Raw genomic sequence first — 115,343 nt, forward strand, 5'->3', positions numbered from 1 at the left:
ATGCCCCGACATAGTTATTGAAAAAGGTAAATGCTATTGTCTGTGGAATGACAGAAGCCCTTAATAGATTAAGAGAAGATGTTGTGGCTGTGGCCCTGAGATTTGTACCTGTTTGTTCAGCGGCCAGTGTCAGCAATACAATAGTATAACCTGCACTAATGCCCATAAACAAGAATAGACCGTAATACCACATTTCTGATGTTTTTCCCACTAAAAAGTATAGCGCCAGCAAAAGCGCAAAACTTCCCAGATACAGTTGTATCGCTTTTTTTCGGCTTTGCAGCCATTGACTGACCATGCCGCAGGAAAAATCACCAAAAGTAAACCCAATAAAAAAAACCATAAAAACGGTACTCACCTTGGGAATGGTAGTCATGCCCATAGCTTTTGCTATCTCAGGAGTAAAGGTCATGACTACTCCATTGACAAACCAACCAGGAAATCCCATCAAAATGACACTTATGTATTTTTTAAATAATTTTTTATTTTTTACAAGCATCAGAAAATTTCCTTTTTCGACTTTTGTCTCCTGCAGTCGCTCATAAAAACCCGACTCCAACAATCCCAGCCTAAGAAATAAAAGAACCAATCCCATGATGCCACCAAGCTGATAAGTAAACTCCCAGGAATATCTGCCTCCTATGACACTCCCAAAAATAGCACCCAGCATACCAAAAGATGCAATGATCGCAGGGCCAATACCCCGATACTTTTGAGGCAAAAGCTCTGTAGTCAAGGTGATAGCAGCACCCAGTTCCCCGGCAAGTCCGACACCTGCAACAAATCTTAATAAAAGATACACGTCATAAGATGGCGCATATGCACAGGCAAATGTAGCTAAGCTATACATTAGTATGGATCCAAACAAAACGGTTAGTCTCCCTTTTTTGTCCCCAAGTATACCCCACAAAAATCCACCTGTCAGCATTCCTATCATCTGTATATTCAATAGCCAGATTCCTTTTGACAAAAGTTCAGATTCAGGTACACCAAGTGACAAAAGACTTGCCTGCCTTACCACACTAACTATGATGATATCGTAGAGATCGACAAAGAAACCTAACGATGAAGCGACTACTGCAAGTACCATTGTTTTGGAAACCTTATTTACTTCTTGACTCATTGTTGGATTAATTTTAGAAATTACAGAAGTTGGGCAGGATTAGTGATTTCACCGGTCAATGCGGAAGCGGCTACCGTCGCAGGTGCCGCAAGATAGATATCGGAATGTGGATTTCCCATTCTTCCTTTAAAATTTCGGTTGGCCGCAGAAATAACGGTTTCTCCATTTCCGGGTACGCCCTCATGTGTACCTACGCAAGGACCACAACCGGGATTGATGATAGTGGCTCCGGCTTCAACCAATGTATAAGCAGTACCATCCAGCATTGCTTCAAGTAAAACTTTGCGGGAAGCCGGTGCTATGATGAAACGAACACCGGATTTTATCTTTTTACCTTTAAGTATAGCAGCTGCCACATGCAAATCTTCCAATCTTCCATTGCCACAAGTGCCAATAAAAGCATAGTTTATTTTTGTTCTTAAATGTGGGTCAATATTCATAACATTATCAGGAGACTCAGGTGCTGCAATTTGGGGGTTTAGATCCGAAACATCAAACTCAAAGGTTTTAACGTAACTAGCGGTAACGTCCGGGAAAACTGCGTTAAAGTCATAATCAAGTTTCAATCCTTTAGGGTGAATAAAACCAGTTTTGGCTCCCATCTCTGCCAGCATATTGGCTACACACATTCTGTCTGAAAGTCCCATAGCTTCAAAAGTCTCACCATGAAATTCTACAGAAAGATAAGTCGCACCGGATATTGTGATTTTACCGGTCAGATACAACACAAGATCTTTGGCATGTACACCTTTTTGTAATATACCATTACATATAACTCTGATGGTAGCCGGTGTTTTCAGCCATGTTTTGCCCGTAAGCATGATGGCTCCCAAATCTGTACTACCCATACCACAGGCAAATGCATTAAGTGCCCCACCAGTAGGAGTATGCGAGTCCGCTCCCATGAAGATGTCGCCCGGCTTGATGTGTCTTTTTTCCATGATGACCTGATGACAGACTCCTTCACCTATGTCATACAGCGGAAATCCCTGCTCTGATGCAAAATCACGCATCATTTGATGCAGGTTGGCAATTCTTTCATTGGGTGCAGGAGCGGCATGATCGATTATAAATGAGCATTTTGAAGGATTCCATACCCGACTACCACCCATAGACAGAAAGGCTTTGATAGATAATGGAGCTGTGGTATCAGTAGCCATGATACCATCTACAGGAGCTATGACTATATCGTTGGCCTTTACATCATTTCCTGTCTTTATACTCAGGATTTTCTCTGCTATCGTTTTTCCCATTATATTAAAGCTATGCTTTTATTTTGAATCAGTTTATACATCAAACCAGGCAAAGGGTTACCCAATACTTTTTCTATCTCTAAGCTTATCTTTGCTATTTTGCAGATGTCAATACCAGTATCAACGCCCATTTGATCCAGCATATGTACCACGTCTTCGGTGGCAATATTTCCGGTAGCCCCTTTGATAAATGGACAGCCACCCAATCCTCCGAATGCTGTATCTATGATAGTCACACCGGCATTTAATCCGGCATAAAGATTGGCGTAGCCTTTGTTTTCGGTGTTGTGCAGATGCAGACCTATAGGATTATTGCCCGCAATGGAAATAACTTGTTTTATAATTCTATCCACCTGAACAGGATGTGCCATACCTGTACTATCAGCAAGAGACAATTCATCAGCGCCACAAGTAATGAGATATTCAGCCAGATCCATAACCACTTTCTCACTGATTTTGCCTTCAAAGCGGCAACCAAAAGCACACTGAATTCCGCTTCGTACTTTGATATGGTTTTCTTTGGCCAAAGCGATCATTTCCTTAATCTCCATTTTGGCCTGTTCTATAGTTTTACCTGTATTTTTCAGGGAGTGGGTTTCGCTGGCTGATAAGGAAATAGAAAGGTGTTTGGTTCCACAATGTATAGCCCTTTCAAGTCCTTTTTTGTTTAATACCAGCCCGGAAATTAATACTTCCTTTTGTTCATGATTGGATTGTAAAAACAAAGCATCTGTATCAGCCATAGCAGGAACTTTTTCCTTATGCACAAAAGAGCCAATCTGAATTCTTTTGACACCGGCTTCGATCAGATCACGTGTCCAAATCAATTTTTGTTCCGTAGAAAAGATATGAGACAATGTCTGCAAACCATCCCTCAAACCCTGCTCTTCTATGTAAATATAATGATGCATAAAATGATAATCTATGGTTTTTGGTTTAGGTGTTGTTTACTATTTACTTAAGATTAGATACCCTTATCTCATGTTCGATTATTAGTCAACGTCAAATATATAAAGATACAACCGCATACAATAGTTATAAAATAAATATTCTAAAAACTTATCACAAAATTAGTTAACTTATTTAACTATTTATTAGATTTGCAAAAAAATTGTTAAATATGCTTAATTTAAAATTGTTTCCCAAACACACCGGAATATGGGAAGGAACCTATATCCGAATCAACGCAGAAGGTCAAGTAACCAATCAATGGAAAAGCAGGCTGACGATCAAACTGTACGATGATAATAAATATCACCAAGCAAATCACTACATGTGGGATGACGGTCACGAGGAGTTGCATGATTTTGGTGTGTCTTCTTTTGATGAGACAGGAACACTTATTTTTGATTCTCCAAGAATAGAAGGTTATTCATGGGAGACCAGGGACAGTGTTTGTCTTATATGGACATATAAAAATCGCCCTGGTTCCAAGCTTTTTGAAATGATAGACCTTATAGGTGATGGCACGCACAGAGTCAGGAACTGGAGATGGACAGAAGGTGACGAATTTCAGGGTATCACTATGATCAATGAGCGCAAAGTAGCAACGCAGGATGAGATTCCTCCTTCATTTTGGGAAGAATTGCCTGATAGAAGATTCAAAGGCCAAAGCAGAAGTGATCATTAATTTTAATAAAACCACTCTTAAATAATTAAGCTCATTTGCTTAGGGTAAATATTTATTTCTGAGGATTTAGCAATATCGGGTATTATTTTATTTGAACATTGTAATTCAAAAATCGGTAATTTTAAAGGTTATGACAATAACAGAAAAAGTGATGGCGCTGAATAGTGGGAGAGAAAGTGTCCTTCCGGGAGAGTTGGTATGGGTAGATGTTAATTCCGTCATGACTATGGATTATCTGGGTAAACAGTGTTTTAAGGCTTTTGAGAGCCTCAGTCCGGACAAAAAACTATTTGATAAAAATAAAGTGATTTGTGTAAGCGATCATTTGGTTCCGCCACCAACAGAGCAGTGGGCAACCATGCTCAATGAATGGAGGGAAATCGTCAGAAGTTATGATATTCCGTATTTTTATGATCTGGGTAGGCAAGGTATAGCGCACCAGATCATGGTCGAGCAAGGTCACGTCCTACCTGGAAAAGTTTCTATAGGTACAGATAGTCATGCCAATACTTATGGTGCAGTCGGCGCAGTAGGAAATGCTATTGGCGTCACTGATGCCGTAGTAGCCATGGCTACTGGTAAATGTTGGTTGCGGGTTCCGGAATCCGTAAAATTTGTCATCAAAGGTGAGTGGCAACCTTATGTCATGGCAAAAGATCTTAGTCTGCATATCATGGGTATGATGCATTGGAACGGACATTTGATATATAAAGCTTTGGAATATACGGGACCAGCCATCGAAGCATTAAGCATTGCGGGAAGAATGACATTGTGCAATATGACAGTGGATTTAGGCGCAAAAAACGGAATCATAGCGCCGGACCAAAAAACTGTAGATTATCTAAGACCGGTACAAAAATCAGACTGGAAGATGTTGGCAAGTGATGAAAATGCCCGTTATGACGCAGTATATGAAGTAGATGTTACCAATGTTGGACCCACAGTGAGCAAACCCGACAAACTGGACGATGTTGTTCCTGTAGAGGCCGTTGTTGGCACTAAATTCAATAAAGCATTTGTAGGTACATGTACCAATGGAAGAACGGAAGATTTTGCCATCATGGCAGATATACTCAAGGATAAACATATCCACCGGGATGTCAATATGATCTGCATACCTGCCAGTCAGGATGTGTATTTGGAATGTATTGAAAAAGGATATTTTTCTACCCTCATCAAAGCCGGAGCAGCTATAGAAACTCCAAGTTGCGGACCATGTGCCGGTATTCACACTGGTGTAGCGGGTGATGGAGATATAGTTTTAAGTGCCGGAAACAGAAATATGAAGGGCCGTATGGGAAGCAGAAATGCTCAGATCTATCTGACAAGTCCTGCCGTGGTCGCAGCTTCATCGATATTTGGAGTCATCACAGACCCAAGAAACATTAAATGATAAACGAAATAAGTCTTGATATATGATAATAAGAGGAAAAGCGTGGGTAGCCAAAACTTATGTGATGAGTTATGAAATGGTAATTCAGAAGTTTTGGACATCGCCGATAGATAAAGAAGAAAATGCAAAATGGATCATGGCCGGCGTGGATGAAGCATTCAACAAAGAAAACGGGTTTAAGGATCATGGATATACTTTCATAGTTGCAGGCCATAATTTTGCAGGAGGTGGCAAGAGTATTGAGCATTGTATCACTGGTTTGATGGGAGCCGGTATAAAAGCTGTATTTGCGACGAGTTTTGCAAGATTGCAATTCAGAAATGCCATCAACTATGGTATGTCTTTTGTCACCGCAAGAGATATGAATTTAGCATGTGAAACCGGTGATGAACTGGAATATCACCCTGAAACAGGGATGGTATATAATCTGACTAAAAACATCCAATTTCAATGTGTGCCTGTCGCACCTTTTGTGGCAGAAGTGGCTGCATCAGGCGGTCTGATGGAATTTATAAGAAAAAAAATAGCAGACGGGACGGTCTCCGATTTAAAATAAAATGAAGTATGATATCAAGTAAAGCAAAGGATAAACTCAAGAATGGAAGCATCTTGTATGGAGCTATCTCTCCTACATCTGATCCGACTATTTGCGAGTACCTGGGTTGGGCCGGGCTGGATTTTTATATGATAGATGGTGAGCATGGTCCTATCGATGTATCTCAGGCTGTTGACATGATACGTGCGTGCGAAAATACAGGTATCTCTCCGTGGGCAAGGATTAGGGCTGTCGATGAAAAATTAATATTGCAATACATGGATGCCGGGATAGTTGGTGTGATGATGCCGGGTATAGTGAAATTGTCTCAGGTAAAAGAACTGGTAAATGCGATAAAATATCCGCCGTTTGGCAAAAGAGGGCTTGGTCCTGTAAGATCAGCCGACTATCTGGCAGGAACGATGAACCAACTTCAATATATAGAATATGCCAACCAGAATACTTTAGTTTTTCCGCAAATGGAGGACATTGTTTGTATGGATTTTCTGGATGATATGGTAAATATGGAAGGTGTAGATGGTATTATCATCGGCCCCAGAGATCTGGCCATGAGTATGGGATACTATGACGGACCCAATCATCCGGAGGTAAAAGAGATAATTGAAACTGTGTTTGCAAAAACTAAAGCAGCAGGAAAGGTAATCGGTACAGTAGCAGCTACAAAAGAGCAAGCAGATGGCCTTATCCAAAATGGAGCACAGATTATACTAAATTCTGTACAAGGTTTGATAACGTCCGGTGTAAAAGGATTTAAAAGTCTATAAATAAAAAATAACCATCAACTAAAAACCCAAATATATGACATTAATAGTATTGTTCAATCTCAAAGACGAGACTTCACCGATAAAATATGAAACCTGGGCACAAACAGTAGATGTACCCACAGTGAAAAGGTTGACTTCTGTATCTGATTTTAAAGTATTCAAAACTTCAGGAGTTTTAGGAAGTGAGTCGCCTGCACCATATCAATATGTAGAAATCCTTGAAGTCAATGATTTGGAACAATTAGGTAAAGATATCAGTACAGACACCATGAAATCTATTGCTGCACAGTTTCAGGATTTTGCAGACAATCCCACATTTATGATGGCGGGCCAAATAGCCTGATAAAATATATTGATGAAGTTAGGTATAGATATAGGAGGTACATTTACAGATCTGGTTTTATTGAATGAAGCAGATCATAAAATTTATTTTGGCAAAACCCTTACAACCTATCCTGACCCTACATTAGGAATCATCACTGGAATTCATGAAATTACTACAAAAAACCGTTTAGCCATAGCTGATATAAAATCTATAGTACATGGTACGACACTGGTGACCAATGCCATTATAGAGCGCAAAGGAGCAAAGACTGGATTGCTTACTACCAAGGGATTTGAAGATATCCTGGAAATAGGACGCGAAATGAGATATGATATATATGATATTTTTATCACGATGCCAAAACCACTCATCCCTTCGGCTCTCCGAGTGGGCATAGATGAGCGAATGAACAATACCGGACAGATCATCAAAAGTCTGGATGTAAATCAGGTTCGTGAAAAAATCAGATTTTTGGTCAGTAAAGGCGTAAAAAGTATTGCAGTCAGTTACTTACATTCATATGCAAATGCGCAACATGAGCAAATCACAGGACAATTATTATCTGATGAATTTCCTGAAATTACTTACTCACTGAGCAGTGAAGTAATGCCTGAAATCAGGGAGTATGAACGGACCAGCGCTACAGCAATGAATGCTTATGTTCAACCATTGACCCATGAATACCTTACTAATCTCATCAAAAAGCTCAACATCATTGGTTTTTTCGGTAAGCTACACATCATGGATAGTGCGGGAAGACTGACGACAGTAGAAGGAGCGGTGAAAACGCCGGTACAATTGTTGGAGAGCGGACCTGCTGGCGGCACAATGGCAGGTGTTTTTTTTGGCCATATGATAGATAAAAAAGATTTATTGGCATTTGATATGGGTGGCACGACGGCAAAAGCATCCATGATAAGAGACCTGGAGCCTGAAATCACCAACCATTTTGAAGCGGCAAGAGAAAAAAGATTTAAAAAAGGAAGCGGCTTACCGGTTAGAATTCCTGTCATTGATATGATTGAAATAGGTGCCGGCGGCGGAAGCATAGCGTATATCAATCACCTTGGGCTTTTGACGGTAGGTCCGGAAAGTGCATCTTCCACACCGGGACCAGCCTGTTATGGACGAGGTGGCGAACATCCTACAGTGACCGATGCAGATCTAATCCTTGGATTCCTGAATGCAGATTTCTTTTTAGGAGGTACTATGACCTTAAATAAAGAAGCGGCAATTTCTGCGATGAAAAACAAAATTGCTGATCCATTGAGTATCACAGTAGAAGCTGCTGCATGGGGAATTCATCGTATTGTCAATGAAAATATGGCCAATGCAGCTCGGGTACATATCATAGAAAAAGGGTTGGATCCACGATTTTTTTCTATGCTGGCCTTTGGAGGAGCTGGTCCTGTGCATGCTTTTCACACAGCCCGCTTAATGAATGCACCACAACTCATAATACCTGCTGGAGCGGGCGTTTTGAGTGCTTTAGGGTTTTTGGTCAGTCCGGTGGCTAAAGAAGAAATCTTTAGCTATATTTCTGTTTTGGAAAATCTGGATTGGGAAAGAGTCAATGAAATGATTTCAACACTTACCCAAAAGGGAAAACAATTTGTCATGAATGCAGGTATTGATCCTGAGGATATTCAGGTTAATGTGACTTGCGATATGAGGTACGCTGGTCAGGGCCATGATATCCATGTAAAAATGCCCAACGGCACTTTAGGAAAGGCTTCTATGGACGAAATTATCACCAATTTCAAAAAAGAATACAGCACAAGATACGGACGAATTATCGAGGGTATTCAGGTAGAAGCCATTACCTGGAGAATATTGGTCAAAGGACCCTCACCTCGCTTTATTCCCAAACAAGCCGGTATAGAAAGCAGTGAAACGGCTTTAAAAGGACATAGGAATGTTTTTTGGGGTCAGGATTTCGTAAATACACCAGTGTACGAAAGATATGCCCTTACATCTGATATGGTGATAAAAGGCCCTTGTATCATTGAAGAATACGAAAGTACCACTGTCGTAGGGCAAAATGCGAATGTGCGTGTGGATGAATTTAAAAACATCATCATAGAAATGGAATATTGATATGCAGCAATACAACGCAATAGATTTATCCCTGCTCTGGGCACGTTTGATCTCTATAGTAGATGAAGCAGGTACCGCTCTACAGCGCACTGCGTTTTCTTCTGTTACCCGTGAGAGTGCAGATTTTGCCGTAGTTTTACTGGATACCAAAGGTTGATCCATGGTTGTGTGCAGGACATAAGCCCGATATCGGAATAGTGACACCCATTTTTTTTGAAAATAAATTGGTAGGATTCATTGGCTGTATTGCCCATAGTCCGGATATAGGCGGAACACTTTGGGGAGCCAATGCCAAAGATTACTATGAAGAAGGACTCTATATCCCACCGATGAAGCTTTATGATGCAGGCCAAAAAAATGAACCACTCTTTAGCATCATCAGAAACAATGTAAGGGCTGCCGACCAGACTATAGGAGATATTTTAGCTCAGGTAGCGGCAAATGATCAGGGTATAAAATCCCTGCACCGCATGATGGCAGAAAACAAGATCACTGAAATAGATCATCTAGGAAAACAAATCATCGATGCATCTGAAAAGTCGATGCGTGCGGCTATAAAAGCTGCTCCGGACGGAACTTACCATGCAGAATATCACGGTGATGGCGGTGGCAAATCAGAACCGGTTCTCCTCAAGTGTGCTGTCACCATTAAAAATGACAGTATTCATGTAGATTATACAGGCACATCTGCCGCTCATTCATTGGCGATTAATGCCGTACTCAATTATGTTTTTGCCTATACTGCCTATCCCATCAAATGTATCTTTAGTCCGGACGTACCCAACAATGAAGGAAGTTTCAGACCTATCAGCATACACGCACCGGAAGGAAGTCTGCTCAATGCCCAAAAACCCTCGCCGCTTGGAGCACGAAATGTTACCGGCAACATCCTTTATGGTCCTGTAATGAAGGCGCTGAGTCAGGCAGTACCGGACAAGGTTCAGGCTGACTGCGGATCTGCAGTTTGGGTGATGGTACTGAGTGGTAAAAAAGAAAATGGCAAGGAATATGTAGAATATTTATTTCTGGCAGGGGGATATGGTGGCAGAAAAGGACTGGCAGGAGAGCATACCCTTTGTTATCCTACCAATGTGGCAAATGTCCCGATTGAAGTCTTTGAAAATGATGCTCCTGTAGTGGTAACATGCAAAAGTCATATACAAGGAAGTGGTGGCAATGGAAAGTATAAAGGTGGCATGGGACAGCGATTTGCTTATAAAAATATAGGCAAGACACCCATTCATATAAGTAATGTCACTGAAAAAATAAATAATAAAGCTTATGGCCTTTTCGGAGGAAAAGAAGGAAAAAGTGGCAAGATATATATTGTCACAGCACTCGGCAAAAGAAGACACACTCCGATAAAAGGACACGACAAGCTATATTCGGGAGAAGAATTGGTGATGGAATTGCCGGGTGGTGGCGGATATGGATCACCGGAATGACAACAATAGAATTATGACAAATATCTCAGCCTGAAAATATTGAAGTATTAAAAAATAAAACACTAAAAATCTAAAATCATGAGTTACCAGTTACCACCTGTATATACCAAAATCACGAAACATGAAGTTTTTCCTGATTTTGACCATGATGAGCGTGCCAGATATAATTACCTCGCAAACCTAAACAGATATATCTCTACAGCAATAGCTCCCGGCAATAAAACAGCATTTGACAATCGTATAGCTCCTGATTTTGAAAAGGAAGCAGGCCGTCCTTTTAAAGACAGGCACGAGGTCAAAGATGCTATGTCAAAGGATCCTGTGTATCAGATGTGGGCAGCATTGCGAAGAAGTACGATGGAAATGAGACAACAAAATGGAAGGGCAGTGGTGCTGCGACAGGCAAAAGAACTGGCTCAAAAAACACATCTAATCAACAAAAATGCACAAAACCTTCACCTAAAAGATAACTTTGAAGTTCCTGCTTACCTGAAACATGTAGACAATCATCTCATGCCAGGAAGCTACCATACTGAATATTTTCCTGGCGATGTAGCTAATGCTGCCAACTATGATAGTGGTATTTTTGTGACCACTGCCGGTATGCTGGGTCGGTTGACAGATGGTGGCGGCAAAGCTATAGCTAAGTGGGTACGGGATACTTATCCGGAATTTAAGCCTAAAAGAATACTGGATATTGGTTGTGGTCTTGGACATAATACCTTACCTATTGCTTTGGCATATCCTGAAGCAGAAATTATAGCCATAGACGCAGGCGCACCCATGCTCAGATACGGTGCTGCCCGTGCAAGCGCTCTTGGTGTAAAAAATGTAACCTTTGTACAAATGGATGCTGAAAATATGGGAGAAATAGCGGATGCCAGCTTTGATTGGGTTCAATCTACCATGGTTCTACATGAAACCGGCGGCAAAGCAATTCATAATATTTTCGGCGAAATAAAAAGAGTGCTTGCTCCGGGTGGACTGAATTTGCACATAGAGCAGCCACAATATACTCCGGAGATGAGTTATTATGAGCAGTTTATGCGGGATTGGGATGCTTTTTACAACGCCGAGCCATATTGGGGACATATGCATGATCTTGCACCATCTGCATTGATGCAGGAAGCTGGTGTGTCAGAAAATGATTTTATGCAGGTAGGTGTAAAAGCGGTCAATGATCTTGATGACAAAAAACAGGATGGCAAAATTACCGAAGATTTTGGCAGGACTCCGATTTGGAATGTATTTGGTGGATGGAAAAAGTCATAATTTGTTTTCTTAAAAAATTTTCAAAAAATTAGTAAAATGGATAATAACGAATTGTCATCATCACATTCAGGAGGTACAGTGATTTCTGAAGATTTTGATACTTCAGGCATCAACGACATTCTGATGGCAGGGGACAAAGCTAAAGGTGGAAGACCCTATTTTTTGAATGATCCTGCTGTAGAAAGAGTACTGAATATAACCATGGCAGTGGCAACGGAATTGGCTGTAGCAAGGGAGCGTATTGATACACTAGAGAGAATTCTGGAAAGCAAGGGCATCATCAGCAGAAAAGAGATTGAAGATTTTGTTCCGACAGATGCGCAGGGAGAAGAAAGACAACTTTGGCATGCACGCTATGCAGCCCGTATAATGCGGATAGTGCAGCAGGAAATAGATGCAGTGGCGCATCCTGAAAACAATAAAGACATGCACCGGATTGCTGATGAAATCAATGAAATGTAATGCATTCTGTCAAGGAATTTATAGATAAATTTTATCAAGCTATCATAGATAAGGAAGTAGCAGAAATCATCAATTCCTATCATGTCGGCGATGATACTTATGTCATATTGGAAGGGCCCAGACTTTCCACCAAAGGGTATGAAAATATAGCTCCGGGATGGAGAGATTTTTGTAATAGCGCCATTGTCCTAAAAAGTATTGAATGGCTGGAAGGACCGTTTACTTTTGAACAGTCAGATAGCGCCACCTTAGCGGGTGTGATTCGTTTGATTGGAAATATCGGAAAAGATAAAACCTTTGATAACACATTCAGGGCAAGTTTTTTGTTACTGAAAGATCAGGAGAGTTACAAAATCATCCACGAGCATGTATCCGGAGCTTTAGCAGATCCTTATGGTATCGGAGACTGGAAAAATCAAAATAAGGATTGAATTTTAAAATAATCAGCGTATGTATAAGTCATTTATTTTTATAGTATTCAGCATTTTTGTTTTGAACAAAGGGATTGGGCAGGAATCAACTCCTCAAACAGGAATTTCAGGAGTCTATGAAGTAGTACTTGCGGTAAAAGACGTCAATTATTCCATCAAATACTGGAATGAATTCGGTTTTAAAGTCATCGACAGTACATCGATATCTGCAGAGACTGCTTTCGTGCTTTATGGTGTTAAATCCGCATTGAAATCATATCGAATGCAAAATGGAAATATCGATAGTCATGGACTGCTTAGACTTTGGAAATGGGAAAAATCGTTGGGTGATGGTATCGGATACAGTGAGCCAGAAACCATAGGATCGCGTATGGCTGTAATGAAAACCAATGATATCATGCGCCTGTACGATGTGTATGAATTTTTGCGACAGAATAAAAAACCATGGCTGCCAACGGAGCCGATTACTGATGACTTGTTCGGATTGAACAAAGGAGATAGGGACTTCCTGAAAAGGCCGGTTTTAGTTCGGGAAAATGCTGTTTATGGTGAATATTTCAATCATGTATTTTTCCAGCGTTATGGGTATGAAATTCCAGGTTATGGTACGATACATCCGGACACTCCTTTGAAGACGAGCGAGTTTACCCACCATGATTGGATTATTGGTGGTAAAGACATGGAGTCACTCAAATATATCACCGAAGTATTGGGGTTTAAAGCAGAAGCAGCACCAGAAATAAATGGAGATTATTCCAAAGGGCCTAAGCGCGTATTTATCATGCCCGACGGTTACAGCCATCTGTATCAGGGATTTGTTTCGCCCAATAATATTTGCGGCAAACTTAAATTTTTTATACCTAATGGCCCTAAACCGGATAAATCAGATAAACAGCGCCCCGGAGAACTAGGTATCACCATGCACTCGCTATTTGCACCGGATATTTTGAAAATATATCAGGCAGCCGTAAAATACCCGGGTTTGGTGACAACTAAAGTTATTAAAAATGAATTTGGAGAAAAGACATTTACCATCAAAGACAGCGTCAATGTTTTATGGCAGATCATCGAAAAAACCAACACATCCAATAAACCCGAAACCAAAGTAAATTTCACCTTTACAAATAATTAAATTTCTCATCAATGAAAAATATATTCATTACAAGCCTATTACTCATACTGTGCTTTTCTCTGGTAAGCGCTCAAAAAACAAAATCAAAAAAGTATGGCAAAGCCAAACATGAAAAAACTGAAAAACAGTTGGACCTGAGTAACCCGGCTGATAATCTTGATGCCTTTGTAAAGATGCGCGCCTCACTCGATACCAATGAAGTGACCGTATATTACTGGACAGGGCGTATCTATTCATATATTGATGGTGAACGAGGTAAACCACTTTTTGATCTGGAAGCCATGAATATAGCGATCATCAAAAAAGATGGTAACGACTACAAAATGCTGACGCGTGAAGCGGCTATTTACAGAGATATCAATACTGGTAAAATAATAGAAAAATGGTATAATCCATTTATCAGCGACACTGTAGATGTAGTGCATGTGTGGAATGACCCTGTCAATCAAACTTATGCCCTAAAAGGTCGATTTGGAGATTGGGGAGTGCCTTACAAAAAAATGGGTAATGGGCGTGTGGCTATGTATTCGGATATCTTTTTGATGTATCCGTCTCCATTACCGGTGAAGGACTTTCCCGAAAATAGCAGATCAGATCAATATCAGGCAGCAGAGTTGTTTCAGTTTTTCCTTGACGAAAAACAATTACTAAACCCTAAAACCAAAAATATTTACTCTGAAGTAGGCTGGACACGGGTTTCTGACTTCTTGCCCTGGATGCGCATGGGAAGTAAACCCGGGAATCTGGTATATCAGTGTCGTGGATTCAAGACCAATGGAGGATTTGAGACCATTCCGGAAGAATTCAGAAGTTATATCTTGAAACACAAACCTGAATTTGCCGCACCTCCCAAAACTTATGCCACACCCAATATGACCAGCTGGAAGTACTTTAAGGAATTGAAGAAGTGATTTTATGATTTGGTATTTGGTTCAGGTAAATAGTTTACATATTGCTTTTGGATAGTTTGGGCTATTCTTTTCCTGAGTTTTGATGGGGAGATGACCATCATACTACTTCCGAAACCTAGGATCTCTCTTTCCAGCTCAAAATTGAGTTGTACTTTGATAGAAAGGAGTAAACTACCGTCATCATTTCTTTCAATTATCTCTTGACTATGATGTAGTGGTTTTGTTTCTATATAAGGAGCGTTGGCAGCATCTACCCAAAGTTGGATAATTTCAGGTCTGACATTAAGACTCACACTGACGCCGATCACATCCATAAAGTATTCATCAACTGAAGCAATAATGGATGGTCTGTATTTTAAGTTTTCAGCTATTTCAACATTCACCATTCTGTCTAATGCCAAATTTAATATATGATCCGTATTTCCTTTCACACCAAAAAGAAACCATCTGTTTTTGTATTCTTTAAGAAACCATGGGTGAAAGGTCATAATTTGGGCACTTTCAGCCTTAAATGATTTGTACTCGATGAAAAGAACCTTTTTATCCTGAATTGCTTTGTATAATGGATCCAGAAGTTGTATTCCTGTAAGTCTGTCATTTTTTTCGAAATGTATGATAGGAGTTTGTTTACCCGAGGTAGTGTAAACATGATCTTCCAGCTTTTGGACTACTTCATGCAGGTTTTTGAAATGCTCGAAACCTTTGAACTGTTTGAGCAATTCCACTGCTTCTGACATTTGCTGCATATCTGTGTGTGAGATGGGTAGATTCGTGATGCTATATTTGGGGTCTTCGTAGGTATAATATTTTTTATCTACTACGATGATGGGTGCATTATAGCCAAGCTTATCACTGCGCATCATTTGGATATCGTATTGGATAGTGCGGACGGAAGCACCTTTGGAGATGCCTTCGTATTCGTAGAGTGCATCGCTGACTTTATCTACAAGCATATCGAGTGTCCACTTCCGTTGGCGATTGCGGAAGCAGTTGTCAAGGACTTTGTATCTGATGAGGGCGTTTTTGTTGATGGGCATTGTATAAAAGCAATTTGAACGATGAATGATTCGAACAATGAATGATTTAAAAATATTTTCACAAAAGTACAAAATAATTTTTACTACGCAAAAAGACTGCGTACCACACTTTTACCTTTGCATCGTCAATGATGATAAATGAACAAAAAGTTGTTCAAACTCAAAATTAGAATATGACTTTATTCGAATGAATATATGACAAAATAGTTGGCATAGCTCGGAGATTTTATCCCGTAGATGTAGTTGAAGCTACATCGAGGAAAGAAAATTGAGAACGATGTCAAATATGAAGTAAGATTTTCATGTAGTTCAATTCATGTTCTAATTTTGAGTTTATAAAAATATATCACAGTAATGTGTTGAAGAAGTCGCTTTTCTATCTGTAATAGTCCATAGTTGAGAGTTTCTGTATAGCTCCATAGTGCAATGATGATTGTATTCTGACGAGTAAGATGTTTAGTGACGCATAATTTGCGGGTCATGGGTTCGACTCCCATCTCGGTCAAAAGCCGAATAGCTCAGTGGTTAGAGCAGCAAACCACGAATGGCAGGTTCGAATCCTGCACTATCCTTATACGATAGTTAGTGTAGTTGGTTAACACGCCGGATTTAGGTTCCGTTTTTTACTTCCACAGTATCGCACATGACGAATACATTCCGCCTAGAGAATCTTCGGATAATCAAAGCAATCTGTACATCACTTTGAAATCATATCACGAAAAATCTCTGTCAACAAATCATAAACGATGGCCAATCAAATGGAAGAAAATCTATTGATAAAAAGTCGCAAATGATAGCTGATCACAATGGCTCTGACGATGATTCCGTAATGTGTGGACGAATGTATTCTGATTGTGCGTTTTAGTAGTTTTTTAGTAGTAATTTTTAAATATTTTCAAAAATGAAAAAAGTAGTTGTAAACACCAATTGTATCGGTTTGATCTTCAAAAACGGAGAACTTAACCAAGTATTAAATCAGGGCATTTATTGGATGATGCCTTGGACAGAAGTCAGTATCCACGACATGGCAAAACCATTTCCTATGGATATCAATGCAGAAGTATTGAGACTAAATAAGGATTTTGAAGTCAAAACCATCCTTATAGATGTAGCTGATAATCAAATGGTTTTTGTTTACAAAGATAAGGTGTATCATCGTTTATTGACGCCTGGAAAATATTTTTTCTGGAATAATGATGTCAATACTTACCAATTCAAAACAGTAGACTTGTCCAAAATTGAGATAGAATCAGATATCGACAAAAAAGCACTGATGAATCTTTCTGGTACTTATGTGCGAGCGTACAAATTGGAAAGTTTTGAAAAGGGAATTCTTTTTGTAGATGGAGAAATGAAGCAAACCCTTGATGCAGGTACCTATATGTATTGGAAAAACGCGATAGATATTTCAGTGCTAAAAACCGATATGCGACTCATCAATATGGAAATCCCTGGCCAAGAAATTTTGACCAAAGATAAATCGCAGTTGAGATTGAATTTTACCTTACAGTACAAAGTGACGGACATCATCAAAGCTTTGGTAGAGAACAAGGAGTTTGAAAAACAACTCTACGTCATCATGCAATTGGCTATCCGTGAGTACGTGGGCAAATTGACATTTGACGAATTGATGGAAACCAAAGAAAATCTCTCAGAATTTGTCTTAAACGATGTCGTAACGAAAGCCACTGACCTTGGTGTGGAAGTGAAGTCTTGTGGCCTAAAAGACATCATCTTGCCAGGAGATATCCGCGATATCATGAACCAAGTATTGATCGCCGAAAAACGTGCGCAAGCCAATATCATCACACGCCGTGAAGAGACCGCTTCTACACGAAGCTTGCTCAATACTGCAAAATTGATGGAAGACAATGCCATGCTATTCAAACTCAAAGAGATGGAATACGTGGAGAAAATCGCTGACAAAATCAGCCACATCACCTTGTCTGGCAGCGGTCAGGTTGTAGATCAATTGAAGCAGATATTTGTGAAGTAGTAAAATGCAGAACAGTCTATTCACTTAGACTGTTCTATTTTAAATAATTTTGTAAATATATATTATGGATAAATGTAAATTATGTAAAGTTAATGACTTAGACAATACTGGTGCCCATGTTATAACTGAATCTTTAGTTAGACCAACTATCTCAGAAGAAGGGTCTAAAGGTAGAGATAATGAAATCTTATACTCTTTATCTGGAAGAAATTTTGGTAAAAGATTTATCGGTAGAAAAATAAGTGAGGAAAAGATTTTGGAGCTTCAAGGTGATGCATTAACTGAACAGCAGTTAGTTGAAAATTCAAATCCAATTCTTGATTATAATTTAGTATGTAGATCTTGTGAAAATAAGTTCAATCCTATAGAAACATTTTTTATGCAAGATACTAAATCAAAAATAGAAAACTGCGAAAACATTCAGTTGGTGTTAAATTCAAAACATTATCAAGTTACACTTTTATTTATAGTCATAAATATGTGGAGGTTAGCTGAGTCTGATAGCAAAGAGTTTGTTTTGCCTGATGAAGTTAAGGAAGATTTAAGAGTATTAATTGAAAAATTAGAGAAAAAGTCGATAGATGAAGTATTGGGTGATATAGACTTTAGTACTGGGAGTTTGTCTAAAATTAGATTTAGTATGATGTATATGAGACATGATTCGGGTAATAAATCAGCAAATACAATTGCGCTTGGTTCAAATGCGGAGCCCTTATTTATGGTTTTAGGTCAATTAGTATTTACTGTTTTCTTCGATTTTGATAAAATTGGAAATTATAAAATTCCTAGTTTAATCTGCGAAATAACTTCAAAAAACAAAATTAGAAAACAAATATTGAGACAACCTGAAGAATTAATAATTCAATACATCTCTGATTTTAAAAGATTAGCTTTGAATAAAAAAATATTCCGCCATGAGATAAAATATTTTTGGGCTAATGTAAATAATATTACAAGAAAGTGTCATATTAAATTTTACAAATGCCTACCCACAATTGATGTTTTTAAATATGTTCATCATGAAATTAGAAAATTGCCAAGAGGATTTGAATTAAGTGATGTAGATGAAATAATTGCAAGAGTTATAATGGATTGCGGTGTTTATTATAAAAAAAATGGTCTTCCTAGAAAATAAGAAACAAAATGACAGACATTTGCTTAAATATAAGTTTTAATATTCCAAGCCTTGACGACTATTCAAAATCTGAAAAAGCTCTGAAAGTTGAAAGTTCTTTTCATACACATTTAATTATAGAGGATGCAGGGGCAATAGTTCTGAAAATATTTTTTAATAATAAAACTAACTTTGATTATAAGATAACGGATTGGTTAACTGAAGAAAGGTCAGAAAGTGCATTTGGTAAGTCAATTGTTATTAACAATATAAATGAAAGGCCCAACATTGAAATTATTTCTTTTGCAAATTCTTTTGTTAAAGGATGGAATATCAGTACTAATCAATATGAAGGAAATAATAAATTCATAATTTTTAAATTAGGCCAAATTAGAATCGAATATAAACCTGTTAAAAAATATAATTTCGAATCAGAAATTTATTTTACAGACAGTGCTTATAGCCTTATCAATGAAAATTTTAATTCTGATAACTTTTGTTTGAATCCAAACATTTGGGAAAGTATAAATTACCAAAAAGAGCTAGTTGATATTGGAAAAATAAAGTTTATATTTGATTTCTTTAATCAAATTGGAAAAGATAATAATGGATATGACAATCTTATTATTAGAAAACCAAGATTAGTAATAAAACATGATAACTTATCTTTCGAAGAAATTAGTATATATGTAGAATTAATTGTTTCTCTTATGGAACTTTATACCGGCAATGACATTAAAATACATTTCTGGAGACACCATTCCGAATTGTCGACAGTCGTAAAAACTTATGATTATTCTGAAAAAGCTGTATTTAATAAGTTCAATTTTGGCATTGATTTTGATGGCGATTTATATACATTAATTACCAGTATCTCTTTAAAAATGTTAGAGAATACTTCAGTAATTTCTGAGATTACACATAAGTACAATTTAGCTCGAATATCTTCTGGAAGCATAAATCTTGTGCTTTTATTTTCTATTATTGAGAAATTGAAAAAACATTTTGGTATAAAGAATCAGAAAGGAGAAAATTTTCAATTTACTGATCCAAAAATTCATAATAAAATAGATGAATTTTTTGATGAATTATTGGAAGAAATAGAAGACGAATCTCAAAAAACGTCATTCTTAAGCTTAAAAAAAGATAAAATTTCTATGTTAGTATACTTACCATTAAAAGACCAATTTAATGATGGGTTTTTAGAACATGATCTTGATCCAGTAAAATATAACATTGATTTTAAAAGAGTAATAAAAATGAGAAATGAAATTTTTCATGGTAAATTTATTGAACCCGAAAATCAAGAATTGAAGTCAATAAATGATGCTCTTTATAATTTTGTTGGTGCTTTAATTTTGAAGTACCTTCACAGTTGAATTTATTAAGATTGAATTTTCGTTTCGAAAAAGAAAACGATAGTTATGCAGGTTAAGCCACATTACCAGTTTCAACTTAGCTCACCACAATTTTGTCATATAAAAAATAATAATGGAAAATATAGAGTATATTAAAAAAATATTGACTTCACAATTTGAATTAGAATTGTTTGATGCAGCATTGTATAGTTTAAATGATACTACTAACAGATTAAGGTATAATAACTTTGCTTATAGTATTAGAGAATTATCAAGACATTTTCTTCACAATTTATCACCAGAATCTAATGTTAAAAAGTGCTCTTGGTTTAAAGTGGAAACTAAAGACGGAAAACCAACAAGGGCCCAAAGAATAAAATACGCCATTCAAGGTGGTATTAGCAACGAAATTTTAAAAGACTGGGGTTTTGATGTAGACGAACTTAAGGAAATTGTCACGCTAATTATAAATAATATTGATACATTAAATAAATTTACACACATAAATCCTGATGTTTTTAATCTAACTGATTTAGAAATTAATGAAAATAGTGAAAGTGTGTTTAACGCATTTTACATTTTTGTAATGACTATTGAAAACTATAAGGAAAAAATCAAATCATTCTTAGATGGGCAAATTGAAGAGCACATGATTTCATCTGTAGTTTCAAACCATTTTGTAAACGTGGATAGTTTAGCCCCACATTATTCTTTAAATGATAGCGGATTAACTGAATATCACATTTCTGGAATTACGGATAAAGAAATTGTAGTTTCTGTTTTTGGAAGTTTAAACGTAACGTTAGAATATGGTTCTAGGCAGGAAAGACTCGAAGGAGACGGGCTTGATTTAGAAGAATGGTTTCCATTTGAAACAAAAATAAAGTATGAAATTGATATAAATTTTCCTTCGGACAATTATGAAATTGACGATTATGATGTAGATACTTCTGAATGGTATGGAGAAGAAGAATGAAGTTGATTGAACTAAAAAGAATTTATACTAAGGAGTAATTTTTCACTGTTTTACATATACTGGTATGGGATTATTATTCTGATATTTTTTTTCTTGCACCTTCCATCACTTCAGTTTTATAGTCAACTGTAATATCGATTAACCTTCCTTCTTCCACTTCTTTTAACCCTTCTTCGATCAATGAGATAGTTTGATCATCCCAGTGGTCAAATTGAAATTTTTCATTCAACGCAAATTTTACGACTTGTTCTGCATTTTGAAATTCACCACTTTCTATGAGTTTGGCTATATATTCATCATAAGGGCTTTCAAGGATGATTTGCATTTTATTTTGCTTTTCATTGTAAACAAATTGGAAAAGAAATAAGTTTCAACGATTTCAATTACTTACACTGATGACGAATGTGTAATAGATGTCACATATTTTCACTTTCCAGCTACAAAATTCGATAAATCTGCAAGAGAGTAAAAATAATTTTCTCCTACGCAAAAAGATTGCGCACACCGCTTCTACCTTTGCATCATTATTAAATAATGAACGAACAATCATGACAAATCTTCCATTCAACATCGATGCCCTAGAAGAAATGATTTCTTCAGGTTATGTAAAGATGACAAAACATCCGGAGCGACCGCTGTATATCTACAATTATACAGCCAAAGCGCAGTATGAATATATGTGGAATGAAGTGATGATGCTTTGTCGTGGCTTGATTTTGGATGAACATTATGCGATTGTGGCAAGACCGTTTACTAAGTTTTTTAATTATGGTGAAGTGGCTGATCAGCAGATTCCGTCGCTGCCATTTGAAGTGTACGACAAAATGGATGGCTCATTAGGTATTTTGTATTGGTGTAATGATCACCCTTTTATCGCCACGCGTGGGTCATTTATGAGCGAACAAGCCATCAAAGCCAATGAACTTTTACATAGAAAATATGCCAACTGTATCGACAAACTGGACAAAAGTAAAACTTATCTTTTTGAGATTATTTACCCTGAAAATCGTATCGTCATAGACTATGGTCATAAAGAAGAATTGGTTTTATTGGCTATCGTAGATTTAGCTACAGGTGTGGAGTCACCTTTGGCAGATATAGGTTTTCCTGTGGTGAAAAGATATGATGGATTGAATGATCTCGAGGCTATCCGGATGATGCAGATAGACGAAAAGGAAGGTTTTATCATACGTTTTGAGAATGGATTTAGGGTCAAAATCAAGTTTGCCGAGTATGTGCGCCTTCACAGGATCATCACTCAAGTATCTTCTAAAACCATTTGGGAGCATCTGCGAGATAACCAATCTTTGGACGAATTGTTGGAAAAAGTACCTGATGAGTTTTATCAGTGGGTACGTACGACGATTGATGAATTTTGGGAAGCCTATCGAAATATAGAAGCCGAGGCAAAAGCTGAATACAAAGAGCTGGAAGACCGAAAGGCAACCGCTTTTTATTTTCAGACATGTAAACATCCTGCCATCCTATTTAAGATGTACGAAAAAAGACCGTACGATGCCATCATTTGGAAGTTGTTGAAGCCGAAGTTTGAGAGACCATTTAGGAATGATTTAGAAATATAAAAGAATAAAAAATGATTATAAAAATTAATTGCAAAAATGAATTTCTGTTAGATATTCTTAATAGAAATCCAAACACGGATTTTGGTGTATATGCAAGGCCACTTAAAAAAGGTGTTGTAATCGGAAATGTAATTACTTCTCATCAATATGATATTGTTTTTCAAGATACCAAGTATAGTTATTTACCTGAAGAAAGCAATCAAATTGATTTTCAGAGTTATTGCAGCCCATTAGTGGTGATGGATATTTGTACTGACTTTTTCAGTCATTTGCTTAAGGCAAAGTATGAAGTTATGTCCAAAGAATTGTCATGGTTACATAGGACTATTGGTGATATCGATACAGAAAAATGTATCATAAATATACCTTCCTTTTATATTAATTCTAGTTGGGTGCGAAATGGGTCATTCCTTCTTTCGAAATATTTTGACGGTATAACAATAGAACACCAGAAAGGATACAATTATACTCTGATGATTGAAGCCAATTCTGTTTTTGATGCTATCAATTTGCTTAGTTTGACAGCATTATTTACGCATATCACAAATGAATATGGCATTTACACTTATATTGATGAATCATTTGCAGATAAGTATGCCAGGATTTTGACCAATCTTGATAATGTACCGTATTTTGTATTTTATCTTTTCATTAAAAGAGCAGTGCGGTCTGAAAAGTTGTTTTTGATGGTGAAGCCAGTTTTTGAATCATACCTTCTCAAACAAGGTCTTAATACAAAACTGACATGGTACCCAACTCATCAGGCAAGAATTATTTATATTATAGATAAGTTAGATTTTAATATCCCTATTCTCGATATTGGTTGTGGAGAATTGCTTTATTATAAAAAAGTAATGAGTAAAGGTTTCAAATTATCTTATTATGCAGTAGATAGTGATGAAAAGTTTGAAGACATTGCAATAGCGATAGGCTCAAGATACTCTGAAAATAATTTATCATTTTTCTCAGATTTGAATCAATATCCGGATCAAGAAAAAGTAAGCATTATCATGTCAGAAGTGATAGAACACAATACAAAGGAGAATGCTTTGTCACTTATTAAACGAGCTTTAAGTCTGAATTTTGCATCCATTATTGTCACTACACCAAATGCTGATTTTAATAAATATTATAGCGAAACAATGGAGCGAAGACATGAAGATCATCAATTTGAACCATCAGCTGATGAATTTAAGAAACTGATTTGGGAAGGTGTAAACAATGACGAAACTCTGGAAGTATATTTTGATTTTATCGGTGACAATATTAATGGAGTCCAACCTACACAAGTCTGTATAATCACTAAAAAAGAAGTAAAATGAACGAAAAACGAAATATAAAAAACAGAATAGAATGGTTTTGTCAGAACAAGATAAATGCCTTTTCACCAACGATCTCTCCGGCCCCAAAATCATGGGAAAAGAATGAAATCGAATCTCCGTTTGAAGGGTTAAAATACTATTTCGATCGTGGTGTAACACATTTCGTAGTTCAAAAAAAATATATGGGCTCTTATTGCGACATATATTTGAAAAAAGAGATCAATGATAGTTATTTTGTGAGTAGAAATGGCCATAAAGTAATGCATATTGATGTAGAAAAAGCAATAATGGCTTGTGCAGATATACATGCTAGATTTGATTGGCAAGATCTAAGTTTAGTAATCATACAGGCCGAAATGTTGCCATGGAGTGTACTAGGCAAAGGATTGATCAATAATGAGTTTTGGGCTTATCATCATTCGCACAAGACGCATCATGATTATCTCAAACAATCAGAATTGTATGACAAAATAGAAATGGTAAGGTCATCAGAAACCTATCAAAAATATATTTCTGATAAAAAAGTGTTAGGTGAAAAGGCCATTAAGAAAGAATATCCTTCACATGTTTCTAGGCAGTATGATTCTATTGAAGCTTTTAAAGTATTAGATCTTGATATGTACGAAAAAGGGATCAACATTTATGGGGATCAAATTTTGCATTTCGGAATTGAAGGTGAAATATGCTTTAAACCATTTAATATACTCAAAAAAGTATTTGATGATGGGACAGAATTAGTTGTAAATGATAATATTAGTTTTAAGGAAGTAAGTGATGATGAGTTTTTAGAATTTACAATTGAGACACTTGACGACCTAGAAGTCAAATCAGATTTAGTAACCGAATGGTTTCATAAATTATCGTTAGATAAGGAAGAAGGTATTGTAATAAAACCGCGTATTACGTTTATTAAAAATTTGCCACCAGCATTGAAAGTGAGAAACAACCAATATTTGGTGATGATTTATGGCATCGACTTTATTAACAACTATCCATACAACATGCAAAAAAGGAATATTGATAAAAAAATCCAATGTTCTATAAACGATTGGGCTATCAATCATGCTTTGTTAAAGGTAAAATATAAGGATATTCATTCTGAAAATTACCACTTAAAAAATTTGGTTTATGATCGTATAATGGGAGAAAAAATAGAATCTACCATTGATTCGCGACTTTAATCGTTTGTATTTTATTTTAGTTATTCTTTCAAAAATTAAAAATTGTAATGAGCAAATATAAAAATCCACAATTATTAATCCTAGTAGGTCCACCAGGTTCTGGTAAGTCCACTTTTGCAAAATATCACTTAAGAACTGAAGAAAACTGGTTTAGAGTAAATAGAGATGATTTACGTTTGATGCAATTTAGTCAAGAAAATTTGAGTGAAGATGAAGAAGCTTTGCTCACCAAAATGGTAGATAGTGCGATCATATCTATGCTTAATAATAAAGTCAATGTTTTAGTAGATGCCACGCACACCAGAAAGGAATTCTTAAATCAATACATCATTAAGTTTAACCATCTAGCCGATATTTCTTTTAAATTATTTGAAGTAGATACGGAAGAATTGAAGCAAAGAGTGATTCAAAGACACCAAGAAACAGGAAAATTTATTCCACCAAATGTCTTAAAGCGATTTATTGAACAATATGAAAATGTAAAAAATAACTTTGATTTTTCCATGAGGCCTAAAATTCGTCCAGAAAACAAAACACGTACCCAAGACCCATCCCTACCCAAAGCCATCATCTGCGATCTTGACGGTACATTATGTCTTATGAATGGTCGTAGCCCTTTTGATTCATCAAAGTGTGATCAAGACCTTCCCAATATTCCTGTGGTCAATATGGTCAAAAATTACCATCAGTTGGGATACAAGATTATTTTGGCATCGGGAAGGGAAGATACTTACAAGCCACAGACGATAGCATGGCTAGAGCGATTCGGTATAACCTATGATATGTTGATCATGAGGGTTGCCGGTGATTTCAGGAAGGATTCGATCATCAAAAAAGAAATGTTTATCAATCATATTGAAGGGAAGTACAATATTGAATTAGTCCTTGACGATAGAAATCAGGTGGTAGATCTTTGGCGCAATGACCTACAACTTCCATGTTTTCAGGTATTTTATGGAGATTTTTGATGGACGATGGGGAGAATAAATGAGCGACAATTTGAGTAATCATTTTGTCGCTCATATCTATATTATTTTAGTAATTTAGGTAAAAAGGTACCTACCAATGATCCTATTCCACCTCCAGCCAAAGCTGTAACTATAGACCCAATTGAAAAGTTTGAATCACCTAAAACGCCCATAAGACCTCCTACTACATTGCCTAAATTGCCACCAACTGCACCAAGTATAAGGTTCATGATCATACTTTGACCATTGGGTTTTGCCATATTCGCACCATATCCGACATCTCCTCCCAATACTGAACATTTTTAATTTGGAAAGGACTACTTTTATTATTTAATTCCTTTCTTCGTCAGTCCTATCTGAAAATATCCTTTCATGTTGATCCCGATGCGATGGCTGTCCACATCTGACCAAATATAATTGATGGGTACTTCTTCACCGGACTTAAATACGGCAATTTGTAATATTTCAAGGTTTTTACCATAAATAAGCTGACCTAATCGGGCTTCGTACCCCGTTTCAGACCCATCAGAAAATTTTATTTTTTGTCTGTCGCCTTGATTATGAAACTGTAAACCTCTTATGGCATCCATCTCCTTTGCGCCCTCTTTTTTTGCAGCTGCCCATCCGGTATAATATTCTACTTTTCTTAGCCTGTGTGGTATTTTGGCTTTGTGGCCGAAGACATACTTCCCATCTTCGTCTTCAGCCTCATCGCGTATCCACAATTCTTTGTCGTTGAGCATCAGACTATCGGTGATGAAAATACGTTTTCCGCTTCTTTTCGATATAAAATTGCAGGCGCGAGGTTTCATAAATCCGATAAAATGGTCTTTGTTTTTTTGCCAGAACACCTCACATCCTGGTGATGCGGTGAGTTGTTCCTTATTTAGTTGGGTCAAAATCGACTTATCTTTATGAGCGTTAGTGTAGATAGAATCCAGAGACTTGTCTTTAAATGAATAGATATCCAACTGGATGGCCTTTTCTTTTTTATTTTCTGAAAAGCTGTAAATCCGCTGACGATAGACTTTCGACGGATCGTTGTCAAAGTATTGTTTTACAAAAAACACATTTGCGCCCATCCAAGGTAAATCCACCGGCTCAAAAATAGAATGTATGTGCTCGTGGATCAAATCTTTGACAATGCTGTCTTCCTTTTCTTTATGTACTTGCTGGTAATTGTTAAATTCACCGGTAAACCAAGTTTTCAAGAGTGCCATCTGACTAATGGGAGCTGATTTAGATTTTTTTTGGGCAAATACTGAATGTTGACAAGCCACAGATAACGTGATGATTAAAACAAAATGGAAAAGAAAGCGCATGATATTTACATTTTAGAAAACAAAATTAGTTAATTTAATTAACTAATTAAATATATTATTATAATTTTAACCCAAAATCAATACAATGTCCGGTTCAAGAATCTTTTTCGGATGGTGGGTGCTTGCGGCACTTTTTATTATCTACTCCATTACCAACGGAGTGATACTCAATACGTTACCCTTGTTTTATCCTGAATTGATCAGGGAATATGGCTGGACTCAAGATCAGGTAACACGGCCTGCACAGTTACTTTTCCTTTTGGTGGCCATTTTTTCACCTTTTGCAGGACTCTGGATGGACAAATTGCATATAAAAAGAATGATGTATCTGGGGACGGCACTTATTTTGTTGGGCTTTATACTTTTTTCGAGGATAAGCAGTATTTCTATGTTGATGGTTACATATTTTGTTTTTGCGATGGGTATCACTCTGGCAGGTATTATACCGAGTATGAAGATCGTTACCAACTGGTTTGTACAATCCAGAGGTATGGCCGTTGGCATTCTACTGGTTGGTTCAAGTATAGGCGGCGCTATATTCAACCAGATTGCGGGATCACTTATTATATCTCAAGGCTGGCGGATGGCATTGATTAGCTTGGGAGTAATGTCAGCGATTGCGATCATATTGCCGATGTTGATTGCAGTAAGAGTCCACCCATCATCCATGCAGTTGTTGCCGGACGGCATTGCGCGTCAGGAGATGACCAGTACACATATTTCGGATTCAAATGGATTTAAATATGGTGAGCTCCTGAAGAGTAAAGTTTTTTATCTTTTAGTATTTGTAACCGGTGCGATGTGGTTTTGTATAGTTGGCGTCATACAGCACCAGGCATTGTTTTTCAAAGATTTAGAAACTACAACCGCCTCTAAAAACGTCCTGAGTTTATTTTTCCTTTGCAGTGTATTGGGTAAGATCATCTTTGGTAAATTGAGCGACCATTATCCCAAAAGAAGTATCATGTTTCTTGCTGTGGTCAATCTGGCTTTAGGTGCGCTGGTACTGACTGTTATCAAGTCCAATCCTGATATGCTTTTATGGGTATATGCAGTCGTGTTTGGAGTAGGATTTAGCGGCACCTTCACGATGATACAATTATTGATAGCGGAGTATTATCATGGCAGTTCTTATGGAAAGATTTTAGGTGTTTTTACGATGGTAGATACTATGGCCGGCGTTTTGGGAATCATGACTCTCGGAATACTAAGGACTAAATCGGGTAGTTATGATCAGGCTTTTATGATTTTACTGATTATTTCTATATTAGCCGCCGTTTGTGTGCTACTTTTGCCGAGAAATCAGAAAATATGATTAAAAAGAGATTGGAAGAATCATTGCTGTTGCGAATGATTCTGGTAGGCGACAGGTTGAAAAAAAGGCGTGATATTATCAGCCAGAAAATAGGTATCTCTACTCAGCAATGGCTGATTCTTTTGCATATAGCCAAAGACCCGAACATTCCGTTTTTTGAAAATGACGACCACAAAAAAGACCTCATGCCCAATGAAATTGCATCAACATTGGGAACAACCCGTCCCAATGTAACAGTCATGATCAACGGTCTTTTGGAAAAAGGCCTCATAAATGAAGAACAGGATCCCGATGATAAACGCAGGAAAAGACTCACCTTAACAGATTCCGGATTAGGGCTGTTGCAAGGATTGCAGGCTAAACGTGAAAAACTCAATTCAGAACTTTTTGCTGGTTTTTCTCCGGAAGAAATGGAAAAAATGATAGTTTTTATTGAAAAATTTATTGTAAATATAGAAACCGGCCCTCATGAGGTATAAAGCACTTGCACTTCAAACAACTTGTCATGCTGTCAATGGATTTACAGAGGCATCTGAATCCCGTAAGGCTATATCTGAAAATATAAAAAATATCGGGAAGCAGGTACGGGCTTCAAAAAATTTCATAGGTCCTGATCTGAAACTGGTAGTCCTCCCGGAATATTTTGCCACGGGTTTTCCGATGGGAGAAAGTATAAGCATCTGGAAAAATAAAGCCTGTTTTGCCGAAAACGACCCACTTTTTGCAGAAATTCAACAAATAGCAAAAGATAACAGCATCTACCTTTCGGGAAATTTTTATGAAAATGACCACCATTTTCATGAATTTTACTTTCAAAGTAGTTTCATCATCAATCCGCATGGTGAATGTATCCTAAAATATCGAAGACTCAACTCTATGTTTGCTGTGACACCTTATGATGTATTGGATAAATACCGTGATATATACGGTAATGATGCATTGTTTCCTGTGATCGATACGGAGATAGGAAAACTGGCATGCGTAGCATCCGAAGAAATCCTGTATCCCGAGATCAGCCGATGTCTTATGATGCGAGGCGCAGAGATCATTTGCCACAATACATCAGAAGTGTCTTCGCCGATATTGACCCAAAAAAATATTGCCAAACAAGCGCGTGCAATTGAGAATATGGCTTATATCATTTCAGCCAATACTTCCGCGATAAAAGGAACAGACTTTCCCTCTGAATCCACAGACGGCAGTTCAAAGATTATCAATTTTGAAGGATTGGTGTTGTGTGAAGCCGGTCAGGGCGAAAGTATGGTAGCCAATACAACTATTGACATCGAAGCCCTCCGATATCATCGCCACCGACCGGGTATGTCCAATTTTATCAGCAGACAACGCAATGCATTATTTGCTGAAAGTTATGCTGCATACGAATTTTATCCGCCCAATACCTGGCATAATGACTTCCAGAAAACCGATTTTATAAAAACACAGATTAAGGTCATAGATTCCAAAATCAAATAGTATAAAAACTCAAATCCTGAAAGTTTAACAGTCAATCCCTAATTTTTACTACCTTTGCGTCCTTAATCCTTGACTTTTTTCTGATGAGACAGTATAAAAGATACCTTATAACATCAGCCTTGCCCTATGCCAATGGCCCTTTGCACATAGGACATCTTGCAGGCGCATATCTTCCTGCAGATATTTATGTCAGATTTCAGAGGCTCATGGGCAAGGATATCGTGTACATTTGCGGTTCTGACGAACACGGTGCAGCCATCACGATCAAGGCCATGAAAGAAAAAAGCACACCTCAGAAGATCGTAGATAAATATCACAATCTTTTTAAAGAGACCTTCAGCCGGATTGGTATATCTTTTGACATGTACCACCGCACATCTGAACAGATACATCATGAAACGTCTCAGGAATTTTTCTCAAAACTGTATTCCAAAGGAGAGTTTGAAGAGAAAGAATCTGAACAATATTATGACGAAAAAGCAAAACAATTTTTAGCGGACAGATATATCATGGGGACTTGCCCAAAATGCGGTAATCCTGATGCTTATGGAGATCAATGTGAAAAGTGTGGCTCGTCACTTAGTCCAACTGAGCTGATCAATCCGATTTCGACCCTCACAGGAGACAAACCTGTTTTGAAAAAAACAGTACACTGGTATCTGCCATTAGATAAATATGAAGAGTGGCTGAGACACTGGATCAATACCGGTGAACTGGATGGTGAGCAATTGCATGATCCGGATCAATGGAAAAATCACGTACTCGGTCAGTGCAAATCATGGTTAGACGGAGGACTTCAACCCCGGGCTATGACCCGTGATCTTGACTGGGGCGTAGATGTGCCGCATCATATCAAAGGTCATGAAGGCAAAAAACTATATGTGTGGATGGATGCCCCGATTGGTTATGTCTCAGCAACAAGACAATGGGCGATAGACCATAAAAAAAACTGGAAAAAATACTGGCAGGATAAAGAAAGTGCCCTGATTCATTTTATCGGCAAGGACAATATCGTTTTTCATTGTCTGATCTTTCCGGCTATCCTTCACGCTCACGGAGACTATAATCTCCCGATCAATGTACCAGCCAATCAGTTTATGAATCTCGAAGGAAGAAAAATTTCTACTTCAAGAAACTGGGCGGTATGGGTACATGAATATCTGGATGAATTTCCGGACCGGCAGGATGAACTTAGATATGCTATGATAAAAAACATGCCTGAACAAAAAGACAGCGAATTTACCTGGAAGAGTTATCAGGATGCCAACAATAATGAACTTGTCAACAACCTCGCCAATTTTGTCAATCGCGTAGTTGTGCTGACCAATAAATATTATGACGGCAAAGTACCCGCCTTTGATGAAAATGCAGAAATCATCAGCCCTGAAGACAAATATGATGCTTCATATCATGATTCAGAACTATTGAGACTTTTTGATGATATTCATGAAATGTGTGATTATGTGAGGTCATTTGACTTTAGGTCTGCCCTGAAAATCCTGATGGATATTTCCACCAAAGGCAACCAGATCTTACAGTTTAACGAGCCTTGGAAAACTATAAAGGATGACCCTGAATCTGTCAAGGTCGTAATGAACCTTTGTTTACAGTATGTAGCTGCCATCGGTGTCATATGCCGGCCATTTATGCCATTTACTTCAGATAAAATCCGGATCCTTCTCAACCAAAAGGCCATTGAAGAAAAAGGAGAACTTGAAAAAATGCTCAACAAGCTAGCAGAAGGCGAGCCTGTCCTTAAAAAAGGGCATAAAATAGGTGAGCCGCTTCACTTATTTACCCGTATAGATGATGCCATCATTCAGCAGCAAATAGATAAACTGAACGCAACTGATCAAAATAATAAAATGACAGTACAGGAAAACGCATCCACCGCACCACACCAATCTGTGAAACCCGAAATCACATATGAAGACTTTACAAAACTGGATATACGCACAGCGACTATAGTACAGGCAGAAAAAATAGAAAAAGCAGATAAGCTTCTGAAACTCACGCTTGATCTGGGTTTTGAGCAGAGGACGGTAGTATCAGGCATAGCGGAGCACTACAAACCAGAGGAAGTCATCGGGAAAAAAGTAAGCCTGTTGGCCAATCTTGCTCCACGTAAAATGAAAGGAGTGGAATCTCAGGGTATGATACTTATGGCTGAAGACACTAAAGGAAAACTGAGTTTCATCAGCCCGGATGCAAATTGGGAAAACGGCCAAAGCATAAAATAAATGACAGCATCAGAAAAAATACTCAAAGAACACCATCTTCGGGTGACTCCATTCAGGGCTGAAGTACTGCAAATATTTACTAATGCCGGCAAAGCACTTTCATCTCATGATATAGAATCACAACTTTCTGATGCAGACAGGATCACTTTGTACAGGACACTGAAGAGCTTTGAAGAAAAAGGCATCATACACAAAGCCATAGATGGTACTATCACCCAAAAATATGCCTTATGTGATGCACACTGCGATGAAGACCACCACCATGATGAGCACGTACATTTTCACTGTGAAAAGTGTGAAAATACTTTTTGTTTGGATCAGGTAGTTGTCCCAAATATCGAACTCCCATCCGGCTTCAAAGTCAAACATACCAATATGGTGGTCAATGGGGTTTGTAAGGATTGTTGCAATTAATTTACATTGATCTTTGATAGTTTGCACATTTAATAAGTATAATATTCAGATTTTTTTATACGTTGTTGTTCTCAATGTTTTTAATATTTTGTTTGCAAATTATTAGATTTAATACCTGATAAATAAGTCTGCATATGCTACACGAGTATGACAAAACCATTGCTCACCATTACAATGCATATAGGCCTCCGCTGCATAAAATCATACTGGAGAAGGCTATAAACAAGGATGCAAAATATAAAAATGGCCTTGACATCGGGTGTGGTACGGGATATTCATCGGTTGCATTGGCGAACTATTGCGATCATGTGACAGGTGTGAATCCAAGTAAGGAAATGATAGATCAGGCAATACAACATAAGCTGGTTAGCTATTATCTTGGTTCGGGCGATTGTTTGCCCGATGGTATTGATAAGATAGATATTGTATGTTTTGCAGGTTCTCTATTTTATACAAAATCTCCAAAACTCATAAGTGAGCTGTTTACACTCCGGGGGAAAGTACTGCCTGTCGGTGGTTTAAAGGAAAAAGTCCTTGCAGCAAGAAGGACCGGCATCACGATTATTAATAAATATTCCTCCTCTTTGGTAGTAAGCCTTAAAAAATTTTATTTCATGTATCTCTGATTTTACTTACGGAGGATGTGAAAAATTGGTTTTTTATTTAATTAAAATTATTTTGCCTTCGTTAGATATTTTAAAGATTTCAAATTTAATTTTTTCTTCTTCAAGACGAATGATATCACTATGATTTACTAAATGAGATTTAAAAACCCCTTTCTTAAATGTTGTGTAAACTTCTACCCCGTTTCCATCAAAAAATTGCAAATAACCAATTCTGGCAATAGATAGTAATTTTGTTGAATTGTAATTCAACAAAATAGATATAATATTATAAAATTCATTTTTATCGACAGTTTCAAATTTTAAGTTTACAATTAATGAATTAAAATTATCAGATAGATATAATTTAAAAATTTGTTTTTCAAACTTATCAGATTCTTTATATTCTAAGTCATTAAATAAATTTATTAATTCAATGTGTTTTAAAATTGAATCTACACATAGCTCAGTGATGTATATGAATCTATCTTTATTAAAATAAAAACTATCAATATCAATGATCAGCTCATTAAGGCTTTCAATCTTGACTATTTCATTTTTGCAAAATACAACTCCATTACCGTCACTAAAGTTATGGTATCCAAGAAATTCTGACCCTTTAATAACTTTAATTTCTTTATTGTGACATGAGATGAAATTTATTGAAATCAAAAGGATTAATAATTTTAATTCCCACATATTTTCTAATTATTTTAAAATAAAATTTGTCAAATGACTTGTTATAATAGAGCATCAACCTCATCAATCCCCCGATGGCAATTTGAAACTGCGATCCAGTAATTTAGAAATTTTAAATTCATCGTCTTATTGATCATTTTATATCCAAATATTGACGATTATGAATTATAGCTGAGTTACATTTTTTTAAAATATGTAGTTATAGTGGACAGAAAATATTCTGCGAAAAATTTAAATCATAATGTATTGTAAGTTAAATAATTATGATTATAATTTTTCGCAATCAATTTTCTGTTTGGTATAATGCATTAAAAAAGCTAAATATAAGGTATCGAAGCCGCAGACTTTGACAATCGGATTTGCAACTAAGAAAAAGTTTAAACTCTAAAACTCAATCAAATTCCTCATCAAACTCGGTTTTCTTTTTTGTTTTATTTTCTTCACTGCCATCCTGAGATAAGTTTTCATATTTGCTGCAGTCAGTTTCTATCAATTCTTCAGCAGGGCGCATGAAAACGGTATTTTTCCCAAAACCCAGGAGGTTGTCTTTTTCAATTTTTGCCAATAACTTTTCAAAATAAGGGCGTGCCATCACCGCTCCCTGACCATCTGAAAGTGTATTGAACCTGATAAATTCCTGATCACCCCCGACCCATGTAGAGATGACAATCTCAGGAGTAAAACCCACAAACCATCCGTCTTTGTAGTCATTGGTGGTGCCTGTTTTTCCGGCTATCTGGCTTTTAAATTTGGATTGAATCCCGCTTGTCACGTACCTGAGCATGTCCACAATCACATAATTGTATGCTGGATTGATGGCCTTCTTTTGTTCCGGGACGGCGGTGTAGATCACTCTACCGTTTTTATCTTCTATCCGAGTGACAAATATAGGCTTGGTGACTACCCCATCATTGGCATAAGCGGTGTAAGCACAAGCCATGTCCATAGCAGAAAGTTCAGGAGTACCCAGACAAATGGAAGGAAAATCCGGAATTTTATCTTTACTGATTCCAAGATTTCCGACCAGATTCTTTACACTCTGTACATTTCCGATTTCTTTCATCAGGAAGACAGAAACAGAGTTTTTGGAGTCTTTGAGTGCTTGCCGTAGCGTGAGATTCTGTCCCGTATATTTATTGTCTGAATTGGAAGGGCACCAGGTACTTATCAGGTTGAAATTGGGATCATTGGCCTGAATACATTGTTTGACATCCTGGACTTTAAAGCAAGGTGACATCGCATTTTCGATGATGGCTGTAGAATATATAAATGGCTTGAATGTGGAGCCAACCTGCCTGTTGGAGTTGACGTGGTCATACTGATAATATTTATGCCCTATACCTCCTACCCATGATAAAATATGCCCCGTTTTTGGGTTTACCGACACCGAACCTATCTGCAAGTGCTGAAGATGATATTTTAATGAATCCATGGGTGTCATTTCCACCATTTTTTCACCGATATCATTGTATGCAAAGACCCGCATCCTCGTTTTTGTGTTGAAAGAGGTATTGACAGCTTTTTGCATTTTGGTCCATTGTGACTTTAGTGTGGGCCAATATTGGCTTTCCATTACTGTCTTGTATTTTTCGATATCATTGTCACTTATAGTCTTACTTTTTAGCAGTTTCTTCAGATGTCCGGGAGTCGATACTTCTTCAAACATCCTGAAGATATCTGTATCGTCCAGTTCTATCCCTTCCAGATTGCCGGAGATATCACTAAATACTTTTGTCAGGTAAGCTTGTTTGATAGTTTTATATCTTTCTGAATCCTTCATCATCTGAATCAATACTTTTTTGCGGGCTTCAGCTTTTGTTTTATCAGCATTGTATGTGATGAAGTCTTTACCTTTCCATCTTTCAAAATACTTGTTCTGCAATGCGGACATATGTTCGTACATAGCCTGCTCGGCATACTTTTGTATTCTGGTATCTATTGTTGTAAATATCTTGAGTCCATCAGTGTAAGGATTGTATTTGCTCCCATCAGGCTTGCGATATTTTGTATCTTCAAGTAGTGTTTTTATCCATTTTGTCAGTTCAGATCTGAAGTAGGGAGCCATACCGTCATAATGTGCCTCCCTTCTGAAATTATCCAGGTTGATTGTTTTTACTCTTTTATTGAGGTATTCTTCTTCAGTCAGAAAACCATTTTTGACCATCTGTTTCAATACAACCGATCTTCTGTTGTGGCTGTTTTGAGGATTTATTTTGGGGTTAAACAATCTTGGATTTTTCAGCATAGCTATGATAACGGCTGCTTCTTCTACGGACAAATTTTTCTGGTTTTTACCAAAATAAGTTTTGGCAGCTGCCCCGATACCTACGGCATCATACAGGAAATCACTTTTGTTGAGATACATCGCCAGTATTTCTTCCTTGGTATATCTTTTTTCAAACTCTATGGCTATGACCCATTCTTTGAGTTTTTGCCACACTCTTTTGTGAAAAGTCGAAGATCGCTGTGTAAAAAACAGTTTTGCGAGTTGCTGTGTGATGGTGCTTGCGCCTCCCTTTTTTCCCATATAAAAGACAGCCCTTCCGGTACTTCTGATATCTATACCGACATGGTCATAAAATCTCTCATCTTCTGTTGCAATGAGCGCTTTGACGATATTGGGATTGATATCCTTAAAATCCAGCCATTCTCTGTTGAATTTAAATATCTTCCCAAACACCTGATTGTCTGCTGATATAAACTGTGAAGCTATTTCATATTTTGGATTTTCAAGCTCTTCAGTATCAGGAAGCAACGCTTTAGAAATGTAAAAAAACAATAAAATGAACAAAATAAGAATGGCCAGCAAAGTGTAAATGATCATTTTCAGATATGATCTTCCCTTTGTGTTACTGGCATTATTTTTTCCTGTGTTTGACATTGTAAAAACTCTGATGACAAGATTGTTATCGCAAAGATATTAAATTGTTCTGACCCAAAGATATTTATAACTCAACCTTATAAAGCATAGTTTCTACAAACTTGTCCAGACTTTTGTCCAGAATGTCATAGACTTCATCAAATCTTCCGTCATAGTAAGGGTCCGGAACAGCAGTATTGCGACCCGGAGACTCAAAGTTCCTGACAAGATGTACCTTTTCTTTTTGGTTTTGATCTTTGCACAACTGTAAAATGTCCCCGTAGTTGGAACTATCCATGGCCAATATCACATCGAAATTGGTGATATCCTGAAGAGAAATTTTTCGGGATATCTGTCGGCTGATATCTGTACCTTTTCGGCGGGCAGCAAAAATGGCTCGTGTGTCAGGAGGTGCTCCATCATGCCATCCGGATGTGCCTGCAGAATCAACTTGCCAATCAAGCTTTTTTTCTGATATCTTTCTTTCGAGTATACCCTGTGCCATAGGAGACCGACAAATATTGCCAAGGCAAACCATTAGTATCTTCATTGCAGAAGTTATTGTTTTTTAATCATTAACCTAAAAATCTAAAATGAATTTCCTATTCCAGACCAAAATTACTGCAAAATAAGACACTGCGTTCATTTTTGACTTCGCACCATAGCGATGCTATGATTTGTCATCAAAAATGCTTATTTTATTGTACTTTTGATCTTCATAACGGAACTCATTTTTGATATTTAGGCTTGATATAACTCATTATTTCTAAATATGTTGTGTGGCACATAGTGAATCCTATAAAATCAGTCCTGTCAAACACCAAAAAGATACATTATCTCCAATCCACATGTAAAGGTCAAGTAAGAACTTTTACAAATGTGTTTTTCCACGGATTAAAATCTATCAGCCAGATAGGACTTAAGCTCATATCTTTTGAATATAAATGCTATACCAAACAGAAAATTGATTGCGAAAATTTATAATCATAATTATTTAAATTACAATACATTATGATTTAATTTTTTTTGCAGAATATTTTCTGTCAACTATAAATACCTTTACATCTTTTTTAACTCATTTTTGTTTTAAATGGTTAGATTATGGTTCTTGCAAAAAAACATTTAAAGAATTTTGGCAGCTTGACTACTATCAGTTTTATCATTCAACAAATAATTTATGAATAGAAATTTAGTCTTAATTTTATTGATAGTCGGTACAAATATATTATTGGGTCAGCCACAACTCAGAAATCATCAGAAATTGGCCTACATCATTTCATCTGATGGTATACGATCTGATGTCGCCATAGAAGTGGATGATCCTGATCAACCGTGGACATTTCAATCAGGTATTAAATATTATGACCGCGCTTTGCTCACAGGAACACGTATCAAAAAAGAACTTAAAAAAGACCTGATTCCAGGAGAAGTAATAGAATATGGTTTTGAAAACAAAAGATTTATGTATGTCAGTTACTATGTAAAAGGCAAGGGAGAAGATATTTTAAAAGCAACTGCCGAAAAATTTAAAGGTGATAAAAATACGGATTACTTTGCCGAGATTGTCCACGATGGCAAAATAAAGCTATTGCGTTTTTACATTCCACCTGTGATCTCAGATGAAGACTATGATGATAAATCCATCATGGAAAAGTATATTCAGGATGCCAGGGATGGATATGATATTCTGATAAGTCGTGAAGGCTTGGGTACAAAAGCTATTCAGGAGATCAATGTAAAGTCTTTCTTTGAAGATTGTCCTTTTGTACTTAATAAATTTGAAAAGGAGCTTTATAAAATCAAACCAGTAAGTGGCCTGAAAAAATTACTTACAAAAGATGGCCTTGCCGGAATCACCCTCGAAAACGCAGCTATGAAAGTTGTAGGAGATTATGAAGAGAAATGTGGGAAATGAACAAATTAACTAGATTTTACTCCACCTTAAAGGTCCCTACAGATTATCTTTCTTAGGTTAAACAAAATTCTTTTATGCTTGTTAACCGCACATGACAGCCATATTGATTTCCTTTTTTATCATCACCTTAGTCAATATTCTGGCCTACATATGGGCATATAAAAAACAAAGCGATCATCTTACTGACATCAGTTACAGCCTTTGTTTTATTGCTGTGACACTTTATTTCCTTGTTGCATACGGCAATTTATCCGCAGGAAGGGTTGTTTTGGCATCGATGGTTATTCTTTGGGGCATAAGGTTAGGCGGATTTCTGTTTTACAGAATTCACAAGATGGGAAAAGATGCAAGATTTGATGCATTCAGAGGGCGTGCCAGTGGGTTTCTGAAATTTTGGCTCCTGCAATCTTTGAGTATTTCCATCATAGTGTTACCCGTCCTGTTTGGGCTTTTGGCACCGGATATTGAAGTCAATATATATGCTCTTTTACTTTGGAGTTTCGGTTGGATATTACAATCCTTTGCCGACTGGCAAAAGTTTTTATTCAGGACCCATTATCCCTCGACATCTTTTATCAGTGATGGTCTGTTCACATATGTCAGACACCCCAATTATACCGGAGAAATTATGGTTTGGATTTCTATTTTCTGGTATGTATCTTCGGTTTTGTCAGGGTGGGAATGGATTGCAGTCATCAGCCCGATTTGGATCATCATCCTTCTTATAGCTATCAGTGGTATACCATTGATTGAAATAGCCAATAAGAAAAAATATGCCGGCAATGCAGATTTCCAGAAATATGTTTCTAAAACCTGGAGGTTGATTCCGTTTGTTTATTAAGAACAAGTCGTGTGTGTATAACTAAATGCAAAAGTGTGTAATTAAAAATTTACCTTGCTCAACCCTCATGCCCCTGAAGGGAAGCCCACCTACTCCATCATAGCTTTAAAAAATTCCATTTGTTATACCCACTGAAATCTTCGACTTTAAGATAATAAATTATCTTTGCCCCTATGAAACAAAGGACATTAAATATTTGCCGGATATTTAATTTAAAAATAGTATTGAGCTCAACGATACTATCAGTTTTCTTTTTTTCGGGTTTTTCTCAGGTAGATGCTGTAGGAAGTGAAAAGATGAAAATGAATATCAGTGGCAATAGTTTAAAAATTCCTTACTTCTCAAACCACTCCCTTGAAGTATCACGCAGCGATATATCACGCGCAGTTGTTGTATTACATGGTGTGGAGAGAAATGCAAGCGATTACTACAATAATTTGATTACTGCCACATTCATGAGGCCAACCTTGTCTGATTCAACTGTCATCATTGCTCCTCAGTTTTTGACAGAAGAAGATATCAACTTTCATAAATTAGATAAAGAACACCTTTACTGGACTGAAGGAGGATGGACATCAGGTTCAAATTCGCGAAGTGAAAGTACCAATCCCAGACCTGCAAGAATCGCATCACTTGCGGTATTAGACAGTGTAATGAGCAGAATCATCAGTACTTTTCCTAATCTTCGTTCTATAGTTTTTGCAGGGCACTCTGCAGGTGGACAAGTGGTCAACAGGTACTCGGCAGCGTCTACTTTTCCAGACGTACTGTGCGAAAAAAATAATGTAATTACAAAGTTTATTGTCGCCAATCCCAGCTCGTACGTGTACATGGATAATAAAAGAGCGGTCAGTGGAAAGATGGACCAGTTTGATGTTCCAAATAATGATTGTTCGGGTTACAATGATTGGAAATTTGGGCTGGACAACCTTTTTACTTACCCGGCGACTACAGGAAGAGGACAAATCAGAAATTTTTTAGGAAAAAGAAATATTGCCTATCTGGTGGGAGAACTGGACAATAATCCCAATTCAAGCTCTTTGGATAATAGTTGTGAAGCCAGGCTCCAGGGAAGACACAGATTAGAAAGAGGAATCATCTACTTCAACTACTTAAAAAATTATTATGGTGAGGAAATCCTGAAACTCCAGACACTTGATATCATACCTAATGCAGGACACGACAACTTCAAAATGTTTACCTCAGAAAAAGGATTATTTCACTTGTTTGAGTCCCGTCCTCAAAACTGTAAACAGACAGCATCTTCTACCAATGAGTCAGCTGCACAGCATGAAATGGAGCTTTTCCCCAATCCAGCATCTTCTGAATTAACCATGAAGATATCAGAAAATGGCGGCGCAGTAACGATTTACAATATGCATGGAATAAAATTAAAATCCATTCCGGACATATCTGATCAAGAAGTTAGAATTGATATCAGTGATTTTAGTCCCGGGCTTTATTTGTTATCCTACCGCCATGGAGCAGAAATAAAAAACAAATTATTTGTAAAGACTGAATAAGCATCAGAATCTACTATTCATTAAAATGTAATACCAAATCCAATATCATATCGCCTGAAGTCAATAGTCATTTCTGAACTAAATTGATTGCCAAGTGACTCATAGTAAGCCGACTGAAACCGGACACCGGCATAAATGTCCAGATATGGGTTGCCTGCGCCAAGACGATAACCAAAAACAGGATTGAAAAACCAACCACCACGGGCATGTGTCTGGCCCAATTCTTCATCGGTAGAGACAAAACCATATCCTGTACGCATTCCAAGATAAGGGGTTTTATTTTTTTTATACATTCCTATCCGCGCTTCAGCATAAGCAGGAAACATATTAAATCCCTGAGTTGCATAATAATTGTCAATTCCTGATCCAACTCCTGCTGCCAGCCAATGATTGAACTGATATCCTCCGCTCACACTAAGGGAATATCCTCCCTGGTTTCTGCTGTATAAAAAAGAAAACTGTGAACGAAGGTACCAGGTCGGAGAATGAAATCTATACAGTTCTTCAACATGGAAAGAGGGTTTTGCCATCTTCACTTTTTTGACATTTTTGGCATACGTTGTGATGATTTCAGTCTCTGAAAGCGCAAATTTGACCGTATCACTATGATCGTATTTGATCAGTTTTCCTTTCAGGATACTCCCATTGGCCAGATATATTATGTCCTTATACTCATCTGATTGTGTGATGCCGCAAAGAGGAATAATCAATAGCCATAAGAACAAAGAATTTTTCATTATTCACCTTTTTTGATACTGCTGATGAGTTTCGGAGACTTGTCATTGGTCACGTCATAGAGATAAAATCCGTCATCTCCTACCATAAACAATCTTTCCTTGCTGAGGGATATCATATCATAGCTGTGGATGTTTGTCACCTCACCCAGCACATTTACATTGGAAGGATCTTTGACATTCAGAACCTTGAATCCGTGGATTCCTTCAGCAAGATATACCCTCTCGCCGTACACTGACAGACCGTGAGGATGTTTCATAGGATAGGATTTTATGAGTTTCGGCTTTAGTACATTGGAAATATCGATGACGTCAAGTTGATTGATGAATCCACGACATTCATTGCCATTTCTGAGGGTGACATAAGCAGTATTTTCATTTACAACTACCGGGTCACAAGCCCTTGCGTGCTCAAACACCGACTGTAGTACAGGCGCTTCAGGTTTGCTATTGTCAAAAATATACATTCCGGCATTAGATCCTACAAATAGTTTGTCTTTATAAGGGAAAATAGTCTCGATACCCCAACCCAACTGGCTGGTGTGTTTGAGCAGAGGACTTTCAGGAACGGAGACTAAATATGATTTTAAAGAAGTCTGGTCTACTACATACAAGTAATCATTCACGACTGTAAATCTTGCAAATGATCCACCTACACCAGTACCGGACGTGCCAGACCCGCTTTTGATCACTGAGCTGGTAGGAGCTGATGATTGATCAAAAGCCACGCCTCCTCCAAAAAAGAAGGATTCTCTATTGAAATTCTGATCAGAACAGTCAAGCACCGTCGTTCGGTCTGATTTTATAGAATATGCGTAATATTGATTAAGATTAGTATTGGCATATTGTGCCTGATAATCTTCAATTCTTTTGACAAGTTTGGGGTTGCTGATATTAGTGATGTCCAATGCCACCAGGTCCATCACATTATCTGCATAAAGGATATTGTTTTTTATAGCAATGTCAAAGTTGCCCGGTATATTGTAAAATCCCAGTTTTACGGGTTTGGATTCATTTTTAAGATCGTAAATGTGTATACCTTTACCTTGATCATTGATAAAAAGATAGGTTTTATAAAAATACATTTTCCCGGGATTTTCCAGTTTTCTCTCAGGTTCTGCCTTTATTTCTTGTCGGATCTGCGCCTTAGTGAGATATACAGGTGTGTACTGTACAAAGGTTCTTGTTTCAGTACATTCGTCGCTAAGACATGATTGTAACATCAAGGTAGATAAAGTAATCAGAAGGAATAATAACTTTTTCATAAAATTCAAATTTTGTAATGATTAGAAATGTTTTTTATAATGTCACACTTTTATTTATATAGACGTTGGTCATTAAAAAATGGTTGGTGAAAATGGATATTAAATTCAATGTCGTTTAGATAAAGTATTTTTACTTGTTTTTACCCATCCCTGCCTTGCCGTACCGTTGGACAGGCAGGCTAAATCCTTCCCTTAGAAGCCCTTAAAAGGGAAGGGCTTCATAATATGGCCTTAACTAATCGACATTGATATTAAATTGTAACAAAAAATTAGATGTCCATTTTTCGGTTGTGAAAGATAATAGACCATGATTAACTTTGCAGCATAAATTTACGGATATTCAGGAAATATGGAACTCACATCAGAAATAATGTTTAAAGCAATAGTTGAAAAAGATACATCATTTGAAGGTATATTTTTTACAGCGGTCAAAACTACCGGCATCTTCTGCAGGCCATCCTGTACGGCGAGAAAACCCAAAATAGAAAATGTAGAGTTTTTAAAGACTTCTAAAGAATGTATACTCAAAGGTTATCGTCCCTGTAAAGTCTGTAAACCACTTGATGCTTTGAATAGTACTCCTGTTGAGTATCAAACCATCATCAAGGAGCTTTCTCAGGATCCATCATTGAAATTAAAGGATTACGATCTTCGCAAAAGAAATATTGAACCAAGTCAAATCAGAAGATGGTTTTTAAAGCACCATGGCATCACTTTTCATGCTTATCAGAGGATGTTCAGGATAAATTCTGCTTTCAAAAAAATCCAAAATGGCCAAAGTGTAACCCATTCAGCGTATGATGCGGGATTCGAATCTTTAAGTGGATTTAGCGATACATTCAAAAGTGTATTTGGGGTATCTCCCAAACAAGGCAAATTGCAAAACATCGTTGATCTGAAACGAATAGAAACCCCTTTGGGGACAATGATTGTTTGTGCATCCAATCATGGAATTTGTCTTCTTGAATATAGTGACAGAAAAATGCTCGAAACAGAATTGAAAGCCATTGGAAAATTACTGAATGCAACCATTATTCAGGGCAGTAATCCATATTTTGACTTGCTCGAAACACAATTGACCGAATACTTTAATGGAAGAAGAAAAGAATTTTCAGTGCCCCTTCATTCTCCGGGAACCGTCTTTCAAAATAAAGTATGGACAGCTTTGCAAGATATTCCTTATGGTCAGACAAGGTCTTACAAAGAACAAGCCATCGTCCTTGGAAATCCGGAAAGCGTAAGAGCTGTCGCCAATGCAAATGGCATGAACAGAATTTCTATTTTGATTCCTTGCCATAGAGTGATCGGGTCAGACGGGCATTTGACCGGTTATGGTGGAGGCCTTTGGCGAAAAAAATATTTACTGGATTTAGAGCAGGCCTTACCTGTGCAGGTTTAAGAGTATATTTAAACTTTTATCATATTTGGCTTTAAGCGTCAAATTTAAACCTACTCTAAATTCTACTTTTTCAACTTAGACTTCATCTCCAATATTAGATCTACAGCAGTTTAAATCCGGGATCAGTAGGGGTATTGTATTGCTACATTTTCAATATATTAAATGCTTTAGATATTCATTCTAAGTTTTAGTTTTTTGCTATTCGAGCAAATGTTTTGATGTCTTTACATTGGTTTTACGATTTATAGTAATAATTTCATTACCCAACTTTAAGGTAGGATATCAAAAAGCGTGGCCGTTCCGGTACGCGGAGCGATTTAGCGGAACTAGACTTTTCCTGCCCGCTTCGGAGCAGGCGGGTTGTTTACTTTTTGTGTGCCACGAAGGTAGGTTGGTGAAAGCCTACCATGTTATATTGAAGATGATACAACAACATGAGTGACCATGTTGCGAAGTATCGGCAAGGGATTTTAGGGTAACTTGTCAAACCGCTCTTTTCTGCAAAACGAGTAATTGAAATGTAGAAAGCGTAAAGAGAAAAGGCGTATTAAAACGTCAGGTATGATATACAGAGATGAATGCGAATGAATCGTTGATGAAACATCGAAAAAACAGAGATATGGATAAAATCGGGTTGTAAAAAGGACTCAGAGATAAGCATTGCGGACGCCTAATTACTGGCAATGTATCCATCGGTGTAAAGACGACATGACTGTATATTGGGCTTCAATATAAAACTTGGGAGAACCACATATGGCAGCGCAGAAGATGCGTTATGTGGTAGTCGGACTAAGCCATAGTAGTGCTTTAAAGGCCAATGAAAGTTGGTAATAGCGAAGGGCTTAGGATGTGGATATTATTTAACATTAAACAACTCCGTAGAGGAGGAAGATTGAAATGGAAGTAAGAGTAAACCAAAGCATACCAATCGAACGTCAGTGGGTTACGCAGGCATATTTAAAGCTGCGTAAGGGCGGGAAAGCCGTTGGAGTAGATGAAGAAACTTGGAAGGCATTCGAAAAGAAGTTAAGTAGTAATCTCCATAGTATATGGAGCCGACTGGCTTCAGGAAGCTACCATCCAAGTGCAGTTAGAGAAGTAGAAATCCCAAAGAAAGACGGAACGAAGCGCAAGTTGGGTATTCCTACAATACGAGACAGAATCAGTCAACAAGTAGTGAAGGAATATATGGAAAGTCGCATAGATGGAATTTTTCACCAAGATAGTTATGGTTATCGCCCATTAAAGAGCGCACATCAAGCATTACAAACAGTAATTAAGAATTGCTATCAATATGATTGGGTGATAGACATGGATATCAGTAAATTCTTCGATGAGATAGACCATGAAATCATGCTAAAGGCAGTAGCACATGTTATGCCTGAGAAATGGGTATTGATGTATGTTAAAAGATGGTTAGAAATGCCAATCCAAGACAAAGATGGAAGTATAAGGAATAAGGAAGGCAAAGGCACTCCACAAGGCGGAGTTATAAGCCCTTTATTAGCAAACTTATATCTGCACTTTACATTAGATAAATGGTTTGATAAAAAACCATCCTGATGTAAGATTTGTAAGATATGCGGATGATGTAGTAGTCCACTGTAAAAGTGAACGACAAGCACAACATATACTTACACAAATCAAGCAACGTCTCGGAGAAGTGAAACTAAGCATCAAAGAAAGCAAAACAAAGATAGCCTATTGCAAAGATTATCGACGGAAAGCAAACCATGAACATGTAACATTTGATTTTCTGGGCTTTAGCTTTAAACCTTCCAAGATGATAATGAAAGACAAACAAATCTTGTTAGGATTCTTAGGAGACATCAGCAAAAGCAGTAAGAAAAAGATAATGGAAGAGTTTCGAATTAATAAAGCGATGAAACATACTGATTTAGAAATACAGGACATTGCAGCAAGAATAAATAGCAAATTGATTGGATGGACAAATTATTATGGTCTCTTCACAAAACGTGGACTAAACACCTGCTTTTATAATTTTAATAAACGGATATTGAAGTGGATTAGAAAGAAGTATAAAACAGGGTCAAAAGAAGCGTTGAACATGTATGAAATGATAAGAAAAGAAAAGCCAGAGCTTTTCTATCATTGGTCAAAAGGGTATTGTTGAAAAGGTTTTAACCGCATCAAGAGCCGTGTGAAGGGAGATCTTCAAGCACGGTTCCGTGAGAGGCTTGCGGGTGAAACTCCCGCTTGCCTACTCGACTTGTCAATGAAAAAAAGTAAAAGCCTGTCGCGGCTTGAGCGACAAAGCCAAGTAAATGAAGATTGTCCAATTATTAGATCAAAATCAAATTTAAATTTGGCTTTTTCAATGACATGAATATAGAAATAACTGTGCAAAATGTAATACACACAAGTTAACAAAGTAGAATTAATCAACCATACCTATTTTCCAAAACATCACTTTTCTCCTGTATTCAAACCCCGCTTTTTTATATAAAGCGATGGCACCGTTATTTGTCTCAAGCACATGCAGAAAGGGCGTTTTACCCGTTTTTGTGATTTCGTTGATACATTGTTTGGTGAGCATCAAGGCATAATTTTTTCTGAGAAAATTCGGATGGGTAACCACAGAGCTGATTTCAGTAAATTCATTCAACTGTATTCTGATGCCTGCGGCGGCCACCAACTGATCACCTTCAAATATGCCATAAAAAGTACCCATCTCCGGCGTTCTGTCCCTGAAATATCCCGGCAGTACAAGGTTTACCAGATCAATAAGTTGATCATAATGTGATATAGACAGGGTGACAATTTCTTTCTCAGTATCCAGGTCTCCGAGGGTGTCATATGTATATACCATCTGATCGCATATGACTTGTTTTTCAATATAGTATGCATCAGGAAGTTCGGGTTTGTGGCCGACAACATAAAAACTATCTGTTATCCTGCCATATGTTTCAAATCCCGAGTAAGTTTTGTCTAAGTCAAAGACAGCACCAAAAGTGCAATAATCACTCTTATAAAACCTCAGATTCTCCAAAGGCAAACAAAGATGTGCATGGGTCTCCGTCAGAGCATACCACACCGGATTGTCCAATTTAAAAAAATGATCAGACATCATTATCCCTTTGAGGGAATATTTTTCAGGATTTCCAGAGTAAAGTTCCAGAATTTATTGACTGAAGCTATATGAACTTTTTCATCCGGAGAGTGCGCTCCTTTTATAGTTGGACCGAATGATATCATATCCATCTCAGGATAGTTTCTGCCGAGAATCCCACACTCCAATCCTGCATGACAGGCTACCACATGTGCCTGACAGCCGTGTTGCCGTTCATAAATATCTGTCAATACCTTTAGTATAGGTGATGAGGGATTGGGTTTCCATCCGGGATATCCACCTGAAAACACTACATTAAAACCTGCCAGAGAAAAACAAGCCTTGAGAGCATGCGCGACATCATATTTGGATGACTCCACAGAAGACCTTGTAAGACACAGAATTGTCGCTTTGCCATCCTTTATTTCCACTTTGGCAACATTATTGGAAGCCTCGACAAGATCTTCTATATCGGGACTCATTCTGAATACGCCGTTATGTGCTGCGTATATCGCATGGGTTACAGCCGTTTGAGCCTCTACCTTCATGATAAGTTCAGGACATGCTGTTTCTGTGATGATGATTTCCAGATTGGGTTCGATAGATTTGTATTCCTCTCTGATGTCATGAATACGGTCATGGGTGACTTTCAAGAAAGCAGAAGTATTGGATTTAGGAATAGCTATTGTTGATGTGCTTTCACGAGGTATGGCATTTCTAAGGCTGCCGCCGGTAATTTCACTGATCCGAAGCCCTGTTGTTTCTTCCTGCCCGTATAAAAGACGGTTTTGGATTTTATTGGCATTGCCCCTTCCCAGATGGATCTCGATACCTGAATGACCACCCAATAAGCCTTTGACAGTTACAGTATATCCCATGTAGAATGTGGGATCACATTTTTCAGTAGAGTATGACATTGAGGCAGTCACATCCATACCACCTGCACAACCTATATCTATTTCGTCATCTTCTTCTGTGTCAAGATTGAGCAGGATTTCTCCGGTAAGGACTCCACCTTCAAGGCCCATAGCACCGGTCATTCCCGTTTCTTCATCTATGGTAAATAAAGCTTCGATAGCCGGATGCGGGATATTGTCTGATGCCAGGATGCTCATTATGGTGGCCACGCCTATACCGTTATCTGCACCAAGAGTGGTTCCCCGGGCTTTGACCCAATCACCATCTATGTACATATCTATACCCTGATGTTCGAAATCAAAAACTGTATCACTGTTTTTCTGATGGACCATATCCAGATGTGACTGGAGAACACAAGTTTTCCTGTCTTCCATTCCGGATGTGGCAGGTTTGTTGATGATAACATTGCCAGTAGCATCTTTTTGGGTTTTTAAACCAAGGCTTTTGCCAAAATCCATTATAAATTGAATCACTCTTTCTTCTTTTTTGGAAGCTCTTGGGACAGCATTCAGATCAGCAAAGTGATTCCATATGGGCTGCGGGTCGAGTGTTCTGATTGCACTTTTCATACTTATTTGTTTTAGGTTAAATTCATTTTTTTATGCTTTGACTTTTTTCTATCCATTGAAAGTCATCGGATTTGGATACGCTATCCATTTTACTAATAAACTCGGTCGGAAGTGCTGTCAATTTCCTTAAATCAATATTGATAAAACCACCATCTGAGAAGATTGTTGCCATCAATGTACCGTCACTTTTTATCAAATCGTGACTGAATCCCCATCTACTGAAATCTGGTGTGGCTTTATACAGGCATACGTGACATTCAATATGATCACCAAACAATATCTCTCTTTTAAATATGGCTTCCTCCCTGAACAAAATCGGACCCAGTTTATGATGTTTTAATGATGTTCTATTGAGAACCATGCTATCAAAAAGGGCGATCCTTGCATAAGCTGCAAAATCAAAATATGCAGAATGCCTGACATGACTGTTGGGATCGAGATGCAACCATTGTACTTGGATCGGGACACAAAACATTGCAGGTTTTCTTTTTTAAACCATAAAGTTATGAAACTTAAAATAAATTCAAACATTTACTTAGTTTTGATTTTTAAATATACCTAAGCTTTAGATTAAATATAAAAAGTATCAAAATGAAATTAAGTGTCCTTTTAATCGCTATGACTCAAATCTTCTTTTTGTTATCTCTCGGTGCCCAGAGCGCAGAAAAGCTGGGTGCGTTTTATGATAAAAACGAATACGCTTTGATGAGCGAATATTTTGAATTTTTAAAACTTCCCAATACGTTCAATGACAGGCAAATGCTGGATGTAAATGCCAATTTTATCCTTGGAATGCTCAAAAAAGCAGGCATTCAGGGCAGATTGATGTATGATAAAAACAAAAAAAGTGTACCTGCCGTTTATGGAGAGTATATTCATTCACCACAAGCTACAACGATCATTTTTTATGCCCATTATGACGGACAACCAGTAAATCCCGCCAATTGGCATCAGGGGTTGGATCCTTTCAAGCCTCAGTTGGTCAGTGACAGGTTGGATAGAGGAGGAAAATTTATGACATTTCCAAAAAAAGGAGAAAAGTTTGATCCCAAATGGCGCATCTATGGCAGGGCAAGTGCTGATGACAAAGCAGGAGTTTACAGCATTATAAAGGCTTTTCAGGCCATCAAAGACATGGGACTAAAACCCAATATCAACATCAAATTCTTCTTTGAAGGTGAAGAAGAAAATGGTTCAGTCAACCTTGAAGATATCCTTGAACATAATAAGGAAGCCTTGAAATCTGATCTTTGGGTTATTTGTGATGGGCCCATGCCTGCCACTGGTCAAAAGCAGATAACATACGGTGTACGAGGTGATGTCAATATGCATCTGACTGTATATGGCCCTAAAAGACCTTTGCATAGCGGCAATTACGGAAACTGGGCACCCAATCCGGCTCAAAAGCTGGTCAGACTGCTTTCTTCAATGAAGGATGAAAATGGTCTTGTGCTGATAGATGGATATTATGATGATGTGATACCACTTTCTGCTGCAGAAAAAAAAGCATTGAGCGATATAGAAGATCCTGCCCCTGTTTTGAAGCAGGAACTTGGTTTTGCTGAGGCAGAGATGCTCGGAGTTTCATTTTTAGAGAGCATCACTTCCATACCGACGTTAAACATCAATGGAATCTCAGCTGCCAATACAGGAAGGCTGGCCAGCAATGTTATACCCACAACGGCTTCAGCTGCCCTTGACTTGAGGCTTGTTAAAGGCAATACGGTAGAAAATCAAGTAAGAAGAGTCAAGGACCATATCAGGAAAATGGGTTTTTATATCGTAGATAAAGAGCCGACTGATGAAGAAAGAGCTAAATATAAGGATATCATATTCGTCACTCAGGGTCATGGATATCCGGCACAACGAACTCCGATAGACCATCCATTGGCTATGAAAGTGGCCTCAGCGGTACAAAGTTCTGCTGATAAAAAGATCATCCTGATGCCATCTTCCGGAGGTAGCTTGCCTTTGTACCTTTTTGACAAAGTGACCAAAACCTATCCGGTCACAATACCTGTTGTCAATTATGATAACAATCAGCATGCAGAAAATGAAAACCTGGAGTTGGGAAGATTGAAAGAAGGGATAAAAACAATAGGTGCGGTGATGATGGGTTTGTAATTTTTTTAAGAGTATGTTTGAATTTTTTATTTGATTTCAGATCTTTGTTTATCCAGTTTAATTTTAAAGTGTCTGGCTGTTTCGAGCAATTTATCCAGCGCTGTTCTGTCAAAATACTGACCATTATTGAAGACAGCAAAAATGTCCTGTGTGGACTTAATATCTAACAAAGGATTGCTGTTTAGGATGACCAGATCAGCTTCTTTTCCGACATCAATAGTTGCCATAGAATTTTCCTTTCCCATAAATCGTGCACCATTGATAGTCGCACTCTGTAATATCTGAAGAGGGTCAAACCGGCTTTTGAAATAAAATAAGCTCTTCATGCAATGCTAATGCCGGATAGACATAAGTATTTAAGGCAGCTGCATCGCTACCTGCCAAAATAGTAATTCCTGCCTTCTGGATATTGGGAAGTTGTTGGGCTATAAGTTCATATCTTTCTTTTGTCTGTTGTTTTTGTGCAGGTGTATTATTGGCAATTCTGTCTATACGCCATTGATATTTATCTATAAAACGCTGGCTTAAATATTGCAAAAAGACATCATTTTTATGATCATTTTCATCCAGATAGGCCAGTTGTTTTCCACCGATAAGGGTTGGGGTAACTGCAATTTTTGTTTTTGCCAGATCTGTATATGCTTTATTTGCAGTAGTCTGATCAAAGTTATTAAGATATATTTCATCAGCCCTAAATTTGGAAATTTTACTATCCTTTATTTGAGCAACAATACTTTTTTCATCCATACCCAATCGCAAAAGATAGCTTCCGTGTTCTATGCTTGAAAAACCGGCATTAATAAGCTCACTGATGGTAAGGTCATGAGGAACATGTCCCGAAACTTTATAACCCCTCTTTTTTGACTCAGACACACTTTTTAGAAATAATGGACCGGGTAGGGTGTTTTCAGTGATTTTAATCAGATCTACTTTAAAATTGTCCAATGTGTCCAGCATCGCTTGCAGATCTTTATCATTGGCAATTTCAAGATCTCGCTTCCAGATAGAATTGATACCTTCGAGTTTCCGGCCAGCAGTAAATATTTGCGGACCCAATAATTTTTGGGTATTTATTTCATCTCTCCATTGTAAAACCTGTTCGCCCAGGTCACTGGCCATATCTCTGACAGTGGTGATACCATAAGCAATGTAAACTGGAAATAAAGCCTTGTTATCTTCAATAAGATCTTCGCCTTCTATATGTATATGCATATCCCATAATCCCGGAATAACATATTTATCATTGCCATCTATTTGAAATTCTGATCTGACAAGATGCTTTAAATCATCATAATGACCAATTAGTTTTATTTTTGATCGTTCTATGTATATAGCTCTATTTTGGTGAATAATTCCATTTGTCACATCTACAATCCGGATGTTATAAATCAGTAAGCTTTTGTAATTATTCGGAAGTTTATCCGGTTGATGGGTGGAGCAGGATATAAATATTGTCAACAGAATGGCCAGGATGAAGAAAATACCTGAATTTATTTTATTCGATTTACGGTAATTAATCATTTTGATTATATTTAAACTTTCATCATTTGGCCGCAAGAGACGTATTTTATTTTTATCTTCGGTATATTTTTCGCCATTTAAAGTCAAGAAAAAAGCTTTATCTTCTACCTATGTTCAGTTTTCCCTGAGAGTCATAGTTCGTTTGCTTTCCCTCAAACATGAAAATTTAAACATGCTCTTAATCAGAATAGTTGCAAAAAGTATCGATTCTTTGGTTTTGCACTTGTTGCCAAATGATAAAAGTATATACATACTATAGTGTTATTCTAAGGTTAAATTGACGTATGACTTATTATATCTTTTCCATTTGCCCCTCTTGATGAACCCCTTCGTCAGATACAGCTTAAGTTGGGAACCATCGCCTTGATCATAAGAAAAATCTACTTATAATGGATCCATCCATCATTCAACACTAAACATAACACTAAATCTATGATGCGGACACTTTTTGCACCTTTTTCCTTTTTTGTACTTTTTACAGCATTTTTTGAGATGAAATTCTACCATCTGGTGGTTATGATCAAGTACCGTCATGGAAAATATCACATTGAGAGATAAGAACATCTCCTCAGAAAAAGTTATTGACGCAGCCAAAACCATAGGAGCGCACGCTTTTATCGATAGACTTCCCGGCGCGTACGATTATAAAGTATCAGAAAGAGGCAGCAACCTGTCCGTTGGCCAACGCCAATTGATTTCTTTTGTGAGGGCACTGGTTTTTGATCCTGACATTCTGATCCTTGACGAAGCTACATCTTCCATAGATACTGAAAGTGAAGCTGTCATCCAGTATGCCATCGAAAAATTGATAGAAAAACGCACGTCTGTCATCATAGCACACAGACTGTCCACTATCAAACATGCTCATAATATCCTTGTCCTATCTGATGGTCGTATTTTGGAGAGCGGTACCCATGACCAACTGCTGGAGAATGCAGACGGGCATTATCGGGAGCTGTACGACATGCAGTTTTCAGAGTTGACCTCCTGATTATAGAACGATATATTCGAGTTTATACAATTTGTTAGACTATTCCAGGTCAAAATTCCTGATTACATAGCCGGAAAGACCACCACCTTCTATTTCCAGATATATGATTCCTTGTGTGTTTATATGAATTCCCAGATATTTTCCGGCTGTGCATTGAAGCTCATTGAACCGGGTTTCCAATTGATTCAGCTGATCCTGATCCAGAATCAAATGCATTTGTCCTGTGTTGTGCAGGCAAAGATGCTTGTTGGCAAAAAATACGATTTTCAGTTTGAGTATTCCGGTAGCTATTGTATTCAGGTTCAGATTTGTGACTGTGGTGGATAAAAATTCATTAAAGGCTGCAGTATCCATCCCGATGATTCTCGGCAACTCTTTGATACCAAGGACCAATTCTGAGCATTGCTGCTCCGATAAACATGATGTATGTTTGTAACAAATAAAATGTTCGTCACTAACATATCTGAAGTCCTGAATCAGGATGTTTTGGGAGATAGCATCCACTGAAAGCACCACCAACACCATTAAAATCATTAATTTTATATTAGATCTCATATCATTGTTTTTAGTAACAGATGTATGTCCCTGGCCGTTTTGGTGTCCGAAAACGAAAAAATGACAATATAACATCTATCTTTGCAAGCCAATCAATAAAAATCATGCAAAACTGGGGACAGTGTATATCATACAGGAGGTACGGATACCAAAGTAGCGGTCAGGCTGGTTTCAGATCAGAATTTACAAGGGATTATGACAGAATTATATTTCTATCTGCCTTCCGTCGACTGCAGAACAAAACGCAGGTTTTCCCACTCCCGGGCAATGTTTTTGTACACAACAGGCTGACACATTCTCTGGAAGTAGCTTCTGTAGGCAGATCTTTGGGTGCCATCACAGGACATGGAATTGTAGAAACTTATCGCAATATCTCCGAACAGGATGCTTTGTTTTACAATTATGAGTTATCGGGTGTCATCTCATCTGCTTGTCTGGCGCATGACATCGGCAACCCTGCTTTTGGACATTCAGGAGAGAAAGCGATCTCACACTATTTCGAAAGCCAAAAAGACAAAGTTGTCAATAATACTGCATTGAAAGACCTGTTTGACCACGAAGAATGGCAGGACCTCACCAACTTTGAAGGCAATGCCAATGCACTAAGGCTATTGACCCGACAGTTTAAGGGTAAGCTGGAAGGAGGACACAGATTGATGTATCTGACACTAGCCTCAATCCTGAAGTATCCTTGTGCATCACATGAAATGGACAAATCTTACATACATAAAAAGAAATACGGTTACTTTCATTCTGACAAAAATGCTTTTGATGATATTGTATCAGAATGCAGATTAGTGATGGAAGATGGACAATGTAAAAGACATCCATTTGTTTACTTAGTGGAAGCTGCTGACGACATTTGCTACCGTATCATAGATATGGAAGATGCCCACAGGATAGGTATATTGTCTGCAGATGTCCTTCAGGATGCTTTTCTGAAATTGCTCATGGATCTGGATGAAAACCTCGGCAGAACAAAAAATATACTGCACAAAATCGGGGATGCCAATGAAGCAGTCTCATTTCTTCGTGCCAAATGTATCAATGCATTAGTCAACAAGGCTTCTGAGATTTTTTTACAAAATGCTGAAGCTATTCTATCCGGTCAGTTTAATCACACATTGATCGATGAGGTAGAAAAATTTTGTCCCGGCCTCAAAGAAATTACAGATATTTCTGTCGAAAAAATATATAACCATCATTCAGTGATAGAAGTCGAAATGGCGGGATACAATGTCATGTCAGAATTACTCTCTGTTTTTGTAGAAGCAGTACTTTCTGAAAACAAAACATCGATTCAAAAAAAGTGCATCCAACTGATACCCTCCCAATACAATCTGGCTTATGACCCGGGATCTCATTATGAAAAAACAATGGGTGTGCTGGATTTTGTTTCCGGAATGACTGATGGATATGCCACAGAACTATACAGAAAAATCCGGGGAATTGAGATTCCGTCGCATAAGTAAACAGTTGTCACTGATTACCGGGACATACTACAGTTTTTTTATCATAAAATATTAACGGCTATGATTACGCAGTGGTGGAACTTTGAAACGGTTCATTGTCTCACGTGACCAAACGTAGAAAGTGTACAACACCAAACACTTCATCTCCAATTTCAAAGTTTTTTACATCTTTTCCTTTGGCAATTATTACACCACTTGCATCGCCACCAATAGGTGCAGGCAAAGTTAATTTGTCAAACTTTTTGTATTTGCCCTGTATAGTTTTATAATCGTGTGGGTTAAGGCTTGCCGAATAGATTTCCACCAATACTTCATCATCAGTAATGGTAGGAATGGGTACCGTTAGGATTTTTAAATTATCCTTAATTGTTCCATAACCTGTAATGTGTAAAGCCTGCATTGTAGTAGCCATAATTAATTTGTTTTATTATTATGGTACAAAAGTAAAGGACAGCTAAGTGGCTTACCTGTCCTTTCTTGCTATGTTTTTCAAATAAATATTTATTGAATTACAAAGTCATTAGCTAATCTGCGGTAAGAGTAATAAGGTGATTCTGCTCTGCCAATTCTTAGTATTAATTGCATTTTACCAGAGCCTTTAATGTTCTCTAATTCATGTAGTTTTTTTGTCATTTCCCACATCTCTTCATACTCTTGTGTTATTTGTGTATGTGGGTTATTGTCAATTTTGTGCTTTGTCATCGATAAACAAAATCTTACAAAATCCCTACCTGTTTTTACCCAATCAATTACTTCATTTGTGTTTGTTGTAAATGTTACATAGCCCTTTGCACTATTTACTGCTTTAGTAAAAGTATCCATATGCCTTTGTAATGACTTTTTCTTATGCCAGGCTTTGGGTCCACCTTTTAATGTCATTTCTGCCAATGGCACCATAATGCCTGTAAATCCAACCTGAGGAATGCTTAAACCATCTCTTTTTTCTGCTCTTTCACGTTCTGAAAACCTCATCATTTTACGAGATTCATCATGTGTTTCGTATTTGTATGATTCTAATTCCATTGCTTTTATCAACATTTCATTGTATGTTTTAATTTTTTCAGAATCACTAATAAATTTTATGGTAGAAAAAGAGGAGCCGGTTGAGTTAATAAGGGCATCAAACTCAGCTTGGGTAATCATATCACCTTTATATGCTTTTCTATTGGTAGCTCTGCTCTGAATGTAGCTTGCTAACTCACTAACGGTATTGTTAGACTTAGAAAGTGTGACTTTGGCAACGGGTTTGATACCATAGTCATTCTTTCCATTATATTGTTCTGGGAAGTAGTCAATTTGGGCACTATAGCCAATTTTTTCTACTCCAATGGCTAAGGTTTCGATAAAGCAACCTGCCCCCATATGGATTTGCCTTTGAGTAGGATCTGTAGCTGGCAAAAATCTAGTTTCATCTACGTAAAATAACATAGAGTTGTCGTCAGCAATTTTAAATTTCCACGACTGAGTATTATGCGGACTAGGAGCATTTATTCCAATAGCAATTGCCTTCATAATAGGTTGTGAAAAATCATTAGGATTAGGACGTTTGTCATTTTTTTTAGCCTTATTTGGACTACTTGCTGCATTAAGGCTATTAAGATTACCAATAGTTCCTATTAAAGCTGCGGCACTTATCATGGTGCCACTTTTTACAATAAAATCTCTTCTTTGCATGATATTAATATTTTATGATGCAAATTTCCGAATAGCAAAATCAAAATCACTGAACATTTGCTAAGAAAAATAGAGAGCTAAATATTTTTTTTTGATTACTTTCTTTTTTGCAGATAAGATAAACAGATTTATATTTTAAGTTAGTTTGTTAAGGCTAAAATTAATGAAAAGATTGTCAAAATAATTGTGATTGGCGTAAATAGTTTTTGTTCAATTTTGTTTTTGAAGTTGCATTTCCTAATGTATTGAATAGAAATAAGACTGTCATAACCCAAAGTATAATTGTCATTGTTTTTTTTGGAAAGTCAATTGTCAAGAAATGAGATTGTACCAATACGATAAACAGAAAAAAAAGGTTTATTAAAATCGATACTGTTTCAAAACGATACATTTCTGTATCTGTTTTTAATCGTCCTCCCCAAACAATGCTGTATGGAACGATTTTTAATAAAACACAAATGTGTAGAATTAAAAAAATAGATAAAACTATTATCAGTCCGTATTGAGCAAAATTTATCATAATTAGTACCAATTAAATCCAACTATAAACATATTTGAAATTCCTTCTCTTTGACCGCTATTTGGAAGATTCGATTTTCCAAGAAATATTCTGTACTGCAAGTCTAATGCAAAGCGTCCTTTTTTCCAAATTTCATAACCTGTTGCAAAAGTAAATGACGGTAAACCTGTATAAAATCCTGCTGTCTTTGGGTCTTTCACAGTATAAAATGCTGGTGCATCAAATGTCAAACCTGTCCCACCTAAAACCCACCAATTGTCTTTTACCCAATATTGCCCTGCAATAATAACGCCTTCAAAGCCCCTGGCTTTTCCATTGTATTTGTAGTTTGCCCCTGGCAATAATGCAAGCAAAGCAAGTTTTTTACTTGCCATAAAACCGACTTTAATGTTTGGTAAAGTTGTAGAAAAATTAACTTTGGTCGTATCATTTGTGTTTAGTGTTAATGCACCTGCTCCAAGTCCAACGCCAAATACAAAACCTTTCCGTTCAATAGGTTTCTTGTTTAAATTTGTTTGTGCAAATGTAAAATTTGCAACAAATGTCAAAGTAATGATTAAAATTTTACGCATCTCTTTTATTTTTAAATTGTTAAGATGCAAAGGTCTAAATTGCCTGTATATATGTCGTTACCATATGGTAAAAAATCAACTTGAAGGATTTTTTATTCTACTCAAACTTTGTGGTGTAATACCTAGATATGATGCAATATGTTTTTGAGCAATTCGTTGATGGATATTTGGAAATTTTGTTTGCAAAATGCGATAGCGTTCTTCTGCCGTTTTAGTTAATAATTCAATTTGTTGTTGTTGCTTTTCTACAAATGATGATTCAGCCGACATTTGCATTATTACTTGTCCAACTGATTTTCGACTTAAATTATAAAAATTAGCACTGGTAATTCTTATCATTTCGGATTTTTCAAGGGCAACAACTTCTAGTTCTGTTGGCTCTTTTGTAAGCAAAGACATATAATCACAACAAGCACTATTTTCAAAAGCAAAGTCGAGGCAAACAAAATTGTTTTCTTTCCACAAGAAAATTCCTGCACTTCCTTTAATGATAAAGTAAAAATATTTTTCTTTTGTGTTTTGTGGTTTTATTATTTCGTCTTTGACAAACGAAACTGGTTCGCAAAATTCAGCAAATTCTTTCCAGGCATCAATTGGTGCGTTGAAATATTTGTCAAACGATTTTTTTAAAATTTCTGCAAGCATAATTACATATTATTTTTTCTTAATCTGCTTAAATGTTGAGGCGAAATACCAAGATAGGAAGCTAAATATTGCAATGGAACAGTTTGGATAAGGATAGGATTATTTTTTAAAAGATATTGATAGCGTTCTTCTGCAGTATTATTTAAAAAAAGTGAAATTCTTTTTTCCATCATAATCGCTAAATTTTCTGCTGCCTTTCTTCCAAATTCTTGTGTAACAGGTACTTTATTATAAAGCATTTCAAGGTCTTGTTTTTCTATCACAAATATTTCAGTGGGAAGTATTGCTTGAATGTTTTCTATTGAAGGACTTCCTGACGTAAAGCTTGAAAAAGAAGTTACGAACTCGTTAGGTAATGAAAAATAACAAGTTGTATCTTCACCTTTATCATTTGGGTAATATATTCGCAACATCCCTGCTTTTATAAAAGCCACTTGATTACAATGTTTACCAATCTCTAGGAAATAATCGTCTTTCTTTAGCATCAATGGTTTGAACAACGACAACATAAAATCTAAATCTTCTTCGGTAATAGAAATAACATTCCTAATGGTTTGTTTTAAAGAAGTATTCATAACTATTGCATCAGTTTGTAAATATTAACGAATGAACAAAAATATCAATAAGAATTGGCTTACTTAAAATTTTATCCCCAAATCGTGGCGTTACAATTCGTCTTGAAGGAAGCAAAATTCCGTGAAAATCTTTATGTTCTGTAACTACATTTGCTGCTGTTGCTAAACTGCTAATTACTTCGGCAGTGTAATTGTGTTGTTTCAGCAAGCCTGTATTTATATCAAAGAAAAACTCTTGTACTTTACTATGGGTTGGAAAATTATCAGGAAATGTTGCAATTAGATGTCCTACACTTTTTTCAATCCAATGAATATTTTCATTCATCAATAAATTAGGCAAAGTAAAATAATTCCAAAAAGCATAATTGGCAAAGTAAGCCATATCCAAATCGTCCCAATAAAAAAGTCTGCGACCATAAGGGAAAAAGTTTCTTGCATTATTTCGTTGTGCAATTATTTCACCTCTATTATTTTCTAAATGCACATCGTTCCCATCCAAAACACCAGAAATAGTTTCATTTTTGCCAACGGGTGTAATTTTGGAAAAGGGTCTTCCTATTTCCATCTTTATTTTAGCAAGTTTAAAAAAAGGTCTCCTTTTTAAAGTAAAGGCTAGCCCATTCACAGACACTTCGGCCTCAATATACTTATGATCTTGCCAAAAATCTGCACCTCCGTATACGTCAATTGCTTTTTGTGCTGCATTACTCAACATTTTTTAAACTGTCATTTTTTTAATGATCCAACTTGCTATAAAAGCTTCTAGTAAACTTAATGGGATAGCAATTGGTAGGATTCCGAATGGCAAAACGCCCATATTGCCAATCACCAACCACATCAATACAAAGCCAATAAACCAAGCAAGAAAGGTTGTTTGTAACAACGTGAATTTTTTAGCAAAAATAAATATTGCTATCGCAAAACACAAAGACCAAATACCCCAAACAGCTCCATTGACAGGTTGCTCAGGAAATGTCATTCCTAAATTTTGGTAATGCTCAACCCAATAGGAGTGAACAAGGAAAGTGTTGCGAACAAATTCGGAAATACTAATCCAAATGGTTGATATTAGAATGGGTAAAATTGTTTTTTTTATCATTTGTTATTTATTTAACTTAAAAGGCAAAAATAATAAACTTTATTAATGTTTACCTATCCAATCTTGCTATTCTATTGGAATATGAATTAAGGTTAGTAAGTTATTTTTATTAGTGTCGTTTATACTGTTTAAAAATTCTTCAAAAATGGGTTCTTCCCGTAGGCGGTAATTTTGTTTGAAAATAAAATCTCTAAAAATTTGATTGTACACATCTGGTAAATATTTATAATCACCCTTATATAACACACATAAATATTTACCACCGCTAAATTGTTTTATTGAAAATTTATTAGTGTCGTTTATCGTTGTACTAATGGTAACACAAGCATCGTAACGAATATTACTTTCTTGGGTTATTGTTGGGTCATCCCAGTGAACCGCAATAGATTTCGTTTGTGTGTTAATAATTTTAAGTTGATAAGCAAATGATAATAAATCGGCCCAACCATCATACGTTTTTTTATCACCAACTATTCCTCTTACTTGATTGGAAAGTACCGTAAATGGCTTTATATTTTTTAGTTCAGAGGTAAGTGAAAAATCTCTTGTAGGTTTATGTGCTGTGTTTATATTAAAACTACCGCTATTGCTTTTCTTAATTCGGTAGGTGAAACCTTAAATGCTTTTTTGAAAGCTTTTGTAAAAGCAGTTGGTGTTTCGTATCCGATGGAATAGGCAATTTTTTCTATTGCATTGTCTGAATATTTTAAAAGTGTGGCTGCTTTCTCTAATTTGATTCTATTAATGTAAGTAGCAAGTGATTCACCTAAATAGGAAGTAATAATTCTATGGAAATGAAATTTGGAAAGAAAGGCCATATTAGCCAATTGCTCCAAATCTTGCTTTTCGTCAAGGTGGAAGTCGATGTATGACAGGACTTTATTTATTTTTTCTTGGTAGATGTTCATTTACGTTCAATTCATTAAAAGACAAAAGTACATATTTAATTTTCCTATTTATGGTGATGGGTGGGCTTGGGTATGTTGGGGTAAATTAAATGTGGTGCAAAAGCTTTGGTTTTACACACGTATTTCTTTATTTTTTATTACGTATTTCTTATAGACCTACCATGTATATCTTTTATGGAAATGCCTCCCGGCAAAAACCCAAGATTATTTTTTTAATGTGCATGTAATAAGAAATTGAATATCTCCATTATCTTTGGCTTGAATAAAAACCATATTCCATCATGAATTCTTACATCCTCTCTCTTGACCAGGGTACCACCAGCAGCAGGGCGATCATTTTTGATCACGCAGGCAATATCAAGGACGTAGCCCAAAAGGAATTTACTCAGATTTTTCCACAGGCAGGATGGGTTGAGCACGACCCCAATGAGATATGGTCTACACAGATAGGTGTTGCCGCTGAAGTGATCACAAAAGCCGGTATCTCAGTGGATCAAATTGCAGGTATCGGCATCACCAATCAAAGAGAAACCACAGTAGTCTGGGATCGGGATACCGGCGAACCCATCTACAATGCTATCGTTTGGCAGGACCGGAGGACAGCAGCATATTGTGATCAACTAAAAGCAGAAGGCAAAGCTGCATTGATACAACAAAAGACAGGTCTTGTCATCGATGCATACTTCAGTGCTACTAAAATAAAGTGGATTCTTGACAATGTGGAAGATGCCCGGGAAAAAGCAAAGAAGGGCAAACTGTGCTTTGGCACTATAGATACCTGGTTGCTGTGGAAACTTACCCAAGGCAAGATACACGCCACCGATGTCAGCAATGCATCCAGAACCATGCTCTGCAATATCCATACACTCCAATGGGATGGTGAGTTGCAGGATATATTCGACATTCCTGGCAATATGTTGCCACAGATCAGGAGCAGTAGTGAGATATACGGATAAACAGATCAGATTTTTACTTCAGCGCGGATACCGATCGCAGGCATAGCCGGAGATCAGCAGGCTGCATTGTTCGGACAGATGTGTATCGAGCCCGGCATGGTCAAAAACACTTATGGTACAGGTTGTTTTATGCTCCTGAATACCGGCGAAAAAGCAGTCATCAGCAAAAACAAGCTCCTAACGACCGTAGCATGGAAAATAGGTGATACCGTACATTACGCATTGGAAGGAAGCGTTTTTATTGCCGGAGCGGTAGTGCAGTGGCTGAGAGATGGACTTAAAATCATACGATCCTCCGATGAAGTAGAATCACTTGCCACTTCTGTTGATGGAAGTGACGGAGTATATATAGTACCTGCATTTACAGGCCTGGGAGCACCTTACTGGAATCAGCATGCGCGCGGTACAATATCGGGCGTGACCCGGGGCACTACCGCAGCACACATTGCCAGGGCTTCGATAGAAAGTATTGCTTATCAGACTCTGGACGTTTTGCAGGCTATGGAATCAGACGCCGGCATCCGGATCCGGGAACTGCGGGTAGATGGCGGTGCTACTGTCAATAATTTTCTGATGCAGTTTCAGAGCGATATGCTCCAATGCAAAGTGATCAGACCCGCTGTTACAGAGACCACGGCTCTTGGAGCGGCATATCTTGCAGGGCTTGCCACCGGATTCTGGAACAATATCGAAGAAATAAAACAGCAATGGCTGGCTGATACTACCTTTGTCCCCACCATAGACGAGGCGAAAAGAGCATCATTGGTGGACGGATGGAAAAAAGCCGTAAGGACTGCACAGACGGAATAAATGTCACTGTATGGACAGAAAAAAGCAGATACAACAACTTCAATCCGCAAGTCACTGGGATTTTATCATCATAGGCGGAGGCGCTACGGGGCTTGGTTCTGCGCTGGATGCTGCCAGCAGAGGTTACAAAGTATTGTGCGTCGAAAAATATGATTTTTCCAAAGGTACATCCAGCAGATCTACCAAGCTGATACACGGAGGTGTCAGGTATCTGGAGCAGGGTAATTTTAATATGGTCAAAGATGCCCTTCAGGAGCGTTGGTTTCTCTTAAATAATGCGTCAGACGCCACCAAAAAGCTGAGTTTTGTTTTACCTGTATATAGTTGGTGGAGATTTATATATTATGCTTTTGGCCTGATACTTTATGATATCCTTTCCGGAAAATTCAGCATCGGAAAGACCAGAATGATGAACAGCAGCGCCGTGATCAAAAAAATACCTGAAATCAATAAAAGATCGCTTGTAGGAGGTATCAGGTATTTTGACGGACAGTTTGATGACAGTCAGATATGTATTGCACTGGCTCGCACTGCCACAGATCACGGGGCAACGGTTATCAATCATATGTCTGTCCAATCATTTTTATATGATGGTAACCACAAAATACGCGGAGTTGAGCTTACCGATATGCTGAGTGGAGAAGTTTATACCCCTTCCTGTACCATTGCGATTAATGCGACGGGTGTTTTTTCAGATATAATCATGAAAATGGATAATCCCTCACATCATAATATCATCAAACCATCCAGAGGCATTCATATTGTGGTAAACAAAAGTTTTTATAGCAGCCCTCATGCTATGCTGATACCAAAAACAACTGATGGCCGCGTACTGTTTGCCGTGCCCTGGTATGATAAGGTGATCATCGGGACGACGGATACCAATACGGACAATATCTGCGAGGAGCCCAAAGCTGAAAAGGAAGAAATTGATTTTATTCTGAACAATTTTAATGCTTACATGCAGACACATATTGATTATGAAAACATCATATCTGTATTTGCAGGGTTGAGGCCACTGATCAAAAAACAAAATATCACATCCACTGCGGACTTAGTCAGAGATCATACTATCATTTTCTCCAAGTCAGGTTTGATTACCATCACAGGCGGAAAATGGACAACTTACCGTAAGATGGCCAGAGATGTGATCAATCTGGCACTTAAAACGCATACACAACTGCCATATGCACGTACCAAAACCCGGGCGCTGCACCTGAATGTTCAAAGGTCAGTTTCAGATGAGGATCATACAGATAGAATCCATCCCGATTATACATTTACAGTGGCCGATGTTTTATTTGCGATCAGACATGAAATGGCTTGTACACTGGAAGATATCCTGGCCAGAAGGATCAGATTATTGTTTTTGGATGCAAATGCAGCTTTGGTCGCTGCACCGAAGGTTTGCAAAATACTGCAATCTGAGACCGGAAAAGACGATGATTGGTTTGAGCATCAAATAGCTACATTTAAGACAGTTGCAGAAAACTATTGGTCTCAGTCTTCACAGACATAAAATCAATGTCGTTAAGATAAGACATCTTTATGAAGTCTTTCCCTTTCAAGGAAAAGATTTAGATAGGGTAAAAACAAAGAAAAATTCCTTATCTAAACGACATTGGACATAAAATTGTTAATTGTATTTTATTATTTTTAAAATCAAAACGATATGACAGCTTACATTTCTGAAATCATTGGAACAGCTTTATTGATCATACTGGGTAATGGAGTAGTCGCAAATGTGGTACTTAACAAAACCAAAGGCCATGGAAGTGGCTGGATAGTCATCACCTTTGGGTGGGCTATGGCAGTTTTTACCGGTGTTTTTGTTGCAGCTGCCGGCAGTGGCGCACACCTGAATCCTGCGGTGACCATAGCCATGGCATATTTAGGAAAAATAGAACTTAATCTGGTCCCGGGTTATGTTTTATCACAGTTTATCGGTGCTATGACTGGCCAGGTCATCGTTTGGCTGGCTTACAGAGGACATTATGACGAGACTTTGGATGCTGGTGCCATCAGGGCGACTTTCTGCACATCTCCTGCTATAAACAGTACATGGAACAATCTCATCACCGAAATCATCGGCACAGTAGTCCTGGTGTCCGGAGTTTTGTTTATGGCAGCACCTGCCGCTTCACTGGGAGCCATGGATGCGCTTCCGGTAGCCCTACTTGTGCTGGGTATTGGCCTTAGTTTAGGTGGTCCTACCGGTTATGCCATCAATCCTGCCAGAGATCTGGGCCCGAGAATAGTCCATGCCTTTTTGCCCATTCGGCACAAAGGGGATAATGAATGGTCATACAGCTGGATACCCGTAGTTGGTCCCATTATTGGCGCTCTGGCAGCAGCTTTGCTTTACAGCTTAATTTCCTAAATCAGCGCCTTAATCATTGGTCCATAAGGCATAAGACGTAGGTGTTTCATCCAGTCTGATGCTGTACAATTTTATACCTGATTCAAATTGGTCAACCAGTATATCTGCAAAATATAAAACCAAATTTTCGCATGTCGGCTGAAAGGGCAGAATCACTACCTTTTCAAACTGATTTAAAAAATCTTTATCATCCGAATATGGTGCATTTTGATTTAAAACCAGTGCATGGTCCAGTTTTTTAACAATGGCGTCATGCACGATCCTCTTCATGTCACCAAAATCCATGACCATACCGTCATCTGTAGATCCTGGCCGGCTTAAGGGATAACCTTCTACCGTTATTTCGAGATGGTAGGTGTGTCCATGTATGTTTTTACATTGACCATCATGGCCGTACAATGCATGGGCCATGTCAAAAGTAAATTTTTTAGTCAATTTTATTTTTCGGGAAGTCGGCATATTTCACAATTTCTTAAATCTTGCCTGGAAAAATCGCAGATATTTAGGTTCATAAACCATCTTAAGGCCTTTGATTTTGTGTCTTCGATCATATACATTGGCCACGGACTCAGCTATGACATCCATATGTGCCTGAGTGTAAACACGTCTGGGCATGGTAAACCTGACGAGTTCAAGTTTGGGATAATAATTGGTACCGTCAGGTTTTCTGCCTGCCGAAACGATACCTCTCTCCATCGTCCTGACTCCGGAATCGATATAGACTTCTGCTGCCAGACACTGTGCCGGAAACTGATCCTGAGTAAGGTGCGGTAAAAACTCTCTGGCATCAACAAAGATACCATGCCCACCTATCGGCAACACTATGGGTATGTTAAATTCCATCATTTTATGGCCAAGGTAATCAACCTGACCTACACGTGCGTGCTGGTGATTGTCATCGAGGCTTTCTTTGATCCCAACAGCTATAGCTTCCATGTCCCGGCCTGCCAAACCACCATATGTGTGCAATCCTTCATACACTACCACCAGATTTCTGGCTTCTTCATATACATCCCACTCATTGGTAGCCATAAAACCACCTATGTTGACCAAAGCATCTTTTTTGGCAGACATGGTGGCACCGTCTGTATACGAACATATCTCTTTGACTATTTCCATGACAGATTTGTCTTCGTAGCCTTTTTCGCGTTGCTGAATGAAATAGGCATTTTCAGCTACCCGGGTCATATCGTGGATGATACGAATACCGTGTTTTTGGGTATAAGCGCGGAGTTCTTTTAGGTTGGCCATGCTGACAGGCTGGCCACCGGCCATATTGACGTTGGTAGCGATGCTGATGTAGGGTATTTTTTTTGATCCGTGTTTTTTTACAATCGCATCAAGTTTTTCAAGATCGACATTTCCTTTGAATGGATAAAGGCTCTTTGAATCATGCGCCTCATCGATGATGATATCTGCAAAAGTACCACCTGCAAGCTCCTGATGCAATCGCGTAGTGGTAAAGTACATATTTCCGGGTACGATATCGCCGGGTTTTATCAGGATTTTTGACAGTATATTTTCAGCGCCTCGGCCCTGATGGGTTGGAATGATGTATTTGTATCCATAATACTTTTGTATGGCTTTTTCCATATTGTAAAAGCTCTTGCTTCCTGCATAAGCTTCATCTCCGGTCATGAATGCTGACCACTGGAGATCGCTCATAGCATTGGTGCCGCTGTCAGTCAGCAGATCGATATATACATCTTCGGCTTTAAGCAGAAAAGTGTTGTAACCAGCTTCTTTGATAGCTTTTTTACGGTCTTTTTCACTGGTCATTTTGAGCAGTTCGACCATTTTTATTCTGTAGGGTTCTGCCCAAGATCTTTTATGGTTCATTTGGATATTATTTGGTTCGAGATCAAAACAGTTTTTGGCATGACAAATGTAGGCAAGAGGTCATCAACTTTTCAAAAGGCGGCTGATGACTTTGATCAGATTTTCTGATGATAATAATTAGGGCTGGGATCAATTCACAAAAATAATTGACAAAGGCAGGCTTTGAAAATCACATTTTCAAATTGCCTTACTTTTACCAATACACTTTAACTGCTCTTATTTTTGTCATTCAAACGCATTTATTAATGCAGTTACTCTTCTTTGAATACTGTCTTGTGTAATGCTACTTTTTTCAATGATGTCGTATGCGTGAATTGTGCCTTTTGTTTGGTTCAATTCTACTTCTATGTTTGTGTCAGTTAATTTTTGAGCATATAATATGGCTTCGTCTCGTAAGCAGTCAAATTCAGCAGTTTCAATGTATGCAGGTGGCAAACCTTTTAAGTCAGTCCTTTGTAATGCTGAAACATACTTGGGTAAATGAGTTCTGTCTTTGCCTTTTAAATAAACGTCCCACATGAGTTTTGAGCTTGGTGCATTCCAAAGTGGTGTGTCTTGAAATTCCTGCATCGATTTGGTGCTTAACGTATGGTCGCAAACTGGATAAACCAACAATTGAAAACACAATTTTATTTCTTGTCGGTCTACTGTCATTTGTGCAATACAAGCCGCTAAGTTTCCACCTGCACTATCGCCACCTATTGCAATTTTTCCTTTGTCAATTCCAAGTGATGCTACATTGTCGTTTGTCCATTTTAAGGCTGCATAACAGTCTTCCAAACTTGTCGGAAATGGATTATTCAAACTCACTCTGTAATGAGGAAAAACGACAATACAATTTGCTTTTTCAGCATATGCAAACATCATTTTTTTATGTGCCTGCGCCGCTTCTATAAAAAAGCCACCACCGTGACAATACACCAAACAAGGTGCATTGGCTTGAATATTTTTTGGCTTGAAAACCAATACGTCAATGTCTTTATTCTCAAAGCCTTTTATTTGATGGGAAGTTACCTCAATGTTTTGCGGAGCTTTAGTGGAATTAAAATGCCATTTAAACAAGGCATTGAATGCCGGTACCATCCATTTCTTTGTATTTGGAACAAAACGTAGGAAAGTAAAATCTTTATGAATGTTGTATTTTGGCATAATGATTATTGCATTAATGTTGAAAGAAAACCAATAGTAAGTAGCGTTTCTACCACTGTTGAAACCAAGATTCCTTTGCTCACTTTACCATTTTTTAGCTCGAATAAGCCCATAATAGCTAAAAGCCCTGTGATTACTGCACCACCAATAGCAATGGCTTCTGTGGTTGGCATACTGGTTCTTGCTAAAAACATCATTGTAGAAAGTCCTAAATAAACCGCCCCAATTCTATGGGACATTACTTTGGCTTCATCGGGTGCTTGCATTCCCCATTGTTTCAGCATGAAAGCGCTAGAAAATAAAAATCCAAAACCTAAGCCTATAGCTACCCCCAATGTTCGGACAGTTTAATCTTAATTTATAATAAATATATTATTATTTATTATTATATGTTTCTTTTCTTTTTTGTTACTTTTTTTTCTTTTCTTTGTTAACAAAACAAAGATATGTGGATAACTCTTAGAATGCCTTATTTTGCTCATTTTATTTTATTTGTTTTTTTGTTGGTATTGTGAATAAGGTGTGCAATAGTTTAATGACTCATGCCTTCTTTCCATATTGTAATAATTCATATATGTATCAATTCCTTTATATAATTCCTTCCCATCACTTGTCGGATTCAAATACACGTGTTCATACTTTAGTGTCCGCCAGAATCGCTCTATAAAGATGTTGTCTATGGCCCTGCCTTTGCCATCCATACTCAGTTTGATACCATTGTCCAGTACCGTGGCAGTGAACTCAGCAGCCGTAAACTGTGACCCCTGATCTGTATTAATTATTTGCGGTATTCCCCAACGTGTTATACTATTCTGAACTAGACCAGCACACCAAGTCGCATCCATCGTGTTGGATATATCCCAGCTTAAAATAAAGCGACTGTGCACATCTATAACGGCCATCAGATACAAATAACCGTACAGCATCGGGATATAAGTGATGTCGGTAGCCCATACTTGATTAGGATTGGTAATTTCCACATTCCTAAGCAAATAGGGATACACAGCATGTTCAGGATGCCGTTTCGAAGTATGTGGACCTGGTACTATGGCTCTAAGTCCCATCAGATTATAATACAGACGTTCTATTCGTTTTATATTGATCTGGTAGCCTTTGTCCATCTTCAGCCATATATACATCCGTGGCACGCCTTTGTATGGATGCAGCAGATAGTGCTCATCCATGAGCCGCATGAGCTCCAGATTCAGTGCAGCTTCCGCTATTGGAGTATAATAGTAAGTACTTCGGTTTATACCAAGCAATTTGCACTGGTGCGAAATACTTATCCCGGGATGATCCTTTTGAATTAATGGCAGCATGTTCAACCCAGTCTCTTTAAACTTTTTTTTAAAAAGTCAATTTCAACCTTCTGTTCCCCGATTGTCCTTAATAGTTCATCCCGATCCGTTGGCACAGATTCTGTGGTCTTGGAGGTACTTTTTTCGAAAACCACCGATGCGTTACTCAGAAATTCTTTCTTCCATGTCGAAATTTGAGTAGGTGCAACCTGATGTCTTTGAGCTAACTCAGATAAGCTGTATCGCTCACTAAGAGCCTCTAAAACCACCTTGCTCTTAAATACTGATGTTAATTTTCTCTTTGTCATAAACAGCAAATTTAGTGTAAAAAAATTTATTTAACTTGCTGTCCGATTTTTGGGGGTAACTATAGCCTAAGGTGGCTATTGCAGCAATTAATGCGATTGTTGAAAATGTCATATTTTTATTATTTTTTAAATTTTTAGCAAAAATATGTTCAATATTTCAAACATACAACATTAGAGTATAGTCTATACTTGCAATTTATTTTTAAATATTGTAAATTTGCTCCAAATTCCTATCAGATGTTAATAAATGAACTCTCAAAGCGAACGGGAATTACCGCCCATACCATTCGATTTTATGAAAAGTCGGGATTGATAAAAGGTAAACGGCTTGAAGATGTCAAGTCAAACAATTATTTTCATTACGATGAAGAAACGGTTGAAAAGTTAAATCTCATCAAAGGGGCAAAGTCCATTGGTTTTACCATTAGTGAAATTGCCAACTTAATTGATGCTTGGTATAATAAAAAATTGTCTGCAGAAGATAAGTTGTCTGTCTGCGATGAAAAGTTATTGTCCATCGAAAATAAAATCAAAGAGTTGAAGCAGATGCAGAAACTTCTAAATCAATTGAGGAAAAACATCATTTCGTCAAAGTGTTGATGTATAAAAGTTACATGCATTATGATTAGGCAGGTTTAGGAAAGTTAAAACAATGGTCAAGCTTTAGATAGGATTCGTAAAAAATAGGAGTGCAGTCTTTAATTAAAAGATGTGCAATGAAAGTAGGGAAAACTTCTAATATAGGGAGTGTAAGAAAGATTGTGTAAACTAGTATCAAGGAGTTAGGCTTCCATCTGTGGGGGGTACCCCCCACAGATGGAAAATTTTTTAATATGTTTGTGCGACCAAGTACAGACACATTTTTTAACCTAACAAATTTAATAGTTATGCAAAGTAACAAATTTAATCTTAATCTCTCTGAATTTCTTCAGGATGTCAAGTCTCTTAATGATTTTGACAATGTTATGAATGGTCTTTACAAAGATGGCATTCAAGAACTTTTTAAAAGCTGAACTAAGTCATCATTTAGGCTATTCAAAACACTCGCCCGATGGGATTAATTCAGGTAATTCCCGGAATGGGTCTTATAAGAAAAAGATACGCACTACACAAGGACAGGTAGAGTTGGATATTCCACGGGATCGTAACGGTGAATTTGAGCCTATCATTGTTCCCAAGGGCCAAACTACCACTGAGAAAGTAGAATCTGTCATTACATCTCTTTACAGTAGAGGTATGAGCACTGATGACATAACAGCTCAAATTCAGGAAATTTATGGCTTAGACGTTTCTAAAACCTTTGTTTCAGATATTACAAACAAAATGATTCCGGCTATCCAGGAATGGCAAAACAGACCTTTGGATAATACTTATTACATCGTTTGGATGGATTGTATTTGTTTTAAAATCCGGCAGGATAATAAAATCATCAACAAGAGTATTTATATCGTTATAGGACTGAAAACCAATGGGATCAAAGAAGTTTTGGGCATCTGGATGAGCGCCAACGAGTCTGCCGCGTTTTGGCTTTCTGTCTTAAATGAGCTCAAAGACAGGGGCGTTAAAAAGATGCTCATTGCATGCACTGACAATCTTACAGGATTCACTCAGGCCATTCAAACTGCTTTCCCCGATACCGTATCCCAGCTTTGTATCGTTCATCAAATCAGAAACTCTATGAAGTTTGTCCCATGGAAAGATAGAAGGGCCTTCCTGGCTGATTTAAAAAACTGTTTATGCCGCTTTAAATATGGAAACTGCTCTCATTGCTTTTGAAGCTTTTAAAGCAAAATGGGGGTCTAAATATGCCTATGCCATTAAAAGTTGGGAAGCAAACTGGTCAAATCTATCTCCCATGTTTCAGTATCCTACTAACATTCGTAAAATTATGTATACCACTAATACCATTGAAGGCCTCAACAGAGCCATCAGAAAATTTACCAAAACCAAAACACTTTTTCCAAATGATCAGGCAGCCTTGAAATCTGTATATCTTGCTATTCAGCAAATTCAAGTTAAATGGACAATGCCAATTCATAACTGGCATATTACTCATAATGAAATTTTAATTATCTTTGAGGATAATTTGATTCAGCCATAATTCTTTGAAGTTTTGTTTACACAAAATATTTTACAGCCTCCTAATATAAAAAAACTTAGGGAAGAGTTTAAATATTTTATTGAAATCAATTTTGATGAACATTTGGTTTACTCATTAATTTTTGAGAAAACGCAATCTATGACCTTACTTCGATGTCTATCCAAATGTTCGAATTCTCTAACTACGATCCCACACATCAAGCATCCCGCTAAAGCTGGGCAAGTTACATAATGCATTGACTACAGATTTTAATAAAATTGTACCTTCACAATAAATCTTATTATCATCAACGCATGGTCATAAAATGATCAATCAGATGTTGAATTTAAATCTATCAGGCACTAGACTGATTCATAAATAATATGATCGCAGTTGCATTTATCTGCTTTCAGCAGGTAGAAACTGGAACCATCGAGAGTCAGTTATAGATCATTTGGTTTAGTAAGCACAAGTTACAAATAGTATCAAACTTTAGCATGATTCATCAAGCTTTAGCATGACTTACGCTGGCAAGGATTGTTTTCGAAGATGACTATCCTATATGCTGTATCATCAAGTGATTTCGGCTCCGTGCTTGCTCTCAATCACCATCGGTTATTTCAAAAATAAGTTTTAACTGCAAATTCATATTGCGCAATAAATATTCTTTTAAATGCTGCAATAGTATTTTGCTCATAAAATAATAACATTGCTTTTTTATACATAATGGAATCAACAGTCCTGAAAGATAGTGGGCAATGACCATTGTCCATCAATATAGCATTACAAACAATCCTGGCCGTCCTTTTATTGCCATCTGCAAAAGGTTGAATATAAGATATTAGTAATAACACCAGCATTGCTTTCTCAAACACATTTGTTTTATTATTTAATACATCGCAAACCAACCCTAAGGCTTCTTTTATCTGAAAATCATTGTCCAAAGGTTGATAATTTGTGCCAGAAATGCCAACTCTTCGATTACGAATGTTTCTGTCAACATTAAGCTCTTTTACCAGCAAACTATGTATGTCTTCAATTTTGGAAATGCTTAATGGCGTTACATAAAGTTTGTTGCCTATCAAAAAGTCAATGGTTGCTTTATGATTGAGCAACATCACTGCTTCTTCTTTGGTTTTGCCATGTGCAGTTTGTTTATCTTTTAATAGTATTTCCGTTTCTAACAATGAATAGGTATTGCCTTCTATTTGAGATGACTTCCAACTTAAATCAATCGCTAAACGCTCCATTTCTTTGTTATATTCATTAGCGCTTAAACTTTGAATATTTAATTCATATTTTTTTTGATATTGCTGCAATAGCGTATTTTCTTCAGCAGTAAAAAGTGAAAGAGTAGGTAATATGTTTGTCACCAAAACCCAATTGAATTGTCTTTTTATCTTTCTTTCATCTATTTCAAGAAAAAAGTATTGATCCAAATCTGTTGGTATAAATAGGTCGTAAGAGGGGTGAATACTATATTTAGAAGACTTGCCTTTTCCTGATAATAAAATCTTATTTTCAGCTATAAGCGTAGCTAAATTTCTTTTTAAAGTGGCTAAGCTAAAATGCGATACTAACTTTTCGATTAACTTAGCAGAAGAAGCAGTATGCAGCTCTTGAATAGCTGCGATGATTAGGTCTTTATTATTCATATTCATAATTAAAGCTCACGTTTTTACAATATACGGCTCAAAATTAGACAATTTGAGCCGTATATTCAAATTGTTTTGAGCCGTATTGAAATATTGTTGCCCCGATGGTCGCAGTATTCATCTGCGATGTACTATTTTATGAATCTTTACCCCGATCGTCGCAGTAACGCCACGGTGTCACAAGTTATGCAACTGCGATGCACTATTTTACGAATCTTTACCCCGTAGGATAAATATCCAAAAGGTTAATTCAATACGCCCCTTACTTAACTATTTGATGCTAAGTTTTGTGCTTTAATTTTTTATTATTTGTGTTGACGAATTAAAAATTCATAAATAAGCGTCGAGATTGCTATGGAAACATTTTATAAATATCCTTACGATGAGCAATTATAATAAAACGTATAACATTGACATTAATTATCTCAAACCCAATTCTATAATCTCCTAGTCTAAGGCGATAATAATTAGTGAAACCTGAAAGTTTTCTCACATTTGGTATTTTATCTAAATTAGGCGATGTTTCACAGGTAAATATGATTTGTTCAATCTTTGTATAGATCAACTTGTTCTTTATTTTTTTCTAATGACTTTTCAAAAGATTTATCAAACTCGACAATCATCTGAGCTTTAATTTATTCAATATTGTTTCTTTGTTCACAGTCTCATTTGTTTTCACTTCATCCATCATAGTTCCCAAAGCAATATCTTCATATTGCTCATCTTTAAGGTCCAGCACACTGCCTCCTAGCTTTTTAGCAAGCTCAGAAAGAATCTTATTACTTTTTTTATCTGCACGAATTACTATTGCGGCCATTTTTTTAAAGACAAAATTAAGAAATTAATTATTAACTAAACCATAAAATATTTTTTTAATCCAAAATTCATTTTACAAACCAAAGTTTGCTACCCGCTGCTGGCGCAAGTTTGTAACTTGTGCCTTTACTCTACACCTATCAATAACTAAACACATAACCTTCAAGACTCATAGGTCTTTCTAAAATCTCTACATCCAAAACACCATTTATTCCTAAATAATCTCTTGCACTACTATGTAAATAATGGTCGGGTTCGCTCACTATACCTGCCACAACAGGGTTATTATGCACATAATCTATCTTTTGAAACGTAACAGCAGGACTAAAAAGTTCAATAGGATGATTGTCTTGTTGCCAAAATTGATATACCTTATTGTTGCTTTTGTTTTGACCAGCGTTTCTGAAAATGCTCATCATCCACTCTTTTCTACTTTCAGATGGATTGTTTTCAATAGCTTCGATAAGGTTTTTAGAAGTAAATTTTTTGAGATCACGCAAAATATCTGAATGACTGTATTGACCTGATCTAGAAAATACCAAATGTGCATGATTGCTCATCAAGCACCAAGCATGGAGATTTAATCCTTTATTTTGTTGACAATATCTTACACTCTCAATAAATATTTCCATATAGGTGAGCCTGGTAAAAACATCTACCCATGATACCGTTGCAAAACTTACAAAGTATATACCATTAGTATCTATAAACTTGTACTTAGTACTCACTCTCTTTTATAATTAGGCCGTATATAGAGATTATCAAAATTCTTACCAAAAAAGTTTATGGCACGAGTTGCAAACTCGCGCCAGCAGGGGATAAAATCTCCGAGCAATACCAACTATTTTGTCATATTCTCATTCGAATAAAGTCCAATGCGTAATCTGGGTTAAAACGATAATAACTGTTACGCTAACCACGAAAAGAAAATAGTTTTAGTTATTTACCCCGATCGTCGCAGTAACGCCACGGCGTCACAAGTTTTTGCAACCGCGATACAGTATTTCAAGCATTCTGTTATAGCAGGACACCCGCTATAGGAAAGCTAGGTTTAATGTAACAACGTTTAAAATCTGCGACCATCGGCAAAGTTTAGGTATTAATTTTTTCTAACAATTCAATTTTACTTATATCCAAGTGCTTTGCTACATCATTTAGAATGCTGGAAACCAATTTTGATTGGGCTATGGTTCGGAATAGTAATGTGATGTTCATCATTCTCAGTGATTCTTGATAATCTGATATGGCTACCTTTCTGTCTTGTAACCAGATATCCAACTTTATATAGTTTTTTTACCAAACTTTCTCCAGATTCGTCCCTTGATAGCTTCATGCCGTTAGTACTTCATCTTTGACAAAATGCATTCTTACTATCCGTTGTACATTGTCATTAAAATGGCAAGATACTGCTTCAATGATATTCGCCTTCAATTCAGACCAAGTGTCTGCCTCTGTAAATATTGATATGCCTAGTGCTGAGGCTTCATATCCACCTTCTGATGATTCATTAATCACAAATATTAACTCTTGCATATAACTAATTTTAGAAGACAAAGATATAGGATTTTATTTATTAGCCATAAAACAATCTTCTTTCGATCGTCTCAGTAACGCCACGGCGTCACAAGTTATGCAACTGCGATGCACTATTTTACGAATCTTTATTCCGTAGGATAATTATCCATCGGGGTAAATTCAATACGCCCCTTACTTAAAAATAAAGCACAAAACTATATAATCTAAGTTTTGTGCTTTAGTGTATAGATATTTGATATTTGTGTTGACGAATTAAAAAATTCTTAAAAAATAGGATCGCAGTTACAAACTGCGACCATCGGGAGAATATCTTTCTCAAAAACAAACATGCTACTTTGACCTCTTAATCTTTCGAGCTCTTGCTTTGCTCTCTCATTTAAGATCGCTAATTCTTTTGGGTCAGTGCTACAACCAATTGATTTGATTAGTCTATTTCTACCATTTTCTTTTATTAAAATCTGGATACTGATACTACCCGAATTGTTCTTCTTTTGCCGTATAAACATACCCCAAAAGTACTTAAAATATCAGCGGGTCACCCGAATTTTACTTATTTCAATTATATAGGACTGATAATCAATATTATACAATTCCCATTTTTAAAAGTGCGGAAAACAGGAGGTCATTAAAATCTGAATCTTGGGTTACAATTGTGTATTGATTCAGTTTTGCAAAATCCCAAATAATTTTATCAGACGCATTTATTAGTTTCTCTTTTTTAACAGTTGAAGAACCTTCAAATTCTTTCGGCAGCATTTCTAATATTCAATTGCGGGCATAAACTTCAACATTGATGGTTATACATCAGGGAAATTTATCAGTTGGATACTTTAAAACATGTCTATATATTTTTTGATTACATCGATAAGGTTGTCGAATTAAATTTTTCAGTGGGATGACTTGAAGTCATCCCACCGAAAACATCGACCGAAAAAACATAAAAAAAGCAGCCGAAACAAATGTCCCGGCTGCTTTCTTATTCTTATGAAATTGATATTTTATATCATCATGGAGTTGTCCCTACGACAAGTCGTTTGGTCACATCGGGAAGTCCTTCAGCTCTCACCCTGATCATGTACATACCGCTGCTGAATCCTGATAAGTCCACCTGCTCTCTCTCCGTACCTGCTTCTATCACCGCCGTCCTGAGGAGTTTGCCCTGCAGGCTCATGATGTCCAGTTGCACCTGTGTCTTGCTGTATGCACTCAGGTCTATATCTGTCAGCCCGTATGTCGGGTTTGGAGATATCTTAAAGTCAGCTATGGCAAGCTGATCAAAATGGGTTCCAATATTATTAGGTCTTACTGGTGCTGAACCTGATCCGGTAGTACTTGTATTAGAAAAAGATGCTGTCCCTTGTGTCGATGGCGGAATCATCATCTGTACATTGGATGTATGGACGATCAGACCCATATTGATACATGATGCCATAGGGATGGTCTTGGTACCTACCGGCTTCCATGTGGTGCCATCCAGAGATACAAAAGTACTAAATACATTTCCAGTACGAGTGATACGCAACCAAAAGTGATTGATATGCGCATTGGCTAGAAATGTAGCGCTCGCATTGTTTACATCTCTGAAACTGCTGGATGACATGCCTGCTTTATTGATGGTCAACTGAGCCTTTTTAGCTCCTGCCATATCGGTTTCACGCATGATGAGACCTGCCAGTGCATTGGATGACATCGATGCCTTATTGACCAGTGTGGTGATACTACCGTCGCCGCAGAGTGTCGTCTGTGCAAATGCGTGTGCATCACTTGTATATGGGAAGTTGATCTGACAGTTGTTACAGTTTACTGAAAAAGTTTGAGTAGAATTATTGTATGATACACTGTTGCCATTTGGGATGTTCACGCCATTCGGTTGTTGACTCCAGCCACAAGGAAGACCGCCTACTGTAATGATGCTGGTACAGATGGACACATTGTCGCTCAAATCAGTCACCGTTACGGTTACAGGCACTGGCTGACCCACCTGAGCGCAGGAGATGGACGACGGATTGAGGGCGATGGACTTTATACCACAATTATCAGTGGCAGTCACTAATGATGCAGGGGATAAGGGTATATTCTGCTGACCATTGAAGGTGATAGATGAATTGTGACAAGTGACCATAGGTGGTGTATCATCTATGATGTTATAGATAAAGCTCCAAATAGAAGAAGTACTGCCACATGTATATACCCATGTATAAGTACGTGTCCCAACACAAGTTATAGGGTTTGGCGTATTTATTACCACAGGTCCAATGGGTGTAATACTCGTACCGTTACAGGCCAACACTGCCGGTGGAGTGGGTTGAATAGCCAAAGCCGGATTATTAACGATAGTAGCACCATTGGCCGGTACCACTGGATTGGCCAAAGTGCCAGGTACTGTACTCACAGGAGCAGATTCGGCACTCACAGTGGTGCTAATGACGTTGCAAGCACAGCGGGTACGAATGTTTTGTACCGGCACCGATTGATTATAGGTAGGTATATTTGTACTCCAGCTGCCCCCATTGACCTGATATTGCAATGTTGATAAGGCTGGACATGGTGTGCCTGATGGTGCAGCGATGCTGCCCACTGTGAGCGTACATCCTGTGCCGCATGTGCTGTTGGAAATGCTCACATTTAGTGGTGCTGTTGAGAAAGTGGGACATGGACATTCTCCAGCAGTCACTGACAAAGTAGCACCCTGACAACCTCCTACTGCAGTCCAAGGAGCCGTTAAACTTGGCTCAGGATCAGTTTCTCCCACTGTCTGAGTAAAAAGTACATTTGGTCCTGATCTCAATGAATATGTTGTTGGATTAGATTTAAAAATAGAAAAATTTCCAAAGGTATATGCAAAACTACCAGTAACAATATTTACTTCATCTCTTTGATAAGTACCTGTTACACCTGCGCAACTGCTAACGATGCATAACTTATTATTATCGGAAGTTCTTTCACCTCTGGTTACGGTTAGTCCTGAGCTATAACATTGAGTTGCGTATTGCCAATTACCATCAGGAGGTATTTCAGCGGTACCATTATTAAACATCCAGCCAGATGCCCCCAAAAACCATTTTGAACTATTCTGATGATAAGATATTTGAACATATTGATCGGTGGTAGAAATAAATACTCCAGGATTAACAAGGTTGGTGTATAAAAATGTACCAGTTAAAATTTGATGTGGAGTAGAGCAGGTGGAATTTGGCAACGAAACAAACGATCCTGATACAATGTAGTGGTAAACTGTTTTGGGTTGTGCGTAGGATATCAAGTAAAAGGATGAGAATACTATTACAAATAATATTCTGCTGATCACAAGGTTTGAGCAGTAGGTGCCCAATGCAAACATTGGATGATTTTTTAACACCCAGCGATTTAGATTTAAAGACTTTAGTTGCATCATTTTTAAAGATTTTGTAAAAGAAATAAAATATTAGTTAATTTAAATACCAATTGATGTAATGGTTAATGATTGTATAAGTAATGAGATACGATGTTTTAATTTAGTGCAAAAAAAAGAAAATATCAAGGCAGACGCAATAGTTATTTTTAACTATACGGATATAACATACTGAATATCAATGTTATAAAAACGAAAATAAATTGAAAAAGAGCTTTTGTGATTAAAAGTGGTCTCTTTTGGTCTAAAGTGAGTATAGCTGGCGGGCTACTTTTATTGTAGATATGATGCAAAATGAATATTTTACCATAAAAGGTTAGCTAAGTCCCTGCAAAGTCTATAATTTTACTGCCTGGAATACCTTCACAAAAATATCAATGATAAAAGTAGCCATATTTGATGACCATCCTGCCATCCTGGAGGCCTTGATCAAACATTTTGCAAATATAGATGGCATAACCATCGTTGGCCAGTTTACAGAAAGTCATGCTGTATTGGAATTTTTGAAAACGGAAAAGGTTGACTTTTTGATTTTAGATATTTTGACAGAAGAAGAGTTGGGACTTTCATTATTTGAGCATGTGGCAGAACACTACAAAGACATCAAAGTGATCGCCTATACCAATGTAAAATCGGCATTTGTGCATGATGAGTTGAGAAACGGTGGCGTGATCGCAGTAGTCAAAAAGGTGGAAAAATTGGATGTACTTTCTGATATCATATGCCAGCATCAGGAAGCGATATCAAACGAGTCCGGATTTAACTCTTTGTCGATCACCCCCAAAGAAAAAGATATAGCACATTATCTGGCGCGTGGTCTGACGGCAAGAGAAATCTCTGATTTGACACAAAACTCTATCAATACGATCAATAATCAGAAAAATACGCTGTTAGAGAAATTTGAATGCAGTAATACGACAGTGTTGATTTTGAAGTTGACACAGATGGGTTTGATTGATGTTATTTGAGTAGGACGGGGGAATGGAGAATGGAGAATGGAGAATGGAGAATGGAGAATGGAGGACGGAGAATGGAGGACGGAGAATGGAGAACGGGGAACGGAGAAAGGAGGACGGAGAAGGGAGAACGGAGAGTGGAGAGTGGAGAATGGAGGGCGGAGAAGGGATTTCGACTTATTTCCTGCGCTAAATCACCGTATTGCTAAATTAGGATACGGTGGCTGAGCGAAAACATACAGCGAACGAGCCGAATTCACTTAAGATAGTCAAATCAAACTAATAAAAATTTAGTTATATTTGCGATCTTAGAGAAAGCCCATGATACGAGTAGCCATTTTTGACGACCATCCGGCAATTATTGACGCATTGACAAGTCATTTTGACCAAATAGGTGATATTAAAATCGTCGGTAAGTTTACAGAGACAGGCACTTTATTTGAGTTCTTGGAAGAGAATGAAGTAGATTTTTTGGTCTCAGATGTTTTGACAGATGAAGAGATAGGCCTTGCGGTTTTTGAGACCATTGCCCTTAAGTACAATAACATTCGAATTATCGCTTTTACTAGTATCAAATCTGCATTTATACATGAAGAATTGAGAAATCTGGGTGTAATTGCTATTGTCAATAAAAAAGAAAAAATACACTTAATTTCTGATTTCATATTGCAATATAAGGAAGAAATTAAACGACTAAAACCTTATAAGTCAATGACTCTAACACCCAAAGAAAAAGAAATAGCCCATTATTTAGCCCAAGGATTGTCAGCAAAAGAGATCTCTTCCATTACACAAAACTCCATCAATACGATCAATAATCAAAAAAATACGCTGTTAGAGAAATTTGAATGCAGTAATACGACAGTGTTGATTTTGAAGTTGACACAGATGGGTTTGATTGATGTTATTTGAGTAGGACGGGGGAATGGAGAATGGAGAATGGAGGACGGAGAAGGGAGAAGGGAAAACGGAGAAAGGAGAATGGAGGACGGAGAAGGGAAAACGGAGAAAGGAGGACGGAGAAAGGAGGACGGAGAAGGGAGAATGTAGAACGGAGAAGAAGTTCATAAAGGAGGCTGTAAAATATTTTGTGTAAACAAAACTTCAAAGAATTATGGCTGAATCAAATTATCCTCAAAGATAATTAAAATTTCATTATGAGTAATATGCCAGTTATGAATTGGCATTGTCCATTTAACTTGAATTTGCTGAATAGCAAGATATACAGATTTCAAGGCTGCCTGATCATTTGGAAAAAGTGTTTTGGTTTTGGTAAATTTTCTGATGGCTCTGTTGAGGCCTTCAATGGTATTAGTGGTATACATAATTTTACGAATGTTAGTAGGATACTGAAACATGGGAGATAGATTTGACCAGTTTGCTTCCCAACTTTTAATGGCATAGGCATATTTAGACCCCCATTTTGCTTTAAAAGCTTCAAAAGCAATGAGAGCAGTTTCCATATTTAAAGCGGCATAAACAGTTTTTAAATCAGCCAGGAAGGCCCTTCTATCTTTCCATGGGACAAACTTCATAGAGTTTCTGATTTGATGAACGATACAAAGCTGGGATACGGTATCGGGGAAAGCAGTTTGAATGGCCTGAGTGAATCCTGTAAGATTGTCAGTGCATGCAATGAGCATCTTTTAACGCCCCTGTCTTTGAGCTCATTTAAGACAGAAAGCCAAAACGCGGCAGACTCGTTGGCGCTCATCCAGATGCCCAAAACTTCTTTGATCCCATTGGTTTTCAGTCCTATAACGATATAAATACTCTTGTTGATGATTTTATTATCCTGCCGGATTTTAAAACAAATACAATCCATCCAAACGATGTAATAAGTATTATCCAAAGGTCTGTTTTGCCATTCCTGGATAGCCGGAATCATTTTGTTTGTAATATCTGAAACAAAGGTTTTAGAAACGTCTAAGCCATAAATTTCCTGAATTTGAGCTGTTATGTCATCGGTGCTCATACCTCTGCTGTAAAGAGATGTAATGACAGATTCTACTTTCTCAGTGGTAGTTTGGCCCTTGGGAACATGATAGGCTCAAATTCACCGTTACGATCCCGTGGAATATCCAACTCTACCTGTCCTTGTGTAGTGCGTATCTTTTTCTTATAAGACCCATTCCGGGAATTACCTGAATTAATCCCATCGGGCGAGTGTTTTGAATAGCCTAAATGATGACTTAGTTCAGCTTTTAAAAGTTCTTGAATGCCATCTTTGTAAAGACCATTCATAACATTGTCAAAATCATTAAGAGACTTGACATCCTGAAGAAATTCAGAGAGATTAAGATTAAATTTGTTACTTTGCATAACTATTAAATTTGTTAGGTTAAAAAATGTGTCTGTACTTGGTCGCACAAACATATTAAAAAATTTTCCATCTGTGGGGGGTACCCCCCACAGATGGAAGCCTAACTCCTTGATACTAGTTTACACAATCCTTCTTACACTCCCTCATAAAGTGGGCTATTTTTCATATCATTGCATTTTAAAATTAATTGAATAGAGTGTTTCATTCAAAAGTCATAATATTTAGCTTGCTTTTTTGTTTGTCATTCCAAAACAAATCTTTGGCACAGTTAGACAATGGCCAAAACCACCCAAAAAAAGACTCTCTATATCAGATTATCTTTGACAAGGATAAAAGTGTAAGTATAACAACTGATGCAATCAAGGCATTGAATACTTTCAGAATACCCATGGAAGATACGATTTTCCAACAAATCGATAAATTAATACTTTCTAAAAACTGCACACCCAAAGATAGAGTCAATCTATTTCATTATTACGGTATTGGGTATTATAGGAAAGGAGATTACCAGAATGCTGAACGACAACTGGAACAATCTTACAATAGTTTTAAGACGTATAATCAACTTGACGTAGATCTGGCTTTTTTTACCAATTATGGACTTGTAAAAAATAACCTGGGCAAAAACAATGAAGCTATACCCATCTATCTCGAAGGTATTCAAATAGCTGAAAAAGCTCGGAAAAACAAAGATTTAGGTCACCTATATACTAAATTGGGTGATATTTATGTCAATCTTAAAAAATACAATGATGCCGACAATTATTATCGTCAAGCAGTAGCATTGGGTAAAAAGATAAAAGACCAAAAGGTCGAAGCTTATGCATTGCGAGGATTGGGTACAAGTGCACTCAATGCCGGAGATTATAATAAAGCAGTCGAAATATTTAAAGAAGCTATTTCTATTTTTGAGTCTCTGCAAGATGGTTTTATGATCAATGATGTAAAGAGTTTTTTAGCTGCGACTTACGATGAGATGGGAAGGTACGATGCAGCAGAAAAATTATATGATGAGGCAGCACTTTACTTTAAGAATTCCGGTTACAAAGGTGACCTTTATTATATCGCCATAGATAAGGGTAAGCACCTTATCAAAAAGGGAGACTTTAAAAATGCTATCAAAAGTTGTTCATACGCTAAAGATAATTTGCTTGAAATAGGTGACATTTTCTGGGCCACAGAAGCTTGGAAATGTATGTATGAAGCTGCGAAAAAAGATAGAAATTATAAAGATGCCTTGACTTATTACGAAGGATTTATTAAGTATCATGATAGTTTGGTCAATGATAAAAACATTCAAAAAATCACAGAACTGCGCAAGGATTTTGAGTTCGATAAAGAGAAAGAAAAAATATCTATAGAAACTACTCAAAAAATCGAAAGAGAGAAAATCTTTCAAAAATATATGGGTTTGGGCTTGCTCTTACTTTCAGGGCTTTTGTTTTTTGCATTCAGAGCATATAAAACAAAGCAAAAAGCCAATGCAAGCATTTTACAAAAAAACATAGAATTGGAGAAATATAGCCAAGCTAATGAAAATTTGATTTTTTCTCTATCACATGACATCAAAGAACCGATGCTAGGTGTACAATTGCTGCTCAAAAAACTTAAGTCCGAAGATGAGCATATCCAAAAAGCTTCCGAAAGCATGGGCAATCAGATAGCCTCCATCAATAGCATCGTAAATAATTTATTGCAATTGAAAAAATCCAGTAATACTACCCAAGAAGGAAACGTAAGTCATGAGATGATAGTCCACACCATAGATAATATAGCAAAAGAACTGAATTACAAACTGGTAGAAAAAAATATCAAACTACACAATACAGTTTACCATACGCCGCTACTTACACTGCCCATCTCATCCCAAAAGTTGTATCTTACACTTCTTAATCTTATAAATAATGCCATCAAGCATAGTCCATATGATAGCACTATTGAAATATTTGCCAAATCGGATGGTATCTATATCAGAGATTTTGGTAGCGGCATAGATCCTGACACCATGGCAAAAATAGGTAAGGACAATATCGATAAAGATGACTATAGTGGCGGGTCAGGCATGGGCTTGATGTTGGTGAGCAATCTCCTGGCTGGCACCGGTGTGCGCTTGTATTTTGAAAATTTGCAAGGTGGTACGCTGGCAGGGATTAAGTTGCATTCTTAATCCCCAATTGTCGCTGTTTCTAACTGTTGTCAGGTTAAAACTATCTACGCCATAGCGGGTAGATAAGTGCAATATCGATCTTGCTATTTATAAACCAGTCTAATGACTAGTGCTCTGACAAAATAAAAAACTTAATGAAATGTTGTTCTTTTTCCTAATATCTGTGTTAAAAATACTCGTCGTTGCTACTGCTACGCCTGTGTTTTTTGCCTGGATCTTAGAAAAAATAACGGCCATTATAATTTAACTCTTTATTTAGGGCCAGCTTGCATTAACCTAAATATATGATAATCATATTTTTATATGCAATTTTAAATAAATAAGTGCAAAGGTTTTTAATCATATCATTCAAAACTCATGCTTCTATATCAAGTTGATCATCGCCTCATGCCGGCTCGGCAAATACTTTTTGCATTGCCCAAAAAGTATTCAAAAACGCTAGTTCAAAAAAAGGTAACTGAATGGTGCAGCTTTGCTGCATTTGAGTGATACGAAATCACTCAAAAATGAAGGCACTGATTTAAACTTAAATCAGCTAGGTGTATTGTTGTTCATTCCCGACCTACCCATCCCTTTCGGGTTCCTTCACTTCTCGCACTGTCATGCTCGACCTTACAGGATCGTTCAGTCCTGCATTTTTCTATCGCCTTGATTATGAATCGTTTAATTTGTATCATTGTAGACCGGCGATAGACGCACTTTTGACTCTTCATTCTCTATTGCTGGTTTTTGAACGGAACGTCTTCGAAATATATGTATCCAAAATGAATGGATGACTTATTCAGCAGACCCTATTTAGTCAGAGCACTAGAGTAACTTTTACTGACAATCCAATAATCAACAACATCTCACTTTCGCTCTCAAAGTATTCCAATAGTGTTTAGTGATTTTAATATTTGTAGCTAAATGAATGATTGCTAAAATGATTGCTCCCGGAAGTAGGTTTACTGCTAGAAAGTGGAAAGTGTCAAAATGCTTCAATCCTGATAAACTCCGATCGTCGAAGTTTTCAACTGCGATGCACTATTTTATGAATCTTTACCCCGTAGGATAATTATCCAACGGGGTAAATTCAATACGCGCACCTCACTAAAAAACAAAGCACAAAACTATATAATCTAAGTTTTGTGCTTTAGTGTATAGATATTTGATATTTGTGTTGACGAATTAAAAAATTCTTAAATAATAGGATCGAAGTTACAAACTGCGACCATCGGGTGTATCCACAGCAGTAGGTATAGGTGGGGATCCGATCATTGGTACACCTACAAAAGATGCGGTCAAGTTACTTATGGATGATCCTGAAACTGACGGTATCGTCATGATAGGTGAGATCGGGGGAAATTATGAAGCTGACGCTGCAAGATATATCAAAGCGACAGGAAATAAAAAACCTGTCGTAGGATTTATTGCGGGGCAGACAGCACCCAAAGGCAGAACAATGGGACATGCAGGTGCGATAGTGGGAGGCCATGATGATACTGCGGAAGCAAAAATGAAAATCATGGCAGAAAATGGTATCCATGTAGTCAACTCGCCAGCTGAAATAGGCATCACCATGGCAAAAGTATTGAAAGGTTAATTTGGATGATGATATCATTGCGTGATCATACAATGAGCCATCTTATTTGTTAGACATCATTGCCTAAAATCCAAACAATTTAAGTTTTTTTGAGACGGTTCTGACTTTCTATCACACCATACAAACGTCTTAAGCAGACATTTTTCTCAGCATTTTCTGATTGAAATTGATCATACCCAAATAGTTACTTTTGCAGAAATAATAGGTGATAAAATCAGGTTCAAGTTAAGAAGTACAAATAATTGATATCTATAGTTCGTTCTATTCTTATCTAATCTTTCGTCCGAATATCCCATTCAACAGATCGAAGGAGAACTTTCCGGTCTCTCTTTTCAGCTTGATTTGGAATGCTATTTCAAGTCCAAAAAGTACTCCGATGGCATATAAAATAAGTCCTGCCCGAAGATACAGAAAAGGTTGAAAATATATCTCAAAGATAGGTTCCAGAAGGATTCTGGCCAAAGTAATGCCACAAACTATCAGCAATGCTGCCATGGCGGTAGCTTTTATAGTCAGGTAAAGATCATTATTCAGCTTACGATTACATATACTGTAAAGACCTATATAAATATTATTGTCAGGGTCCATTGTAATGAGTTGAAGCAGAATTTCTTTGGCTTTTTTATAATCATATTGCTGGTAGTGGCATGCCGCTTTTTTGAACAGCAAATCATTAAATATGTTATCTCCTTTGAAGGTGTAAATATTTTCGGTTATGACTGATTCAATAATCGGATCAACAAATCTCAAAAAACGTTCATACCTTCCCACCTCAAAGAGACATATCAAATAGTCTATATCAAGCTCAATTTTTTCATCAAAGTATAGCCCGTCAATAGCTTTTTTGTTATCTTCATAATACCTGACTTTTTCGCGCCAGGCATCATCACCCAACCGAAAGTAGCTCAGGTATATATTTCTTGAATGAACAGGCATATAAGCTTTTATATCGTATTTGCAATACAAAATTAAATCAAATATGTTTCAAAAGCAAGATCTAATAAACACAACGTTCAATTATTCTGGTATTTTTTCACCAGACATCATTTTTTAAGATGTTCGGCCGCGGCTTCCAGCTCATCAAAAAAATCCTGACCTTTTTTTCTGATGATGGCATCCATGACAAACCTGTATAGTGGTACTTTTTCTTTTTTACCTTTTGTACATGCTGCACTGCAGATGTCCCACTGATCATAATTCCATGCTTCAAATCCTGATATTTCATTCATGGCAATCCTGACCGGATACAGATGACAGGATATAGGTTTTTGAAATGTGATTTTGCCTTCGTACCAGGTCTTTTCTATACCACAAACGGAGATTCCGAGTTCATTTTTAGTCAGAAAAACGCAGGCACCATCCTCGTGACAAGATGTGCCCCACACACCCGGGTCATGATAATAAGTGAATCCTTCTTGTGTCTTAAGATACTCTTTGGAGCGTTCAGGAAGATTTTCAGCAACGACATCCAAATACTTTTTTATCGTTTCTATTTCATGCTGATCGACAGGTGCACCATAATCACCTTCTGTACAGCAAGCACCTTTGCAGACATTGAGGTCGCAAACAAATTTTTCTTCTATCAGATCATCACTGACCAACACATCTCCGATTACAAGCATGATTTCTTATTTTTTCTTTTTATCTGCAGCGACTTCACTGATAGCCCGCACAAGTTTGTCCAGATCCTGTGTTCTTGTATATACATGTGGCGTGATGCGCACACAGCTGATATTTTCCCAAACGATACCTACTGTATGTATTTTATATTTAGAAAACAAGGCACTGTCCAGTTCGCCGGGAGTCATACCATCGACACTCACTCCACAGATAGCACAAGAATAAGCGTCCTTGAGCGAAGTGTGAATTTTTACATTGGGGATGACTGCTACCTTCTCAGCCCAATAGTTTTTTAGATATCTGATTCTTTCTTCTTTTCTTTTACTGCCTATGGCCTGGTGAAAATTGATGGCTTCACCGATACCTTGCTCTATAGGGAAACTTCGGGTACCCAGGGTTTCAAATTTCCTGATGTCATCACTCTGTGGTTGGTCATTGCAGACCAATGGCCATATATCATGAATATTTTCTTTTTTGATCCAGAGCATGCCACTACCGATAGGTGCTGACAAAAACTTATGAAGGGAAGTTCCAAAATAGTCACAACCCAGTTCGGGGATTTTGAAATCAAGCAGACCAAAGCTGTGCGCACCATCCACTATGGTTTTTATGCCATATTTCTTTGCCATAATGCAAAGCTTTTTTACCGGCAATATCTGTCCAACCCAGTTGACGACGTGGGTGATATGCAGCACTTTTGTTTTGGAAGTAATGGCTTTTTCAAACTTGGCCACGATCTCTTCATCATTCTCTATCGGAAATTGAAAATTGATCTGGATATATTTGATTTTATCTCTGGCTTGTCTTTGTCTCCATGCCTGTATCATATTGGGATAATCCTGCAGTGTGCCTATCACTTCATCACCGGGAGACAGATTCATACCATAGATAACAGTATTGAGCGCTTCTGTAGAGTTTCTGTTGATGGCCACTTCTTCTGGACTACAACCTGCAAGATCTGCCAGTTTTTCGCGTAGAGGCTCTCTTCCCTGATCAAGGATACGCCACATGTAGTATGACGGACCTTCATTAGACAGTTTATTGTATCTTTCGACTGCTTCCTGTACCACTTTAGGGCTTGGACTCACACCACCGTTATTGAGATTGATTATGGAAGGATTGACGGTGTATGCTTGCTGGATGACACTCCAGTAGTCTTCTTCTCTTGCCAGTTGAGCAGCGGAAAGGTGTTCGTATTTTTGATTAAGTATGCCTATATCATGCGAATGCCATTCCTGAAACAAGCTTCCGGTAGAAAAAGCCCCGGCCAGCATTCCTGTTTTTTTTATAAAAGATCTTCTGTCTTCCATTTTAGTCACGTATTAATTCACTTTCAGAAATTTCAACTTCTATTTCATTGTCTTCATCTTCATTTTCTATTGATTTTACCGGCATATTTCTCAAAACAAAATTACACCATTGGCAATTTTCTTCCCCACATCCGGGCTTAAATATATGTTTTTTAATTCCGTCATACGTCTCCACTATTTGTTTACCCACAATCTCAACGTCGCGGCTATTTACATAAAACTCTTTGCTGGATAATTCGCCTGATTTCTTATCTTTTTCCACAAAGTCCATAATGCCTTTTGTCATTTTCCAGGAGTGCCTTTTATCTCCTTCGAGCAGGATTTGATAAAAAGATATCTGGCGCCAGTAATCACCACCCGGATCTTCTTCATCTTTTGGAGGATTCAGCTTGGATTTGTTTGATTCGTATTTTCCGGTTTTGTAATCTGTCACAGAAATATGGTCGGCATATACATCGATCCGGTCTAGTTTGCCGGATATAGGTACTCCGAGGTATTCGGTAGAAGGTATGCTGTACTCCAACTCATACTTTGCTGGTCGGAGCCATGTGGTGGCATATTGATGATAATAATCTCTGAGTACCTGAGTTCCATGTTTGATATGATTGTCAAACTCCTGTGCTGTAAAATGAGATCTGTATTTGTCCATTCCCTTCTCAAAAAATGTAATCATCTTGGTGACAGACGCTATAGATCTTGGTTTGGATGTTTCGATATCTCTGAAAAACTGCTCCAGCGCATAGTGGATGGCATTACCGAAACCCATGCTGACACTACGCCCCAACGGAACCCGAAGTGTGTTTTCAAAATAAAAAGCCAGCTTACACTTCAGGTATTTGTTTAGACTGGTGACGCTCATTTTGAAATTCTGAAGCACCAGGTCGATATGTTCATGATTGATAAGTTTCGGTACACCTTGTTGATATCTCATCAGTTCAGCTTTGTAATTCAAAACATCATAGGTATCAATAGCAGGAAAAACCACATCTCTGTCATCATATTTGATCTCGGCAATAAATTTACTGACTTTAAGTGACGACTCATCATCTTTTTGTTGAGGGTAAGATATGTAGAGATGTTCTTTGGCTCTCGTCATCGCAACATAAAATAGCCTGCGTTCATCTTCTATACTGTTTTCTTTTGTCGTGGCAGTTAATGAAGGGATGATAGCAAAATTATTGTTATTGCCCCTGTTAGTTTCCCACATATTGTCAGTACAATGGATGATAAACACGTGTTCGAATTCCAGGCCTTTGGCACCATAAGCTGTCAGAAAATTGATACCATTTTCATTAGAGATGATCCGGTTTACAGGAAGTTGAATATTGGTTTCTCTCATCAGGTCTATCATGACCAACAGTTGTTTGAGCGTAAGTTGCCGCACTTTTGCAGCTTCATTTTTTACATAATCAAAAAACGTATTGACTAATTGAAGTTTCCACTCCTTATCCGGATCTGACAGCAATGCGTGTAACATATTGCTCTCTGTGATTACCTTTTCCAGCAATGTCTGAATGGTGACATTGGGGATATCAGAAATCCATTTTTCGAGGATGGATGAAATTTGTATCAATGACTGTATATCTTTTACACCCGCTGACAGTAAGTGATGTTCGTCACGGATGACCTGACGCCAATGAAGATATTTGCTATCGTCATCATCTGACTTTTTGCGGCAATATATACTCAAAGCCGCTATATCTAAAGGTGACAATCCAAAAAAATCATAATGCAGCAATTCAAAAATAAGATCTTCGCGGCTATGAGGCCTTATAAACTCATCCTGCAAGTACTCAAGAATCTTTGTAATCTTGAAAACTTCATTTTCAAAGAGGGCATTGACTCTTTTTTTTACATTGATAGGTGTTTTCTGTTGTGAAAAATACCTTGTTAGATTTTCTGCAGTACTATGTTTGGTGTAAATGATTGAAATGTCCTTATACTCGACTCCTGACTCATGGAGCTGGTGGATTTTATTGATCACGCCGACCTCCTCCTGAGCCTGATTGAGATAACATAATATCTGTGGTTCAGGAGCGTCAGGATTTTTTGCTTTTCTATCTTCTGTAAGTTCTTTGGTAAGATATGAATATTTTTTTACCAATCGCTCTTCATTATTTTCTATCAGCATTCGCGCCCTATCCAATATCTTTTGGCTGGAACGATAGTTATTGGTAAGTACAATCTCAACAGGCTGATATTTTTCTTTAAAATCAAGGATGCTGTTCATGTTGGCACCCTGAAACCTGAAAATACTTTGATCGTCATCACCTACAATAAAAAGATTTGGCTTTTCCCAGTAGTCTGCAAGGGTAAATAATAAATTGTTTTGTGCGCCATTGGTATCCTGATATTCATCAACCAGGATATACTGATATTTTTCCTGATATTTGGCAACAAGTTCGTCATGTTGTTTGAATTTTTCGATGACCCACAATATCATATCCTGATAATCAAATCTTTCATTTTTGCGCATAAGCTGATTGTAATTGGGCAATTCAGCAGCAGCGGCAACAGTGCTACTGTATTTTTCCAATTCAGTATTGATGGTTTTGATCTTTAAGTCGCCAGCATTGTACACCTGGCCGGTATTTTTATCCGTAGTTTTTTTCTATAGATGTGCGGACTTCTTTCCGGATCGAGCAGAATGCTTTTATATTCTTCAAAAGCATCCTGAATGGACTCAGGACTCCACTTTTCTTGTTTCATCAGTGCAAACAGGTTTTTCAATCGCGGTACCTCAAAGTACTCATCTCTTTTGAGCCGTTTCAGTAGATGATCGTCTGAAAAACCATCTATCAGACTCCTTAGAATGCTGGCTTCTTCCAGATCAGACACCTGCTGAAGGTCCCTGAAATCTCCGAAGTACTGCATATTATCTCTGATCACGCTGTTGCAAAATGCATGAAAGGTATGGATATTGACATTGTAAGCATCCGGTCCTATGAAGGATTCCAGCCGCTGCCGCATCGCATTGGCTCCCTGATCGGTATAGGTCAGACAAAGTATATTGTGTGGGAAAACATCCGTTTTCATAAGTATATTTCCTATGCGCACGGCCAGCAGTTGTGTCTTTCCGGTACCCGGCCCTGCGATGGTCATTACGGGACCTTCCAAAGTAGCTACAGCCAGCTTTTGTTTTTCATTTAGTTGACTATATGCAGTTTGCCATGATTGCTGATATTTTTCTTTAATGGGTATCATCTGGTAAAAGTAAGAAATTTCTTAGTAACAGCATGTTTAAGTATATATAACAAATTGCACTTTTTCAATGTTCAATTTAATAACTGGTAAAAACGTGGTTGAATTTGGGTGGGTCGTCCATTCAGGGAATGAGCCTACCTGCTTATATAGGCAGGGGTAGAGAGGAAGAAAATATGAATTTGTGCAGCTTGCTATACACGCTATGCTTAAATTTTTATAAATTGAGCTTCATATTGAGTCCTTAATCCTATTAGATGTTTTATGAAATTTCTACCTATTTCTTTTTATCCCTATCGGGACTATTTTAAAAAACAATTTTATGATTAAATTTTTCTAAAATTTCAGAAAATACGTTTAAATAACCAAATTATTTGGAAATGATACAATTGAAAGAAAGCTTTATAAAGTTGAAAAGCATTTTAACTTTTGCCATTTATATATGGTTTGTAACATGTATTTACACACAATCTTCTGATAAATTTATCCTCCTGAAACCGGATCGGGTATTTGACGGAGAGACGATGCATGCAGATTGGGTCGTGCTGGTAAAAGGGAACCGGATAGAGCAGGCCGGACCGATGAATTTCAACCTTCCTGCAGGTACCGTGGTCATCGATTTGAAAGGCATGACACTCCTTCCGGGACTAATCGAAGGCCATACACATCTCTTTCTACATCCCTACAATGAAGTGTCTTGGGACAATCAGGTGCTGAATGAAAGCAGGGCAGAAAGAACCGTGCGCGCCGTCAACCATGCCAGGGCCACTCTGATGGCAGGTTTTACCACAGTGAGGGATTTGGGTACAGAAGGATCGATGTACGATGATGTGGGACTGAAAGAATCAATAGAGAAGGGCATCATCCCCGGCCCGAGGATGATCATTTCCACCAGGGCATTGGTCACTTCAGGCAGTTATGGGCCTAAATTATCACCAGACAATCAGAACGAAATCGGTGCTGCCGTAGCTGATGGCCATGATGATCTGATCAGAGAAATCAGAACCCAAATAGGCAAAGGAGCAGACTTTATCAAACTATATGCAGACTACAGATGGGGCCAAAACCTACTGGCCCAACCCACTTTTACCCAGGAAGAATTAAAACTTGCAGTAGAAGTTACATCCAGTTCGGGCAGGAAAGTGGTCACCCACGCAGTGACCCCTGAGGGTATGCGCAGATCAGTCATGGCCGGAGTGGTCACTATCGAACATGGAGACTTAAGTACAGATGAAGTATTCCGACTGATGAAAGAAAAAGGGATAGCCTTATGCCCGACATTGGCCGCAGCAGAAAGTATCCTTTCCTACTCAGGATGGAAAAAAGGCACAGATCCCGAACCACAACGGATAAAGGATAAAAAAAGGAGTTTTGCCCTTGCTCTAAACTCAGGAGTGACCATATGTATGGGTGGAGATGTGGGAGTATTTTCTCACGGTGATAATGCCAAAGAAATGGAACTCATGGTAGAATACGGCATGCAGCCTGTTGATGTATTAAAGTCTGCTACATCTGTCAATGCTGATGTGTTTGGTTATGGCGATAAAGCAGGCAGAATCAGAAAAGATCTGTTAGCTGATTTGATTGCCGTGTCAGGAGACCCGACGCAGGATATTAAAAATATCAGGAATGTACGATTTGTCATGAAAGATGGAGTGATTTTTAAATGAAAATATGGTTCGATTTAAAATATTGTCTCTAACGTGACTATTTACTAAAAACAATCTTTTGATCAAATTTTTCAGAAATATAAGACACAAACTGTTTAATGAAAACATACTATTCAATGACTTAAAATATGCCAAATTGGGAAATAAATTTTATAACCATTATATTGTGATTTAAATTTATCGCATCATATTTTCTTTTCATTTATAATATCACAAGACATCATATGAAGACTTTATTAACCCTAATAGTCTATATAATTTTTACTGTATCAGCTGCTTTAGCGCAGGGGAGCTATTTTCCGGATGTATTTTGGCAATCCAAAAAGCCCGAAGACCTGGGATTTAATCAAAACCTACTGGATAGTGCCATCATCATGGCGACAAAAAATGAAAATAATGTCGAAAAAGATTTACGTATCGCATTGTTGAAGTCTTATGTTAGGGAACCGGGTTACAGAATCATTGGACCGACCAAACACAGAGGAGGTCCTGCCGGGGTCATCATTAAAAAGGGATATGTAATAGCACAATGGGGAGATGTCGATCGTGTAGATATGACCTTCAGTGCTACCAAAAGTTATCTTTCTACGGTCGCCGGTTTGGCAGTGGATAGGGGACTAATCGCGAGCATAAAAGATCCTGTAAAAAAGTATGTCATTGACGAAAGCTTCGAAGCTGAACACAACAGCAAGGTAAACTGGGAGCATTTGCTGCATCAGAATTCTGATTGGTCAGGCACCCTGTTTGGATTGCATGACTGGGCAGACAGACCACCTAAAGATGGAGGTGTCGATGAGTGGAAAAGCCGCATTTTGGTTGAACCGGGTACAGTATATGAGTACAATGATGTCAGGGTCAATTTACTGGCATATAGCCTGCTGCAGGTATGGAGAAAACCACTTCCCATAGTACTCAAAGAAAACATCATGGACCCTATAGGTGCATCCACTACCTGGAGATGGCATGGATATGAAAACTCTTATGTAAATATGGACGGACTCATGATGCAGTCGGTCAGTGGAGGCGGACACCATGGTGGTGGACTTTTTAGCAATACTATGGATATGGCGCGATTTGGTCTTTTATTTTTAAGAAACGGAAAGTGGAAAGAAAAACAACTCATATCAGAAAGGTGGATTCAGGAAGCTATACGACCATCTCTGACTCAAAAAGACTATGGATACCTTTGGTGGCTTAATTCTGACAAAAAATGGAAAAACGTCCCTTCCGGGGCATTTTATGCTTTGGGATATGGTGGTAATTATATCATTGTAGACAAGGAAAACGACATGGTTATCGTCATCAGATGGGTCAACGATAAAGTAGAAGAAGTGTTGAATCTCATTTATCAGAGTATGGTAAAAAAGTAGTGGCGATTACCGGGATAGCATTATAAATAATAATGGCATTTTGCAAAAATTATATTTTAGTAAGCATGAACTTAAAAGATCGGTGACTGATTGAAAGAAAAAACAGCCCCAATTATATACCATGCCTTTGAAATAATTATATTTTTACACCATTGAAATATAATTTGTAAGAAAAAGGTGAAATTCTAATTATATAGATTGTAATTTGGTTATATTTCAAAATTAATTGTAAAAATATTAATCAATTTTCATGATCAATTTATTCAAAGTTTTATCTCTGATTATCCTTGTACTGGTATGTTTTTTAGTGATTAATACTTTCAAAATCACATCAAAACAACTGGTCGGAATAGAACCCGCACCGCCTGTAGCTATTTCAGATTCAGCAGTAATTCATTTGTCTGAGGCCATAAAATTTCGAACAGTATCCTATTCGGATCTTTCTATGATTGACAGTGCCCAGTTTCAAAAGTTTATAGATTATGCTTCACAAACTTATCCTCTCATTCACAGCCAACTGAAGCTGGAAAAGGTTAATTCTTATGCGCTGCTCTACGAATGGAAAGGGAAAAATCCGTCATTAAAACCTGTATTGCTGATGGGGCATTATGATGTAGTACCCGTCATACAGGGTACGGAAAGACTATGGGAACACTTACCATTTGCAGGAGATATCACGGAGTCACATGTTTATGGCCGGGGATCCCTGGATGACAAAACCACCGTTATGGGCGTCTATGAAGCTGTTGAATATTTACTCAAAATTGGATATCAACCGGAAAGAACCTATTATCTTGCTTTCGGACACGACGAAGAAGTGTTGGGTAAAAATGGTGCTGAGGAGATTGCATCCATACTCGAACAAAGAAATATTCAGCTGGAATATGTACTGGATGAGGGTGGTATGATCAAACAGGATGGTATCGAAGGTTTAAAAAAGCCAATCGCTATGATCGGGGTTGCAGAAAAAGGATATGTGACCCTTCAGTTGACTGCGATTGCGGAGGGAGGTCACTCTTCTATGCCACCGCCTACTACTGCCATAGGTGATCTGGCTCAGGCAATAGATCGGTTACAAAAAAATCCATTTCCGTACCGGCTGGAAGGAGCAGCAGATTATATGCTTGATTACCTGGGACCTGAGATGCCTTTTATGAACAAAATGGCGATGGCCAACCGATGGCTTATGAAAAGAATAATCATCAATTCGCTGGCTAAAACCAATTCAGGAAGTGCTATGCTGCATACTACTACGGCCCCGACAATACTTGATGCAGGCCTTAAAGAAAACGTCTTACCCATAGACGCTTCCGTAAAAATCAATTTCCGCATCCTGCCAGGAGATTCAGTAGCTGGAGTGATCCGGCATGTTAAAAAATCGATTAAAAATGACAGTATTAAAGTGGATATTGTTGGTGGTGCAGGCACAGAACCATCTTTTGTTTCAGACACTTCTTCATATGGCTTCAGATGGATTCACACGACGGTCAAACGATGTTTTCCGGATGTGTATGTTGCCCCATACCTGGTAATAGGAGGAACGGACTCAAGATTTTTCAAAAAACTATCCAATAGCATCTACCGTTTTATGCCGGTAAGATTTACAGATGAAGACCTTAAAAGATTTCACGGAACAAATGAACGCATCAGCAAGGAAGATTTCAAAAACGTTGTGCGCTTTTATGTGGAACTGATCAGAGGAAGCTGAATGTAAATAGGGAGTTTTTAAATAATAATCAATTATTAAATTAGCATGAACACAATGAAGCTTGCTATATGCCTAAGTTTGACATTTATGTTGGATTGCCTTTCTGCTCAATGGACACCTGCAGGTGAAATGATTAAAACCAAATGGGCAGATAAAATAGATATCCAAAAAGTGTTGCCCGAATATCCCCGGCCCATCATGGAACGAAAAGAATGGCAGAATTTAAATGGGCTTTGGCAATATAGTATTAATTCAGCCAATAGCCCAAAACCACGGAAATTTGACGGTAATATCCTTGTCCCGTTTCCTGTGGAATCAAGCTTATCAGGAGTCATGAAATCAGTAGGTAAAGATAAAGCCCTTTGGTACAACAAAACATTTAACATTCCATCAGGCTGGAAAGGGAAAAAGGTTATTTTACATTTTGGAGGAGTAGACTGGAAAACTGACGTCTGGATCAATGACATAAAAATAGGATCTCACACGGGAGGATATAGTCCTTTTTCTTTCGAAATTTCTCCGTACCTTCATACAAAAGATCAGGTCATCACTGTAAAAGTATGGGACCCAACCAGTGATGGTGCACAACCAAGAGGAAAACAAGTCAATCATCCTAATGGAATATGGTATACTCCGGTGACAGGTATCTGGCAGACTGTTTGGTTAGAGCCTGTAGATCATACGAGTATCGCCCAACTTAAGATCACACCTGACATAGATAAAAATAGTGTTAGTATCCAAACTTTTGCTGAAAACTATAAGACAGGAGATATTATTCAGATTAAAGTCTTTGATGGAATCCAGGAAGTTGCATCTGAGAAATCAACCTTTAATATACCAGCAGATGTCTTTATTGATAAACCCAAATTGTGGTCTCCTGAGTCACCTTTTTTGTATAACATGACGATCCAGATACGTCGGGGCGATTTGGTGGTTGACGAAGTGAAGAGTTATTTTGCCATGCGCAAGATATCAATAAATCGGGATGCAAGCGGAATCGTGCGAATGCAGTTGAACAATAAGGATTATTTTCAATACGGGACATTGGATCAGGGATGGTGGCCGGATGGACTTTATACGGCACCTACTGACGAAGCACTGATGTATGACATTCAAAAGACCAAAGATCATGGGTATAATATGATCCGAAAACACGTTAAAGTTGAGCCTCAACGCTGGTATATGCATTGCGACCGCTTGGGTATGCTGGTGTGGCAGGACATGCCGAGTGGTGATGGAGGCAATGGTTGGGATATGAAAAATATGTTTTCCGGCAATGAATTTCAGCGAAGTCCTGAATCAGAGAAAATATTCAGAAAAGAGTGGAAAGAGATTATTGACTTTTTATATTCTTACCCAAGTATAGTGATGTGGGTGCCATTTAATGAGGCATGGGGACAGTTTAAAACCAGAGAAATTACAGAATGGACACAAATGTATGACCCTTCTAGGCTTGTCAATGCTGCAAGCGGAGGCAATCATATCAAGACAGGTCATGTTTTGGATATCCATCATTATCCTCAACCGGAAATGTATTTGTATGATGCAGACCGTGTAAATGTTTTGGGTGAATATGGGGGTATTGGCTTACCTTTGGAAGGTCATTTGTGGCAAAAAGACAAAAACTGGGGATATGTCAAGTTTAAAAACTCCAATGAAGTCACAGACGAATACGTCAAATATGCCGAAAAGTTGAAGGGCATGGTACTTTCAGGGTTTTCGGCTGCAATTTACACTCAGACCACTGATGTGGAAGGCGAAGTAAACGGACTTATGACATACGACAGAAAAGTCGATAAACTCGACATAGAGCGGGTAAAAAAGGCAAATCAGGAAGTGATTCAAATACTTCAAAACAGAAGATAATCCATATTAAATGGGTGCATTTCATTTTTCGCCCTTTGCTCGATTTCTTATCAAGTTTCGTTTGTTCGTCGTAGCTTCTTGCTACGATGCAGTATAGACAGGCATCTTGCCTGAATCGCTAAATAATAAAATGGTGATTTTTAATGTGAAGCGAAAAAATGAAATACACCCTATTAAATGATGTAATTTAAAATCAAAAAATAGTACCTTGCAAACGAAATCAATATTTTGAAGTAACATATAAATTTTGTTTGCCATGTTCTAAGATCCTGATGCCATCATTGCTGTTTTTTTTTGTAGAAGTGGCGGCATAATGGCTTAGCTATATGGCATATTTCAGACATTCCGGTACAGGGCCGCTGGTCATCATTTTTGGTGCTGTTTTGTCTAATCTCGGCATTATACCGGCTTCATCACCGGCTACTTCTATCTATGATGCCGTGTTTTCCTAAATAGAACCACTCTCTCCAAATTTTTGAAGTAAGGACGATTATGTGATTCTGAAAAAAACTAACTTATATTCTGCAGCTATAGCTGAACTATTATTTTTTTTTGGCTTTATGTTGATTTGTGGGGCAACCGATTTTACTTTTTCAGGGAGCTTTCTGGCCTTTCTTTTTTAGTCAAAATTCATCAAAAATGCGTTAAAAGTGGAAAACTGATTGATCCAAAACGTATGTAAAACGCGACAGTAAAATGATTTTAATCTATAGATAGCGCCAGCTTGGTTTAAACTAAACAATTGGCTATTAATTATATGTATTAGAATTTATTGGTTTCGATGCATGGATTATTACTCATTTTGACTAAAACATTTGCACTTCACTCAGTCTTTTGCTCTGTGCGGGCGGCAGTTACTTTTTTGCATTGCCGAGTCCACTCTAAAAAGCAATTTGATTATCCCGAAGGGATAAAATTTGAATAACCATCGGTAAAACAGGCGAAAAACAATAGTAGAGATTTCTAAACCCTGAAGGGGTTTAATTCTTAAAATGCTAATATTCAACCCTTTCAGGGTTGAGCATTGTAATTGACACAATATCGGTTCATGCTCATTTCATGTTGATTTAGTATTAGATTTAATTTTAGCAATTATAAACATTCATTAACCATCATCTGTTGGCTTCAGAAATCCAATGGAACTGTCTTTCTGATAGTTGAAAATGTCTCTTATTTTTGTTTAGTTTAAAATACAATGAATCTGATTTCAATTTCCCCCAAAGTGTTAAGGTGCTATCATCGGTAATTTTATAATTTAAGACAAAAAGATTAGTCGTGTCGGAAATTTGTTTTTTAAATTTAATGGTTTGAGAGATGGTATCAGGTTCGTAAACAAAATAACCTCTGTTATATCGTTGTCTGAATAAAGTATCCGATGTATTTATACTTCCAGTTCCCCCTTTATCAAAAATAAAATCTTTCCACATCATTTTGTCATCAGATATAGTAATAGTATCTTGATTTTTTACAAAGGTGTCGATATTGTACACTCCTGCTTTTATTGGTTTCAATTCACCTTTAAGGTTTTCTTCCTTAAACATTTTCCATGATTGAACCAATGGCATCAATACAAAAAGTAAAACAAATATTACTTTCAAAACAATTCTTGAAATCTTTTGCCATCTCTTTTCCAAAACAATTTCATATAAGGCAGAAGGTTGAACATTTTGGTTAAGACAAAAGAAATTAAGTAGTCGTTTCCCGTCGTAAAAGGCAAGAAACAAGCAGCAGATCAACAGTAACATTGAGTATTGTTTTACCGGAATATCGTAACAAAGATTTAGCATAAATACATTTGCAAAAACTCCAATACCTAGCAAGGCTCCGGTTGTGACAGTTTTACGGTTGAGAAGCAACAGACCGACAATAGTTTCCATCACTCCTGAAAATATCTGATAAGGTGTAGAATAACCTAAAAACATCCAGGAAAGCCGCATCGGTAAAAAATCTCCTAAAGGTGTGGCCAATTGGCTAAGATTGGGAAATGGCATTTGTAACGCAAAGAGTTTATGAATACCATAACTTAGTGAAACGATGGCAAGATGGTACCGAATGATATTTCGTAGCCAGAAGTTCAGTGAATTATAGTTTTTTTCTCTTTTTCTGTCCACCAATGTCCATATGATACTGCCAATTATAGATAAAAGGATAATGGTATAAAATTGAGCCCAGGCAAAAGAAGTATCACCACTTCCACCACCATTTTGGTTTAAAGTATCCTTGATATGGAAAAAGTATTTATTAAAAAATTCAACAATCCAAACTTCACCAAGATGAAAAAAGTCAAGAAGATAGGTAGCACCTGGAATATCGTATAAATACCACCACGGACTAATTATCAGTATAAAAAACAAAAAGAAAAATCTAGAAAGGAATTTTGTCATCTTTTAGGAAATTTTAAGGGGTGAAACTAAAATTTTAAATACACAATTTAAAAAGTATTGAAAAGCTTCAATCTCTATTTAATTCAATAGATGTAATGGTGTTTAATGTTCTCTCATCATAAAATCCTGTGACTTTTTTCTCATTTACAGCCACCAGTTCCGGAGTCACAAAATATTTAAAATACAAATTTTCTCCATAAGCAGCCATAATGCTGGTCTCTCCGGGAAGGTCACCTGCAGTCACTTCTTCAGCACCACACAAAACACCTTCAATAGAAAAAATCAATAAAATAGTAATGGATAAAAATCGTGAATACATACGAGACGGATTTTTTTATTATGTTAAACAAAAAAAATATTTCTGAGATAAAGGTATAAACTTTGGCACATTTTATTACAATATTTATCAGCTTTCTTCTAATTATTCCAAATTATTTAATTTGGGGAGCTCCTTCCTTTACAACAAAAACATTCTCCAGGTTTTCTGTTCCATCAGATAAAACCAACATATAATTACTTATTTCCAAATATTGTTGATAATGCACAAAATATGGTTGATTGCTTTCTTCTTTTTTTATGATCATATCCCAACGGTATTCATTAAATCCTTTTTGACCCTGTAGCGTTGTAGTCCAGACGACTTTATTGTCTTTATCTTTAAGCGACAAAGTGATGGATTTGTCTGCACTTAACCAAAATGATATACTTGTTTTTTCAACAGTTTGTGGTAAAACTTCTCCGCTGTGTGAACTAAATGCTGGTCGCTTGATTTCTGCAATGTCAAATAAATGGTCCTTGTCCTGCGGGTAATTTTGGAGATCATAGCATGAATTGGGCGCAGGTTGATTTTATAAATACCTCTGCCATGCGTAGCAACAACCAGATCCATTTTGCCTTCATGGATTTCGAGATCGGCCACAGCAGCTGCGGGCAAATTATTACCCAAATATGCCCATGTTTTTCCTCGATCTGCTGAGACAAACACACCTCGTAATCCTCCGGCGTATAAGATATTTTCATCGGTTGGGTCTTCCAAAATAACATTGACCGGTTCATCAGGCAACCCTTTGGCAATGTTCGCCCAGCTTTTGCCATAATCTTCTGAGACATAAAGATAACTCTGAAGTCATCGTAATTGATACCTGTCATAGCATATACCCTTCCTTTTGCAAAGCGGGATGGGCAGATACTTCGAATATAATTATTGGCAAGTCCTGTACTGTGTTCTTCCCATCTGGCCCCATCGTTTTTTGTTAACCAAAATGCGCCTCTGTCTGTACCCGCATAGAGCAATCCTTTTTCAATAGCAGATTCTACCAGTGCGCCTGTCGAGAAGGATTTTTTTTCTTTGATGCCTGATATGGCCAAATTTGGGCTTATGGTTTGCCAGTTATCACCTCTATCGGTGCTTTTAAATATAAAATTACCACCGTGATACAGCGTTTTACTTTGATGCGGTGATATAAAATAAGGGGTGATATAATTGAAAACCAGCGTATCTGTACTATTTTTTGGAAGCTGCGGCATTATCGAAAATGTAGTGTCCATTTTTTGATCATAACGTATGGCATAGCCATGCTGCGCACTGTAGTAAACAGTGTTTTCATCTTCAGGGTCCACTTGCGAAACACAACCATCTCCACCATCCCATGGGTCAATCCAGAGGTATTTCCAGGTGTCTGGGAAATGGGGTTTAATTTCTTTGGGCTGTCCGTATACGGTGGCATTGTCCTGTGTACCACCATAAATGACGTAATTCTTTTGATCAATCGTAATATCGTAAAATTCACCAACGGGTATATTGTTGTAATGAAACCACGACAAACCTTTATCATAACTCACATAAAAACCGCCATCATTGCCGGCTGCAAGGTGCCGTGGATTATTGGGATTTATCCATAATTCGCATTGGTCTAAGTGAAAACCTTTTGCCAAACTTGGGGTAGATCTGGTCACATTGCCGCCGATAAATGAAAATGTTTTGCCGCCATCCACACTATGCGCCAACCGCACGCCCAAACAATAGACTTCATCATCGTCCTGGGGATTGATATACACATCTGTGAAATACCAACCAATAACGGAAAAATTGTAAACGGGCGCACTATGGGTTTTAGCCCACGTCAATCCGCCATCTGTTGTTTTGTACAATTCTGCCGATTCGCCTTTTGGATTATGAAGGTTGTCTACCAAAGCATACGCTTTTAAGGGATTTGTATAGGACACTGCCAGCCCAGTGCGTCCTACTAAGGCTCCGGAAGGTAAACCATTGGTACAAGCTGTCCACGTTTTACCACCATTATTGCTCCTGTAAACCCCAGAGTTTTTGCCTGTTATACCCGGATAAACTTCCCACATAGAAGCATACATTATTTTAGGATTGGAAGGTGCTATCACCACATCGGTGGCGCCTGTTGCATCGTCTTTGTACAAAACTTGTTGCCAGGTTTTGCCCCCATTTTTGCTTTGGTATAGGCCTCGGTTTTTATTTTTTGACCATAAATGTCCCAGCACCGCCACCAGAACAATATCAGGATTTTTAGGATGAATGGCAATTTCAGCGATGGACCAAGAATCTTCCAATCCGATATGCTGCCAGGTTTTTCCTGCATCATTTGAACGATACATGCCTGTGCCCTGCAAGGTGAAATTGCGTGGTTTTTTCAGGTTTTCGCCCGTCCCGAGGTAGATGATATTAGGATTTGATGGCGCTAATTCCATATCACCAATACCCAAAGATGCCTGATCTTCAAAAATGCAATGCCAATTGATGCCATGGTTTACTGTCTTCCACAAGCCTCCGGAACCAAAGCCCACGTACATGGTACCAGGGTTTGTGGCATCTACCTGTACAACATCGGCACGGGCAGAATTGACCATCGGACCCAATGGTACCCATTCGAGTTTGTATGTGGTCTCTTTTTTCATCTTTTGATAGGTGGAAAATGAAGCTACCAAAGGAGAACTGGGCTGTTGAGCAAAAGCAATATTAACAAAAATGCTCATTGCAGATAAGAGCAATACTTTATTCATTTTTTAAAAGTTGATTTTTTTGATAAATATTTCTGGCGGGTTACGGGAATAAAAAAATGACTTTACTCTAAAAATCCAGCATAATTTTCACTATCTATATACGACGATGAAGCAACAGTATAATTTGCCAGTAATGATGCAGGTACTTTTAGTCGGTTGGTTTTCCATTTAAACTCGTACGTGTGTAAAGCTCCATCGTATTCTTCTATATAGTCCACTTCGGCCTGGTCAAACGTTCGCCAAAAATAGCTATTGCAATAATGGTTGTTATAACTATTTCGTTTTATTCTTTCGGCTATTAAATAATTTTCCCACAAGGCCCCTTTATCGTTTCTTAATGCCAATGGATTAAAATTATTTATTATACTGTTTCTTACTCCTATGTCGTAAAAATAAATTTTCTTTCCCTTTTTTATTTCATTGCGCACATTGCGGCTGAGTGCATTTAGTTTAAATACAATAAATGCTTTTTCCAATATATCAATATATTTTTCAACAGTGGCAACATTAATATTGCCAACTGATTTAGCGAGCTCATTGTAGCTTACTTCACTACCTACCTGCAATGCTAATGCCAGCACCAATTTTTGTATGATGGATGATTTTTTGATGCCTTCATACAGTAGTACATCCTTATACAAATAACTATTGATGATCTTTTAATACTTGCTTTTCATTTCCCGGATTAATGATAACTTCCGGGTAGCTTCCATAGATGAGTCGGGTTTCCAGTAATCATTTTTCTTCTATCAGAGAAGTATGATTTACCATTTCTCCAAAACTTATTGGATATAAGAAAAATTCTTTTTTACGCCCTGTCAGTGGTTCGTTACTTTTTTGTAATAATTCAAATGCAGATGAACCCGTGGCAACTACTTGTAGCTCTGGATAAGTATCAATTACTAGTTTTAATTTAACCCACATTGCTTAGGAGTCGGTCAAAAGTTGCCTTAGATGTGGGCTTTCAAGATTTTTGAGTTTCGGTTTGTGTACTACAGATTTTAGTTTTGTGAAGGGTCTGTTTTTAATTTTTAAAGCCATTTGCAGTTCTTTGAGTTTTTTGTCTGGCTCAGAACATTTCCTCACTATTATTTCTCTTCCTGCTTTATTTGTGCCTGTGGTAGTTATTACTTTTTGTGTGTTGCCTATTCTTACTACTTCTTTCCAGCAGTGATTGATGCCCGATGATTTTAATTGCTGACGGATCGTATTGACTAACCAATATGCTAATAACCCAAGATTAAGGTGAGCTAAGGTGGATTCATCTTTTTTATGGTAGATGGGTCGTAAATCAAGGTCTGTCTTTAGTACACGGAAGGTACTTTCTATTTCTCTTATAGTGTTGTAAATATTCCATATGATCACTTCGTCTTTGGCGTCTAGGCTTGTTTTGATAAAATACTGACCTAGGCCATCGATTGCTTGTTGGTCTTTGGCTTCATTTTTTGCCCAGGTCATGGAGACTACTTTTTCCTTTTTTTCATCAAGAATAAGGCTAATTTGGTATTTTGCTTGCGCTGATGGAAACTTTTGTTTGGCTCTTCCTATTCGTTGATTGACCTTGTCTGCTTGTTTTATACCTCCTTTTTTACTTATGGAAGCTTGTATTTTGTTCAACTCCTGTTCATATCCCGAATCAAACTTTGTTTTCATTCCCAGTTCCTTTTTTGCCTTGAGTTCACTGTTGATCTCCAGTATATAGTCTGTATGACCCTCTGCGAGTACTTTTTTCAACACGACCTTTTTATTGGATTTAGTCTCCAAATGGACGACCAATCGGCTGGTATCAAACTTGTAGTTTTTTACTTTTGTACGACTCACGCATAAGTAATGATAGCCTTTTTCCCTGATGATGGCTAGATTTTCTGCACTCGCTATGCCAGCATCCAGTACCACCACTGGCTTTTGTGCTCCTACAGTATAGTCTAAGCTATCGATGATTTTGCCTATGTCTTTACAATCTGAAAAATTGCCTTCGTGAATCGATGAATGTTTTATAAAGCCATATATATTGACTACTAAGGCTAGTACTACCAGTTTGCAATCTTTTCGCTTTTCCTTACTCCTTCCGTATTGGGCTAATTTACTGTTGCGCTTTTCGCCCTCAAAGTACGTACTGGTCAAGTCGTACAGCATGATCTTGTCTTGTATGTCAAAGAGTTCGTTGGTCTTTATTGATAAATGCTTTTCCAGTTTATCTTTGATATCATTTAGTCGTAAAGCACTTTTATATAACCGGTCTTTGTTCATCTTTTCAGGATCGTATCCTGTGAGCTCCATAATGGCCGAATTCTCATTAATCCATCTTGCTGTGGCTAGTTCCGATGCTGGATTTACAGCTCTACTGATAACCTGTGTTTGTGCTAGCTGTACTTCAAATTCGCTAAATCCATTATCTATCAACACTTTATCTAAATCTAACTGATGCCAGGCATTGTAACATAGCCACTCAGATCCCACTTCCCTGACGTTGCTGTGGGAGAGTGTGTCGGCATTGACCATGCGATTGTTCTCATCATATAGACTTAGATCCAACCGCTTACCTTGCACTATTACAGCCCAAAGTTTAGTAACCCACTTCTGGATTAATGGGTCGGTGAGTGGAAATAAGGAACGCTTGCGCTGATGCATATCTGTGAGTGTACGCGATATATGATTGAGCTGTTCAGGAGTCAAATCGTCTTCCATAAACCCTACATTGAGTATTGTTCTATGACAGATACGACCCGTTTCATTGCGGTAGCTCTCAACCAATCTGTAATATCGATCGTACTTTTTTGTTGCCGGATTTGTTCTGCCACTAAACTTGAAATACATGCCACAAAGGTACGGCAGTAGTTTTGACATGCGCAACTCCCCTGTGTACTACAAATCAATTTTTGAAAAATCAAAAAGTCTGATAATCTGTCTGTTATGATTATAACCTATCAACAAACCCCTATTACCACCCCAAAAAAAACCACATTTATCCCTAAAATGTGGATAACTTTATATGAAAGAGGTAATTTGAAGCCATTTTGAGCAATGTGGGTTAAGCCCTATATTTTCTATTTGTTGAGCCTCATCTATAACAATAAAGGTAGCTTTACCAAAAAGTTGTTTTAATTGTGTACTTGTAATTGCATTTTGTAACTGGATGTTTATATCCCCTTCATCAGCATTAAGCCAAAGGCTATTTTCTGGTTGTTCGGCCGCTATTTCTTTTAGCAATGTGGTTTTGCCAATTTGACGTGCTCCAATCAGCAGTATAACTTTTTTCTTAAAAAGATGTGCTGTCAGTTGAGTTTTTACAATTCTATTTATTGAATTCATGCACAAATATACCTAATATTTATATTACAATAGAAATATTAAGCCTAAATATTGATATAATTTTACTAAATTTTACCTGATAGGTATAAAAAATGCACGATGGTCGAAGTCTCTGACCGCTTCGGGTCAGGCTTGTCCGGCCGTAATCGGACTTATAGATGTGACTTCGATCCGATATTTTTATCCCGCGGGAATCGACAACTAGGGGATAAAGAATCAGTCTATCGCTTGACAGGTTTGAAATTAGTCATTACAAATGCCAGAACATTAAGTCCGGAAATATAGGTTGTCTCATGAGTATGATGCACCCGGTTAAATTGTTCAAACTTTGGAAAATATTGTAAATAAGTTGGATGAAATCCAAATTATAACAATATATACAGCATCCCCATTCCGATAATAATGAAAGTGCTATAAATGAGAATTGTTGGTTTTATTGAGAATTAATTATTTATTCAAATTTTATAATTCACCCTTCAATTGGAATATTTAATTCCGGGAAAAACCCAAATTAATATAAACCATTATTTACAGTAAAAATATAAATCAGTGGCAAATTATACCCATCTGAGCATAACTTTATTATATTTACCACAATTATTTATTTTCAATGGACGCTGATATACATACTAAATTTATGAGGAAGCCATAAAACTTTCCATAGACAATGTAAAATCCGGAAAAGGCGGACCCTTTGGTGCAGTGATAGTCAAAGATGGTAAAATCATTGCTCATGGTACAAATGAAGTAACATCTTCCAATGATCCTACGGCTCATGCAGAAGTCGTAGCTATCAGAAATGCATGTACAAAGTTAGGTACATTTCAATTGGACAATTGTGATATCTATACCAGTTGTGAGCCGTGTCCGATGTGTTTGGGTGCCATATACTGGGCCCGGCCTGCCAGATTATTTTTTGCCAATACAAAGAAGGATGCGGCTGAAATTCACTTTGACGATCAGTTTATTTATCAGGAACTGGAAATCCCATACCCTGATAGAAAACTTTTTACCACACAATTGCTCAGAGAAGAAGCTTTGGAAGCTTTTAAACTATGGCGCACCAGTATAAATAAGATAGAATATTGATATGAATATTCGGTTTATACTTAATGATAAAATGGTTGTCACTGCCAGCAATAGTGCCTTGACCTTACTTGATTTTATCCGCTATGAGGCTCAGCTTAAAGGCACAAAAATAGGTTGCAGAGAGGGAGATTGCGGTGCCTGTACCGTATTGTCAGGTACACTTATCGATGAAAAAGTGCATTACAAAATTATCACTTCCTGTCTGACCCCATTGGCCAACGTACATGGAAAACACATCGTAACTATCGAAGGTCTAAACATATCCGGAGTCAATAAAGTACAAGACGCTCTTGTTGAAAATAGCGGCACACAATGCGGATTTTGTACACCTGGTTTTGTAGTGTCCTTAAGTGGTTTTGCGCTAAATGAAAAAAATCACGATCAGTCTTCAGCCATCAGCAGTATTGACGGCAACATATGCCGATGTACAGGGTACAAATCTATAGAGCGAGCTGCACAAACTATAGTAAAAAACCTGACAATAGTAGATAATACCAATCGTTTGGAGTGGCTGATCAAAAATAAATTTATTCCAGAATATTTTGAATCAATTCCATCCCAGCTTGAAAAAATTGAACCTTTATCATCTTTTGCAGGTAATGTAGCCATAGCCGGAGGCACCGATCTGTATGTCAGAAGTCATGATGAATTATCAGATATGAAGTTGAATTTTTTATCAGGTCATTCAACCCCCAATGTAATATCCGTTCATGATGGTGGATGCAAGCTAAAAGCAACCACAACTGTCAGTGAATTGATGGAAAATACTGAAATCTCTGATGTAATACCGAGATGGTATCAATATATGAAGCTGGTTTCATCTACACCAATAAGAAATATAGCCACTGTGGGAGGTAATCTGATTAATGCATCACCGATTGGGGACATCACGATTGTACTTCTGGCATTGAATAGTAAAATAACTTTATCAGACACTGCAAAAAATCAAAGAGCTATCCAGCTGGATAATTTTTATAAAGGATACAAAATACTTGACAAAACCAGTGATGAGATTATTACAGAAGTCTCATTTCAATTGCCTGGAATACATACCAAATTTAATTTTGAAAAGGTGTGTAAAAGAATGTATCTCGATATTGCCAGTGTAAATACAGCTATTACCGTTCAAAACAAAGATCAGGAAATTGTACAGCTGAGATGTTCAATAGGTGGTGTGGGTCCGATTCCGTTATTCCTTGCGTCTACCAGTAACTTTTTAGTAGGGAAAAAAATTTCTGCAGCTAATTTAATTGGAGCTGAACTGATTTTACAATCCGAAATAAGTCCTATTAGTGATGCAAGAGGACATAAAGAATATAAACGTTTATTGGCAAGACAATTATTTTTTAGTCATTTTATCACTTTATTTCCACAATAAGTCAAAATGGAAGACCTGATATGATCAATATTGATGCACAAAATCATGTAAAAGGCAAATCCATATATTTGGATGACATTCCGGAAATAAGCGGGACACTATATTGCCTTCCTTTTTTTGCAGAAACAGCTCATGCCAGAATTAAAAATATTAATATTCAGGAAGCCAGTCAACTTTCAGGCATCTCCGCAATCTTTTTGGCCCAAGACATTCCCGGAGCAAACCAGATAGGTGGTATTATCCCGGACGAACCACTTTTTGCAGTGGATGAGGTCCACTATTGGGGCCAACCTATTGGCTTGATAGTAGGAGTGTCAGAACATATTTGCAGGAAGGCAAGAAAACTTATACAGGTGTCATTTGATGAATTGCCATTAATAACTTGCCCTAGAGAAGCAAAAAAACTAAATCATCTGATTGTCCCTCCAAGGAAATTCAAAATCGGACATATTGACAAAGCCTGGTCAGAATGTGACTATATCATAGAAGGAAGTACCGATATCAATGGACAGGAACATTTGTATATCGAGACACAAGGTGCATATGCCTGGCCAAAGGAAGACAGAAGTGTATATGTAGCATCATCAACCCAAGGTCCAACGGCTGTACAGCGCACTATTGCTACTGTTCTGGATTTGCCGATGCATAAAATTGAGGTAAATGTTGTAAGATTGGGTGGAGGATTTGGAGGCAAAGAAGATCAGGCTACCATGTGGGCAGTTATGGCTGCGCTTGCTGCTCAAAAACTCAACAAACCAGTCAAAATATCGCTGCATCGTATGGACGACATGTGTATGACAGGTAAAAGACATCCATATTCATCAGATTTCCGGATAGGTTTGACCAAATCATTAAAAATCTTAGCGTATGAAGTGATTCATTATCAGAATGCCGGTGCGTCTGCAGATCTATCTCCGGCTATACTTGAGCGCACATTGTTCCATTCCACCAACGCATATTATATACCAAATGTCGAAGCAACTGCCTGGAGTTGCAGAACCAATTTGCCACCAAATACAGCGTTCAGGGGATTTGGAGGGCCGCAAGGCAAGTTTGTTATTGAAGCAGCTATCACAAAAGCTGCCGAAAGTATAGGAGTCGATCCTGATGAGATCCAAAAAGCAAACCTTGTAGATAATGGAGACGAGTTTCCATACGGTCAGGTGATTGAAAATGCAGAAGCAAAACACAGTTGGGAGGAATGTAATTTAGCTTTTAAGCTGGATGAAATAAAACAGAAAGTCGAGATCTTCAATGATTCCAATGTCCGGTTTAAAAAAGGATATGCAGTTCAGCCTATCTGTTTTGGTATTTCATTTACCAATACAATGATGAATCACGCAAGAGCATTAGTGCATATTTATCAGGACGGAAGTGTGGTCGTTAGTACAGGAGCAGTAGAAATGGGTCAGGGTGTGAATACTAAGTTAGTACAAATAGCAGCTGAGATATTTGGCATCAGCCCTGAAAAGATCAGAATAGAATCCACCAATACTCTTCGAATAGCCAATACATCACCGACCGCTGCCAGTGCCGGAGCCGACCTAAATGGCAAAGCTTTAGAAAAAGCCTGTAATACACTAAAGAACAGATTAATTCTAGTTGCTGAAAGTATTTTCGGAAACAAAGAAATCATTTTGAGCCATGATCAGGTCACATCCTCCGATAACAAAAAGCAGATGTCCTGGATAGCATTGATCCAGCAAGCTTTTCAGCAAAGGGTCTCTTTGAGTGAACACGCACATTATGCCACGCCTGTCATACACTTTGATAAGACGACAGAAAAAGGGCACCCCTTTGCATATCATGTTTACGGCACGGCTATCCTGGAAGTTACGGTAGACTGTCTGAAAGGTACCTATCAGTTTGATAGTGTAAAAATAGTGCACGATTTTGGAAATAGTATGAATACAGATGTTGATAACGGACAGATAGAAGGTGGTCTTGTACAAGGCATAGGATGGATGACGATGGAAGAAATCATCTACAATGAAAAAGGTAAGCTTATCTCCAATGCGCTTTCTACCTACAAAGTTCCTGATATATATTCAGTGCCAAGGGAAATTCATATTACGCATTTAAAAGCCATAGGTCCTGAACTTGCCATAAAAAAATCCAAAGCTGTAGGTGAACCACCACTCATGTATGGTTTGGGAGCATATTTTGCCATAAGAAAGGCTGTAAAAGCATTTAATCCATCGGCACAACTCGCTTTTGATGCGCCATACACACCCGAAAAGGTATTAATGGATCTCTACAAGGGCAAAAAATAGATCTGAAGTATGCAAATCAGAGAGAGTCAATACTTTAGCTATTTTATAGGTGGTATGATCTACATGACAGGAGATACTATCGCAGCTTTATTCAATAACGAAGGTGATATTTGGCGTAGCCTGGGTATATTTGTGATTGGCAGTACTTTGTATGCATTAGAAATAAAAACCTATTTCAGGTGGATCGATAAAAAAGTAAATGTCTTTGCGGGTTTAAAAAGGGTATGGATAAAAACGTGTCTGGCTCTGCTTTATTTTAATCCTTTATGGATAGCAAGACACCTTTGTATTGTGTTTTTGTTGTCCGACAAAGTAGATCAGATCAATGTCACGTTATTACAAACAGCATTCAATGCATTTCTTGTCAATATACCGGTCTCTGTTTTTGCCAATTATATCATCCAAAATAAAACACCTCTGGAATACAGATTCTGGGCAAGTGCACTATTTTCAGGCGTGATGGCGATCTATTACTCAATGAGCAGCGTATGGTTTTAGATTTTTATCATAAACTTTTGCCTGAGTTGGTAAAAAGTGAATCCATAGTGCTTATGGTGGTCATCAGAAGCGAAGGTAGCAGCCCCGGCAGGATGGGATTTTTAATGGCTGTTTCCCTCGATAATATTACGGGTACCATCGGTGGTGGGATTATGGAACACAAACTGGTTGAAATGTCAAAAGTATTGCTTCGAAAAGGACTTTTCAGCCTTTTATTAAACATCAAATACATCAGTCTTCATCAGGAAAAAACAAATCAGGTATGATATGCAGCGGAAATCAGACTGTAGCATTGTATTATCTGGACAGGAGCTATATTTCAGTCATTGAAAAAATACAAAGACATACCAAAGCGTACATTCGATATACTGATGTTGGGTTTGATGTAGTTTCAGATGATAAAACTTCTGATCATTCGGTCATAGAAAATGATCAAAAATGGACGATGGTTCAATCGATAGGAAGTCAGAATAAGGTATTTATAGTTGGTGGTGGTCATGTAAGTCTGGCTTTGAGTGAAGTGTTATCAAAACTCGATTTTGAAATCCATTTGCTTGATCATCGTGAAGGACTCAACACTTTTGAGATGAACAAGTTTGCTCATAGCAAAAATGTTATTGATCTGAACGAATGCCAAAAATACATTCCTGCGGGAGAGAATACGTATGTGGTCATTGTATCATTTGGGTACCGCACCGATAAAATTATTTTAAAGTCATTGTTGGGCAGCCAGTACAGATATGTCGGCATGATGGGCAGCAAAAAAAAGATAGAAGTGCTTTTTGCTGATTTGATCCGGGAAGGGTATCCTGATTCAGAACTTGATAAAATATTTGCCCCGATAGGAATGGATATAAAAAGTGAAACAACACATGAGATAGCTATCAGTGTAGCCGCTCAATTGATAGAGATAAAAAATTTATAATAATTGGGAACATTAAAAGTATTTCCTCAAACAAATGAAATGGCTGCTATTCATCTTAACTTTCTGCCAGCAAATACAAAAATGCAAAATAGTTAACTTTAAACAAAATAAAATAAAGGATCAAGTATTTATTATTTTTCAAATACCTTGGTAATGGCATAACTATTACCTAAGTATTTCAGCGTTGGTAAGATTCCAATTCAATTATAAATCGAGTAAGAGACAAAGGTAATTAAAAAAATAGATTACCTTTGTCGTCTTCTCACACCACCGTATGTACTTACGTGTACGGCGGTTTCTTTAGGTGGATTTGTGC

Annotated in this window: 103 protein-coding genes, 1 tRNA gene and 7 pseudogenes (2 of these 111 running past the window's edge); 56 read left to right on the forward strand and 55 right to left on the reverse strand. The window is 37.5% G+C overall.

Annotated elements, in window-relative coordinates; genetic code table 11:
* The 3 genes in view from IPK35_23290 to IPK35_23300 are tightly spaced (at most 20 nt apart) and all read right to left on the reverse strand, a layout consistent with a single transcriptional unit that may run on beyond the window.
* A protein-coding gene (locus IPK35_23290) for an MFS transporter (protein MBK8056114.1) crosses the window boundary here: on the reverse strand, positions 1-1,123 show its 5' portion. 107 nt of this gene lie to the left of the window's left edge; the window shows 1,123 of its 1,230 coding nt (coding positions 1-1,123); it begins with the start codon at positions 1,121-1,123; its stop codon lies beyond the left edge, outside the window.
* A gap of 20 nt (positions 1,124-1,143) precedes the next feature.
* A complete protein-coding gene (locus tag IPK35_23295; protein MBK8056115.1) occupies positions 1,144-2,376 on the reverse strand; it encodes a 3-isopropylmalate dehydratase large subunit in 1,233 nt (410 codons plus the stop codon).
* Entirely contained in the window at positions 2,376-3,287 is a 912-nt protein-coding gene (locus tag IPK35_23300) for a hydroxymethylglutaryl-CoA lyase (GenBank protein MBK8056116.1), read from the reverse strand. Before IPK35_23300 ends, IPK35_23295 begins: the two co-directional genes overlap by 1 nt.
* Before the next feature lie 209 nt (positions 3,288-3,496).
* Here IPK35_23300 and IPK35_23305 point away from each other — a divergent pair, with 209 nt between their 5' ends.
* From IPK35_23305 to IPK35_23365, 13 genes are all read left to right on the forward strand, one after another.
* Positions 3,497-4,006: a DUF3598 family protein gene (locus tag IPK35_23305; GenBank protein ID MBK8056117.1), complete on the forward strand. Its 510-nt coding sequence runs from the start codon at positions 3,497-3,499 to the stop codon at positions 4,004-4,006.
* Positions 4,007-4,136: 130 nt separating this feature from the next.
* Positions 4,137-5,399, forward strand: a complete 1,263-nt coding sequence (locus IPK35_23310) for a 3-isopropylmalate dehydratase large subunit (GenBank protein ID MBK8056118.1) — start codon at positions 4,137-4,139, stop codon at positions 5,397-5,399.
* 22 nt (positions 5,400-5,421) lie between these two features.
* Entirely contained in the window at positions 5,422-5,955 is a 534-nt protein-coding gene (locus tag IPK35_23315) for a hypothetical protein (protein ID MBK8056119.1), read from the forward strand.
* An 8-nt stretch (positions 5,956-5,963) separates the two neighbouring features.
* On the forward strand, positions 5,964-6,719 hold the full coding sequence (locus tag IPK35_23320) for a host specificity protein (protein ID MBK8056120.1): 756 nt from the start codon (positions 5,964-5,966) through the stop codon (positions 6,717-6,719).
* A 34-nt stretch (positions 6,720-6,753) separates the two neighbouring features.
* Entirely contained in the window at positions 6,754-7,062 is a 309-nt protein-coding gene (locus IPK35_23325; GenBank protein ID MBK8056121.1) for an REDY-like protein HapK, read from the forward strand.
* A gap of 12 nt (positions 7,063-7,074) precedes the next feature.
* The gene (locus tag IPK35_23330) at positions 7,075-9,141 is read left to right on the forward strand and encodes a hydantoinase/oxoprolinase family protein (GenBank protein MBK8056122.1); all 2,067 of its coding nucleotides are present in this window, start codon (positions 7,075-7,077) and stop codon (positions 9,139-9,141) included.
* A gap of 46 nt (positions 9,142-9,187) precedes the next feature.
* Positions 9,188-9,298 carry a hydantoinase B/oxoprolinase family protein gene (locus IPK35_23335; GenBank protein MBK8056123.1) on the forward strand — a complete coding sequence of 37 codons (111 nt, stop codon included), beginning with the start codon at positions 9,188-9,190 and terminating at the stop codon, positions 9,296-9,298.
* A gap of 7 nt (positions 9,299-9,305) precedes the next feature.
* Positions 9,306-10,586 (forward strand): hydantoinase B/oxoprolinase family protein, encoded by a 1,281-nt coding sequence (locus tag IPK35_23340; protein MBK8056124.1) that lies wholly within the window; start codon positions 9,306-9,308, stop codon positions 10,584-10,586.
* A 78-nt stretch (positions 10,587-10,664) separates the two neighbouring features.
* Positions 10,665-11,858: a class I SAM-dependent methyltransferase gene (locus tag IPK35_23345; GenBank protein ID MBK8056125.1), complete on the forward strand. Its 1,194-nt coding sequence runs from the start codon at positions 10,665-10,667 to the stop codon at positions 11,856-11,858.
* Positions 11,859-11,981: 123 nt separating this feature from the next.
* Entirely contained in the window at positions 11,982-12,320 is a 339-nt protein-coding gene (locus IPK35_23350; GenBank protein MBK8056126.1) for a hypothetical protein, read from the forward strand.
* Entirely contained in the window at positions 12,320-12,751 is a 432-nt protein-coding gene (locus IPK35_23355; protein MBK8056127.1) for a nuclear transport factor 2 family protein, read from the forward strand. Before IPK35_23350 ends, IPK35_23355 begins: the two co-directional genes overlap by 1 nt.
* A gap of 52 nt (positions 12,752-12,803) precedes the next feature.
* Entirely contained in the window at positions 12,804-13,883 is a 1,080-nt protein-coding gene (locus IPK35_23360) for a hypothetical protein (protein MBK8056128.1), read from the forward strand.
* 11 nt (positions 13,884-13,894) lie between these two features.
* On the forward strand, positions 13,895-14,794 hold the full coding sequence (locus IPK35_23365) for a DUF1838 family protein (protein MBK8056129.1): 900 nt from the start codon (positions 13,895-13,897) through the stop codon (positions 14,792-14,794).
* A 2-nt stretch (positions 14,795-14,796) separates the two neighbouring features.
* Here the strand turns inward: IPK35_23365 and IPK35_23370 are convergent, their stop codons facing one another.
* Positions 14,797-15,831 carry a WYL domain-containing protein gene (locus tag IPK35_23370; GenBank protein MBK8056130.1) on the reverse strand — a complete coding sequence of 345 codons (1,035 nt, stop codon included), beginning with the start codon at positions 15,829-15,831 and terminating at the stop codon, positions 14,797-14,799.
* Between the two features lie 515 nt (positions 15,832-16,346).
* Here IPK35_23370 and IPK35_23375 point away from each other — a divergent pair.
* From IPK35_23375 to IPK35_23395, 5 genes are all read left to right on the forward strand, one after another.
* A tRNA-OTHER gene (locus IPK35_23375) sits at positions 16,347-16,400 on the forward strand.
* Positions 16,401-16,732: 332 nt separating this feature from the next.
* Positions 16,733-17,827: a slipin family protein gene (locus IPK35_23380; protein MBK8056131.1), complete on the forward strand. Its 1,095-nt coding sequence runs from the start codon at positions 16,733-16,735 to the stop codon at positions 17,825-17,827.
* A gap of 64 nt (positions 17,828-17,891) precedes the next feature.
* Positions 17,892-18,962, forward strand: a complete 1,071-nt coding sequence (locus IPK35_23385; GenBank protein MBK8056132.1) for a hypothetical protein — start codon at positions 17,892-17,894, stop codon at positions 18,960-18,962.
* A gap of 8 nt (positions 18,963-18,970) precedes the next feature.
* A complete protein-coding gene (locus tag IPK35_23390; GenBank protein ID MBK8056133.1) occupies positions 18,971-20,320 on the forward strand; it encodes a hypothetical protein in 1,350 nt (449 codons plus the stop codon).
* Positions 20,321-20,432: 112 nt separating this feature from the next.
* A complete protein-coding gene (locus IPK35_23395) occupies positions 20,433-21,275 on the forward strand; it encodes a hypothetical protein (protein ID MBK8056134.1) in 843 nt (280 codons plus the stop codon).
* 73 nt (positions 21,276-21,348) lie between these two features.
* Here IPK35_23395 and IPK35_23400 read toward each other — a convergent pair whose 3' ends face one another.
* On the reverse strand, positions 21,349-21,600 hold the full coding sequence (locus IPK35_23400) for a hypothetical protein (protein ID MBK8056135.1): 252 nt from the start codon (positions 21,598-21,600) through the stop codon (positions 21,349-21,351).
* Positions 21,601-21,823: 223 nt separating this feature from the next.
* Here IPK35_23400 and IPK35_23405 point away from each other — a divergent pair, with 223 nt between their 5' ends.
* The 4 genes from IPK35_23405 to IPK35_23420 are packed head-to-tail and all read left to right on the forward strand — an operon-like array spanning position 21,824 to position 26,329.
* Entirely contained in the window at positions 21,824-22,858 is a 1,035-nt protein-coding gene (locus tag IPK35_23405) for a T4 RnlA family RNA ligase (GenBank protein MBK8056136.1), read from the forward strand.
* Positions 22,859-22,869: 11 nt separating this feature from the next.
* The gene (locus IPK35_23410; GenBank protein ID MBK8056137.1) at positions 22,870-24,180 is read left to right on the forward strand and encodes a hypothetical protein; all 1,311 of its coding nucleotides are present in this window, start codon (positions 22,870-22,872) and stop codon (positions 24,178-24,180) included.
* A complete protein-coding gene (locus tag IPK35_23415) occupies positions 24,177-25,361 on the forward strand; it encodes a hypothetical protein (protein MBK8056138.1) in 1,185 nt (394 codons plus the stop codon). Before IPK35_23410 ends, IPK35_23415 begins: the two co-directional genes overlap by 4 nt.
* Before the next feature lie 47 nt (positions 25,362-25,408).
* Positions 25,409-26,329: an AAA family ATPase gene (locus tag IPK35_23420; GenBank protein ID MBK8056139.1), complete on the forward strand. Its 921-nt coding sequence runs from the start codon at positions 25,409-25,411 to the stop codon at positions 26,327-26,329.
* A 62-nt stretch (positions 26,330-26,391) separates the two neighbouring features.
* On the opposite strand, the gene IPK35_23425 is transcribed toward IPK35_23420, so the two are convergent.
* Together IPK35_23425 and IPK35_23430 are read right to left on the reverse strand one after the other, a co-directional pair.
* Positions 26,392-26,589, reverse strand: a complete 198-nt coding sequence (locus IPK35_23425) for a hypothetical protein (GenBank protein ID MBK8056140.1) — start codon at positions 26,587-26,589, stop codon at positions 26,392-26,394.
* 66 nt (positions 26,590-26,655) lie between these two features.
* Positions 26,656-27,651, reverse strand: a complete 996-nt coding sequence (locus IPK35_23430) for a chromophore lyase CpcT/CpeT (GenBank protein ID MBK8056141.1) — start codon at positions 27,649-27,651, stop codon at positions 26,656-26,658.
* An 85-nt stretch (positions 27,652-27,736) separates the two neighbouring features.
* Between IPK35_23430 and IPK35_23435 the strand changes: the two genes are divergently transcribed.
* From IPK35_23435 to IPK35_23460, 6 genes are all read left to right on the forward strand, one after another.
* A complete protein-coding gene (locus tag IPK35_23435; GenBank protein ID MBK8056142.1) occupies positions 27,737-28,966 on the forward strand; it encodes an MFS transporter in 1,230 nt (409 codons plus the stop codon).
* Positions 28,963-29,445, forward strand: a complete 483-nt coding sequence (locus IPK35_23440) for a MarR family transcriptional regulator (protein ID MBK8056143.1) — start codon at positions 28,963-28,965, stop codon at positions 29,443-29,445. The genes IPK35_23435 and IPK35_23440 overlap by 4 nt, the downstream gene beginning before the upstream one ends.
* Positions 29,435-30,439 (forward strand): nitrilase, encoded by a 1,005-nt coding sequence (locus IPK35_23445; protein ID MBK8056144.1) that lies wholly within the window; start codon positions 29,435-29,437, stop codon positions 30,437-30,439. The genes IPK35_23440 and IPK35_23445 overlap by 11 nt, the downstream gene beginning before the upstream one ends.
* Positions 30,440-30,522: 83 nt before the next feature.
* Positions 30,523-32,679 (forward strand): methionine--tRNA ligase, encoded by a 2,157-nt coding sequence (metG, locus tag IPK35_23450; GenBank protein ID MBK8056145.1) that lies wholly within the window; start codon positions 30,523-30,525, stop codon positions 32,677-32,679.
* Complete coding sequence (locus IPK35_23455; GenBank protein ID MBK8056146.1) at positions 32,680-33,093, forward strand: transcriptional repressor; 414 nt, start codon at positions 32,680-32,682, stop codon at positions 33,091-33,093.
* A gap of 134 nt (positions 33,094-33,227) precedes the next feature.
* Positions 33,228-33,719 (forward strand): methyltransferase domain-containing protein, encoded by a 492-nt coding sequence (locus IPK35_23460; protein ID MBK8056147.1) that lies wholly within the window; start codon positions 33,228-33,230, stop codon positions 33,717-33,719.
* Between the two features lie 33 nt (positions 33,720-33,752).
* Here the strand turns inward: IPK35_23460 and IPK35_23465 are convergent, their stop codons facing one another.
* From IPK35_23465 to IPK35_23475, 3 genes are all read right to left on the reverse strand, one after another.
* Positions 33,753-34,394: a hypothetical protein gene (locus IPK35_23465; GenBank protein ID MBK8056148.1), complete on the reverse strand. Its 642-nt coding sequence runs from the start codon at positions 34,392-34,394 to the stop codon at positions 33,753-33,755.
* Positions 34,395-34,785: 391 nt separating this feature from the next.
* Entirely contained in the window at positions 34,786-37,275 is a 2,490-nt protein-coding gene (locus IPK35_23470) for a transglycosylase domain-containing protein (protein ID MBK8056149.1), read from the reverse strand.
* A gap of 64 nt (positions 37,276-37,339) precedes the next feature.
* Entirely contained in the window at positions 37,340-37,804 is a 465-nt protein-coding gene (locus IPK35_23475; GenBank protein ID MBK8056150.1) for a low molecular weight phosphotyrosine protein phosphatase, read from the reverse strand.
* Positions 37,805-38,431: 627 nt separating this feature from the next.
* Between IPK35_23475 and IPK35_23480 the strand changes: the two genes are divergently transcribed.
* The 3 genes from IPK35_23480 to IPK35_23490 all read left to right on the forward strand — a co-directional run bounded on the left by IPK35_23480 (position 38,432) and on the right by IPK35_23490 (position 41,533).
* Positions 38,432-39,169, forward strand: coding sequence for a hypothetical protein (locus tag IPK35_23480; GenBank protein ID MBK8056151.1), 738 nt, complete (start codon positions 38,432-38,434; stop codon positions 39,167-39,169).
* A 91-nt stretch (positions 39,170-39,260) separates the two neighbouring features.
* The gene (locus IPK35_23485) at positions 39,261-40,010 is read left to right on the forward strand and encodes a DUF1295 domain-containing protein (GenBank protein MBK8056152.1); all 750 of its coding nucleotides are present in this window, start codon (positions 39,261-39,263) and stop codon (positions 40,008-40,010) included.
* Positions 40,011-40,183: 173 nt separating this feature from the next.
* Complete coding sequence (locus IPK35_23490) at positions 40,184-41,533, forward strand: T9SS type A sorting domain-containing protein (GenBank protein ID MBK8056153.1); 1,350 nt, start codon at positions 40,184-40,186, stop codon at positions 41,531-41,533.
* A gap of 20 nt (positions 41,534-41,553) precedes the next feature.
* Here the strand turns inward: IPK35_23490 and IPK35_23495 are convergent, their stop codons facing one another.
* Positions 41,554-42,270 carry a hypothetical protein gene (locus IPK35_23495; GenBank protein MBK8056154.1) on the reverse strand — a complete coding sequence of 239 codons (717 nt, stop codon included), beginning with the start codon at positions 42,268-42,270 and terminating at the stop codon, positions 41,554-41,556.
* Positions 42,270-43,532 carry a hypothetical protein gene (locus tag IPK35_23500; protein ID MBK8056155.1) on the reverse strand — a complete coding sequence of 421 codons (1,263 nt, stop codon included), beginning with the start codon at positions 43,530-43,532 and terminating at the stop codon, positions 42,270-42,272. Before IPK35_23500 ends, IPK35_23495 begins: the two co-directional genes overlap by 1 nt.
* A gap of 349 nt (positions 43,533-43,881) precedes the next feature.
* Between IPK35_23500 and IPK35_23505 the strand changes: the two genes are divergently transcribed.
* Both IPK35_23505 and ltrA (IPK35_23510) read left to right on the forward strand, forming a co-directional pair.
* Positions 43,882-44,931 (forward strand): methylated-DNA--[protein]-cysteine S-methyltransferase, encoded by a 1,050-nt coding sequence (locus tag IPK35_23505; protein MBK8056156.1) that lies wholly within the window; start codon positions 43,882-43,884, stop codon positions 44,929-44,931.
* 897 nt (positions 44,932-45,828) lie between these two features.
* Positions 45,829-47,065, forward strand: a pseudogene (ltrA, locus tag IPK35_23510) (group II intron reverse transcriptase/maturase).
* 264 nt (positions 47,066-47,329) lie between these two features.
* Here the strand turns inward: ltrA (IPK35_23510) and IPK35_23515 are convergent.
* From IPK35_23515 to IPK35_23525, 3 genes are read right to left on the reverse strand one after another with little or no spacing between them, the layout of a single operon-like run.
* Positions 47,330-48,022: a GNAT family N-acetyltransferase gene (locus tag IPK35_23515; GenBank protein ID MBK8056157.1), complete on the reverse strand. Its 693-nt coding sequence runs from the start codon at positions 48,020-48,022 to the stop codon at positions 47,330-47,332.
* Positions 48,022-49,488, reverse strand: a complete 1,467-nt coding sequence (locus IPK35_23520; GenBank protein ID MBK8056158.1) for an aminoacyl-histidine dipeptidase — start codon at positions 49,486-49,488, stop codon at positions 48,022-48,024. The genes IPK35_23515 and IPK35_23520 overlap by 1 nt, the downstream gene beginning before the upstream one ends.
* 22 nt (positions 49,489-49,510) lie before the next feature.
* Positions 49,511-49,963 carry a thioesterase family protein gene (locus tag IPK35_23525; protein MBK8056159.1) on the reverse strand — a complete coding sequence of 151 codons (453 nt, stop codon included), beginning with the start codon at positions 49,961-49,963 and terminating at the stop codon, positions 49,511-49,513.
* 116 nt (positions 49,964-50,079) lie between these two features.
* Here IPK35_23525 and IPK35_23530 point away from each other — a divergent pair, with 116 nt between their 5' ends.
* Entirely contained in the window at positions 50,080-51,612 is a 1,533-nt protein-coding gene (locus IPK35_23530) for a M20/M25/M40 family metallo-hydrolase (protein ID MBK8056160.1), read from the forward strand.
* A gap of 26 nt (positions 51,613-51,638) precedes the next feature.
* Here IPK35_23530 and IPK35_23535 read toward each other — a convergent pair whose 3' ends face one another.
* Both IPK35_23535 and IPK35_23540 read right to left on the reverse strand, forming a co-directional pair.
* On the reverse strand, positions 51,639-51,938 hold the full coding sequence (locus tag IPK35_23535; protein ID MBK8056161.1) for an amidohydrolase family protein: 300 nt from the start codon (positions 51,936-51,938) through the stop codon (positions 51,639-51,641).
* Positions 51,904-53,133 (reverse strand): amidohydrolase, encoded by a 1,230-nt coding sequence (locus tag IPK35_23540; protein MBK8056162.1) that lies wholly within the window; start codon positions 53,131-53,133, stop codon positions 51,904-51,906. Before IPK35_23540 ends, IPK35_23535 begins: the two co-directional genes overlap by 35 nt.
* Positions 53,134-53,665: 532 nt before the next feature.
* On the opposite strand from IPK35_23540, the gene IPK35_23545 reads away from it, so the two are divergent.
* A complete protein-coding gene (locus IPK35_23545) occupies positions 53,666-54,124 on the forward strand; it encodes an ATP-binding cassette domain-containing protein (protein ID MBK8056163.1) in 459 nt (152 codons plus the stop codon).
* A gap of 39 nt (positions 54,125-54,163) precedes the next feature.
* On the opposite strand, the gene IPK35_23550 is transcribed toward IPK35_23545, so the two are convergent.
* Positions 54,164-54,679, reverse strand: coding sequence for a hypothetical protein (locus IPK35_23550; GenBank protein MBK8056164.1), 516 nt, complete (start codon positions 54,677-54,679; stop codon positions 54,164-54,166).
* A 104-nt stretch (positions 54,680-54,783) separates the two neighbouring features.
* Between IPK35_23550 and dgt the strand changes: the two genes are divergently transcribed.
* Positions 54,784-56,151, forward strand: a complete 1,368-nt coding sequence (dgt, locus tag IPK35_23555) for a dNTP triphosphohydrolase (protein ID MBK8056165.1) — start codon at positions 54,784-54,786, stop codon at positions 56,149-56,151.
* Between the two features lie 100 nt (positions 56,152-56,251).
* Here dgt and IPK35_23560 read toward each other — a convergent pair whose 3' ends face one another.
* From IPK35_23560 to IPK35_23600, 9 genes are all read right to left on the reverse strand, one after another.
* Entirely contained in the window at positions 56,252-56,563 is a 312-nt protein-coding gene (locus tag IPK35_23560; GenBank protein ID MBK8056166.1) for an alcohol dehydrogenase catalytic domain-containing protein, read from the reverse strand.
* 89 nt (positions 56,564-56,652) lie between these two features.
* Positions 56,653-57,825 carry a hypothetical protein gene (locus tag IPK35_23565; GenBank protein MBK8056167.1) on the reverse strand — a complete coding sequence of 391 codons (1,173 nt, stop codon included), beginning with the start codon at positions 57,823-57,825 and terminating at the stop codon, positions 56,653-56,655.
* 522 nt (positions 57,826-58,347) lie between these two features.
* Complete coding sequence (locus tag IPK35_23570; GenBank protein MBK8056168.1) at positions 58,348-58,917, reverse strand: hypothetical protein; 570 nt, start codon at positions 58,915-58,917, stop codon at positions 58,348-58,350.
* Positions 58,918-58,992: 75 nt separating this feature from the next.
* Positions 58,993-59,562 (reverse strand): Crp/Fnr family transcriptional regulator, encoded by a 570-nt coding sequence (locus tag IPK35_23575; protein ID MBK8056169.1) that lies wholly within the window; start codon positions 59,560-59,562, stop codon positions 58,993-58,995.
* 2 nt (positions 59,563-59,564) lie between these two features.
* Positions 59,565-60,137 (reverse strand): Crp/Fnr family transcriptional regulator, encoded by a 573-nt coding sequence (locus tag IPK35_23580; protein MBK8056170.1) that lies wholly within the window; start codon positions 60,135-60,137, stop codon positions 59,565-59,567.
* Positions 60,138-60,147: 10 nt separating this feature from the next.
* Complete coding sequence (locus tag IPK35_23585; GenBank protein ID MBK8056171.1) at positions 60,148-60,852, reverse strand: hypothetical protein; 705 nt, start codon at positions 60,850-60,852, stop codon at positions 60,148-60,150.
* A 3-nt stretch (positions 60,853-60,855) separates the two neighbouring features.
* The gene (locus IPK35_23590) at positions 60,856-61,236 is read right to left on the reverse strand and encodes a hypothetical protein (protein MBK8056172.1); all 381 of its coding nucleotides are present in this window, start codon (positions 61,234-61,236) and stop codon (positions 60,856-60,858) included.
* A 66-nt stretch (positions 61,237-61,302) separates the two neighbouring features.
* On the reverse strand, positions 61,303-61,836 hold the full coding sequence (locus IPK35_23595) for a GyrI-like domain-containing protein (GenBank protein MBK8056173.1): 534 nt from the start codon (positions 61,834-61,836) through the stop codon (positions 61,303-61,305).
* Positions 61,803-62,144, reverse strand: a complete 342-nt coding sequence (locus tag IPK35_23600; GenBank protein MBK8056174.1) for a helix-turn-helix transcriptional regulator — start codon at positions 62,142-62,144, stop codon at positions 61,803-61,805. The genes IPK35_23595 and IPK35_23600 overlap by 34 nt, the downstream gene beginning before the upstream one ends.
* A 281-nt stretch (positions 62,145-62,425) precedes the next feature.
* Here IPK35_23600 and glpK point away from each other — a divergent pair.
* From glpK to IPK35_23615, 3 genes and pseudogenes are all read left to right on the forward strand, one after another.
* Positions 62,426-63,910, forward strand: a pseudogene (gene glpK / locus IPK35_23605) (glycerol kinase GlpK).
* A gap of 10 nt (positions 63,911-63,920) precedes the next feature.
* A complete protein-coding gene (locus IPK35_23610; GenBank protein MBK8056175.1) occupies positions 63,921-65,429 on the forward strand; it encodes a glycerol-3-phosphate dehydrogenase/oxidase in 1,509 nt (502 codons plus the stop codon).
* A 153-nt stretch (positions 65,430-65,582) separates the two neighbouring features.
* The gene (locus tag IPK35_23615; GenBank protein MBK8056176.1) at positions 65,583-66,290 is read left to right on the forward strand and encodes an aquaporin family protein; all 708 of its coding nucleotides are present in this window, start codon (positions 65,583-65,585) and stop codon (positions 66,288-66,290) included.
* A gap of 9 nt (positions 66,291-66,299) precedes the next feature.
* Here IPK35_23615 and queD read toward each other — a convergent pair whose 3' ends face one another.
* From queD to IPK35_23645, 6 genes are all read right to left on the reverse strand, one after another.
* Positions 66,300-66,749, reverse strand: a complete 450-nt coding sequence (gene queD / locus IPK35_23620; GenBank protein ID MBK8056177.1) for a 6-carboxytetrahydropterin synthase QueD — start codon at positions 66,747-66,749, stop codon at positions 66,300-66,302.
* A gap of 3 nt (positions 66,750-66,752) precedes the next feature.
* The gene (locus IPK35_23625; protein MBK8056178.1) at positions 66,753-68,129 is read right to left on the reverse strand and encodes a tyrosine phenol-lyase; all 1,377 of its coding nucleotides are present in this window, start codon (positions 68,127-68,129) and stop codon (positions 66,753-66,755) included.
* Between the two features lie 225 nt (positions 68,130-68,354).
* A complete protein-coding gene (locus tag IPK35_23630; protein ID MBK8056179.1) occupies positions 68,355-69,278 on the reverse strand; it encodes an alpha/beta hydrolase in 924 nt (307 codons plus the stop codon).
* Between the two features lie 5 nt (positions 69,279-69,283).
* On the reverse strand, positions 69,284-69,613 hold the full coding sequence (locus IPK35_23635) for a hypothetical protein (GenBank protein MBK8056180.1): 330 nt from the start codon (positions 69,611-69,613) through the stop codon (positions 69,284-69,286).
* A gap of 153 nt (positions 69,614-69,766) precedes the next feature.
* Positions 69,767-70,597, reverse strand: a complete 831-nt coding sequence (locus IPK35_23640) for an IS3 family transposase (protein ID MBK8056181.1) — start codon at positions 70,595-70,597, stop codon at positions 69,767-69,769.
* Positions 70,598-70,599: 2 nt separating this feature from the next.
* On the reverse strand, positions 70,600-70,884 hold the full coding sequence (locus tag IPK35_23645) for a transposase (GenBank protein MBK8056182.1): 285 nt from the start codon (positions 70,882-70,884) through the stop codon (positions 70,600-70,602).
* A 237-nt stretch (positions 70,885-71,121) separates the two neighbouring features.
* On the opposite strand from IPK35_23645, the gene IPK35_23650 reads away from it, so the two are divergent.
* Positions 71,122-71,484 carry a MerR family transcriptional regulator gene (locus tag IPK35_23650; protein MBK8056183.1) on the forward strand — a complete coding sequence of 121 codons (363 nt, stop codon included), beginning with the start codon at positions 71,122-71,124 and terminating at the stop codon, positions 71,482-71,484.
* Between the two features lie 287 nt (positions 71,485-71,771).
* Positions 71,772-72,985, forward strand: a pseudogene (locus IPK35_23655) (IS256 family transposase).
* Positions 72,986-73,584: 599 nt separating this feature from the next.
* On the opposite strand, the gene IPK35_23660 reads toward IPK35_23655, so the two are convergent.
* The 8 genes and pseudogenes from IPK35_23660 to IPK35_23695 all read right to left on the reverse strand — a co-directional run bounded on the left by IPK35_23660 (position 73,585) and on the right by IPK35_23695 (position 80,365).
* Positions 73,585-74,619: a Fic family protein gene (locus tag IPK35_23660; GenBank protein ID MBK8056184.1), complete on the reverse strand. Its 1,035-nt coding sequence runs from the start codon at positions 74,617-74,619 to the stop codon at positions 73,585-73,587.
* A 352-nt stretch (positions 74,620-74,971) separates the two neighbouring features.
* Positions 74,972-75,184 (reverse strand): type II toxin-antitoxin system RelE/ParE family toxin, encoded by a 213-nt coding sequence (locus IPK35_23665; GenBank protein ID MBK8056185.1) that lies wholly within the window; start codon positions 75,182-75,184, stop codon positions 74,972-74,974.
* Positions 75,185-75,238: 54 nt separating this feature from the next.
* A complete protein-coding gene (locus tag IPK35_23670) occupies positions 75,239-75,436 on the reverse strand; it encodes a hypothetical protein (protein ID MBK8056186.1) in 198 nt (65 codons plus the stop codon).
* A gap of 139 nt (positions 75,437-75,575) precedes the next feature.
* Entirely contained in the window at positions 75,576-76,163 is a 588-nt protein-coding gene (locus IPK35_23675; GenBank protein ID MBK8056187.1) for a transposase, read from the reverse strand.
* A gap of 364 nt (positions 76,164-76,527) precedes the next feature.
* A pseudogene (locus IPK35_23680) lies at positions 76,528-76,768 on the reverse strand (type II toxin-antitoxin system HicA family toxin).
* The gene (locus IPK35_23685) at positions 76,765-76,968 is read right to left on the reverse strand and encodes a 2-oxoisovalerate dehydrogenase (GenBank protein ID MBK8056188.1); all 204 of its coding nucleotides are present in this window, start codon (positions 76,966-76,968) and stop codon (positions 76,765-76,767) included. Before IPK35_23685 ends, IPK35_23680 begins: the two are co-directional and overlap by 4 nt.
* Before the next feature lie 585 nt (positions 76,969-77,553).
* Positions 77,554-77,727 carry a DUF5615 family PIN-like protein gene (locus IPK35_23690; protein ID MBK8056189.1) on the reverse strand — a complete coding sequence of 58 codons (174 nt, stop codon included), beginning with the start codon at positions 77,725-77,727 and terminating at the stop codon, positions 77,554-77,556.
* Positions 77,728-77,977: 250 nt separating this feature from the next.
* Positions 77,978-80,365: a T9SS type A sorting domain-containing protein gene (locus IPK35_23695; GenBank protein ID MBK8056190.1), complete on the reverse strand. Its 2,388-nt coding sequence runs from the start codon at positions 80,363-80,365 to the stop codon at positions 77,978-77,980.
* 374 nt (positions 80,366-80,739) lie between these two features.
* Here IPK35_23695 and IPK35_23700 point away from each other — a divergent pair, with 374 nt between their 5' ends.
* From IPK35_23700 to IPK35_23710, 3 genes are all read left to right on the forward strand, one after another.
* Positions 80,740-81,330 (forward strand): response regulator transcription factor, encoded by a 591-nt coding sequence (locus IPK35_23700; protein ID MBK8056191.1) that lies wholly within the window; start codon positions 80,740-80,742, stop codon positions 81,328-81,330.
* A 309-nt stretch (positions 81,331-81,639) separates the two neighbouring features.
* A complete protein-coding gene (locus IPK35_23705) occupies positions 81,640-82,230 on the forward strand; it encodes a response regulator transcription factor (GenBank protein ID MBK8056192.1) in 591 nt (196 codons plus the stop codon).
* 13 nt (positions 82,231-82,243) lie between these two features.
* Positions 82,244-82,414, forward strand: coding sequence for a hypothetical protein (locus tag IPK35_23710; protein MBK8056193.1), 171 nt, complete (start codon positions 82,244-82,246; stop codon positions 82,412-82,414).
* A 16-nt stretch (positions 82,415-82,430) separates the two neighbouring features.
* On the opposite strand, the pseudogene IPK35_23715 reads toward IPK35_23710, so the two are convergent.
* Positions 82,431-83,640, reverse strand: a pseudogene (locus IPK35_23715) (IS256 family transposase).
* Positions 83,641-83,900: 260 nt separating this feature from the next.
* Between IPK35_23715 and IPK35_23720 the strand changes: the two are divergent.
* Together IPK35_23720 and IPK35_23725 are read left to right on the forward strand one after the other, a co-directional pair.
* Positions 83,901-85,808, forward strand: coding sequence for a tetratricopeptide repeat-containing sensor histidine kinase (locus tag IPK35_23720; protein MBK8056194.1), 1,908 nt, complete (start codon positions 83,901-83,903; stop codon positions 85,806-85,808).
* A gap of 1,216 nt (positions 85,809-87,024) precedes the next feature.
* Positions 87,025-87,390 (forward strand): annotated as a pseudogene (locus tag IPK35_23725) (succinate--CoA ligase subunit alpha).
* Between the two features lie 267 nt (positions 87,391-87,657).
* Here IPK35_23725 and IPK35_23730 read toward each other — a convergent pair.
* From IPK35_23730 to IPK35_23750, 5 genes are all read right to left on the reverse strand, one after another.
* Positions 87,658-88,326 carry a hypothetical protein gene (locus tag IPK35_23730; GenBank protein MBK8056195.1) on the reverse strand — a complete coding sequence of 223 codons (669 nt, stop codon included), beginning with the start codon at positions 88,324-88,326 and terminating at the stop codon, positions 87,658-87,660.
* Positions 88,327-88,433: 107 nt separating this feature from the next.
* The gene (locus tag IPK35_23735; protein ID MBK8056196.1) at positions 88,434-89,012 is read right to left on the reverse strand and encodes a DUF3109 family protein; all 579 of its coding nucleotides are present in this window, start codon (positions 89,010-89,012) and stop codon (positions 88,434-88,436) included.
* Between the two features lie 6 nt (positions 89,013-89,018).
* Positions 89,019-90,320 carry an aminotransferase class V-fold PLP-dependent enzyme gene (locus IPK35_23740; protein ID MBK8056197.1) on the reverse strand — a complete coding sequence of 434 codons (1,302 nt, stop codon included), beginning with the start codon at positions 90,318-90,320 and terminating at the stop codon, positions 89,019-89,021.
* 1 nt (position 90,321) lies between these two features.
* The gene (locus IPK35_23745) at positions 90,322-92,901 is read right to left on the reverse strand and encodes an ATP-dependent helicase (GenBank protein ID MBK8056198.1); all 2,580 of its coding nucleotides are present in this window, start codon (positions 92,899-92,901) and stop codon (positions 90,322-90,324) included.
* Positions 92,880-93,524, reverse strand: a complete 645-nt coding sequence (locus IPK35_23750) for a UvrD-helicase domain-containing protein (GenBank protein MBK8056199.1) — start codon at positions 93,522-93,524, stop codon at positions 92,880-92,882. Before IPK35_23750 ends, IPK35_23745 begins: the two co-directional genes overlap by 22 nt.
* Positions 93,525-93,901: 377 nt before the next feature.
* Between IPK35_23750 and IPK35_23755 the strand changes: the two genes are divergently transcribed.
* The 4 genes from IPK35_23755 (at position 93,902) to IPK35_23770 (ending at position 100,135) form a co-directional block, all read left to right on the forward strand.
* A complete protein-coding gene (locus IPK35_23755; GenBank protein ID MBK8056200.1) occupies positions 93,902-95,191 on the forward strand; it encodes an amidohydrolase family protein in 1,290 nt (429 codons plus the stop codon).
* A gap of 224 nt (positions 95,192-95,415) precedes the next feature.
* Entirely contained in the window at positions 95,416-96,561 is a 1,146-nt protein-coding gene (locus IPK35_23760) for a serine hydrolase (protein MBK8056201.1), read from the forward strand.
* Positions 96,562-96,811: 250 nt separating this feature from the next.
* A complete protein-coding gene (locus IPK35_23765; GenBank protein MBK8056202.1) occupies positions 96,812-98,269 on the forward strand; it encodes a M20/M25/M40 family metallo-hydrolase in 1,458 nt (485 codons plus the stop codon).
* Between the two features lie 45 nt (positions 98,270-98,314).
* Positions 98,315-100,135 (forward strand): beta-galactosidase, encoded by a 1,821-nt coding sequence (locus tag IPK35_23770; protein ID MBK8056203.1) that lies wholly within the window; start codon positions 98,315-98,317, stop codon positions 100,133-100,135.
* A 1,112-nt stretch (positions 100,136-101,247) separates the two neighbouring features.
* Here IPK35_23770 and IPK35_23775 read toward each other — a convergent pair.
* The 7 genes and pseudogenes from IPK35_23775 to IPK35_23805 form a co-directional block, all read right to left on the reverse strand.
* Positions 101,248-102,519 (reverse strand): hypothetical protein, encoded by a 1,272-nt coding sequence (locus tag IPK35_23775; protein MBK8056204.1) that lies wholly within the window; start codon positions 102,517-102,519, stop codon positions 101,248-101,250.
* A 67-nt stretch (positions 102,520-102,586) separates the two neighbouring features.
* Entirely contained in the window at positions 102,587-102,838 is a 252-nt protein-coding gene (locus IPK35_23780) for a hypothetical protein (GenBank protein ID MBK8056205.1), read from the reverse strand.
* Positions 102,839-102,950: 112 nt separating this feature from the next.
* Positions 102,951-103,187: a hypothetical protein gene (locus IPK35_23785; GenBank protein ID MBK8056206.1), complete on the reverse strand. Its 237-nt coding sequence runs from the start codon at positions 103,185-103,187 to the stop codon at positions 102,951-102,953.
* A 151-nt stretch (positions 103,188-103,338) separates the two neighbouring features.
* Complete coding sequence (locus IPK35_23790) at positions 103,339-105,552, reverse strand: hypothetical protein (GenBank protein ID MBK8056207.1); 2,214 nt, start codon at positions 105,550-105,552, stop codon at positions 103,339-103,341.
* Positions 105,553-105,614: 62 nt separating this feature from the next.
* Positions 105,615-106,476, reverse strand: a pseudogene (locus IPK35_23795) (DUF4143 domain-containing protein).
* Between the two features lie 3 nt (positions 106,477-106,479).
* Complete coding sequence (locus tag IPK35_23800) at positions 106,480-108,369, reverse strand: IS1634 family transposase (protein MBK8056208.1); 1,890 nt, start codon at positions 108,367-108,369, stop codon at positions 106,480-106,482.
* A gap of 171 nt (positions 108,370-108,540) precedes the next feature.
* A complete protein-coding gene (locus IPK35_23805; GenBank protein ID MBK8056209.1) occupies positions 108,541-108,864 on the reverse strand; it encodes an AAA family ATPase in 324 nt (107 codons plus the stop codon).
* Between the two features lie 633 nt (positions 108,865-109,497).
* Here IPK35_23805 and IPK35_23810 point away from each other — a divergent pair.
* The 6 genes from IPK35_23810 to IPK35_23835 are packed head-to-tail and all read left to right on the forward strand — an operon-like array spanning position 109,498 to position 115,027.
* Positions 109,498-109,953, forward strand: coding sequence for a nucleoside deaminase (locus IPK35_23810; protein MBK8056210.1), 456 nt, complete (start codon positions 109,498-109,500; stop codon positions 109,951-109,953).
* 1 nt (position 109,954) lies between these two features.
* Positions 109,955-111,331 (forward strand): FAD binding domain-containing protein, encoded by a 1,377-nt coding sequence (locus IPK35_23815; GenBank protein MBK8056211.1) that lies wholly within the window; start codon positions 109,955-109,957, stop codon positions 111,329-111,331.
* A gap of 20 nt (positions 111,332-111,351) precedes the next feature.
* A complete protein-coding gene (locus IPK35_23820) occupies positions 111,352-113,604 on the forward strand; it encodes a molybdopterin-dependent oxidoreductase (protein MBK8056212.1) in 2,253 nt (750 codons plus the stop codon).
* A gap of 9 nt (positions 113,605-113,613) precedes the next feature.
* Positions 113,614-114,102, forward strand: coding sequence for a hypothetical protein (locus tag IPK35_23825; GenBank protein ID MBK8056213.1), 489 nt, complete (start codon positions 113,614-113,616; stop codon positions 114,100-114,102).
* A complete protein-coding gene (locus IPK35_23830) occupies positions 114,093-114,368 on the forward strand; it encodes an XdhC family protein (GenBank protein MBK8056214.1) in 276 nt (91 codons plus the stop codon). Before IPK35_23825 ends, IPK35_23830 begins: the two co-directional genes overlap by 10 nt.
* Positions 114,365-115,027, forward strand: a complete 663-nt coding sequence (locus IPK35_23835; GenBank protein ID MBK8056215.1) for an XdhC family protein — start codon at positions 114,365-114,367, stop codon at positions 115,025-115,027. Before IPK35_23830 ends, IPK35_23835 begins: the two co-directional genes overlap by 4 nt.
* A gap of 300 nt (positions 115,028-115,327) precedes the next feature.
* On the opposite strand, the gene ltrA (IPK35_23840) is transcribed toward IPK35_23835, so the two are convergent.
* Positions 115,328-115,343: the end of a group II intron reverse transcriptase/maturase gene (ltrA, locus tag IPK35_23840; protein ID MBK8056216.1), read on the reverse strand. 1,376 nt of this gene lie beyond the right edge of the window; the window shows 16 of its 1,392 coding nt (coding positions 1,377-1,392); its start codon lies beyond the right edge, outside the window; the stop codon is at positions 115,328-115,330.

The sequence above is a fragment of the Saprospiraceae bacterium genome, from assembly GCA_016713025.1.
GTDB lineage: Bacteria > Bacteroidota > Bacteroidia > Chitinophagales > Saprospiraceae > OLB9.

Excerpts from the sequence above, each read along its gene's own strand:
- IPK35_23295 (MBK8056115.1), bottom strand. The coding sequence starts at position 2,376 with ATGGGAAAAACGATAGCAGAGAAAATCCTGAGTATAAAGACAGGAAAT.
- IPK35_23300 (MBK8056116.1), bottom strand. The coding sequence starts at position 3,287 with ATGCATCATTATATTTACATAGAAGAGCAGGGTTTGAGGGATGGTTTG.
- IPK35_23305 (MBK8056117.1), top strand. The coding sequence starts at position 3,497 with ATGCTTAATTTAAAATTGTTTCCCAAACACACCGGAATATGGGAAGGA.
- IPK35_23310 (MBK8056118.1), top strand. The coding sequence starts at position 4,137 with ATGACAATAACAGAAAAAGTGATGGCGCTGAATAGTGGGAGAGAAAGT.
- IPK35_23315 (MBK8056119.1), top strand. The coding sequence starts at position 5,422 with ATGATAATAAGAGGAAAAGCGTGGGTAGCCAAAACTTATGTGATGAGT.
- IPK35_23320 (MBK8056120.1), top strand. The coding sequence starts at position 5,964 with ATGATATCAAGTAAAGCAAAGGATAAACTCAAGAATGGAAGCATCTTG.
- IPK35_23325 (MBK8056121.1), top strand. The coding sequence starts at position 6,754 with ATGACATTAATAGTATTGTTCAATCTCAAAGACGAGACTTCACCGATA.
- IPK35_23330 (MBK8056122.1), top strand. The coding sequence starts at position 7,075 with ATGAAGTTAGGTATAGATATAGGAGGTACATTTACAGATCTGGTTTTA.
- IPK35_23345 (MBK8056125.1), top strand. The coding sequence starts at position 10,665 with ATGAGTTACCAGTTACCACCTGTATATACCAAAATCACGAAACATGAA.
- IPK35_23350 (MBK8056126.1), top strand. The coding sequence starts at position 11,982 with ATGGCAGGGGACAAAGCTAAAGGTGGAAGACCCTATTTTTTGAATGAT.
- IPK35_23355 (MBK8056127.1), top strand. The coding sequence starts at position 12,320 with ATGCATTCTGTCAAGGAATTTATAGATAAATTTTATCAAGCTATCATA.
- IPK35_23365 (MBK8056129.1), top strand. The coding sequence starts at position 13,895 with ATGAAAAATATATTCATTACAAGCCTATTACTCATACTGTGCTTTTCT.
- IPK35_23370 (MBK8056130.1), bottom strand. The coding sequence starts at position 15,831 with ATGCCCATCAACAAAAACGCCCTCATCAGATACAAAGTCCTTGACAAC.
- IPK35_23380 (MBK8056131.1), top strand. The coding sequence starts at position 16,733 with ATGAAAAAAGTAGTTGTAAACACCAATTGTATCGGTTTGATCTTCAAA.
- IPK35_23385 (MBK8056132.1), top strand. The coding sequence starts at position 17,892 with ATGGATAAATGTAAATTATGTAAAGTTAATGACTTAGACAATACTGGT.
- IPK35_23390 (MBK8056133.1), top strand. The coding sequence starts at position 18,971 with ATGACAGACATTTGCTTAAATATAAGTTTTAATATTCCAAGCCTTGAC.
- IPK35_23395 (MBK8056134.1), top strand. The coding sequence starts at position 20,433 with ATGGAAAATATAGAGTATATTAAAAAAATATTGACTTCACAATTTGAA.
- IPK35_23400 (MBK8056135.1), bottom strand. The coding sequence starts at position 21,600 with ATGCAAATCATCCTTGAAAGCCCTTATGATGAATATATAGCCAAACTC.
- IPK35_23405 (MBK8056136.1), top strand. The coding sequence starts at position 21,824 with ATGACAAATCTTCCATTCAACATCGATGCCCTAGAAGAAATGATTTCT.
- IPK35_23410 (MBK8056137.1), top strand. The coding sequence starts at position 22,870 with ATGATTATAAAAATTAATTGCAAAAATGAATTTCTGTTAGATATTCTT.
- IPK35_23415 (MBK8056138.1), top strand. The coding sequence starts at position 24,177 with ATGAACGAAAAACGAAATATAAAAAACAGAATAGAATGGTTTTGTCAG.
- IPK35_23420 (MBK8056139.1), top strand. The coding sequence starts at position 25,409 with ATGAGCAAATATAAAAATCCACAATTATTAATCCTAGTAGGTCCACCA.
- IPK35_23425 (MBK8056140.1), bottom strand. The coding sequence starts at position 26,589 with ATGGCAAAACCCAATGGTCAAAGTATGATCATGAACCTTATACTTGGT.
- IPK35_23430 (MBK8056141.1), bottom strand. The coding sequence starts at position 27,651 with ATGCGCTTTCTTTTCCATTTTGTTTTAATCATCACGTTATCTGTGGCT.
- IPK35_23435 (MBK8056142.1), top strand. The coding sequence starts at position 27,737 with ATGTCCGGTTCAAGAATCTTTTTCGGATGGTGGGTGCTTGCGGCACTT.
- IPK35_23440 (MBK8056143.1), top strand. The coding sequence starts at position 28,963 with ATGATTAAAAAGAGATTGGAAGAATCATTGCTGTTGCGAATGATTCTG.
- IPK35_23445 (MBK8056144.1), top strand. The coding sequence starts at position 29,435 with ATGAGGTATAAAGCACTTGCACTTCAAACAACTTGTCATGCTGTCAAT.
- metG (MBK8056145.1), top strand. The coding sequence starts at position 30,523 with ATGAGACAGTATAAAAGATACCTTATAACATCAGCCTTGCCCTATGCC.
- IPK35_23455 (MBK8056146.1), top strand. The coding sequence starts at position 32,680 with ATGACAGCATCAGAAAAAATACTCAAAGAACACCATCTTCGGGTGACT.
- IPK35_23460 (MBK8056147.1), top strand. The coding sequence starts at position 33,228 with ATGCTACACGAGTATGACAAAACCATTGCTCACCATTACAATGCATAT.
- IPK35_23465 (MBK8056148.1), bottom strand. The coding sequence starts at position 34,394 with ATGTGGGAATTAAAATTATTAATCCTTTTGATTTCAATAAATTTCATC.
- IPK35_23470 (MBK8056149.1), bottom strand. The coding sequence starts at position 37,275 with ATGTCAAACACAGGAAAAAATAATGCCAGTAACACAAAGGGAAGATCA.
- IPK35_23475 (MBK8056150.1), bottom strand. The coding sequence starts at position 37,804 with ATGAAGATACTAATGGTTTGCCTTGGCAATATTTGTCGGTCTCCTATG.
- IPK35_23480 (MBK8056151.1), top strand. The coding sequence starts at position 38,432 with ATGAATAGAAATTTAGTCTTAATTTTATTGATAGTCGGTACAAATATA.
- IPK35_23485 (MBK8056152.1), top strand. The coding sequence starts at position 39,261 with ATGACAGCCATATTGATTTCCTTTTTTATCATCACCTTAGTCAATATT.
- IPK35_23490 (MBK8056153.1), top strand. The coding sequence starts at position 40,184 with ATGAAACAAAGGACATTAAATATTTGCCGGATATTTAATTTAAAAATA.
- IPK35_23495 (MBK8056154.1), bottom strand. The coding sequence starts at position 42,270 with ATGAAAAATTCTTTGTTCTTATGGCTATTGATTATTCCTCTTTGCGGC.
- IPK35_23500 (MBK8056155.1), bottom strand. The coding sequence starts at position 43,532 with ATGAAAAAGTTATTATTCCTTCTGATTACTTTATCTACCTTGATGTTA.
- IPK35_23505 (MBK8056156.1), top strand. The coding sequence starts at position 43,882 with ATGGAACTCACATCAGAAATAATGTTTAAAGCAATAGTTGAAAAAGAT.
- IPK35_23515 (MBK8056157.1), bottom strand. The coding sequence starts at position 48,022 with ATGATGTCTGATCATTTTTTTAAATTGGACAATCCGGTGTGGTATGCT.
- IPK35_23520 (MBK8056158.1), bottom strand. The coding sequence starts at position 49,488 with ATGAAAAGTGCAATCAGAACACTCGACCCGCAGCCCATATGGAATCAC.
- IPK35_23525 (MBK8056159.1), bottom strand. The coding sequence starts at position 49,963 with ATGTTTTGTGTCCCGATCCAAGTACAATGGTTGCATCTCGATCCCAAC.
- IPK35_23530 (MBK8056160.1), top strand. The coding sequence starts at position 50,080 with ATGAAATTAAGTGTCCTTTTAATCGCTATGACTCAAATCTTCTTTTTG.
- IPK35_23535 (MBK8056161.1), bottom strand. The coding sequence starts at position 51,938 with ATGAAGAGCTTATTTTATTTCAAAAGCCGGTTTGACCCTCTTCAGATA.
- IPK35_23540 (MBK8056162.1), bottom strand. The coding sequence starts at position 53,133 with ATGATTAATTACCGTAAATCGAATAAAATAAATTCAGGTATTTTCTTC.
- IPK35_23545 (MBK8056163.1), top strand. The coding sequence starts at position 53,666 with ATGGAAAATATCACATTGAGAGATAAGAACATCTCCTCAGAAAAAGTT.
- IPK35_23550 (MBK8056164.1), bottom strand. The coding sequence starts at position 54,679 with ATGAGATCTAATATAAAATTAATGATTTTAATGGTGTTGGTGGTGCTT.
- dgt (MBK8056165.1), top strand. The coding sequence starts at position 54,784 with ATGCAAAACTGGGGACAGTGTATATCATACAGGAGGTACGGATACCAA.
- IPK35_23560 (MBK8056166.1), bottom strand. The coding sequence starts at position 56,563 with ATGGCTACTACAATGCAGGCTTTACACATTACAGGTTATGGAACAATT.
- IPK35_23565 (MBK8056167.1), bottom strand. The coding sequence starts at position 57,825 with ATGCAAAGAAGAGATTTTATTGTAAAAAGTGGCACCATGATAAGTGCC.
- IPK35_23570 (MBK8056168.1), bottom strand. The coding sequence starts at position 58,917 with ATGCGTAAAATTTTAATCATTACTTTGACATTTGTTGCAAATTTTACA.
- IPK35_23575 (MBK8056169.1), bottom strand. The coding sequence starts at position 59,562 with ATGCTTGCAGAAATTTTAAAAAAATCGTTTGACAAATATTTCAACGCA.
- IPK35_23580 (MBK8056170.1), bottom strand. The coding sequence starts at position 60,137 with ATGAATACTTCTTTAAAACAAACCATTAGGAATGTTATTTCTATTACC.
- IPK35_23585 (MBK8056171.1), bottom strand. The coding sequence starts at position 60,852 with ATGTTGAGTAATGCAGCACAAAAAGCAATTGACGTATACGGAGGTGCA.
- IPK35_23590 (MBK8056172.1), bottom strand. The coding sequence starts at position 61,236 with ATGATAAAAAAAACAATTTTACCCATTCTAATATCAACCATTTGGATT.
- IPK35_23600 (MBK8056174.1), bottom strand. The coding sequence starts at position 62,144 with ATGAACATCTACCAAGAAAAAATAAATAAAGTCCTGTCATACATCGAC.
- IPK35_23610 (MBK8056175.1), top strand. The coding sequence starts at position 63,921 with ATGGACAGAAAAAAGCAGATACAACAACTTCAATCCGCAAGTCACTGG.
- IPK35_23615 (MBK8056176.1), top strand. The coding sequence starts at position 65,583 with ATGACAGCTTACATTTCTGAAATCATTGGAACAGCTTTATTGATCATA.
- queD (MBK8056177.1), bottom strand. The coding sequence starts at position 66,749 with ATGCCGACTTCCCGAAAAATAAAATTGACTAAAAAATTTACTTTTGAC.
- IPK35_23625 (MBK8056178.1), bottom strand. The coding sequence starts at position 68,129 with ATGAACCATAAAAGATCTTGGGCAGAACCCTACAGAATAAAAATGGTC.
- IPK35_23630 (MBK8056179.1), bottom strand. The coding sequence starts at position 69,278 with ATGCCAAAATACAACATTCATAAAGATTTTACTTTCCTACGTTTTGTT.
- IPK35_23640 (MBK8056181.1), bottom strand. The coding sequence starts at position 70,597 with ATGCTGCCATTAATTCAAAAGGATCATCCCGGGATAAGTATTTCGCAC.
- IPK35_23645 (MBK8056182.1), bottom strand. The coding sequence starts at position 70,884 with ATGACAAAGAGAAAATTAACATCAGTATTTAAGAGCAAGGTGGTTTTA.
- IPK35_23650 (MBK8056183.1), top strand. The coding sequence starts at position 71,122 with ATGTTAATAAATGAACTCTCAAAGCGAACGGGAATTACCGCCCATACC.
- IPK35_23660 (MBK8056184.1), bottom strand. The coding sequence starts at position 74,619 with ATGAATAATAAAGACCTAATCATCGCAGCTATTCAAGAGCTGCATACT.
- IPK35_23670 (MBK8056186.1), bottom strand. The coding sequence starts at position 75,436 with ATGGCCGCAATAGTAATTCGTGCAGATAAAAAAAGTAATAAGATTCTT.
- IPK35_23685 (MBK8056188.1), bottom strand. The coding sequence starts at position 76,968 with ATGCAAGAGTTAATATTTGTGATTAATGAATCATCAGAAGGTGGATAT.
- IPK35_23690 (MBK8056189.1), bottom strand. The coding sequence starts at position 77,727 with ATGCTGCCGAAAGAATTTGAAGGTTCTTCAACTGTTAAAAAAGAGAAA.
- IPK35_23695 (MBK8056190.1), bottom strand. The coding sequence starts at position 80,365 with ATGATGCAACTAAAGTCTTTAAATCTAAATCGCTGGGTGTTAAAAAAT.
- IPK35_23700 (MBK8056191.1), top strand. The coding sequence starts at position 80,740 with ATGATAAAAGTAGCCATATTTGATGACCATCCTGCCATCCTGGAGGCC.
- IPK35_23705 (MBK8056192.1), top strand. The coding sequence starts at position 81,640 with ATGATACGAGTAGCCATTTTTGACGACCATCCGGCAATTATTGACGCA.
- IPK35_23710 (MBK8056193.1), top strand. The coding sequence starts at position 82,244 with ATGGAGAATGGAGAATGGAGGACGGAGAAGGGAGAAGGGAAAACGGAG.
- IPK35_23730 (MBK8056195.1), bottom strand. The coding sequence starts at position 88,326 with ATGCCTGTTCATTCAAGAAATATATACCTGAGCTACTTTCGGTTGGGT.
- IPK35_23735 (MBK8056196.1), bottom strand. The coding sequence starts at position 89,012 with ATGCTTGTAATCGGAGATGTGTTGGTCAGTGATGATCTGATAGAAGAA.
- IPK35_23740 (MBK8056197.1), bottom strand. The coding sequence starts at position 90,320 with ATGGAAGACAGAAGATCTTTTATAAAAAAAACAGGAATGCTGGCCGGG.
- IPK35_23750 (MBK8056199.1), bottom strand. The coding sequence starts at position 93,524 with ATGATACCCATTAAAGAAAAATATCAGCAATCATGGCAAACTGCATAT.
- IPK35_23755 (MBK8056200.1), top strand. The coding sequence starts at position 93,902 with ATGATACAATTGAAAGAAAGCTTTATAAAGTTGAAAAGCATTTTAACT.
- IPK35_23760 (MBK8056201.1), top strand. The coding sequence starts at position 95,416 with ATGAAGACTTTATTAACCCTAATAGTCTATATAATTTTTACTGTATCA.
- IPK35_23765 (MBK8056202.1), top strand. The coding sequence starts at position 96,812 with ATGATCAATTTATTCAAAGTTTTATCTCTGATTATCCTTGTACTGGTA.
- IPK35_23770 (MBK8056203.1), top strand. The coding sequence starts at position 98,315 with ATGAACACAATGAAGCTTGCTATATGCCTAAGTTTGACATTTATGTTG.
- IPK35_23775 (MBK8056204.1), bottom strand. The coding sequence starts at position 102,519 with ATGACAAAATTCCTTTCTAGATTTTTCTTTTTGTTTTTTATACTGATA.
- IPK35_23780 (MBK8056205.1), bottom strand. The coding sequence starts at position 102,838 with ATGTATTCACGATTTTTATCCATTACTATTTTATTGATTTTTTCTATT.
- IPK35_23790 (MBK8056207.1), bottom strand. The coding sequence starts at position 105,552 with ATGAATAAAGTATTGCTCTTATCTGCAATGAGCATTTTTGTTAATATT.
- IPK35_23800 (MBK8056208.1), bottom strand. The coding sequence starts at position 108,369 with ATGTATTTCAAGTTTAGTGGCAGAACAAATCCGGCAACAAAAAAGTAC.
- IPK35_23805 (MBK8056209.1), bottom strand. The coding sequence starts at position 108,864 with ATGAATTCAATAAATAGAATTGTAAAAACTCAACTGACAGCACATCTT.
- IPK35_23815 (MBK8056211.1), top strand. The coding sequence starts at position 109,955 with ATGAATATTCGGTTTATACTTAATGATAAAATGGTTGTCACTGCCAGC.
- IPK35_23820 (MBK8056212.1), top strand. The coding sequence starts at position 111,352 with ATGATCAATATTGATGCACAAAATCATGTAAAAGGCAAATCCATATAT.
- IPK35_23825 (MBK8056213.1), top strand. The coding sequence starts at position 113,614 with ATGCAAATCAGAGAGAGTCAATACTTTAGCTATTTTATAGGTGGTATG.
- IPK35_23830 (MBK8056214.1), top strand. The coding sequence starts at position 114,093 with ATGGTTTTAGATTTTTATCATAAACTTTTGCCTGAGTTGGTAAAAAGT.
- IPK35_23835 (MBK8056215.1), top strand. The coding sequence starts at position 114,365 with ATGATATGCAGCGGAAATCAGACTGTAGCATTGTATTATCTGGACAGG.